The sequence below is a fragment of the Neobacillus cucumis genome (assembly GCF_016908975.1).
In the GTDB taxonomy this organism is placed as follows: Bacteria; Bacillota; Bacilli; order Bacillales; family Cytobacillaceae; genus Neobacillus; species Neobacillus cucumis.
In genome coordinates, this window is the sequence record NZ_JAFBEX010000008.1 from 1 (window position 1) to 115,343 (window position 115,343).

General features: G+C 40.1%; 109 protein-coding genes, 1 tRNA gene, 1 pseudogene, 1 riboswitch and 3 other annotated features (1 of these 115 running past the window's edge). Of the genes and pseudogenes, 12 read left to right on the plus strand and 99 right to left on the minus strand.

Annotated features, from left to right (window positions below):
• Window positions 1-82: 82 nt before the first annotated feature.
• The 8 genes from JOC76_RS11785 to nadB form a co-directional block, all read right to left on the minus strand.
• Window positions 83-346: a hypothetical protein gene (locus JOC76_RS11785; protein WP_205177815.1), complete on the minus strand. Its 264-nt coding sequence runs from the start codon at window positions 344-346 to the stop codon at window positions 83-85.
• 311 nt (window positions 347-657) lie between these two features.
• Window positions 658-1,206 (minus strand): intercompartmental signaling factor BofC, encoded by a 549-nt coding sequence (locus JOC76_RS11790; protein WP_205177816.1) that lies wholly within the window; start codon window positions 1,204-1,206, stop codon window positions 658-660.
• 268 nt (window positions 1,207-1,474) lie between these two features.
• The gene (locus JOC76_RS11795; RefSeq protein WP_205177817.1) at window positions 1,475-2,158 is read right to left on the minus strand and encodes a YhcN/YlaJ family sporulation lipoprotein; all 684 of its coding nucleotides are present in this window, start codon (window positions 2,156-2,158) and stop codon (window positions 1,475-1,477) included.
• 86 nt (window positions 2,159-2,244) lie between these two features.
• The gene (locus tag JOC76_RS11800) at window positions 2,245-3,234 is read right to left on the minus strand and encodes an aminoglycoside phosphotransferase family protein (protein WP_205177818.1); all 990 of its coding nucleotides are present in this window, start codon (window positions 3,232-3,234) and stop codon (window positions 2,245-2,247) included.
• Window positions 3,221-5,128, minus strand: coding sequence for a SafA/ExsA family spore coat assembly protein (gene safA / locus JOC76_RS11805; protein ID WP_205177819.1), 1,908 nt, complete (start codon window positions 5,126-5,128; stop codon window positions 3,221-3,223). Before safA ends, JOC76_RS11800 begins: the two co-directional genes overlap by 14 nt.
• Window positions 5,129-5,434: 306 nt before the next feature.
• Complete coding sequence (nadA, locus tag JOC76_RS11810; protein WP_205177820.1) at window positions 5,435-6,532, minus strand: quinolinate synthase NadA; 1,098 nt, start codon at window positions 6,530-6,532, stop codon at window positions 5,435-5,437.
• Window position 6,533: 1 nt separating this feature from the next.
• A complete protein-coding gene (gene nadC, locus JOC76_RS11815) occupies window positions 6,534-7,382 on the minus strand; it encodes a carboxylating nicotinate-nucleotide diphosphorylase (RefSeq protein ID WP_205177821.1) in 849 nt (282 codons plus the stop codon).
• Window positions 7,351-8,928, minus strand: a complete 1,578-nt coding sequence (nadB, locus tag JOC76_RS11820; protein WP_205177822.1) for an L-aspartate oxidase — start codon at window positions 8,926-8,928, stop codon at window positions 7,351-7,353. Before nadB ends, nadC begins: the two co-directional genes overlap by 32 nt.
• Before the next feature lie 99 nt (window positions 8,929-9,027).
• On the opposite strand from nadB, the gene JOC76_RS11825 reads away from it, so the two are divergent.
• A complete protein-coding gene (locus JOC76_RS11825) occupies window positions 9,028-10,179 on the plus strand; it encodes an IscS subfamily cysteine desulfurase (RefSeq protein ID WP_205177823.1) in 1,152 nt (383 codons plus the stop codon).
• 51 nt (window positions 10,180-10,230) lie between these two features.
• Window positions 10,231-10,767 carry a transcription repressor NadR gene (locus JOC76_RS11830; RefSeq protein ID WP_205177824.1) on the plus strand — a complete coding sequence of 179 codons (537 nt, stop codon included), beginning with the start codon at window positions 10,231-10,233 and terminating at the stop codon, window positions 10,765-10,767.
• A gap of 198 nt (window positions 10,768-10,965) precedes the next feature.
• Here the strand turns inward: JOC76_RS11830 and pheA are convergent, their stop codons facing one another.
• From pheA to JOC76_RS11945, 23 genes and pseudogenes are all read right to left on the minus strand, one after another.
• Complete coding sequence (gene pheA / locus JOC76_RS11835) at window positions 10,966-11,820, minus strand: prephenate dehydratase (protein ID WP_205177825.1); 855 nt, start codon at window positions 11,818-11,820, stop codon at window positions 10,966-10,968.
• A 68-nt stretch (window positions 11,821-11,888) separates the two neighbouring features.
• Window positions 11,889-12,338 carry a transcriptional regulator ThrR gene (thrR, locus tag JOC76_RS11840; protein WP_205177826.1) on the minus strand — a complete coding sequence of 150 codons (450 nt, stop codon included), beginning with the start codon at window positions 12,336-12,338 and terminating at the stop codon, window positions 11,889-11,891.
• Window positions 12,339-12,367: 29 nt separating this feature from the next.
• Entirely contained in the window at window positions 12,368-13,657 is a 1,290-nt protein-coding gene (gene obgE, locus JOC76_RS11845; protein ID WP_205177828.1) for a GTPase ObgE, read from the minus strand.
• Window positions 13,658-13,694: 37 nt separating this feature from the next.
• The gene (locus JOC76_RS11850; protein ID WP_205177829.1) at window positions 13,695-14,228 is read right to left on the minus strand and encodes a Spo0B C-terminal domain-containing protein; all 534 of its coding nucleotides are present in this window, start codon (window positions 14,226-14,228) and stop codon (window positions 13,695-13,697) included.
• Window positions 14,229-14,596: 368 nt separating this feature from the next.
• The gene (rpmA, locus tag JOC76_RS11855; protein ID WP_160721959.1) at window positions 14,597-14,890 is read right to left on the minus strand and encodes a 50S ribosomal protein L27; all 294 of its coding nucleotides are present in this window, start codon (window positions 14,888-14,890) and stop codon (window positions 14,597-14,599) included.
• Window position 14,891: 1 nt separating this feature from the next.
• Window positions 14,892-15,233 (minus strand): ribosomal-processing cysteine protease Prp, encoded by a 342-nt coding sequence (locus JOC76_RS11860; RefSeq protein WP_205177830.1) that lies wholly within the window; start codon window positions 15,231-15,233, stop codon window positions 14,892-14,894.
• A gap of 15 nt (window positions 15,234-15,248) precedes the next feature.
• Complete coding sequence (gene rplU, locus JOC76_RS11865) at window positions 15,249-15,557, minus strand: 50S ribosomal protein L21 (protein WP_098529848.1); 309 nt, start codon at window positions 15,555-15,557, stop codon at window positions 15,249-15,251.
• Between the two features lie 13 nt (window positions 15,558-15,570).
• Window positions 15,571-15,658 (minus strand) — a sequence feature (ribosomal protein L21 leader region).
• 67 nt (window positions 15,659-15,725) lie between these two features.
• Window positions 15,726-17,189, minus strand: a complete 1,464-nt coding sequence (locus JOC76_RS11870; protein WP_205177832.1) for an Rne/Rng family ribonuclease — start codon at window positions 17,187-17,189, stop codon at window positions 15,726-15,728.
• A 321-nt stretch (window positions 17,190-17,510) separates the two neighbouring features.
• On the minus strand, window positions 17,511-18,383 hold the full coding sequence (locus JOC76_RS11875) for a M50 family metallopeptidase (protein ID WP_205177833.1): 873 nt from the start codon (window positions 18,381-18,383) through the stop codon (window positions 17,511-17,513).
• Window positions 18,376-19,218 (minus strand): M23 family metallopeptidase, encoded by an 843-nt coding sequence (locus JOC76_RS11880; protein WP_205177834.1) that lies wholly within the window; start codon window positions 19,216-19,218, stop codon window positions 18,376-18,378. Before JOC76_RS11880 ends, JOC76_RS11875 begins: the two co-directional genes overlap by 8 nt.
• 693 nt (window positions 19,219-19,911) lie before the next feature.
• The gene (gene minD, locus JOC76_RS11885) at window positions 19,912-20,715 is read right to left on the minus strand and encodes a septum site-determining protein MinD (RefSeq protein WP_205177835.1); all 804 of its coding nucleotides are present in this window, start codon (window positions 20,713-20,715) and stop codon (window positions 19,912-19,914) included.
• 2 nt (window positions 20,716-20,717) lie between these two features.
• Window positions 20,718-21,398, minus strand: coding sequence for a septum site-determining protein MinC (minC, locus tag JOC76_RS11890; protein ID WP_205177836.1), 681 nt, complete (start codon window positions 21,396-21,398; stop codon window positions 20,718-20,720).
• Window positions 21,399-21,533: 135 nt separating this feature from the next.
• The gene (mreD, locus tag JOC76_RS11895) at window positions 21,534-22,052 is read right to left on the minus strand and encodes a rod shape-determining protein MreD (RefSeq protein ID WP_205177837.1); all 519 of its coding nucleotides are present in this window, start codon (window positions 22,050-22,052) and stop codon (window positions 21,534-21,536) included.
• A gap of 2 nt (window positions 22,053-22,054) precedes the next feature.
• Window positions 22,055-22,930, minus strand: a complete 876-nt coding sequence (gene mreC, locus JOC76_RS11900; RefSeq protein ID WP_205177838.1) for a rod shape-determining protein MreC — start codon at window positions 22,928-22,930, stop codon at window positions 22,055-22,057.
• 59 nt (window positions 22,931-22,989) lie between these two features.
• The gene (locus JOC76_RS11905) at window positions 22,990-24,012 is read right to left on the minus strand and encodes a rod shape-determining protein (protein ID WP_205177840.1); all 1,023 of its coding nucleotides are present in this window, start codon (window positions 24,010-24,012) and stop codon (window positions 22,990-22,992) included.
• A gap of 159 nt (window positions 24,013-24,171) precedes the next feature.
• The gene (radC, locus tag JOC76_RS11910; protein ID WP_205178207.1) at window positions 24,172-24,843 is read right to left on the minus strand and encodes a RadC family protein; all 672 of its coding nucleotides are present in this window, start codon (window positions 24,841-24,843) and stop codon (window positions 24,172-24,174) included.
• 50 nt (window positions 24,844-24,893) lie between these two features.
• Complete coding sequence (locus JOC76_RS11915; RefSeq protein WP_205177842.1) at window positions 24,894-25,466, minus strand: Maf family protein; 573 nt, start codon at window positions 25,464-25,466, stop codon at window positions 24,894-24,896.
• 197 nt (window positions 25,467-25,663) lie between these two features.
• On the minus strand, window positions 25,664-26,764 hold the full coding sequence (locus JOC76_RS11920; RefSeq protein WP_205177844.1) for a hypothetical protein: 1,101 nt from the start codon (window positions 26,762-26,764) through the stop codon (window positions 25,664-25,666).
• A gap of 133 nt (window positions 26,765-26,897) precedes the next feature.
• Complete coding sequence (locus JOC76_RS11925) at window positions 26,898-27,119, minus strand: type IV pilus biogenesis protein PilM (RefSeq protein WP_205177846.1); 222 nt, start codon at window positions 27,117-27,119, stop codon at window positions 26,898-26,900.
• 224 nt (window positions 27,120-27,343) lie between these two features.
• Window positions 27,344-28,087, minus strand: coding sequence for a prepilin peptidase (locus JOC76_RS11930; RefSeq protein WP_205178209.1), 744 nt, complete (start codon window positions 28,085-28,087; stop codon window positions 27,344-27,346).
• A 323-nt stretch (window positions 28,088-28,410) separates the two neighbouring features.
• Window positions 28,411-29,171, minus strand: a pseudogene (locus JOC76_RS31075) (type II secretion system F family protein).
• 312 nt (window positions 29,172-29,483) lie between these two features.
• Window positions 29,484-30,782, minus strand: a complete 1,299-nt coding sequence (locus tag JOC76_RS11940; RefSeq protein WP_205177848.1) for a bifunctional folylpolyglutamate synthase/dihydrofolate synthase — start codon at window positions 30,780-30,782, stop codon at window positions 29,484-29,486.
• A gap of 60 nt (window positions 30,783-30,842) precedes the next feature.
• Complete coding sequence (locus JOC76_RS11945) at window positions 30,843-33,485, minus strand: valine--tRNA ligase (RefSeq protein WP_205177849.1); 2,643 nt, start codon at window positions 33,483-33,485, stop codon at window positions 30,843-30,845.
• 53 nt (window positions 33,486-33,538) lie between these two features.
• Window positions 33,539-33,773 (minus strand) — a binding site (T-box leader).
• A 162-nt stretch (window positions 33,774-33,935) separates the two neighbouring features.
• On the opposite strand from JOC76_RS11945, the gene JOC76_RS11950 reads away from it, so the two are divergent.
• Complete coding sequence (locus tag JOC76_RS11950) at window positions 33,936-34,130, plus strand: YszA family small membrane protein (protein ID WP_205177850.1); 195 nt, start codon at window positions 33,936-33,938, stop codon at window positions 34,128-34,130.
• Window positions 34,131-34,147: 17 nt separating this feature from the next.
• Here JOC76_RS11950 and ysxE read toward each other — a convergent pair whose 3' ends face one another.
• Together ysxE and spoVID are read right to left on the minus strand one after the other, a co-directional pair.
• A complete protein-coding gene (gene ysxE, locus JOC76_RS11955) occupies window positions 34,148-35,188 on the minus strand; it encodes a spore coat protein YsxE (protein ID WP_205177851.1) in 1,041 nt (346 codons plus the stop codon).
• Between the two features lie 82 nt (window positions 35,189-35,270).
• Window positions 35,271-36,407: a stage VI sporulation protein D gene (gene spoVID, locus JOC76_RS11960; protein WP_205177852.1), complete on the minus strand. Its 1,137-nt coding sequence runs from the start codon at window positions 36,405-36,407 to the stop codon at window positions 35,271-35,273.
• Window positions 36,408-36,596: 189 nt separating this feature from the next.
• Here spoVID and JOC76_RS11965 point away from each other — a divergent pair, with 189 nt between their 5' ends.
• A complete protein-coding gene (locus JOC76_RS11965) occupies window positions 36,597-36,833 on the plus strand; it encodes a hypothetical protein (protein ID WP_205177853.1) in 237 nt (78 codons plus the stop codon).
• Between the two features lie 115 nt (window positions 36,834-36,948).
• On the opposite strand, the gene hemL is transcribed toward JOC76_RS11965, so the two are convergent.
• From hemL to hemA, 6 genes are read right to left on the minus strand one after another with little or no spacing between them, the layout of a single operon-like run.
• Entirely contained in the window at window positions 36,949-38,235 is a 1,287-nt protein-coding gene (gene hemL, locus JOC76_RS11970) for a glutamate-1-semialdehyde 2,1-aminomutase (RefSeq protein ID WP_205177854.1), read from the minus strand.
• A gap of 25 nt (window positions 38,236-38,260) precedes the next feature.
• A complete protein-coding gene (gene hemB, locus JOC76_RS11975; protein WP_205177855.1) occupies window positions 38,261-39,241 on the minus strand; it encodes a porphobilinogen synthase in 981 nt (326 codons plus the stop codon).
• Between the two features lie 49 nt (window positions 39,242-39,290).
• Window positions 39,291-40,064 (minus strand): uroporphyrinogen-III synthase, encoded by a 774-nt coding sequence (locus JOC76_RS11980; protein WP_205177857.1) that lies wholly within the window; start codon window positions 40,062-40,064, stop codon window positions 39,291-39,293.
• Window positions 40,057-40,995 (minus strand): hydroxymethylbilane synthase, encoded by a 939-nt coding sequence (hemC, locus tag JOC76_RS11985; RefSeq protein WP_205177859.1) that lies wholly within the window; start codon window positions 40,993-40,995, stop codon window positions 40,057-40,059. The genes JOC76_RS11980 and hemC overlap by 8 nt, the downstream gene beginning before the upstream one ends.
• A 15-nt stretch (window positions 40,996-41,010) precedes the next feature.
• Window positions 41,011-41,844: a cytochrome C assembly family protein gene (locus JOC76_RS11990; RefSeq protein WP_205177861.1), complete on the minus strand. Its 834-nt coding sequence runs from the start codon at window positions 41,842-41,844 to the stop codon at window positions 41,011-41,013.
• A gap of 12 nt (window positions 41,845-41,856) precedes the next feature.
• On the minus strand, window positions 41,857-43,200 hold the full coding sequence (gene hemA / locus JOC76_RS11995) for a glutamyl-tRNA reductase (RefSeq protein ID WP_205177862.1): 1,344 nt from the start codon (window positions 43,198-43,200) through the stop codon (window positions 41,857-41,859).
• A 259-nt stretch (window positions 43,201-43,459) separates the two neighbouring features.
• Here hemA and JOC76_RS12000 point away from each other — a divergent pair, with 259 nt between their 5' ends.
• Window positions 43,460-43,948, plus strand: coding sequence for a LiaI-LiaF-like domain-containing protein (locus JOC76_RS12000; protein WP_205177863.1), 489 nt, complete (start codon window positions 43,460-43,462; stop codon window positions 43,946-43,948).
• 148 nt (window positions 43,949-44,096) lie between these two features.
• Here JOC76_RS12000 and yihA read toward each other — a convergent pair whose 3' ends face one another.
• The 18 genes from yihA to JOC76_RS12090 form a co-directional block, all read right to left on the minus strand.
• Complete coding sequence (gene yihA, locus JOC76_RS12005) at window positions 44,097-44,678, minus strand: ribosome biogenesis GTP-binding protein YihA/YsxC (protein ID WP_205177864.1); 582 nt, start codon at window positions 44,676-44,678, stop codon at window positions 44,097-44,099.
• On the minus strand, window positions 44,675-47,002 hold the full coding sequence (gene lon / locus JOC76_RS12010; RefSeq protein ID WP_205177865.1) for an endopeptidase La: 2,328 nt from the start codon (window positions 47,000-47,002) through the stop codon (window positions 44,675-44,677). The genes yihA and lon overlap by 4 nt, the downstream gene beginning before the upstream one ends.
• A 212-nt stretch (window positions 47,003-47,214) precedes the next feature.
• The gene (gene lonB, locus JOC76_RS12015) at window positions 47,215-48,882 is read right to left on the minus strand and encodes an ATP-dependent protease LonB (protein WP_205177866.1); all 1,668 of its coding nucleotides are present in this window, start codon (window positions 48,880-48,882) and stop codon (window positions 47,215-47,217) included.
• Window positions 48,883-49,228: 346 nt separating this feature from the next.
• Complete coding sequence (gene clpX, locus JOC76_RS12020) at window positions 49,229-50,488, minus strand: ATP-dependent protease ATP-binding subunit ClpX (protein WP_205177868.1); 1,260 nt, start codon at window positions 50,486-50,488, stop codon at window positions 49,229-49,231.
• Between the two features lie 556 nt (window positions 50,489-51,044).
• A complete protein-coding gene (gene tig, locus JOC76_RS12025; RefSeq protein ID WP_205177870.1) occupies window positions 51,045-52,325 on the minus strand; it encodes a trigger factor in 1,281 nt (426 codons plus the stop codon).
• 171 nt (window positions 52,326-52,496) lie between these two features.
• Window positions 52,497-53,528 carry a tetratricopeptide repeat protein gene (locus tag JOC76_RS12030; protein ID WP_205177872.1) on the minus strand — a complete coding sequence of 344 codons (1,032 nt, stop codon included), beginning with the start codon at window positions 53,526-53,528 and terminating at the stop codon, window positions 52,497-52,499.
• A 201-nt stretch (window positions 53,529-53,729) separates the two neighbouring features.
• On the minus strand, window positions 53,730-55,109 hold the full coding sequence (locus tag JOC76_RS12035; RefSeq protein ID WP_205177874.1) for a HAMP domain-containing sensor histidine kinase: 1,380 nt from the start codon (window positions 55,107-55,109) through the stop codon (window positions 53,730-53,732).
• Window positions 55,106-55,786 (minus strand): response regulator transcription factor, encoded by a 681-nt coding sequence (locus JOC76_RS12040; protein ID WP_205177876.1) that lies wholly within the window; start codon window positions 55,784-55,786, stop codon window positions 55,106-55,108. Before JOC76_RS12040 ends, JOC76_RS12035 begins: the two co-directional genes overlap by 4 nt.
• 11 nt (window positions 55,787-55,797) lie before the next feature.
• Window positions 55,798-56,481 (minus strand): ABC transporter ATP-binding protein, encoded by a 684-nt coding sequence (locus tag JOC76_RS12045; RefSeq protein WP_205177878.1) that lies wholly within the window; start codon window positions 56,479-56,481, stop codon window positions 55,798-55,800.
• Between the two features lies 1 nt (window position 56,482).
• Complete coding sequence (locus JOC76_RS12050) at window positions 56,483-57,517, minus strand: ABC transporter permease (RefSeq protein WP_205177880.1); 1,035 nt, start codon at window positions 57,515-57,517, stop codon at window positions 56,483-56,485.
• A gap of 218 nt (window positions 57,518-57,735) precedes the next feature.
• Window positions 57,736-57,918: a hypothetical protein gene (locus JOC76_RS12055; RefSeq protein WP_205177882.1), complete on the minus strand. Its 183-nt coding sequence runs from the start codon at window positions 57,916-57,918 to the stop codon at window positions 57,736-57,738.
• Window positions 57,919-58,041: 123 nt separating this feature from the next.
• A tRNA-Arg gene (locus JOC76_RS12060) sits at window positions 58,042-58,118 on the minus strand.
• A 99-nt stretch (window positions 58,119-58,217) separates the two neighbouring features.
• Window positions 58,218-58,730, minus strand: a complete 513-nt coding sequence (locus tag JOC76_RS12065; RefSeq protein WP_205177884.1) for a metallophosphoesterase family protein — start codon at window positions 58,728-58,730, stop codon at window positions 58,218-58,220.
• Entirely contained in the window at window positions 58,727-59,338 is a 612-nt protein-coding gene (locus tag JOC76_RS12070; protein ID WP_205177886.1) for an XTP/dITP diphosphatase, read from the minus strand. The genes JOC76_RS12065 and JOC76_RS12070 overlap by 4 nt, the downstream gene beginning before the upstream one ends.
• A gap of 259 nt (window positions 59,339-59,597) precedes the next feature.
• Complete coding sequence (gene rph / locus JOC76_RS12075) at window positions 59,598-60,353, minus strand: ribonuclease PH (protein ID WP_205177888.1); 756 nt, start codon at window positions 60,351-60,353, stop codon at window positions 59,598-59,600.
• A gap of 96 nt (window positions 60,354-60,449) precedes the next feature.
• The gene (locus JOC76_RS12080) at window positions 60,450-61,508 is read right to left on the minus strand and encodes a GerMN domain-containing protein (RefSeq protein ID WP_372441939.1); all 1,059 of its coding nucleotides are present in this window, start codon (window positions 61,506-61,508) and stop codon (window positions 60,450-60,452) included.
• Between the two features lie 845 nt (window positions 61,509-62,353).
• Window positions 62,354-63,148, minus strand: coding sequence for a glutamate racemase (racE, locus tag JOC76_RS12085; RefSeq protein WP_205177892.1), 795 nt, complete (start codon window positions 63,146-63,148; stop codon window positions 62,354-62,356).
• Window positions 63,149-63,163: 15 nt separating this feature from the next.
• Window positions 63,164-63,613: a MarR family winged helix-turn-helix transcriptional regulator gene (locus tag JOC76_RS12090; RefSeq protein ID WP_205177894.1), complete on the minus strand. Its 450-nt coding sequence runs from the start codon at window positions 63,611-63,613 to the stop codon at window positions 63,164-63,166.
• A 252-nt stretch (window positions 63,614-63,865) separates the two neighbouring features.
• On the opposite strand from JOC76_RS12090, the gene JOC76_RS12095 reads away from it, so the two are divergent.
• Complete coding sequence (locus tag JOC76_RS12095) at window positions 63,866-64,168, plus strand: HesB/YadR/YfhF family protein (RefSeq protein WP_205177897.1); 303 nt, start codon at window positions 63,866-63,868, stop codon at window positions 64,166-64,168.
• Window positions 64,169-64,210: 42 nt separating this feature from the next.
• On the opposite strand, the gene JOC76_RS12100 is transcribed toward JOC76_RS12095, so the two are convergent.
• The 6 genes from JOC76_RS12100 to JOC76_RS12125 form a co-directional block, all read right to left on the minus strand.
• Entirely contained in the window at window positions 64,211-66,013 is a 1,803-nt protein-coding gene (locus tag JOC76_RS12100) for a PAS domain-containing sensor histidine kinase (RefSeq protein ID WP_205177900.1), read from the minus strand.
• Between the two features lie 314 nt (window positions 66,014-66,327).
• Window positions 66,328-66,552, minus strand: a complete 225-nt coding sequence (gerE, locus tag JOC76_RS12105) for a spore germination transcription factor GerE (protein ID WP_007087335.1) — start codon at window positions 66,550-66,552, stop codon at window positions 66,328-66,330.
• Between the two features lie 173 nt (window positions 66,553-66,725).
• Window positions 66,726-67,337, minus strand: a complete 612-nt coding sequence (gene srtD / locus JOC76_RS12110; RefSeq protein WP_239557703.1) for a class D sortase, LPxTATN-specific — start codon at window positions 67,335-67,337, stop codon at window positions 66,726-66,728.
• A 114-nt stretch (window positions 67,338-67,451) separates the two neighbouring features.
• Entirely contained in the window at window positions 67,452-68,216 is a 765-nt protein-coding gene (gene sdhB, locus JOC76_RS12115) for a succinate dehydrogenase iron-sulfur subunit (RefSeq protein ID WP_205177902.1), read from the minus strand.
• 21 nt (window positions 68,217-68,237) lie between these two features.
• A complete protein-coding gene (gene sdhA, locus JOC76_RS12120; protein ID WP_205177904.1) occupies window positions 68,238-69,989 on the minus strand; it encodes a succinate dehydrogenase flavoprotein subunit in 1,752 nt (583 codons plus the stop codon).
• Between the two features lie 53 nt (window positions 69,990-70,042).
• Window positions 70,043-70,654, minus strand: a complete 612-nt coding sequence (locus JOC76_RS12125) for a succinate dehydrogenase cytochrome b558 subunit (RefSeq protein ID WP_205177906.1) — start codon at window positions 70,652-70,654, stop codon at window positions 70,043-70,045.
• 433 nt (window positions 70,655-71,087) lie between these two features.
• On the opposite strand from JOC76_RS12125, the gene JOC76_RS12130 reads away from it, so the two are divergent.
• Window positions 71,088-71,543, plus strand: a complete 456-nt coding sequence (locus tag JOC76_RS12130) for a YslB family protein (protein WP_205177908.1) — start codon at window positions 71,088-71,090, stop codon at window positions 71,541-71,543.
• 322 nt (window positions 71,544-71,865) lie between these two features.
• Here JOC76_RS12130 and JOC76_RS12135 read toward each other — a convergent pair whose 3' ends face one another.
• The 12 genes from JOC76_RS12135 to zapA all read right to left on the minus strand — a co-directional run bounded on the left by JOC76_RS12135 (window position 71,866) and on the right by zapA (window position 86,951).
• Entirely contained in the window at window positions 71,866-73,083 is a 1,218-nt protein-coding gene (locus tag JOC76_RS12135; RefSeq protein ID WP_205177909.1) for an aspartate kinase, read from the minus strand.
• Window positions 73,084-73,198: 115 nt separating this feature from the next.
• Window positions 73,199-73,378: riboswitch (Lysine riboswitch) on the minus strand.
• 66 nt (window positions 73,379-73,444) lie between these two features.
• Window positions 73,445-75,217 (minus strand): excinuclease ABC subunit UvrC, encoded by a 1,773-nt coding sequence (uvrC, locus tag JOC76_RS12140; protein WP_205177910.1) that lies wholly within the window; start codon window positions 75,215-75,217, stop codon window positions 73,445-73,447.
• A gap of 364 nt (window positions 75,218-75,581) precedes the next feature.
• Window positions 75,582-75,896 (minus strand): thioredoxin, encoded by a 315-nt coding sequence (gene trxA / locus JOC76_RS12145; RefSeq protein ID WP_205177911.1) that lies wholly within the window; start codon window positions 75,894-75,896, stop codon window positions 75,582-75,584.
• Window positions 75,897-76,339: 443 nt separating this feature from the next.
• Window positions 76,340-77,317 carry an electron transfer flavoprotein subunit alpha/FixB family protein gene (locus JOC76_RS12150; protein WP_205177912.1) on the minus strand — a complete coding sequence of 326 codons (978 nt, stop codon included), beginning with the start codon at window positions 77,315-77,317 and terminating at the stop codon, window positions 76,340-76,342.
• 39 nt (window positions 77,318-77,356) lie between these two features.
• On the minus strand, window positions 77,357-78,130 hold the full coding sequence (locus tag JOC76_RS12155; protein WP_205177913.1) for an electron transfer flavoprotein subunit beta/FixA family protein: 774 nt from the start codon (window positions 78,128-78,130) through the stop codon (window positions 77,357-77,359).
• Window positions 78,131-78,240: 110 nt separating this feature from the next.
• On the minus strand, window positions 78,241-79,014 hold the full coding sequence (locus JOC76_RS12160) for an enoyl-CoA hydratase (RefSeq protein WP_205177914.1): 774 nt from the start codon (window positions 79,012-79,014) through the stop codon (window positions 78,241-78,243).
• Window positions 79,015-79,036: 22 nt separating this feature from the next.
• The gene (gene fadR, locus JOC76_RS12165; RefSeq protein WP_205177916.1) at window positions 79,037-79,621 is read right to left on the minus strand and encodes a fatty acid metabolism transcriptional regulator FadR; all 585 of its coding nucleotides are present in this window, start codon (window positions 79,619-79,621) and stop codon (window positions 79,037-79,039) included.
• A gap of 231 nt (window positions 79,622-79,852) precedes the next feature.
• The gene (locus JOC76_RS12170) at window positions 79,853-81,559 is read right to left on the minus strand and encodes an AMP-binding protein (protein ID WP_205178212.1); all 1,707 of its coding nucleotides are present in this window, start codon (window positions 81,557-81,559) and stop codon (window positions 79,853-79,855) included.
• A 283-nt stretch (window positions 81,560-81,842) separates the two neighbouring features.
• Complete coding sequence (locus JOC76_RS12175; RefSeq protein WP_205177918.1) at window positions 81,843-84,200, minus strand: endonuclease MutS2; 2,358 nt, start codon at window positions 84,198-84,200, stop codon at window positions 81,843-81,845.
• Between the two features lie 142 nt (window positions 84,201-84,342).
• Entirely contained in the window at window positions 84,343-86,058 is a 1,716-nt protein-coding gene (polX, locus tag JOC76_RS12180) for a DNA polymerase/3'-5' exonuclease PolX (RefSeq protein ID WP_205177919.1), read from the minus strand.
• An 85-nt stretch (window positions 86,059-86,143) separates the two neighbouring features.
• Window positions 86,144-86,686 (minus strand): CvpA family protein, encoded by a 543-nt coding sequence (locus tag JOC76_RS12185; RefSeq protein ID WP_205177920.1) that lies wholly within the window; start codon window positions 86,684-86,686, stop codon window positions 86,144-86,146.
• Between the two features lie 4 nt (window positions 86,687-86,690).
• On the minus strand, window positions 86,691-86,951 hold the full coding sequence (gene zapA, locus JOC76_RS12190; RefSeq protein WP_205177921.1) for a cell division protein ZapA: 261 nt from the start codon (window positions 86,949-86,951) through the stop codon (window positions 86,691-86,693).
• Window positions 86,952-87,079: 128 nt separating this feature from the next.
• Here zapA and rnhC point away from each other — a divergent pair, with 128 nt between their 5' ends.
• Together rnhC and JOC76_RS12200 are read left to right on the plus strand one after the other, a co-directional pair.
• Window positions 87,080-88,021 (plus strand): ribonuclease HIII, encoded by a 942-nt coding sequence (gene rnhC / locus JOC76_RS12195; protein ID WP_205177922.1) that lies wholly within the window; start codon window positions 87,080-87,082, stop codon window positions 88,019-88,021.
• A gap of 61 nt (window positions 88,022-88,082) precedes the next feature.
• Window positions 88,083-88,376, plus strand: a complete 294-nt coding sequence (locus JOC76_RS12200) for a 4a-hydroxytetrahydrobiopterin dehydratase (protein WP_205177923.1) — start codon at window positions 88,083-88,085, stop codon at window positions 88,374-88,376.
• Window positions 88,377-88,536: 160 nt separating this feature from the next.
• Here the strand turns inward: JOC76_RS12200 and JOC76_RS12205 are convergent, their stop codons facing one another.
• From JOC76_RS12205 to pheS, 3 genes are all read right to left on the minus strand, one after another.
• On the minus strand, window positions 88,537-89,511 hold the full coding sequence (locus JOC76_RS12205) for a nuclease-related domain-containing protein (RefSeq protein ID WP_205177924.1): 975 nt from the start codon (window positions 89,509-89,511) through the stop codon (window positions 88,537-88,539).
• Window positions 89,512-89,764: 253 nt separating this feature from the next.
• Window positions 89,765-92,179, minus strand: a complete 2,415-nt coding sequence (gene pheT / locus JOC76_RS12210; RefSeq protein WP_205177926.1) for a phenylalanine--tRNA ligase subunit beta — start codon at window positions 92,177-92,179, stop codon at window positions 89,765-89,767.
• Between the two features lie 142 nt (window positions 92,180-92,321).
• Window positions 92,322-93,359 (minus strand): phenylalanine--tRNA ligase subunit alpha, encoded by a 1,038-nt coding sequence (pheS, locus tag JOC76_RS12215; protein WP_205177928.1) that lies wholly within the window; start codon window positions 93,357-93,359, stop codon window positions 92,322-92,324.
• 165 nt (window positions 93,360-93,524) lie between these two features.
• On the opposite strand from pheS, the gene JOC76_RS12220 reads away from it, so the two are divergent.
• Window positions 93,525-93,686, plus strand: a complete 162-nt coding sequence (locus JOC76_RS12220) for a hypothetical protein (RefSeq protein ID WP_205177930.1) — start codon at window positions 93,525-93,527, stop codon at window positions 93,684-93,686.
• A gap of 101 nt (window positions 93,687-93,787) precedes the next feature.
• Here JOC76_RS12220 and JOC76_RS12225 read toward each other — a convergent pair whose 3' ends face one another.
• Complete coding sequence (locus JOC76_RS12225; protein WP_205177931.1) at window positions 93,788-94,549, minus strand: TrmH family RNA methyltransferase; 762 nt, start codon at window positions 94,547-94,549, stop codon at window positions 93,788-93,790.
• A gap of 122 nt (window positions 94,550-94,671) precedes the next feature.
• Here JOC76_RS12225 and sspI point away from each other — a divergent pair, with 122 nt between their 5' ends.
• Window positions 94,672-94,878, plus strand: a complete 207-nt coding sequence (sspI, locus tag JOC76_RS12230; RefSeq protein ID WP_205177932.1) for a small acid-soluble spore protein SspI — start codon at window positions 94,672-94,674, stop codon at window positions 94,876-94,878.
• Between the two features lie 76 nt (window positions 94,879-94,954).
• Here sspI and JOC76_RS12235 read toward each other — a convergent pair whose 3' ends face one another.
• The 8 genes from JOC76_RS12235 to thrS form a co-directional block, all read right to left on the minus strand.
• Window positions 94,955-96,040, minus strand: a complete 1,086-nt coding sequence (locus JOC76_RS12235; RefSeq protein ID WP_205177933.1) for a M42 family metallopeptidase — start codon at window positions 96,038-96,040, stop codon at window positions 94,955-94,957.
• A 71-nt stretch (window positions 96,041-96,111) separates the two neighbouring features.
• Window positions 96,112-96,603, minus strand: coding sequence for a dUTP diphosphatase (locus tag JOC76_RS12240; protein ID WP_205177934.1), 492 nt, complete (start codon window positions 96,601-96,603; stop codon window positions 96,112-96,114).
• Between the two features lie 12 nt (window positions 96,604-96,615).
• Window positions 96,616-96,879, minus strand: a complete 264-nt coding sequence (locus JOC76_RS12245; RefSeq protein WP_205177935.1) for a DUF1294 domain-containing protein — start codon at window positions 96,877-96,879, stop codon at window positions 96,616-96,618.
• A gap of 59 nt (window positions 96,880-96,938) precedes the next feature.
• Window positions 96,939-97,298 carry a 50S ribosomal protein L20 gene (rplT, locus tag JOC76_RS12250; RefSeq protein ID WP_205177936.1) on the minus strand — a complete coding sequence of 120 codons (360 nt, stop codon included), beginning with the start codon at window positions 97,296-97,298 and terminating at the stop codon, window positions 96,939-96,941.
• A gap of 33 nt (window positions 97,299-97,331) precedes the next feature.
• The gene (gene rpmI / locus JOC76_RS12255; RefSeq protein WP_205177937.1) at window positions 97,332-97,532 is read right to left on the minus strand and encodes a 50S ribosomal protein L35; all 201 of its coding nucleotides are present in this window, start codon (window positions 97,530-97,532) and stop codon (window positions 97,332-97,334) included.
• Between the two features lie 19 nt (window positions 97,533-97,551).
• Entirely contained in the window at window positions 97,552-98,055 is a 504-nt protein-coding gene (gene infC / locus JOC76_RS12260) for a translation initiation factor IF-3 (protein ID WP_205178214.1), read from the minus strand.
• A gap of 142 nt (window positions 98,056-98,197) precedes the next feature.
• Window positions 98,198-98,333: a sequence feature (ribosomal protein L20 leader region), on the minus strand.
• A 215-nt stretch (window positions 98,334-98,548) separates the two neighbouring features.
• Window positions 98,549-102,106 (minus strand): S8 family serine peptidase, encoded by a 3,558-nt coding sequence (locus JOC76_RS12265; RefSeq protein WP_205177939.1) that lies wholly within the window; start codon window positions 102,104-102,106, stop codon window positions 98,549-98,551.
• Between the two features lie 244 nt (window positions 102,107-102,350).
• Window positions 102,351-104,285 (minus strand): threonine--tRNA ligase, encoded by a 1,935-nt coding sequence (gene thrS, locus JOC76_RS12270; RefSeq protein ID WP_205177941.1) that lies wholly within the window; start codon window positions 104,283-104,285, stop codon window positions 102,351-102,353.
• 198 nt (window positions 104,286-104,483) lie between these two features.
• Between thrS and JOC76_RS30485 the strand changes: the two genes are divergently transcribed.
• Window positions 104,484-104,606 carry a hypothetical protein gene (locus tag JOC76_RS30485; RefSeq protein ID WP_275591356.1) on the plus strand — a complete coding sequence of 41 codons (123 nt, stop codon included), beginning with the start codon at window positions 104,484-104,486 and terminating at the stop codon, window positions 104,604-104,606.
• A gap of 188 nt (window positions 104,607-104,794) precedes the next feature.
• Here the strand turns inward: JOC76_RS30485 and ytxC are convergent, their stop codons facing one another.
• From ytxC to polA, 12 genes are all read right to left on the minus strand, one after another.
• Entirely contained in the window at window positions 104,795-105,676 is an 882-nt protein-coding gene (gene ytxC / locus JOC76_RS12275; protein ID WP_205177943.1) for a putative sporulation protein YtxC, read from the minus strand.
• 338 nt (window positions 105,677-106,014) lie between these two features.
• Window positions 106,015-106,941: a primosomal protein DnaI gene (dnaI, locus tag JOC76_RS12280; RefSeq protein WP_205177945.1), complete on the minus strand. Its 927-nt coding sequence runs from the start codon at window positions 106,939-106,941 to the stop codon at window positions 106,015-106,017.
• Between the two features lie 10 nt (window positions 106,942-106,951).
• Window positions 106,952-108,349 (minus strand): replication initiation and membrane attachment family protein, encoded by a 1,398-nt coding sequence (locus tag JOC76_RS12285; RefSeq protein ID WP_205177947.1) that lies wholly within the window; start codon window positions 108,347-108,349, stop codon window positions 106,952-106,954.
• Window positions 108,350-108,534: 185 nt separating this feature from the next.
• Entirely contained in the window at window positions 108,535-108,996 is a 462-nt protein-coding gene (gene nrdR / locus JOC76_RS12290; protein ID WP_205177949.1) for a transcriptional regulator NrdR, read from the minus strand.
• Window positions 108,997-109,167: 171 nt separating this feature from the next.
• Entirely contained in the window at window positions 109,168-109,557 is a 390-nt protein-coding gene (locus tag JOC76_RS12295; protein ID WP_205177952.1) for a hypothetical protein, read from the minus strand.
• 273 nt (window positions 109,558-109,830) lie between these two features.
• Window positions 109,831-110,862 (minus strand): glyceraldehyde-3-phosphate dehydrogenase, encoded by a 1,032-nt coding sequence (locus JOC76_RS12300; protein ID WP_205177954.1) that lies wholly within the window; start codon window positions 110,860-110,862, stop codon window positions 109,831-109,833.
• 180 nt (window positions 110,863-111,042) lie between these two features.
• On the minus strand, window positions 111,043-111,648 hold the full coding sequence (gene coaE / locus JOC76_RS12305) for a dephospho-CoA kinase (protein WP_205177955.1): 606 nt from the start codon (window positions 111,646-111,648) through the stop codon (window positions 111,043-111,045).
• A gap of 18 nt (window positions 111,649-111,666) precedes the next feature.
• Window positions 111,667-112,302: a sporulation membrane protein YtaF gene (gene ytaF / locus JOC76_RS12310; RefSeq protein ID WP_205177956.1), complete on the minus strand. Its 636-nt coding sequence runs from the start codon at window positions 112,300-112,302 to the stop codon at window positions 111,667-111,669.
• A gap of 218 nt (window positions 112,303-112,520) precedes the next feature.
• Window positions 112,521-113,393, minus strand: a complete 873-nt coding sequence (mutM, locus tag JOC76_RS12315; RefSeq protein ID WP_205177957.1) for a bifunctional DNA-formamidopyrimidine glycosylase/DNA-(apurinic or apyrimidinic site) lyase — start codon at window positions 113,391-113,393, stop codon at window positions 112,521-112,523.
• Between the two features lie 198 nt (window positions 113,394-113,591).
• The gene (locus JOC76_RS12320) at window positions 113,592-114,218 is read right to left on the minus strand and encodes an SdpI family protein (protein ID WP_205177958.1); all 627 of its coding nucleotides are present in this window, start codon (window positions 114,216-114,218) and stop codon (window positions 113,592-113,594) included.
• On the minus strand, window positions 114,215-114,493 hold the full coding sequence (locus tag JOC76_RS12325) for an autorepressor SdpR family transcription factor (RefSeq protein WP_205177959.1): 279 nt from the start codon (window positions 114,491-114,493) through the stop codon (window positions 114,215-114,217). The genes JOC76_RS12320 and JOC76_RS12325 overlap by 4 nt, the downstream gene beginning before the upstream one ends.
• A 260-nt stretch (window positions 114,494-114,753) precedes the next feature.
• Window positions 114,754-115,343, minus strand: partial view of a DNA polymerase I gene (gene polA / locus JOC76_RS12330; RefSeq protein WP_205177960.1) — the end only. It continues 2,047 nt past the right edge of the window; 590 of the gene's 2,637 nt are visible here — the last part of the coding sequence; its start codon lies beyond the right edge, outside the window; it ends in the stop codon at window positions 114,754-114,756.

Here is a 115,343-nt window from a genome sequence, read left to right on the forward strand (position 1 = left end):
GACTTCGGACAGCTCTGCGTGTTTTCTGAGTCATGCTGTCCGAACTTGGCTTGACTTCGGACAGCTCTGCGTGTTTTCTGAGTCATGCTGTCCGAACTTGGCTTGACTTCGGACAGCTCTTCGTGTTTTCTGGCTTGTGCTGTCCCAACTTGGCTTGACTTCGGACAGCTCTGCGTAATTTCTGACTTGTAATGTCCGAACTCGGCTTGACTTCGGGCAGCTCTGCGTAATTTCTGACTTGTAATGTCCGAACTCGGCTTGACTTCGGACAGCTCTGCGTGTTTTCTGAGTCATGCTGACCGAACTTGGCTTGACTTCGGACAGCTCTTCGTGATTTCTGAGTCATGCTGTCCGAACTTGGCTTGACTTCAGACAGCTCTTCATGTTTTCTGAGTCATGCTGACCGTATACGAACACGATTCGGCAAGAAGGCCTTTGTTTTAGTTCCAACCTGTCCGAATGACCACCTGTTTCGGACAAGTAGGCAATTGGGTTCTTCAAACCTGTCCCAATGGGGAGCTAATAGGGCTAGAGCAGGCGATACATATATCAAAACTGTCCAAATGGACCTCTAGCTGAAATACAACAGAAAATTAATATAGCTAAACATAAAAAAACAGGCTGATTTTACTCAATCAGTCTGAATTGATTAAACGTTTATTCTATTTTTACGGAATATGGTTTAAATGTTTCTAGGACTTTCACATAATGGTCCTTCGATTTGATTGGAATACCTTGAATTAATTCCTCTTGTTTTTTACTCTCAAGCTTTTTAATATCTATTTGAAAGAACGACTGAATAATCCGTGATTGCCCTGGGCGCCCATTAAAGATGGTTAATACACCATTTTCTGTGACTCCAAAAAATCCATTTGCTTTTAGTAATGGAGAGATATCATCCACTTGTTTTCGAAATACATAGGTTGATTGGTTGATGTTTGTAAGCTGCCATTGGTCATATTTCGCCCAAAAATTCTCCATCTTCCAGCAAGTCTCGTGCACTACTTCCTGACTGACTTCTCCATCAAGATAGACTCTTTCTAATATGACGGTCAAGTTTTGCGGCTTGGTGTTGATGGTTTGGTCTTCCGGTTGTGCTGCCAAACTTTTCGTGATCATCCCAGGAACGCTGCCGATAAACATGAAGAGAATAACAGCAAATACGGCTAATGTGTACCGGTACCTTGCTATCCCAACGACCCTCATGTTACTCACCTCTTATGTTTATAATTGAACATACCTTACAGTCCTAGTTTAGCCTAATTTTGCCTTTTTATCCTCAGAAAAGTGAAAGCGCCTTGATCAGCCCCGTCAAGCACAAGACAAGCCGGCCGAAAGGTTGTTTTTTAACCTTTTGGACGGCTTGGCTTGTGACCTCGAGGCGCTAGGCGCTGTAGCTAAACAATTCTCAAAGTCGATTTTTAATAAAAAGAGGCAAAGCCCGAAAGCTTTACCTCTTTGTTTTTGAATGGGCTTAGCGACCGCCCTTTTCCCTTTGTGCATCATTATGAATGTTCCGGTCACGACCCATGGTGCCTTCATCGGTAATCACTTGTATAGACTTTCCTTTGGCGTAAGGCTGCACGACCTTTTTAATAGCAGTTTTTGTTGCTGCTGCTTGGGTCTGATCATGTAAGGACACGGAAACAATCACATTATTGCCATAGGCAACCGACCTGACATTTCTGACATTGTCGATTTTTTCCACTTTATCTCTTATTTTTGCCGTAAAACGATCCTGAAAGTCCGGATTAGTGACAACACCATTGTTACCGTTCTTCGCGCTTAAATGTCCGTGATAATTTAAATCGCTGGTACTATAACGGTTATCCCGCTGCAAGAAGTTCCGATCGGTTTTGGCTCTAGGGACTGTTGGATTTATAGGATTTCCATTCTTATCTCTCGTTTGCAGGTCCGATCGGGTTCTTTCATCTATAGCATGGTCTTCCGCTCCTAAATTGTGGTCCATGATTTCCGTTAAAGCACCATCATTGTCACTGAAATTGTAACTTTCATTTTTATCATGCTTTTCGTTGGAATAGTAACCAAGCGGCTGAGCTAGGTTATTTTTTCCGGCATTATTTTTATCATTTGCACACCCAGTAATCCCTACTAGTAATGTGAAGGAAAGAGGAATCATCCACTGTTTTTTGATCAAGCGATAAACCCCCTAGAGAACAATCTGAGCGATTATTTATGCTCATTTATAGGGTGTTTCTTCAGTGGAAATTCATTCTGATAAAATCATTTCACTTTTTCCTGTAATTGGCTGAAAAAATTTTTTCTTAGATGAAATTGATTTACAGTTAAATCCATAACCTGCTTTAATTTTGATTGGTCCGTATAAGACTTTTCCCGGATGAGCCGATTCCATTCCCGAAAAATATCCGCTGGGAAAGCTAGAGCATAGATGAAAGCTTCTTCGTCTAAATATTTTCCAATATCCTTTAAACTTCCCAGTTTGCCCAATGACCAATCAATGCTGGGAAGAATGCGATTAGCATATTGTAAATAATCAAAGGAAGGTGGTCCGATACTAATTAAATCAAAATCAATTAAATGGAGCTTTGCATTTTTATCGCGCAGAAAATTATGATGGGCTACATCCCCATGGAGAATGACAGACGGTTCCTTTTGAAAGAAACGGCGTTTCTTTACCATACCGGCTATTGACCAGTTTGCCCAGGAAATCAATTCCGAAATAATGTAATCATCCAGAAAATATTTTATAGAAGATCGATTATGCATAAACAGCCGCAGTCGCTCTGTCCATTTTTCAATTAACTGTCCTTGTGGTATTAACGTTTGGTATCGACTTTCAAACAATGCAGTTGTTTGATGGAACTGTTTTAACAGTTCAAGCCCTTCTTGACGATTTTGCTGATTATCGTACGAAAAGGCTGTTTTATTTGGTGGAATATATTCGATACAGCCAAAATAGGTATCCTCAAAAAAGAGCGGTTCTTTTATAGGATGGGTCAAATATTGGTAGGTTTTCAAAAATCCTTCGGTTCGTAATGTTGCGGTGAAAGCCTCTTGAAGTTTAAGTTTGTGATTGGCACGATATCCTTTGATGATATAGGTATTTTTCTCCGTTTTTAGTAAAAAAACAGCCTTTCTGATCCGACTCAGCTGGACAATTTTTTCATAAAACTGTGATTGAAAATAAGAGAGGAGACGACTTAAATAAGCATCGTCTCCTTTTTGGTTACCCCGTGTATTAGTTGCTTTCATCACGGTAACCTGGCATACCGTAAGGATTTATTCCAGCTGGACCCATGCCGTATGGATTCATATATGGCGGCTGAGCAACATTAACTGGTCCTGTATAAGGAGCGCTATAAATTGGCGGTGTTGGCGGTACAAAACTTGGCGTTACAGGTGTTGGTACAGGAACCATTCCGGCTGGCTGCATTCCAGCTGGCTGCATTCCTCCTCCACAGCCACAGTCACCACCTGAACTAGTTGGCAGAGTCTGTGTTGGGACTTGCTGCATGTAAGGCATTTGGACTCCGGTTGTAGGTGTTAGAAGATCGGATGATTCAATCTCATGTCCACCCATTACTGGAAATCCCTGCCCCGGCATATGTGGATAACCGTAAGTGGCTCCTCCAGGGCCATATGGAGCTGCCATTCCTGGGTTTCCATACAGAGGGCCAGGGTTTCCTAGAGCAGTTTGGGCTGTTCCAACTGGATATTGAGGATAACCTGCTCCGCTCATCCCTGGATTCATAGGGCTTCCTGGCGGCATTCCTTCATAGCCTCTTGGCATCTGCCCAAATCCTTGAGGCACCCCTTGAGCTGGCATTTGACCATATCCGGCTGGTACACCGTCGTAACCCGTTGGCATTTGACTGTATCCTGCTGGTACACCATCATAACCCATTGGCATTTGACCGTATCCAGCTGGTACACCATCATAACCCGTTGGCATTTGACTAAATCCATGAGGTACCTCTCCGTAGCCTGTCGGTGATCCGGCTGGTACTCCCCCGTAGCCCATAGGCATCTGGGTTGGTCCGGATGGTACGCTACCATAACCGAACGGTGCTTGAGTTGGACCAACTGGTGCGCCTCCATAGCCGACTGGCGCAGAACCGTATGGTACACCTCCATAACCGGCCGGTACTTGACCGTATGCTCCAGGCTCAAATACTGGGGTTTGAGGTCCCATTACCCCTCCTGGATGGGCTGGATTCACAACCGGCATTTGCGGCATAAAGGATGACGACTCATCATGGTAAAATTGTCCCGGCATGAATGATGTACCAGCAACAGCTGGATTCACCCCTGGTGTACCAGGAACCATTCCTGTATAAGGAACAAATCCGGTTTCCTGGACCGCTGGAAATGGCATAATAGGCGGCATTGGCATCCCGCCAAATGGCGGCGGACAGAAACCAGGACCAGGCATGACAGGTGTCATCGGTACACAATTTTCTTGCGCTGGCAGTGTCTGAATCGGCATCTCTTGTATTGGTGCTGGTGGAGGTACTGGAATTTCTTTCATTGGAACTTCTTTAACCTCTGGAAGGATATTGGCTTTTGGAGGAAGGTTTGGTTGAACCTCCATCTTGGTCATGTTAGTCTGATAATAATTGTTGATATCTATTTCTGGGATGATTTGCAGAGGCATTTTGGGAGTATAGGGTGCTTTTGGTGCTTCTTTTATTATCGGCTGTTCCTTTACGATTGGTTGCTCTTTGACAATCGGCTTTTCTTTTACAATCGGTTGTTCCTTTACAATCGGCTTTTCTTTTACAATCGGTTGTTCCTTTACAATCGGCTTTTCTTTCACAATAGGCTGTTCTTTTGCGATCGGCTTTTCTTTCACAATAGGTGCTTCCTTAACAGGCAGCGGCACTGGTTTTTCTTTGGCGAACGGATGCTCAGCAATCGGATGTTCCTTCTTTGTTCCTAAATTGATTGTCGTTCCCGATTTCGTTCCTATCGGTGCTTCTTTCTTTACGGATCCACCTGTAGTTGGAACTTTTATTTTCATACCGGGCATAATCATATCAGGGTTGCTGAGCTGTGAATTTAACTTTTTCAGCTCTTCAAAATTCACGCCGTACTTCTTGGCGATCTTCCAAAGAGTATCCCCTTTCTGTACGATATGGATCTTCACTCTGATTTCCCTCCTATGGCATAAGTCCATATAGTGTATGTGAAGATGGGCAAAGTGCTATCATTCTTCAGAAAAATCTATGCTTCCTTTTATCAAAATATGAATAAGTCCCCAAAGATTAGGCTATGACTCATTGCGCCGAAAAAATAGAATTTTCGCCGAAATGGCGCTAAATCCCGCTGAATAATTGAAAATTACGCTGATATAGTAGAAAAAATCGCCGAATAAACTTCTAAAGATTAAAACTAGACTTTAAAAACAAGAAAAAAAGATGCAATTAGTTAAAATTGCATCTTTTTCCGCTGTCTATGAATTTTTTAACATCCGATCTAAGGCTAGTTTTGCATTTTCACTAATTTCTGGATCCACTTTAATGATATTATTCGTATCTTCTAATGTATCTAAGCTCCAAACTAAATGCGGCAAATCAATCCGGTTCATGGTTAGACAAGGACACATATGAGGGTTTAACGAAATAATCTGTTTATCTGGGTGTTCATTGATAATCCGGTTTACAAGATTCATCTCGGTTCCAATTGCCCAAGAAGAACCCTGCTCAGCCTGCTCAATCGCATTAATAATGTAACTGGTTGAACCCGCCATATCTGCTAGTTCAACGACTTCGCGTCGGCATTCCGGATGGACAATAATTTTCATATCAGGATATTGAACTCTTGTATCTGCTACATTTTGAACGGTAAAATTTTCATGGACCGAGCAATGCCCTTTCCAAAGAATGACTCTAATATTGGAAACCTCGCCATCATATTCAAGTTCATTTGTGATGGGATTCCAAATCGCCATTTCATCTAAGCCAATTCCTAAATCCGCTGCTGTATTACGTCCTAGATGCTGGTCAGGTAAGAATAAAATCCGCTCTTTCATTCCTAAAGCCCATTTAACCATGGTTTCTGCATTAGAGGAGGTAACCGTTGCTCCGCCATGTGCCCCGACAAACGACTTAATCGCCGCAGTTGAATTTACATAGGTTAGCGGAAGAATCGTGTCATCAAATAATGCTTGCAGTTTTTCCCAGGCTCTTTCTGTTTGTTCAATGTCTGCCATATCGGCCATGGAACAACCTGCACGCATATCGGGTAGAAATACCTTTTGGTTATCATTTGTTAAAATATCGGCGGTCTCAGCCATGAAATGAACACCGCAAAATACGATAAACTCTGCTTCGGTATTTTCAGCAGATAATTGCGCCAACTTTAACGAATCACCCGTTGCATCGGCAAACTGTATAACTTCGTCTTTTTGGTAATGATGTCCGGGTATAAACAGACGGGAGCCCAGTTGTTTTTTCACTTCCATAACGCGATTTTCAAGTTCTTCCCGCGTCATTTGCTTGTATTTTTCCGGAATCATGGCATTCTTTTGTAAAGTTTCTAAGAAGCTCATTCTATTCATCTCCTTTATCCCATAATACTTTTACACTGATATCTAGGGCTCTATATGAATGGGTCAAGTACCCAAGGGAAATATAATCGACACCGGTATCACGGTATTCGGCGATGTTTGTTAATTGAATGCCGCCGGAAGCTTCCGTAATAATACTAGCAGGGACTAATTTGATAAACTCCTTCACTTCATCAGGTGTTCGATTATCAAACATAATCACATCGGCTCCGGCCTTGACTGCTTCCAACACTTGTTCTTCGGTCTCAACTTCCACTTCGACCTTTACCATATGACCCGCTTTACTTCGAACTGCTTCTACCGCCTTTGTAATGGAACCAGCAAATGAAATATGGTTATCCTTAATCATGACAGCATCGTAAAGTCCAAAACGATGGTTAAAGCCTCCGCCGCAGCGAACCGCATATTTTTCAAGCATTCTAAGCCCTGGCGTCGTTTTCCTTGTATCACAAACCTTTGTATGACCACTATCAAGTGTATGAACTGTCTTTTGGGTTAAAGTAGCGATTCCACTCATCCGTTGGATTAGATTAAGAACGACCCGCTCTCCTTTAAGTAAATCCGTAATCTTGCCTGAAACATGGGCAAGCTCTTGTCCCTTCTCGATTGCTTGACCATCTTTCACAAAAAGTTCAACCTTAATATCGTGATTTAACAGCTGAAAACCGGACCTAATAATCTCTTCTCCACAAAAGACCCCTTCATCCTTTGAAAGAAAAACAATTTTCCCCTGTGTCTGATCTGAAAAGATTAAATCCGTCGTTAAATCCTGTTCTCCAATATCTTCAATGAAAAATTCCTCAAGTTGCGAGCGCAGTTTTAATGAATTCATGATTTTTCTCCATTCCCCGATTGTATTTATGAATAATGGATCTACGTAACCAATGTTGATCGTTTTCTACCGGATAATCACTACGAAAGTGACCACCGCGGCTTTCTGTCCTTTGTAAGGCAGATTCTGTAATCAAACTCGCCGTAATCACCATAAAAATCCTCGACAGGTCATGAACGGAACAATGATCCAGAGGGATTTTATCAGCATTAAATTGAGTTAACCAGGTTTGCTGCTTTTTTAAATCCTCTTTGTTTCTAACAATTCCAACCCGCTCCATCATCGTTTCTTGTATGAGTTGACGGTCAGGTAAGGTTAAATGTTTGGAAATGGCATGCTGTAAGGAATCACTGATTTTAGATTCTTGATGGGCTGCCTTCGTTCCATTAATCCATTTGGATAGCTGCTCTCCTTGGTACAAGCCTTCTAATAAAGAATTACTTGCCAAACGATTGGCCCCATGAAGCCCCGTGCAGGCGGCTTCACCGATTGCATATAATCCTCTAATGGACGATCGGCCGATTAAATCTGTTTTAATTCCCCCCATTAAAAAGTGGCTTCCAGGTGCTACTGGAATTTTTCCATCTTCAATCCGAATGCCATTTTCAACGCAAATGGTTGTAATAGAAGGAAATCTTTTCGTAAAATCTTTTATGTTACGAATATCTAAATATACTTGCTTACCATTTCTAAGAAATTCATAGATTCTTTGTGAAACCACATGCCTCGGTGCAAGGTCCTTCATCGGGTGAATTCCAGCCATAATCGGCGTTTCGTCGTCGGTTATGAGAATCGCCCCTTCACCTCTGACGGCTTCAGAGATCAGACCTTTGGTTTCGCCGTTCACATATAAAAGGGTCGGATGAAATTGAATAAACTCCATATCAACAATTTCTGCACCAGCAAGGTAAGCCATGGCAATGCCATCACCACACACCGTTTCAGCGTTGGATGTGTAGGTAAACAATTGGCCACATCCTCCGGAAGCGATGATGATATGACTCCCATAAAAGCTTTTAATCGTATCATCTGATTGCTTCGCTTTCACACCGATGCACGTTGTTTGATCAGAATTTAATATTAATTCGTAAGCAAAGACATCTTCTTCGATGATGACATTTGCCTTGAGCTTGGTTATTAAGTGCTCCATCATATTTTTACCCGTTGCATCCCCGCCCCCATGGACAATTCTCTTTTCGCTATGGGCACCTTCCATCCCTAAAAATAATTCACCATTTGGATCTTTATCGAAAACATCACCTTCAAGAGACATATTTCGAATCAGAGTGGGTGCAGCGTTAATGATTTCTCGGACAACTTCTTGATCATTATGAAATCTCCCCGCTTCAAGCGTGTCAACCATATGCTTTGATGGGTGGTCATTTGCGCCGATGGCGGCAGCGATTCCACCTTGGGCAAGATACGAGTTTGCTGTTCTTAATTTCCCCTTTGTGAGTATCCTCACATTTAACTGGTTATTTAATTGAGTAGCCAGCTGTAATGCGGCTATTCCACTGCCAATTATAATTACATCGTCTTTTGTCATGGATGACCCTCCTGGAATTTACAGGTGTCTTGACATATATATTTACACAGATTTAAACTAAAAACAAGTACTAAAAAAATAGATTATGGGGGAAGTAGGATGATATATTTTGATTTTGCTGCAACAACTCCATTAGACCAAGATGCTGCAGAGGTTTATGTAAAAGTGGCAATGGAATATTTTGGCAACACCCAAAGTCTTCACGATTGCGGCAGTCAGGCAAATATACTCCTAGAAAATTGCCGCGAAGAATTGGCCCAGCTAATGGGCATTCATAAAAAAGGATTGTATTTTACAAGTGGCGGTTCTGAAGGGAATTTTTTAGCCATAGAGGCTTTGCTTTCTTCACCGTTAAAGGATGGAAATCATATCATTGCAGGTATAGCTGAGCATTCATCGATCCATGGGGTGTTAAATCGCCTCCAAAAACAGGGCTATGATGTCACACTAATTCCTTTTAATGCAGATGGCTTGATTGACCCAGAACTGCTGCTGCAATCAATTAGACCAGAAACGATTTTAATAACCGTGCAGCATGTGAATTCAGAGATTGGAACGATTCAGCCTATCGAGAAGATAGCAAAAATTGCCAAGAACAACCACATTCATTTTCATAGCGATTTTGTCCAGTCTTTTGGAAAAATAAATCTTAAAGCAATTGCTCCATTGATCAGCAGTTTTTCTTTTTCCGGTCACAAGATCTATGGACCAAAAGGAGTTGGCGGAGTCTATATCAAGCCTGAAATTCCTTTGATTCCGTTTTTTCCGGGTGGTTCACATGAAAGCGGGTTTAGGCCTGGAACGCTGAATGTCCCGGCGATTGCAGCCATGACAGCAGCAGCCCAGAAAATCATCGGAAGACTTGAAGAGGATCAAAATAAGTTCCAATTGCTCCGAAAGGCGTTTATTGAAACACTGGAACCAATTAAACAATGGGTAAAAATCTATCAAGCGGATTATGAACGGCAGTTGGCTAATATTATTGGAATGAGAATAGCAGGAATTGAAGGGCAATGGATGATGCTTGAATGCAACCGGTTCGACTTTGCGATTTCAACCGGAAGTGCCTGCCAAATTGGGATGCAGACTCCTGCAAAAGTGACAGAAGCACTGGGATTAAACAAAGAGGCAGCTAAAGAATTTATTCGAATTTCGTTCGGTCATTCCTCGACAACAGAAGATATTATCAAGCTGGGGGAAACTATTGTCCAGATCGTTGAGGCTTTCAAACCGGCACCCGTTATAGATTGAAATCAACTGTGCTAGAATAGGAAGATAGATAATTATTTATAGGAGGTCTACATGACTGAACAAAAGAAAGTTTTGGGAGAGGAAAGAAGGGCGTTAATCCTCCAGCAGCTTAAAGACAGCTCAGAACCGCTCACCGGAAGTGAACTTGCGGCTAAAACGAATGTAAGCAGACAAGTCATTGTTGGGGATATCACCCTTTTGAAGGCTAAAAATGAACCAATTATTGCAACGAGCCAAGGCTATATCTATTTAAAGACGAATTCCGGCACTGTCGTGTTTGAAAGAACAATCGCCTGCAAACATTCCCCAGAAGACACTGAAAAAGAGTTAAATATCTTGGTTGACCACGGCGTACTTGTAAAAGATGTGAGGATTGAACATACCGTATACGGTGATTTGACCGCTTCTGTAATGGTTTCAAATCGCCAAGAAGTGAAGCAATTTATCGAAAACATGCAGACTACAAAAGCTTCGTTACTGTCAGAGTTAACCGGCGGCATACATCTTCATACCATAACTGGTTCTAGTAATCAGATTTTAGATCAAGCAGAAAATGCGTTACGAAAAGAAGGATTTCTAATTGAATAAGAAAAGAGACCCGAACTATAAATGGACGGGTCTCTTATTTATGAAAAAGAAATAAGTTTTGACTTCAAGAATTGTCTAGCTCCAGGCGCCATCGGCTCGAGGTCACAAGACAAGCCGTCCAAAAGGTTAAAGAACAACCTTCCGGCCGGTTTGTCTTGTGATTGTCGCCGAAAGCTAAGCGCCTTCCGCTTTTCTTATTTAATCAAGATTTACCATGACGTGTGGATAGCTTCCTAACACTTTGACACCACAGCCAAGTGCCTCAAGTTCGGCAATCGCGCCTGGAATTAACACATCGTCGAGCTTCATTTCAATATCGATAATAAAGAAATAATTCCCAATTCCTGTTTTCATTGGTCTTGATTCAATTTTGGAAAGATTCAATTTTCTCCAGGCAAACGCTGATAATACCTGATGAAGAGCTCCTGCTTGGTCTGAAGGTAATGTAACCATTAGAGAGGTTTTATAATGTTCGGAACCGCTTATTTCTGCAAAATTCAAAGCCTGCTCTGACAACACAAAAAAGCTGGTATGGTTAAAATGAAAATCATGAATATCTTTCTGAACGATGGCTAAACCATATTCCTTTGCTGCCAGTTCATTCGCAATGGCTGCAGCATTTAGTTCTGGCTGTTCCATGACCATCTTGGCAGCTGCCGCTGTTGATGAGACACTTTCAATTGGCACCCCTTTAAAATGGGTATGTAAAAACTTATGGCACTGAGCAATCGCATGGGAATGACTAAATACTTTTGAAACATTTTGCCAATGGTCTTTATTATCAGGATGTACCATCAGATGCTGTTTAATGGGTAATGTGATTTCTCCTAAAATGGGAATATCGACTACATGTGTTAGATAATCCAGTGTAATATTAACGGAGCCTTCCAACGAGTTTTCAACTGGGACAACTGCCAGTTCTACTTTCTTCTCGACAATGGCATCAATGCTTTCTGGAATTGTGCTATAGGGCTCTAAATCAAAGCCTTGAAAAACCTTTCTGACTGCTAATTCAGTGAATGTTGCCTTTGGCCCTAAATAACCAACCTTCATGTCTTTCTCCACTCCCCTGTATTTTTAAAAAGAAGACAAAGAACAGGTATAAGAGCGGACTTTGTCCGCTACGCTCCTGTTCCTAGCACTTCTACTTTTTCAACAAATTCAAGTTTTCTTAGTTCTGTAAGTAAATCATCTAACTTTGTTGTGATGTTGGATGTATTTAATGATAACGTTACGTTAGCCCTGCCTTGGAGAGGGATCGTTTGGTGTATGGTCAGGACATTACAGCCTGAAGAGGCAACGACCCCTAACAAATTAGACAAAGTACCCGAGCGGTCTTCTAAATGAAAGAAAAGGGAAATAATCTTCTCTTTCTGAATCGTAGAAAAAGAAAAAACGGTGTCCCTGTATTTATAAAAGGCGCTTCGGCTTAGATCCGCTTTTAGAACGGCTTCGGCAATCGAGTCTGCTTTACCCCTTTCAAGCATCTCTTTCACTTCAATAGTTTTCTTCATCGCTTCTGGCAAAACATCCTCACGGACTAGGTAAAACTTTTTATCTAAGTTATCCATTTAACTCAACCTCGTTCTCCTGCAGAAAACTACTCAATAAACTCAAATTCAAAGTCTAACAATTTCACAATATCCCCGTCTTTTGCTCCTCTTTGTCTTAAGGCATCATCCACCCCAAAACCACGCAGCTGGCGTGCGAAACGGCGGACAGATTCTTCTCTTGAAAAATCGGTCATTCTAAATAGTCGTTCGAGCTTTTCGCCAGAGAGGACAAATGAACCGTCCGGATCTCTTGTAATCGTAAAGGCATCTGGGTCTGCTTCATGTTTATATAATACACGATGGACACCCGTTACCTCTTCTTCATGCTCAAGCGGGAATTCCGGTGTTTCCTCAATCTTATCTGCAACCGCAAATAAGAGATCACGCAGCCCCTTTCTGGTTAAGGCTGAAATAGGGAAAATTGGATGATCCTCTTCTAATTGTTCCTTGAACAATTGTAAGTTTTCTTCGGCATCCGGCATATCCATTTTATTAGCGACAATGATTTGCGGACGCTCTGTCAGTCTGAGATTATACTCTTTTAACTCTTTGTTGATGGTCACGTAATCCTCAAACGGATCTCGTCCTTCAGTTGCAGCCATATCAATCACATGGACAATAACCCTTGTCCGCTCAATATGCCGCAAAAACTGATGACCAAGTCCTACGCCTTCGCTAGCACCTTCAATTAATCCCGGCAGGTCAGCCATGACAAAGCTTCGACCATCCTCCGTTTCGACCATTCCAAGGTTTGGAACAATCGTCGTAAAGTGATACTCGGCAATTTTAGGCTTTGCTGATGAAACAACCGATAATAAAGTTGATTTACCAACACTAGGGAAACCAACAAGACCAACATCTGCCAGTAATTTTAATTCAAGTATGACATCACGTTCTTGACCTGGCTCTCCATTCTCCGCAATTTCAGGAGCTGGATTTTGCGGAGTGGCAAAGCGAGTATTTCCCCGGCCACCGCGCCCGCCTTTTGCAATGATGGCTTGTTGCCCATGTTCCACTAAATCAGCGATCACTTCTTTTGTTTCCGCATCAATCACGACTGTTCCAGGCGGTACTTTTACAATCATATCCTGAGAACCTCTGCCGTGCATTCCTTTGGACATACCATGTTCCCCGCGCTCCGCTTTAAAATGGCGCTTATATCGGAAATCCATTAAGGTACGTAAACCTTCGTTCACTTCAAATACGACATTAGCCCCTTTACCGCCATCACCGCCGGCAGGACCCCCGTTTGGTACATATTTTTCACGGCGAAAGGCAACCATTCCATTGCCACCGTCTCCGCCTTTTACATATATTTTGACTTGATCGACAAACATCAAATTCCTCCAGTCTTGCACATTAAATAAACTGATATTATTTCTCGATTGGCATAAATAACTCTAAAGACAGTTCGGTTTCTGTAAATTCAATGACTGAAACTTCCACCGTTTTGTCAGACAAGAAACCCTCTATCAGTTCTCTATTCCTTATTATTCCGCTAAAATCAAAAAAGAAACGAACACCATTTGTTTGCGGTTCAATGGTAATCGATAAATTATTTTCATGATATGGCTCAATCGCTTGCTTCAAACTTCCAAAAAAGGTGTTTGTCCAGTTGGTCACAGCCATGTCATTAATGTTTGAAGCATCTGGTTCAAGGAGTACTTCATATTCCAACTTAAAAGAAGGATTTTCCCAATTAGATTTTAAGAGCAGCGCAGCAAACAATGGTATATGTAGATTTGATAGTTTTGCTTCATGCTGGGCCTCATTCACGATCTCGTCAATCACTTGTTTTACCCGGTCAATCCGATTTAAGTCAAGGTTTCCCTTTATTAACTGCAGCTTGTTTAACCAATCATGTCGTGAGTGCCGCAGCACCTCCACGATATCCCATTCATTCCCCATATGTACACTCCCACTTTTAAGTGTTGACACTGTTTGCTGTTAGTATATCAAAAAAACAAACACGAGTAGACTTTTTTCGACTAGAAATGTTTTTTTAGAGGCAGAAATTAGAAGATTCCCCGAAGTGTTTAGTGAAGATATGCTTTTTTTATAAAAAGGCTGTGTTAAACTTGAATGTTGAATTCCGCTTCAGACGCTCGCTTTCCGCGGGCGTGCCGAGGAGCCTCCTCGACGCTGAAAGCGTCTGCGGGGTCTCCCGCAGGAGTCGAGCGCCTTCCGCTCCAATCAACATTGTTACAAAATCAACCTTTAACACAGCCCATAAAAAAGAAAACTCTAACCAAACAGGTTAGAGTTTTCTGATGTTTTTAAGCCTCTTGAGCTACAGGATAAACACTTACTTGTTTGCGGTCGCGACCTAAACGTTCAAATTTTACAACGCCGTCAACTTTTGCAAAAAGAGTGTCGTCACCACCGCGGCCAACGTTTTCACCTGGGTAAATCTTTGTACCGCGTTGACGGTAAAGGATAGAACCACCAGTTACAAATTGACCGTCTGCACGCTTAGCGCCAAGACGCTTTGCGATAGAGTCACGTCCGTTCTTTGTAGAACCTACTCCCTTTTTAGATGCAAACAATTGAAGATCTAATTTTAATAACATTTCATTCCACCTCCTGCTTTTTGAAGGTTATTTTAATGTGCGCTCCGTACTCTTCTTCTATCGTGCGTAATGAAACAGCCATACCCTCAAGAAGAAGTTGAACTTTCTCATTTATGACTTCCGGAAGGTTTTCCGGAATTACACAGCGGAGAAAGCCATCTCCTTGTTCAATCTCTGGAGTGATACCTGTTATGGCATGAACTGCATTAATTGAACCAACGGAAACTGCAGATGCACCTGCACAGACAATGTCTTGTCCCCGATTGGCAAAAAAAGCATGACCGCTTATTTCAAACGATTGAATCGTGTCGGACTCAGTACGATAAATCGTAATGTTAATCATCTATGATTCAACACCTTACGCGTTGATTTTTTCGATGACAACTTTAGTGTAAGGTTGACGATGACCTTGTTTCTTACGGTTGTTTTTCTTCGCTTTGTATTTGAAAACGATGATTTTCTTTTGACGACCTTGCTTTTCAACTTTAGCTGTAACTGTAGCGCCAGCAACAACAGGGCTACCAACTTTAACAGTTTCACCGCCAACGAAAAGAACCTTGTCAAAAGTAACTGTTTCACCAGCTTCAACATCTAATTTTTCAATGTAGATAGCTTGGCCTTCTTCGACTTTCAATTGCTTACCGCCAGTTTCGATAATTGCGTACATGAACTGCACCTCCTTATAAACTCAGACTCGCCAAATACAGGCGCTTATGCTATTTTAAGAGCAAAAGTCTTAGTACCTGAATTGTGCGGTTGTAGCACGGGTGCTACAAACATAACAGTAAGATACTAACATAGATTTGATGAATGTGTCAATAGTATTTTGGGTACTTCACAGGCTGGCATTTTCCTTAGAGCCGAGTTCATCCCTACTGCCAAACTGCTTTAACTGATAGTAATGTGGAAGTGATGCTTGAATAATAAAATAAAGTTTGACATGAAGCAGCTCCTCTAGTGTCCCCCTGTGGGTTTCATTTTCACCCAGCAATGCTGCCTTTACTTCAGGTGTTGTCTCGATAAGGATGGCCTCAAAATCTGCCTGCCGGTGCTCAAACAATTCTCTTTCTAACCGGAATGCAACCGTTTCTGGACTAAGCATCCGCCCAGTGCCTTCGCAGACCGGACATTTCACTTTCAGCGCCTCGGACAAAGTGATTTTTGTTTTCTTCCTTGTCAGCTGGAGGATGCCAAGCTCAGTAAATCCGATTATTTTTGTTCTTTTTTCATCTTTCCTTAAGTTTTCTTCCATCGTGTCGAGAATCGCCTGCTTGTCCTGCTCCCTTTTCATATCAATAAAGTCAATTAAGACAATTCCACCGATATCGCGAAGCCGAAGCTGTCTGACGATTTCCTTGGCTGCGAGTTGATTTGTTTTAAGAACGGTATCCTGGTAGTCCGTCTTACCGGAAAATTTCCCTGTATTCACATCAATAATCGTTAGAGCCTCTGTTTCATCATAGATAAGATAGGCCCCATGATCGAGCCAGACGATTCTTTTCAGCGCTTTATCAATTTCATGCTCCACATTCCTGTTTGAAAAAATATTCTCTTTGCCGTTGTAGTACGTAAGCTTAACGTTCTCATTACTCGGCTCGAGCATTCTTTTTAGTGCGAGATCGTCCACGATGATGTCGCCTGTTTTCATCCTTGCTGCTTGGTTTCTGACCATTTCCATAAAGGTGTCTTTTTGTAGGATTAACCCCGGCTTTTTCATCGGTGCTGCTTTTTGTACCATATCCTGATATTGTTCTCGTAGGGCTTGAAGTTCTGTGGAGATTTCTTCTTGTGTGCTATAAATTCCGGATGTCCGAAAAATCATCCCTTCTTCTTCGGTTTTTAACTGGCTTCCGATTCGGCGTAGGGCAGCTTTTTTCGATTCATCGGCAATTTTTTTGGATACAGCCACATATCGTCCCTGTGGCATGTAAATCAGGTGATTTCCCTCTATTTCAATGATGGCTTTGACTTTTGGACCTTTGGTGCCTGTTGCATCCTTTTCGACCTGAACCAGCATTTTTTCTCCCTGATGAACATAGGAGGTAATATTTTTCTGCTTTTCGGTTGATTGAACAAATGAAGGCAGAACATCGCGGTGCAAATAAGCATTTTTCTCCTCGCCGATATCAATGAAAGCCGCGTTCATCCCTGGAAGGACTTTTGTGACGGTTCCAAAGTAAATATTACCGACCAGTGAGCGGTGTTCAGGCCGGTCCATGACAATATTTTCAACACGGTTATCTCGAAGATAAGCAAATCGTTTTTCCCGTGAATAATAGTTAACAATTAATGTTTCCAAATGAAGCGTCCTCACTTTACACGTATACTTCATGAAGGCTATCTAAAATTAGGCTGTTGATTTCCGCTCCAGGCGCTCAGCAAACCCGCGGGTGTGCCGGGGAGCCTCCTCGGCGAAGACAGCGCCTGTGGGGTCTCCCCAGCCCCGTACTCCCGCAGGACATTGAAATTCTTCCTTGAGTCCGCCCACGCACGAAGAAAATGCGATAGCATTTTCGAGGAGTCGAGCGCCTTCCGCTCCAATCAACTATTTTGACCTTCACACAGCCTTCATGAAGGAAGCGCTCGTTTCCGAGCGCTCCACTTAATTATTTATTATACCCTAATAGTACGAAAAAAGAAGGTCGCTGATTTTGTCGGTGAGGCGCTTTTCTGAAAAGTAGGCATGCAGGAGCTCATTTTCATCCAAGGTTCCCTTTTCTCGGCCGTCTCCTTCGACAATGATGGGATGCTTGCAGCCGCGCTGGAATTTTTCAAGAACATGGATGACAAGATCCTCTTCATTGGCCTGAATGGGCTTTAGGATATCTGGTGTTGCTGCCTTTTTTCCGTAATAGCGCTCTAGTAAAAAGCGCATAAAAATAAACCGGCGCTGCTTCCACTCATGATAAAGCGAGAAAAACAAGAAGCAAACCACCACCCAAACATTTAAATGCAACGGAGCTGTTAATAAAATCATGATTGAAAACAAACTTAAACTGAAAAGAGAAATCAGCAGTGTCAGTTGATGCGCCTTTGGAAAAGCATCTTTTAAGGAAAGCAGTAAAAAGACAAGCTTTCCTCCATCAAGCGGCCAAACCGGCAGTAGGTTAAAGACCAAAATCATGACATTATATTGGATAAATAAGTGATATAAATCCTCTGGGATTAGCTGCAGTGAGAACAAGACATAAGCAAGTGCTACCATCCAGACATGCTGAAGCGGACCCGCAAGTACGACAATCGTCTCCTCTTTTAGAGGTCGATTACCGTGCTCATCCATTTCAGCCACCCCGCCAAACGGCAGCAAGGAGATCTTTTTAATCCTCCAGGAAAAAAAAGAAGCCGCAGCCGCATGTCCCATCTCATGTATAAAGATAATCCCTAGAAGCATTGAGACTTCAAGAAAATGCGCTGTAGCAATGGATAATGCAATCACAATCCACAGCAAAGGATGGATTGTAATGAGTCTGAAAAGTGATAAAGTTCTATTCAAAGCGGATCACCTGAATCGGATCGATAAATTGATCACCTTTTTTAATCGCAAAATAATATTTACCTTTTGTCTTATCTTCACCTGCAGAGGTGGAAACCGTCCCAACGACTGTCCTCTTATTAACATATTCATACAATTTCACTTTAACATCATCCAAGTTGCCATACCATGTTTCTGACTGATCAGAGTGCTGGATGATGACTGTTTTGCCTATCCCATCTTTTACACCTGCAAACGTCACAAGTCCATCATTTATCGCTTGGACCGCGGCACCTTTACCGGTTTCAATCATGATCCCCTGCCCATTCTTTTCGAAGTTTTCAAGAATTTTTCCCATCGCTGGTACGGCATAGTTCTGATTGTTTGCCACTGTTTTCTTATCTGAATTTTTATCCTCTGTAAAAGGCAGCAACGCTAAGGGTTTGCCGAACTTTTCCTCATACCAATTGGAGACAACCGCAAATTTAAAATCCTTGTCCATTTGACTGGTAATAAAATCCCTAGCCGGATTCAGTTTGGTTGTATGATTACGGAACAGTATCGCAACGGCTAAGAATAATAGTGCAGACGCCAAGATTTTGAAAAAGAAGACTTCTTTTTTAAAGAGTGGATGCCCATCATCACCGCCTCCGCCTCCCGAAGAACTTACATACTTTAAATCATAATGGTCCTCATCACCACCCCCGCCTCCTGAAGGACTTAGATACTTTAAATCATAATGGTCCTCATCACCAGGCCAGTTAATCTGATGCACAGGACTTTTTGAACTGACACCTTGTTCCTTTTTTCGTTTGGCGATTCGCCGCCGAATTTCTTCTGGAGTAGACCGCGACATACCATCAACCCTTTTCCCACTTTTTGTACAAGTTTATGAGGGAGAATCTGAGAGTATGACAACAAAAGCGGAAGCGACCGTTTAGCGGCGTATGGCCTGGAGTGTTTCGACTGAGATAAAGAAACACGGTGAGCTCTAGAGAATCGATGTTGACTTATCGTAGGGAGAAGCATGAAGGACACTAGCCGTTGGGCGTTGGAGCTGGACGTAGAAAAGCCCGTCCATTATTTATTAAAGGGTACTTGAATGTTTTAGATAAAACTCACTCCCCTTTAAATAAGATTTCTTGTCCTTAATCGTGTAAGCAGCGAAAGTGAAATAAGCGGAGATTTTCCGTTTAGATGTAGCATGGAGCTCGTTTCGGGGTAAATAAGCGGAAGATTTCCGGTTATGCAAAGCAAAATTCCCTATTTTCGCATTTTTCGAGTCAATAGGCGGAATCTCTCCGTCTATTTAAGCCTTTTTTAATAATAATTCCTAATTAAGCGGAATTTTTCCGTTTATTTATCAGATCGGTTGCTAAACCTGATCCCGCGTCAATTGTTATGTCAAAGTTAATGAAATTTCATAGAAAATCTTGATAAAAAACAGAAAAAGACGTATGCCAATCCATACGTCAATTCTTGTGTCTTTAAATAAAAAAGTACCCGAAAACGGAACCATTTAATTATTTATACGGACAGTCTACTAAAATTATCTAACACCAAAGAACTTTTTAAGTTTGGTAAAAACACCTTTGTTGGCTTCCTCAAGCGACTGCAACGGAATCGATTCCCCAAGAATTCTTCTAGCAATATTCCGGTAAGCAATCGATGCCTTACTATTTGGATTTAAAGCAATCGGCTCGCCATGATTGGAGGCTTTAATGACCTCTTCATCGTCGGCCACAATTCCGATTAGCTCAATCGATAAATGCTGGGCGATCTCATCAATATCAAGCATATCGCCGCTCTTCATCATATGATTGCGAATCCGGTTAACGACTAAGCGTGGCGCTTCCATATGACTTTGCTTTTCTAGTAAACCAATAATTCGGTCCGCATCACGTACAGCAGAAACCTCAGGTGTTGTGACGACAATCGCCTTATCAGCCCCTGAGATGGCATTTTGGAACCCTTGCTCAATACCGGCAGGACAATCAATGATGATATAATCATAGTCTTGTTTTAAATCCGTAATCAATTCTTTCATTTGCTCAGGTGTAACAGCAGATTTATCCACGGTTTGTGCTGCCGGAAGTAAAAATAATAAACCGTCAAAACGTTTATCTTTTACTAAGGCCTGGTGAATTTTACATCTTTTTTCTACAACATCAACCAGGTCATAAATGATTCGATTCTCTAATCCCATTACAACATCCAAGTTTCGAAGACCGATGTCTGTATCTACTAAGCATACCTTTTTACCTTGAAGGGCTAAAGAAGTGCCTATATTAGCAGTAGTAGTGGTTTTTCCCACTCCGCCCTTACCGGATGTAATTACGATTGCCTCTCCCACGCTTAAAGTCCCCCTTCGAATCTATTTAAATTAGGCCTTAAATGAACTAAAACTTGTAATCTATCAACAATGATTTTCCGGTTCTCATCTATGTATGCACATTCCATTTCCCGCGATTCATTGTTTTCTGCATGATCCGGTGCATGATCAATTTGTTCACTGATCCTTAGCTGTGATGGTTTCATGCTAGACGCAACTATGACTGCCTCCTCATTGCCAAAGCAGCCAGCATGTGCCATACCTTTTAAGGTTCCCATGATAAAAATATTTCCGCCGGCGATAACTGTACCTCCAGGATTCACATCACCAATTAATAATAAATCACCAGGGGCTTCCAGCACTTGCCCTGAACGAATAATTTTTGAAACCGTCTTTACCTCATTTGCCGTCCTTACCTGTTCCGCTTCTTCCAGCGTAATGACATTGGAAACAATATCATCGACCATTAAATTCTTTTTCTCGCGGATTAAATTATTTAATTCTTCGCGCTGCTCTATGCTTAAATAGCGGTTGCCTACATTTACTTTTACATAAATATAATGACGGTCATCCTCTATCCGGGAGTTTGCTGATAGCTTTTGATCCAGTTCCTTTTTCAGCTCTTCAAATGAACATGTATCATCAAGATGAAGGACAAGGCCTTCCTTCGTACCTTTTATTGTAACATTTTGCCGCTTTTTCATGGAGAACTTTTCACCTCATAATCAAAAAAACAATTTGGGAATAAGCAGTCCTGCCACTTATTCCAAATAAAAAACACAGTCCTTTATTAAAAATTCGACACGTACGGTTTATTCTCCTTTTTTAAAAAAAGAAAACTATTCAGCCCTTAGTGCTTCACTATGTTTCTCAAATAGTCTTCTTAGTGGGTAACCCGCAATAATTACGAAAAGAGTATTTAAAATAAGCGTTGGATAAAAGCGCAAATTGAGAAATTTCATAAAATCCATGTCCGTAACATTGATGAGGTGGTCCATTTCATATACACCCACTTCTAATAAAGCAATCGCTACAATGGTTATGATAATAGAAACCAAAAAATTGCTTTGCAAGATATTCAACATTTTGGATGCTAAATAGCAGACGAATGGATAAAGAAAAAAGTAAATTCCAATAATTTCAACGTAGACAACATCAAATAAAAGCCCAAAAACGGCCCCATAAATAATCCCCTGTTTTTGACCAACAAAAATAGTGAGAAAAACACAGGCTGCAAAAAGAAAGTGTGGGGCAATGATTTTATTTCCACCAAAAAGATCATCTGGAACATATTGTACATATAAACTCTCTAAAATAAATAAAAACAGAAACAAAAGGGGAAGAAGCAATTTTTTCATGACTACTCCCCCGTCCCTGTTGTAGTTGACGTATCACTAGCTGTCGCCATACTTCTTTTTGTCACGATGACTGTTTTAATATCATAGAAATCAGCCCCTGGTTTTACCAAAGCCGTTAGGTTTAATCCATATTGATCCTGCTTTACTTCCACTACTTTCCCGATCATTAAGCCCTTAGGAAACACATCTCCTAACCCAGAGGTAATGACGGTTTGCCCTTTTTGAATATCAGCACCTGCAGGGATTGCTTTAACTTGGAGTAAATTTTTCTCACTATCATAGCCTTCTACTAGTCCATATACATTGGTCTTTCCTTGTACAATAGCGGAAATTCGGTTCTTCGGATCCATGGAACTCAACAGTTGAACGGTTGAGCTAAATTGGGTAACACTTTTCACTTTACCAATCAGGCCGTTGGCTGTGACAACTGCCATATCTTTCTTGACTCCGTTTAATTTACCTTTGTCGATTATAATCATTTCATGCCAACGATCAGGGTTTCTTCCAATCACAGTAGCTGGAAGTGGTTCATAGTCTCGCAGGGTCTTTTTTTCACCAAGAACAGCACGCAAATCTTGATTGTCTTGCTTAAGCTCCTGAACTTGAGCTTCAAGGCTGGCAAGATTTTCAACACGTGATTTTAATTCCTTATTCTCTTGGTATGTAGTAGTAAGGTCCTGGAGATTTTCAAAAAAGCCTGCAACATAGTTGGTAGGCTTTGAAACCAAGGATTGGACCCAGCCGGTTGTATCTTTGATAAATTGCTCCGGCCAGGTTAGTTTGCTTCTCTCCCTTAAAGAAAACCCAATCAATGCCACGAGAACAATAATGCTGACAAGCAAAATAATCAGTCGTTTATTCATAAAGAACTGTGGCATGATTATACACCTCTTTTTTCCTATAAAAATAAGAATATTAACGTCTCTTAAACCTGTTATTAACGTGAATCTCTAGCTTTGCTTTTAAACAAATGGATATGGTCGAGCGCTTTGCCAGTACCGATTGCTACGCAATCCAATGGATTCTCGGCAATTAACACAGGCATTTTGGTTTCTTCACTAATGACTTTGTCTAAATTGCGCAGCAACGCACCTCCACCAGTTAAGACAATCCCACGGTCCATAATATCGGCCGCAAGCTCTGGCGGTGTTTTTTCTAATGTGGCTTTAACAGCTTCTACAATCGCATACACCGTATCACTTAAAGCTGTTGCAATTTCTTTTGCAGTAATTTCAATGGTCTTTGGCAGACCAGTTAATAAATCACGTCCGCGGATCTCCATATTGTCAATACCTTCAGGCGTGCCAGCAGAACCAATCTCTACTTTAATTTGTTCGGCTGTACGTTCCCCAATCATCAAATTATAGTTTTTACGGATGTAAGAAATGACGGAATCGTCCATTTCATCACCAGCGACCCGAATCGATTGGCTTGTTACTATTCCGCCTAACGAGATAATCGCTACTTCTGTTGTACCACCGCCAATATCAACGACCATACTACCAGTTGGCTCCCAAACAGGCAAGTTCGCGCCAATCGCTGCTGCAAATGGCTCTTCGATGGTATAGGCATCCTTTGCACCAGCTTGTCTGGTGGCATCAATAACCGCTCTTTCTTCTACGGCCGTAATGCCTGATGGTACACAGACCATGACATATGGCTTACCTGAAAAAAGATTATTACTCTTCTGAGCTTGACGAATATGGTATTTCATCATCGAAGCGGTCGTTTCAAAATCAGCGATTACGCCATCCTTCATAGGTCTCATGGCCACGACGTTCCCCGGTGTCCGTCCAATCATATTCTTTGCGTCGTTTCCCACGGCCACAATACTTTTGGTATCGGTTTGCATAGCCACAACAGATGGCTCGCGTAATACAATGCCTTTGCCTTTTACATATACAAGGGTATTGGCCGTACCCAAGTCAATTCCAAGATCTCTAGGTTTAATTCCAAACATAATGTTGTATCTCCCTTTCTTCTGATACGAAATGCACAAATTTTTATAGGCAGGTAATCATTTACCATGTCTTTTTTCGTAAAAATTAACTAGTCCTTAAAAAACAATCCTAAAAAATCATACCCAATACATAACCTAACGTCAAATAAAATCCTATTGTTATAAATATCCTTTTTCCTTTAAACTCACAAACTTGTTTTCGCCGATGATTAGATGGTCAAGAAGGTCTATTCCAATAATCTTTCCACACTCCACTAGCCGCTTAGTAACCTCTATGTCTTCGCGGCTCGGAGTGGGATCCCCTGAAGGATGATTATGCAGGGCAATAATCGATGCCGCTGACCGCTTTAGGGCTTCACGGAAAACTTCCCTAGGGTGGACAATTGAGGCATTTAAACTGCCAATAAAAACCGTTTGTTTATGGATGACTTGATTTTTGGTGTTTAAAAATAAACAAACAAAATGTTCCTGGGTCAAAAAACGCATGTCGTTCATGACATACTTTGCCCCGTCCTCTGGAGAGCGGATAACATAACGGTCCGTGAAATTAAGATTGGCAATTCTACGACCAATTTCAACCGCTGCGAGAATCTGGATGGCCTTTGCCGCCCCAATCCCTTTGATTTCGGTCATTTCTTCTAATGTCGCACTCTTTAGTAAGCGCAAGCCTTCAAAATGCGTTAAGAGACGATTGGATAATTGCAAGACCGATTCATCTTTCGTTCCGGTTCGAAGCAGGATCGCAATCAATTCATGATTGGATAAACTTTGAGGACCATGGTTAATAAACCGCTCTCTAGGCCTTTCATCCTGCGGAAAATCACGGATCATTAAGTTATTAGTGGACACATAATTTCCTCCCTTTTTCTTGGGAGTCCTTTCTAATATGGCAACTGGTAGCCTGCCTTCTTCAATTCTCTAATGGTCCTTGCAACAGGCAGACCGACAACCGCAAAATAATCTCCATTTATTTTTCTGACAAGCATACTCCCAAGCTTTTGGATTCCATAGGCACCTGCTTTATCAAACGGTTCACCACTTTGCACATAGGCGTTGATATCTTCATCTGTTAACTCCCAAAACCATACTTCTGTTCTTTCAAAAAATTTCGTTATACCTGTAGCAGATAGAATCGCGACACCTGTGAACACTTCATGCTGTCGTCCTGCTAATCTTTTTAACATACTAATGGCTTCTGCTTCGTCGGCTGGTTTCCCTAAAATTTGGTTGTCCGCAACCACCACCGTATCCGAGCCAATCACAAAGGCATCTGGATTCTTTTGAAAAACAACCTGGGCTTTGCGCTCGGCTAACTCCATTACGACTTCCTCTGGAGTAAGTTTAGAATCAAAGCTTTCATCAACTTCACTGCTTGAAATCGAGAATGATAAGCGGAGATTTTCTAGAAGTTCTTTTCGCCGTGGAGAAGAAGAGGCTAATATGAGGTTTTGCATTCAATCACCTTACCTTTTGACATTTTGTATAGGGAGATACATGTTAATCGTATCAGAAATGATAATGACAAACAATTTATATATCATTAAATTTTGAGGAAAAATGTAAAATTATGCAATTTTTTGTTCGACAACCAGAAAAAAAGCCCTACCCATGTGGTAAGACTTATTTCCCGGAAAATATCAGCTATTGTCGATTACAAGCTATAATATTCATTTAAGAAGTTTAATAGATGCTGTTGTGCTTGACTTAGGCTCTTTGTACTTTTGGATTTTTGAAAACTATTAACTTTATCGACCGCGTTTGTTAATTCTGTTTTGATTTTCTTAACCTTCGCATTCTTTAGACCGCCCGTGTTTAATTGGTCCTCGATATCCGTTAACGACTTAGTAGTAGCATCTGATAGAGAATGATTTAATAGCGCTGTGGAAGTTGCTGCTGATAACACCTGATAAATTTCCGGAACCTTTTGCAACAAGGTTTTTTCTTTAGCATTTAGGCCGGTAACTTGTTTTTCATCAAGTGTAAGCGGCTTGGCAAAAACATCTCCGACACCATCTGCCTTATATTGGCTGCCTAGCGATTTAGCTGTTTCGATTGAATCAGCTACGCCAAGGAAGAGGTATTGCTTGTTATTCATTTCCATTAATTGTGATGGCACACCTTTTGAGGTTACATTATCAGAGGTTTCCTTTGCTCCGTCCTTTGAGAGAAAAACCCCGCCTTGGATGACATAGGTTGAGACTTGTTCCAATGTTACCCCATCTGTTTTAACGCCAGTGCTTTCCCCAGTTGTGGGTGTATTTTGTTGGACGGAAGTGGTTATGGTACCGGTTCCTGCCTTATCCGAAGGGTTTGATGTGACCAATTTCAACATCACAACACCAATCGTTGTACCAATTAAGATAGCAAAGGAAACAGAAATGAGAATGGGTACGATATTACGATCCTTTTTCTTTTTTGGATTTGTTGTAGTTGAAAAGGATGTTAATTTGGGGAGGCTGGTCTTTTTATTTTTTTTATGTCCTGCAAATGTAAACTCTTCTATTGGTTGGTGAGAGGATTCCGGTAAAATCCAATCAAAACTTTCATCGACAGATTCCTGAGAGGCTGCCGTTTCTAAAAATACATCTGCCTCTTGTTGATCTAAAACCAGCTGTTCTGATTCTCCTTTTATCACTACCGGAGCCGATTCGATGATTGGTTCCAGGTCCATTTTCTTTGATTCTTCCAAATCATTTTTCGTGTCTCCATTTAATTTTATCGTGATTGTATTGCCTTTTTTAGGCTTGTCCACTGCTCGCACTCCTCTCTCTTCGAAGGGTCATTGGGTTCATCCTAACATACAGGCAAAAAAAAATAACAAGACTTTTGTCGTCTTGTTATGCCAGACTTTCGCCAAATTATTTGTACGTTCGCTAAGGTGGAAACTATGGCTGTGTTGTTGAAGTCGCAGGAAATTGAGTTAATGGATTATCTTTACCAGCCGATGCCCGGTCTAATTTATGATACAACCGGTAGAGTGAAAGCGGAGAGATATCTGCTGCGACTGGATTCACTTTTAAACGACTGAGCAGGTCAACATATTCCATGACATACTGCTCGGGTGCAGCAAATAATAGTAAATCCTTCGTCTTCCCATTATCCGTCAATGTATAATAGTCAAATATTTACAATGAATCAGAGTCGACAATCTTCCTGTCCGTAATAATTTCAGGGGGTAAGAAACGTTCCAGCCATCTTTGCGGTGTTGGCGAATTCTATGTTTTAATTCTATGAAGCGAATGGAATGGTCATTTATTACCAGGTTGATTATTCTATTTTTTGTTAAAAAGAGGGAAAATGCCATATCTAAAAACCCCTTAATAAAGAATCCCTAATAGATAATTTTAAAATATAAGTCAATAAGCTCCGTACCCCAAAAATAGGCGGTCAAAGTTCCGGCAGCAATAAATGGTCCAAACGGAATTGGCTGTCTTCTTTTAACGATTCTAAGCAAAAGAGCCAAGCCACCAATTACTGATCCGTATAAAGTTGCGAGGAAGAATGATAAAAAGACGAGTTTAAATCCTACTACCAAACCAACTACTGCATATAGTTTGACATCACCAAAGCCCATTCCTCCCTTGCTGACAATAGCGATAATAAGCAATAGGAGAAAGCCGGTGACTGCACCTAGCAGGCTGTCCCACCATGGGGATAACGGCCACATGAATCGCTCCAATAAAAAAATCCCAGCAAACCAAAGCAAAATTTTATCAGGGATGATCATATAATGAATATCGGACACAATGATAATCATGAACATGGAAATGAATGTCAAGGCAACGACTAATTCTCCAGACCATCCAAAAACGGTTGGCGCTAAGGCAAAGAGGATTCCAGTTAATAGTTCAAAAGCTGGATAGATAGGAGAAATCCGCGACTGACAGCCGCGGCATTTCCCTTTTAGAAGCATATATGATAAAACCGGAATTAGTTCAAATGGTGTTAACTGATGCCCGCAAATCGGACATGCAGATCTGGGTGAGATAATTGATTGCTTTACAGGAATCCGAAGACCCACAACGTTAAAAAAGGAACCGAGGAGTAAGCCATATATAAAAAGTATACAATACATTATCAATGATTACCCCTCCAGTAAAATATTAAGAACTTTAGATTATAATTCAGATTCTGCTATAGTTTATTATGAATCTGGTGCTGGCGCTTCTGGCGTTGCTGGCTCTGTTCCTACCGCATCTATACTGTCGATTTGATCGAGTGTTTTACCATCAACGGCGAGATATCTTTTGTCATCTTTATTTCTTAAGCCATATTCCTAATATATTTTCTCTATGAGTATACAATAATTGACATCATTGTGACAGAAGTTTTTATCATCTTCTGTCACAATTTATGGATATTTGTAATCTTTGTTAGAATTTCGTAATAAATAGACATTTATTTGCTCATTTGGTCATACATCGAGAACATCGGCATCAATATCGACATAACTATGTCCCCGACGACTCCGGCCAAAAGACAATCATGATCGGCTCACTTAAGGATTTTAATCGGTTAGTTACACAAATGATTATGATTAGTGAGGGGACAGGAGCATTTGATGCGATGCTGGCAAAGATTTCGGAATTTTATGAAAAAGAAGTGGATACTGGCACAGACGGTGGAAAGGCCCAATGGGCAAGCATCGGCTCGGTCATCGATCTACCCTTTTCCAACGAGTCACGTGATTCCCGAATTACCTTTGAAATCACTTCATTTTCAACAACCTTTTCGACAATTGACATCGCCTTGAGAGTGGGGGCGGAACTTGAGAACAATGTACTAAGTGTCCTCATCATTCAGGCTAATTGAGTCTTTTGAACCATTTCCCCAAATATCGGCATTTTTAATGTAACTACATCTAATAATGCACGTTTAAGTCCCTTGCTCTCGGTTTGGGCTGCAAAGACAGCTTTTACCTCTACAATGGTGACTCCTGCCTTTAGCAAGGTCGCAAATTGCCGCAAATAAATGACAAAATCCTGCATTTTGTCGGGATTCCCAAAAGAAAGTTCCATTGTCATCAGGGTCTTTAGGACTTCCGACATTTCAACGACCCGAACACCATCATCTTTCAGCTTTACCATGGCCTCACGACGGGATGCGGCCGTAATCACGCCCTGCTCTTTCCCGCGCTTTTCTCCCAATAAGCTGACCATTTCTTCTTCTTCTAAAATGTATGTACACGGGAATTTATATATTGATAATAGTAAAACGGTAGATAGTTCAAGCAGTTTTTTAGTACTAGGTAAGGTATATCTAAAAAATAATTCCAATTTCTATGTAGAGGTTGCCGGAGAAGGAAATACGAATCTTGATACATTCAAAAAACAGTGCAGAACATATGTTCATACTTCTTTCCAAATAAATTGGGGTAATAATGTGTCCCCTATAATCAATAATGTAGATTATTAAAAAAGAGGTATGACAAAGGGAATCTCCGTTGTCATACCTCTCTTTATATATTTTCTCTACATATTTTTACAAATAACAGGTTTCGCTTCTGCAATATAATAGAGAGAACCGGTAACTACTAACATCTCGTCAGACCCCAGCTTTTTTATTTTTCCCAACAGATAGGACTGCCAATCCTCCACTGCCAATTTGTTTGCCGAATGGCTTATTTGGTATAATTCCTCGGCTTTAGCAGCACGAGGAAAATCAAAGCTGACAAATGATATTTGATCTGCTATCCCGTCTAACATAGCAATCATTTCATCCAATTTCTTATCCCGTAAGGCAGCAAAAACGATCTGAATACGGCGGTCACTATATCTGCTAGACAACTCATGGACTAAGGCAGTAATCCCTTCTTGATTATGAGCTCCATCAATAATCACCATCGGATTTTCCGAAAGGATTTCCAATCTTCCTGGCCAATATGCTTCTTTTAGCCCTTTTCGAATCGCTTGTTCGGTTACTTGGAAGCCCGCTTGATTTACATAATCAGCGGCAAGTACAGCAAGAGTGGCATTCTCCGTTTGATGCTGTCCGATCATACTAATCTCAAGCTCTTCCAAGGATAAAGATTGCGATTTTAAGGCGAAAAGTTCACCTCTAGCAATCGATTCATGTCCGGAAATCTGAAATTCTTCATTTAATCTGAAAATGGGGGCAGACTTCTTTTCTGCCACTTCCTCAATCACCTTTAAGGCACCCGGGTGTTTCACCGCCGTAAAAATCGGTGTGTTATTCTTAATAATCCCTGCTTTTTCGAAAGCAATCTCCTCATAGGTATCACCAAGGATATTAGTATGGTCTAAACCAATGTTCGTAATAATCGAAGCCAATGGTTGGATAATATTTGTTGAATCAAACCGGCCACCCAGCCCTACTTCAAAAATAACGATGTCGATATTCTTTGCATGTGCGAAATAATAAAAAGCCATTGCCGTAATCACTTCGAACTCTGTAGGTCCACCTAATTCGGTTCCCTCTAATTCATCTGCGAGCGGCTTAATGACATTGGTTAGTTCTAATATTTCCGCATCACTAATGGGTTTTCCGTTAACACTGATTCGTTCATTAAATTGTTCAATATACGGTGAAGTAAACGTTCCAACCGTGTAACCAGCCGCCTGAAGGATCGACCTTAAAAAGGTGACGGTGGAGCCTTTGCCATTCGTCCCGCCGACATGGACCGCCTTGATTTTCTTCTCCGGAGAGCCGAGCTTCTCCATCATCCATTCCATTCGTGTTAAACCGGGTTTAATCCCTAATCTTAATCTCCCATGAATCCAGTCGAGGGCTTCTTGATAAGTTGTAAACAATTTGTACACCCCTTTTATGTAAGCGAGACGAACCCAGATTGGAATTCGTCTCGCAAATTTTTATCCTCTTAACTCTTTAATACGAGCTTCGACCGTATCTCTTTTTTCTAGATAATCTTTTTCTTTTGCTCGTTCCTCTGCTACCACACTTTCAGGGGCTTTTTTCATAAAGCCTTCGTTGCCTAGTTTCTTCTGAACACGTTCAACCTCTTTATTTAAGCGATCTAGTTCTTTATTCAGACGGGCAATTTCTTCGTCAATGTTAATTAAACCTTCAAGTGGGAGAATGATTTCTAAGCCGGTCACAACAGCTGTCATTGCTTTTTCAGGCACTTCAATGTCAATACCTATTTGTAATTCTTCTGGATTACAGAAGCGCTCAATATAGCTGCGGTTAGTTTCCACTGCTTTTAGAATAGATTCATCCTTTGCTTTGACAAGCATTTTAATCTTTTTGCTTAATGGTGTATTCACTTCAGCTCGAATATTACGGACCGCACGGATCATTTCAACCAACAGCTTCATTTCTTGGGCAGCTTGGTCATCTGTTAATTCTGGTTTTACCACCGGCCATGCAGCAGTTGTGATGGATTCTCCAGCATGCGGCAGGTTCTGCCAAATTTCCTCCGTGATAAATGGCATGAATGGATGTAACAAACGCATCGTATTGTCTAACACATAGGCAAGGATCGAACGAGTCGTTTTCTTCGCTGCTTCATCTTCCCCATAAAGTGGAAGCTTCGCCATCTCAATATACCAATCACAGAAGTCATCCCAGATAAAGTTATATAAAGCACGACCCACTTCACCGAATTCATAGCGTTCAGATAATCTTGTGACATGCTCAATTGTTTCATTTAAGCGGGTTAAGATCCACTTATCGGCAACTGATTTTTCACCACTGAAATCAATTTCTTCATATGTTAAGCCATCCATATTCATTAACGCAAAGCGGGAAGCATTCCAAATTTTATTGGCAAAATTCCAAGTAGACTCTACTTTTTCAAAGCTGAAACGTAAATCCTGACCTGGTGAGCTGCCAGTAGATAAGAAGTAACGTAGGGCATCGGCACCGTATTTCGCAATGACATCCATTGGATCAACACCATTGCCAAGTGACTTACTCATCTTACGTCCCTGCTCATCACGAACGAGACCGTGAATGAGAACATCTTTGAATGGGCGTTCCCCTGTGAACTCGACACTTTGGAAAATCATCCGTGAAACCCAGAAGAAGATGATGTCATAGCCTGTTACGAGCGCATCGGTTGGGAAGTAACGCTTATAATCAGCTGCCTCTTGGTTTGGCCAGCCCATCGTCGAGAACGGCCATAAGGCAGAACTGAACCATGTATCCAATACGTCTTTATCCTGTTCCCAGTTTTCAGCATCTGCCGGTGCTTCCGTACCTACGTACACTTCACCTGTTTCCTTGTGGTACCAAGCCGGGATTCGGTGGCCCCACCAAAGCTGTCTGGAAATACACCAGTCGCGGATATTTTCCATCCAACGCAGGTATGTTTTTTCAAATCGGTCTGGAACAAAGTTTACTTTATTTTCTTTGTCTTGAAGCGCAATCGCTTCGTCTGCGAGCGGCTGCATTTTTACGAACCATTGTGTAGAAAGATATGGTTCCACAACTGCACCGCTGCGTTCAGAGTGACCAACTGAATGCATATGTTCCTCAATTTTGAAAAGAACACCTTGTTCTTGCAGGTCTTTGACAATTTGCTTGCGGCATTCGAAACGGTCTAAGCCTTGGTACTTGCCAGCTTTTGCATTCATCGAACCATCTTCGTTCATGACAAGGACACGCTCTAAGTTGTGGCGGTTCCCCACTTCAAAGTCATTTGGATCATGAGCAGGCGTAATTTTTACAGCCCCTGACCCAAATTCCATATCCACATAATCATCGCCGACAATTGGGATTTCCCGTCCAACGATTGGCAGGATCACATTTTTGCCGATTAAATGCTTGTAACGTTCATCTTCCGGATGGACGGCAACAGCAGTATCTCCAAGCATCGTTTCCGGTCGAGTGGTGGCAACTTCAATAGAGCCAGAACCATCTGCAAGCGGATAGTTCATATGATAGAACGCCCCTTGAACATCCTTGTAAATAACCTCGATATCAGATAGAGCCGTTTTAGTGGATGGATCCCAGTTAATAATGTATTCACCGCGATAGATTAAGCCTTTTTTATAAAGGGTGACAAATACTTCTTTAACGGCATCTGATAGCCCCTCATCAAGTGTGAAACGCTCACGGGTATAATCAAGACCTAAGCCTAGTTTCGCCCACTGCTGGCGGATATGGGACGCATATTCTTCCTTCCACTTCCATGTTTCTTCAACGAATTTTTCTCGACCTAAATCATAGCGGTTTTTGCCTTCGTTCCGAAGTTTTTCTTCCACCTTTGCTTGAGTAGCAATACCTGCATGATCCATACCAGGCAGCCAGAGGACATCATAGCCTTGCATCCGTTTCATCCGTGTCAAAATATCTTGCAGAGTTGTATCCCATGCATGACCTAAGTGAAGCTTTCCGGTAACGTTTGGCGGCGGGATTACGATGGTGTACGGCTGTTTACCTTCATCGTCCTTTGCTTCAAAAAATTTACCCTGCAGCCACCATTCATAACGACCCTTTTCAATCGTTTGCGGATCGTACTTAGTCGGCATTGTTAATTCCTTTGTTTCCATTTTATATCCTCCTTCAAAAAATCCGGTTAACACAAAAAACTCCAATCGTCTTATAAAAGGACGAATGGAGTTTGCTTCGCGGTACCACCTTTTTTCCAATCTTAAAAACTAAGATTGGCTCTTAACAAAGATAACGGATCTTCTCCGTCTTCCACTACTAAGATTTCTCCGTTCGCAGAAGAAGCTCATGGGCGACCTTCCAATGTTCCTCTTAGGAAATCTTCCAGCTACTGATTTCCCTCTCTTCAAGCAGGCGTGCATTGTACTCTTCCCTGTCGTTGCTTTCATGTTCAATTCTATTGTTTATACTACCCAAAAAAGGGGAGTGACGTCAATCAGTCTGACCAAATTTTTTATTTTTATACTTTATGTAATTTTAATCGAACTTATATGGGCTAATAGAATATAAATAAATAAATAAATATTGAAATAACTTAAGGGAGGGTCGACATGAAGCGTAATAAGTTCCACAAATATAAATACAGTCCCTGGTTTATTACTTCACGCAGGATTGCGGGGCAATTCATTGTTCCCTTTACCATCTTCCAATTTATTCGGACGCTGTTTTTACCGACCGTACTGGATGTTTTATTGTTAATGATTTTTCTAGTGATCGCTATTTCAATTTATTTAGACATTATTTAAGGAGCCCAATGTGCAGGTTATGACTGCTGCTGGGCTCCTTCCTTTGCTTGTTTGCGCTGGTTTTCAATTTCCGTCATCCGCATCACAACATATTCGGAATTTTTGATATGCCAAAAACGCTCCTGCAGCTGCCGGACAAATTTCATTTCATTCTTCCGTCCTTGTTTTTTATAATAGCCTTCTACCACTTGCATAATCGGGACCGGCATGGCTAAATAGCTGCTAAATAATAATTTCTCATCCTCTTTATAAGGAAAATATTTAAAGTAATGGTACACCCAATCGATGGCCGTGTCATTGCGCTTTGGTCTCGTATTTAATGCCCTTGATAAATAAGGAAGCAGATCATGGATAGGCGACCCATAACGCGCATTCTCAAAGTTAATAAAAAAACCGTACCCCCGGTCATCATACAGAAAATGCTCTGAGGATAATTTGCCATGGGTTATGACCATGCGTGCTTTTTCGTTCTCCTTGGTATTTTCGTACCATTCTTCAAATTTGGCTTTCGAAAAGCGCAGTGCCTGACTGATTTCGTTGTAGTATAAGCAATATAACAATTGAAAAGGGGACATATACGTTTTCTTTTCACATTCATCGATATACCCATCGAGAAATTCTTGTTGTTTCTCATACTGTTGAATTGTCTTTTCATAATGCTCCGTACGCTCTTCTTTGCTGACGGTCACTTCTTTGGCAGACAGGGTATGCAGTCTGGCTAATTCCCGAAATAGTTCATGATTTCGTTGATCACGGTTTTCTTTTTGGCCATTGGGCATCCACGGCATTAAGTAATAAAGATTATTTTCATGTAAAACAGCATATCTTCCATCCATGGTTGGATAGATGGGGACGATGCGGTTAAAGCCTTTTTGATAGAGCAAGTGAACATGGCGGATAAAATCGGTCCCGGTTGTCGGAGGGATTTTTTTTAAGGCAAAGGTGCCTTTATTGGAATAAATCTTTTGAACAATCCCGAAATCTTCTACAAAATAGGGCTCAACTAGATAATGCTGTAAAATCGGTGCCACCGTTTCTAATCGATTCATATCGCTCATGAAATGTCATCTCACTTTCAAAGCGAAGTTATATTGAAGGAAATGAGCAGGTCCAAAAACCTGCTCATCTTGTAATCCATGGTTATTTTTTGGCTAATGTGCCCGGAATGTACAGAACCTGACCTTCATATACATCTTGATTTAAATCAAGATTATTTTCACGAAGAAGGTTTGGTACTGAAACATCATAGCGGTCAGCTACACTGGCTACGGTATCCCCTTTTTGTACAATGCAGACCTTTAGTTTCGTTTGGGAGTTTCTTTCATCCTTACGGGCAAAGAACTCTGTTAATGTCATGCTTTTCTTTTTGGCGGTCTTTTTCTTTTTCTTTGGCGGTTCTTCCGATGAGGACGATGAACTTTCTTCACTTACTTCTGCAACCATCACTTCTTCATGATGCTGTGTTACATGCTCTTCCACTACGACTATTTCTTCAACCTTCGTTTCTTCTGGTTTGCTGGCTTCTTTTCTAGCCTCTTGGTAACCCCATGCAGGCACGTAATCTTCTTCTTCCTTAGCCTGTGGCTGGTAGTTGAACGTAGGAAATTTCGGTAAAATTTCAACAGGTTCTTCTTCTTCTTCCTGCGGCTTCCTTGCCTCTGCTTCAAATAAAAAATGGTTTTCAAAGCGGCTGTGAACGGCAGGCTGTTCTACCTCGATTTCTTCTTCCTCTTCATAACGGTGGAGAAGCTCATATTCTTCCTCTGCTTGTTGCACTACTTGTTCTTGTGCTTCTTGTTCTTGTGCTTCTTGTTCTTCTTCTTCCTGTGGCTGTTCAATTTGACTCGTTCCATATAACCCGCTAATTGTCAATTCTGCAGAAAGTTTCAGGCAGCTGCGTTCAGGGATTGAATAGTCAAATGATTCTACAAGGACGTCGATATCATAAATACTTTGAATCCGATTATTGGGAATCGTGATATCAACCGGGAAGCGGTGTGAAAATTCACAGCTCCCTTCCTCTTCCTTTTGAGCCACCCTCTCGACAAATTTCTGAGAGGTAAATCCTTCTTCTTCACTTGCAGCACTATCTTCGTAAGTTTTATATTCGCCAGTTAGTTCGAGCGAACCACGTATGGTTACGTACTGGTCGTTTTCCTGGATGGTGATGTCCGGGTCTAGAGAAATCGAAATAAGCTCTTCGACTTCCTGTCCTTTTCTAAACCACAATGACTCCTCCAAGGAAAATCGCAGGCACGATTGATTCTCTTGGGACAAAGCGACTCCTCCTTTCGTATCCTATAAAGCAAAATCACTATGTCAATTACACTTTATGAGGGAGGTTTTTTAAATATGATAAAAATGCGATTGTGATATGAAAAAGAATTGTTGAAAGGGAACCATCTTTTGATGATTGGCTGATTTTTTAGGGAAGTGGCTCAGATTTTATTGGGATTGGCTCATTTTTTGGCAGGAGTGACCCCGATTCTATTGGGATTGGCTTATTTTTGGCAGGAGTTACCCCAATTCTATTGGGATTGGCTCATTTTTGACAGGAGTGACCCCGATTCTATTGGGATTGGCTCATTTTTTGGCAGGAGTGACCCCGATTCTATTGGGATTGGCTTATTTTTGGCAGGAGTGACCCCGATTCTATTGGGATTGGCTTATTTTTCTACGGTTTTGGCTCATTTTTTTTCATAAATGGCTCATTTTTCAACTCGATTGGCTCATTTTCGAAGGATATTGGACTATTTACCATTAAATTACAAAAAATCACATAAAAAAACACCCACTTTCCAAAGTGGGTGCAGGATACTTATTTAAGTTTAGAAAAAGCAATCTCTGCTGCTTGAATTGTCTTAGCCAGATCCTCATCAGAGTGCTCCGTTGATAGGAATAATCCTTCATATTGAGATGGAGGCAGGAATACTCCTTGATTAGCCATTTCACGATAATAGGCCGCAAAGAATTCTAAGTTAGACGTCTTGGCCTTTTCATAGTTAATGACCGCTTCATTCGTGAAGAAGAAACCAATCATCGAACCAGCACGGTTAAAGCTAATAGGAATCTCATATTTGTCAGCCGCTGCTTCGAAACCTTTTTGCAGAATATCTCCTTTTCGGATGAATTCCTGGTAATGCTCTGGAGTTAACTGGCTTAACGTTTCATAGCCAGCCGTCATCGCAAGTGGGTTACCTGATAAGGTACCAGCCTGGTAAATTGGACCACTCGGAGCGATTCTCTGCATGATTTCCGCTTTACCGCCATATGCACCAACAGGAAGTCCGCCGCCAATAACCTTACCAAGACAGGTAAGATCAGGGGTAACATTGAAATAGCCCTGTGCACAATTATAGCCCACACGGAAGCCAGTCATAACCTCATCGAAAATAAGTAGAGAACCATTTGCGGTCGTCAGCTCACGGAGACCCTCTAAGAAGCCTGGAAGCGGTGGAACGAGGCCCATGTTTCCGGCAACAGGTTCAACGATAATACAGGCAATATCTTCGCCAAAGTGTTCAAAAGCATATTTGACACTTTCCAGATCATTGTATGGAACGGTAATCGTATTTTTGGCAATTCCCTCAGGAACACCAGGGCTGTCAGGCAATCCTAGAGTAGCCACACCAGAACCTGCTTTGATTAGTAATGAATCGCCATGGCCATGGTAACAGCCTTCAAACTTCAGAATTTTATTGCGGCCTGTATAGCCTCTTGCTAAGCGAAGGGCACTCATGGTTGCTTCTGTTCCGGAGTTAACCATTCTTACCACTTCAATCGATGGCACACGCTCAATGACAAGTTGTGCTAATTTCGTTTCTAACACAGTTGGAGCGCCGAAGCTTGTCCCGAGTTCAGCTGTTTTTTTCAGTGCTTCAACGACACGGTCATTGGAGTGTCCTAAAATTAGCGGTCCCCATGAGAGTACATAATCAATATATTCATTGCCATCTATATCGTAAATTTTCGACCCTTTTCCTCTTTCCATAAAAATAGGGCTCATATTGACAGATTTAAAGGCACGAACCGGGCTGTTGACACCGCCAGGCATTAGGTTTTGGGCTTCTTTAAATGCTTCAATCGATTTCGTATACGAACGCATTCTACTCCCTCATTTCAAATGTTGTTTATTCCTCTTCTTTTAACCAGCGGCACGCATCTTTTGCATGATAGGTAATGATTAAATCTGCACCAGCACGCTTCATTCCAACTAGCAGTTCTAAGACGGTCTTTTTCTCATCGAGCCAGCCGTTTTGTGCAGCTGCTTTAATCATGGCATACTCACCGCTTACGTTATAAATCACGACTGGCAGATTGAAGGTATTTTTGACATCACGAACGATATCAAGGTAAGGCATACCAGGCTTTACAATTAAAAAGTCTGCGCCTTCGGCCACATCGGATTCAGCTTCTCTGAATGCTTCTAGGCGGTTGGCAGGATCCATTTGGTATGTTTTTCGATCCCCAAATTGTGGTGCGCCCTCAGCCGCTTCACGGAATGGTCCGTAGAATGCGGAAGCATATTTAACAGCATAGGACATGATAGGAATTTCGGTAAAGCCAGCTTCATCTAATCCAGCACGGATTGCCGCCACAAAGCCGTCCATCATATTGGAAGGAGCGATGATATCGGCGCCCGCTTGCGCTTGAGCCACAGCTGTTTTAACGAGCAAATCAAGTGATTCGTCGTTAAGGACTTTGTCTCCTTCAATCATTCCGCAGTGACCATGGTCGGTATATTCGCACAAGCATGTATCGGCCACTATGATAATTTCCGGGAAGTTTTCTTTTATGTAACGGGTGGCAACTTGAACGATGCCGTGATCATGAAATGCTTGTGTACCGCAGGCATCCTTTGTTTTTGGAATCCCGAATAATAAAACGGATTTAATGCCGTGGGCAACGATATCTTCCATTTCGGCATGAAGATGGTCCATTGATACTTGGTATACACCAGGCATAGAGGAGACTTCGTTGCGAATATTTTCTCCCTCATAAATAAATAACGGATAAATAAAGTCTTCTGGTCTTAGGTGGTTTTCCCTTACAAGTGCCCGCATGTTAGCGCTTGTACGCAGGCGGCGATGACGTTGAAATTGAAGTTCCATTCAGTAATTACCTCCATTTGATTTAAATGTACCTATAAAAAAAATACTCTTAATTATTCTCAAGATAAACCATTATGCTCTGAATCATATCCTTCACGGTAAACTTCTTAGGAGACGCATGAACCGTTAATCCGTACTCCAGCAGTTTTTTTTCGGTAGTTGGTCCAATACAACCGATTATACAGTCTTTCAATTGCTTCTCCAAACCGAACTCACTGACCACTTCCATCAGGTGATCAACGGTTGAAGGGCTAGTAAAGGTGAGAATATCTAGCTCACGTTGTGACAGCAGCTGTGCCATCCTCAGGCGGCTTTCCTCAGGCAGATAGGTCTCATAAATCACCACTTCATCCACACGAACTCCCGCTTCCGTTAAAGAAGCAGCAATATGTTCACGTGCCAAATTTCCTTTTGGGAGCAACACCTTGGCAGAGGGATTAACGACGGGTAAAAACTCCTCGGCAAATGTTTCGGCCACATAAACAGAAGGGACAAAGGACACTTGAATGCCCTTTGCCTGTAAAACCTCCGCCGTCTTCTTCCCGATTACCGCAATTTTAGGCAGCGTGCGAACATCTCGATCAAAATAAGAAAAAAAGGTTTCAACCGTGACATTACTCGTAAAAATAATCCAATCATATGTATCCAGGGCCGTCAAACAGTCTTGAAGGCTCCTGTTTGTTGCAATCGGACGAAAAGCAATCAGAGGGATTTCTACTGGAATCCCTCCATACCTTTCGACTAATGTTGAGAATGATTTTGCTTGATCTTTTCCCCTAGGAACAAGAACTTTTTGACCTAGCAAAGGGGAGGCATCACTCATGTCCCTCTAGCTCCCGCTTAATCTTTTCGATCAAGTCCTTGGCTCCTTTTTTAATTAATAAATCAGCTGCCTGATTCCCAAGCTCTTCTGGATTTTGTCCACGCAGTTCTTCTTTGAAAATCTGTTTCCCTTCTGGTGAGCCTACTAACACATTTAGAACCACTTCATCATTTTCATTAACTTGTGCAAAGCCGGCAATCGGCACCTGGCAGCCACCCTCCATTTTTTGAAGGAAGGCGCGTTCAGCACGAACAGCCATTTCTGTTTTTTTACAAGTGAATTTTTCAAAAAGTTCTAGTAGTTCACGGTCGTCTTCACGGCATTCAATTGATAATGCCCCTTGACCCACTGCTGGAACACAGATATCAGCATCAATAAATTCAGTCACGACTTCCTTCGCCCAGCCAAGTCGTGATAGACCTGCTGCTGCTAGAATAATCGCGTCATATTCACCAGATTCTAGTTTTTCTAATCTAGTATCGACATTGCCACGAATCCACTTAATTTCAAGGTCAGGACGAGCCGCTAACAGCTGGGCACTACGGCGAAGTGAGCTTGTTCCAATAATGGCACCTGGCTTTAAGTCTTTTAATTTCACATGCTCTTTAGAAATCAAAGCATCGCGGTGATCTTCCCTGAATGGAATACAGCCAATGGTTAATCCTTCAGGCAGGACGGCAGGCATGTCTTTCATACTATGAACAGCCATATCAATCTCTTTGTTGAGCATCGCCTGTTCAATTTCTTTAACAAATAACCCTTTGCCGCCTACCTTTGAGAGGGTTACATCTTGGATTTTATCACCTTTTGTAACAATTTCTTTGACTTCAAATTCGAAATTAGGGTTTAGCTTTTTAAGCTGATCAATGACCCAATTCGTTTGGGTTAAAGCCAATTTGCTTCGTCTTGAACCAACAATAATTTTTCTCATGATTGCCTCCTAATATTATGCGTACCATAAATGAAAAGATGATAATCGACCAAATAAGAAAAAATTGATTAATACTATTAAAAAGGACGCTGTATTCCAGATGGCTAATTTTTTACCATAAAGATTTTTCACAATTCGCAAGTATAAATAAACACTGTAAGCTGAAAGTAACAGGAACGACCCAATGATTTTCATATCGTACCAGGGCATTCCCGGAACCTTTAGAAAGGCCCATTGCAAACCCAATATGAGAGCGAGCAGAAGCATTGGAACGCCAATGACAGCAAATATGTATGATAGTTTGTCTAGCTTCTCCAAATCTGCCAGTCTGATGAGACGTTTCCCCCATTTTTTCCGTTTTAACAAATCATATTGAAGTAAGTATAATGTTGAAAAAACAAAGGATAGAGAAAATGCCCCGTAAGAGAGAATGGCCATCGTAATATGAATCAATAGTAGTTCCGATACAAGTTTGTTAGCCATGACCGTTGAGTGGTATTGCATTGGAACAAACGTATGGATGGCCATGACTGTAAACCCAAGTATATTGGTAAAAAAGACGATAAAATCAACTCTTAATAAGTGATTTATGATAATAGATAATGTGACTAATACCCAGGCATAAAAATAGAGTCCCTCGAAAATCGTCAATACAGGGAATCTGCCTGTTTTTGTCATATATAAAAAGAGAAAGGCGGTTTGTAGTATCCATACAAATGCAAGTAACCAGAAAGCAATGCGGTTTGCCTTCCGGTTATGGTGAATGAAATCGAAAAAATATAACAACACACTGAAGGCATATAGAACAACTGTAAATTCATGAAGCCTCGTCAAAAGAGTGTTAAACATAGCAACAACTCCTTATGACTGAAAAGAAGCATGAACTTCTCCAACCTGCATTTTAGTAGTTTTGGCTGCTTTCGAATGTTGTTCCTGAACAAGCCCCTCAATATTAAATATCTTCATAAACAATTCCATTGCCTGATCGGCATCCGGTCTTGCCGCCAATTCTTTCGCTTGTAAAATCGGATCCTTTAAAAGCTGGTTGATGATGCTCTTCGTATGCTTATTCAATACTTTTATATCGCGATCCGATAAGTTAGGCAGTTTGCGTTCGAGGCTTTCCATCGTTTCTGCCTGAACTGCAAGTGCTTTTTCCCTTAATGCAGATATAACAGGGACAACGCCAAGCATGCCAAGCCATTGATTGAAATCAACAATTTCTTTTTCAATCATAAGCCTTATTTTCGCTGCTGCTTTTTGACGCTCCTGTAAGTTTGCTTCGACAATTCCTTCTAAATCGTCTATGTCATATAAAAACACATTTTCAAGCTCGGCAATTCGTGGGTCTAAATCACGAGGAACGGCAATATCAACCATAAACAATGGTTTCCCTTTCCGCTTTTTCTCCACGTTTGCCATTAATTCTTTGGAGATAACAAAATCTTTAGCACCTGTTGAGCTAATTAGGATATCGGCTTCAGCTAATGATTTCTCTAATTCAGCAACATCTCTTGCCACACCGTTAAATCGGTTTGCAAGGGCGGTAGCTTTTTCAAATGTGCGATTAATGACCGTTACCTTTTTAACACCATTGCCATGAAGATTTTGGGCAGCAAGTTCACCCATTTTACCAGCGCCAAAAATAAGCACATGCTTATTCTCTAGAGACCCAAAAATTTTCTTGGCGAGTTCGACAGCTGCATAGCTGACGGAAACGGCATTAGCACCAATATCGGTTTCAGAATGAGCGCGCTTGGCAAGGGTAATCGCTTGTTTAAAGAGATGATTAAACACCGAACCGATCGTTTCTTCCTCTTGTGCCAGCATAAAGCTTGTACGTACCTGACCCAAAATTTGTGTCTCACCTAGAACCATGGAATTTAGTCCGCAAGTCACATTGAATAAATGGTCAACCGCATTTTCGTCTTCGTAAACAAAGAGAAACGGCGAGAACTCAGATTGCTCGATTCCAAACCATTCGGACAGAAATTCCTTTATATAATAACGGCCGGTATGAAGCTGATCAACGACCGCATAGATTTCTGTACGATTACATGTTGACACGATGATATTTTCGAGAATGCTTTTCTTCCCATTTAGTTGTTTAATGGCATCCACAAGATCGGTTTCATTAAAGGTCAACCGCTCGCGGATTTCCACAGGGGCAGTTTTATAATTAAGACCGACAACGACAATATGCATTTAATTCAATACCCCCCATTTTCTAACTAATCTAGTTTAAATTATATCATGAGCAATTTTGACTTTTGCTCGAAAAATGTGAACATAAAATGACACAATATGCTACTATATAATCAAACTCACATAATGATAAGTTTACATTAGCAGATATTTCTTTACATATTCTTAACTTTGATATAAATTAGTGCTTTCTTATGTACAGTATCAAAAAAATAGAATAGATTCAAGTGAACCTTACTGGAAGTGATGGTGTTTCTTCATGAAAAATCAACGTATTTTCCCTGGGATTATTTTGATCGGATTCGGCGCTTATTTTCTTCTTCAACAGACAGGGATTACTCTTTTTCAACAATTTTATACATGGCCGACATTGCTGTTGATTGTCGGACTTGCTTTTTTGGGTCAAGGATATTCGGCACACGAATATGATGCCATTCTCCCTGGTGTGATTATGTTTGGATTTGGTCTTCATTTTCATCTTGCTGGTCATCTTGCCTTTTGGCCGACCAATACAATTGGCATGCTGATTTTAATCATATCGGTTGGTTTTTTTCTGCGGTTTCAGAAAACCAATTCTGGACTGTTCCAAGCATTCCTTTTTCTCATTATAGCGGTATTGCTGCTCTTTTATGATAAAATTGCCGGGTATTTTGGTCTGCTGCAAAATGGAATGAATTTAGTCTGGAAATTTTGGCCCGCACTACTAATCGTTATTGGTATTTATTTTTTACTTAAAAAGAAAAAATAACCGCCTTAGGCAGTTTACAGCTGCCATGGCGGTTATTTTTTGTTGTTTCATCAAATATCGGCGATTTTTTCTATCTTTCCAGCGGTTATTACTAATTTTTCAGCAATTTTTACTAACTTATCAGCGAAACCAACAACCACCATCTATTTTACATATAACTTTTCAGGATTGACCAGACCTGATCTTTTCCTTCTCCTGTTTCGGAGGAAAATACAACGATATGGTCATTTGGGTCGAGGTCTAAGGTCTCACGTGTAACCTTTAAATGTTTCTGCCATTTCCCTTTAGGAATTTTATCTGCTTTAGTTGCAATAATGATGCAGGGAAGTTCGTAATGTTTCAAAAAGTCATACATCATTACATCATCACTAGTCGGTGGGTGGCGCAAATCCACAATTAAGACAACGGCACACAGTTGCTCTCTTGTTGTAAAATACGTTTCAATCATCTTGCCCCATGCTGCCCGCTCGGTCTTTGATACCTTTGCGTACCCATAGCCCGGCACATCCACAAAATGAAGGATTTCATTAATCAGATAAAAATTTAATGTCTGTGTTTTACCAGGCTTTGAAGAGATACGGGCTAAACCCTTTCGGTTCAGCATCTTATTAATAAAAGATGACTTCCCTACATTTGATCTCCCGGCAAGCGCAAACTCTGGCAGCTCCGTGTCCGGGTATTGTTCCGGCTTGACTGCACTAATTACGATTTCAGAACTTACTACCTTCATTGAGCATCACCTTCTAAAAGAGCGCGCCTCAATACTTCATCCACATGTGAGACAGGGACAAATTCCAAGTCGTCTCGAACACTTTCAGGAATATCATCGATATCTTTGACATTATCCTTCGGAATAATAACAGTCTTGAGTCCGGCACGATGGGCGCTAAGTGATTTCTCCTTTAAGCCTCCGATTGGAAGAACACGGCCTCTTAACGTGATTTCACCAGTCATCCCTACTTCACGGCGAATAGGTTTTCCAGTTAAAGCCGACACGAGTGCTGTTGCCATTGTAATCCCTGCTGAAGGACCATCTTTAGGAACCGCTCCCTCTGGGACATGGATATGAATATCATATTTTTCATGGAAATCTTCAGAAATCCCCAGTTCACTTGCATTAGAGCGAATATAACTGAAAGCCGCTTGAGCAGATTCTTTCATGACATCGCCGAGCTTACCTGTTAAAACAAGCTTTCCTTTACCAGGAGCTAAGGCAACCTCAATTTGCAAAGTATCCCCGCCAACCGTTGTATAAGCTAAACCGGTTGCAACTCCAACCTGGTCTTCAGCTTCTGCCATACCATAGTGGAATCTTGTTTTACCAAGGAACTCTTCCACATTTTTCTCTGTAATGACGACACGCTTCTTCTCACCAGCCACAATAATCTTAGCCGTCTTCCGACAAATGGTCGCCATCTGGCGTTCGAGGCTGCGGACACCTGCTTCACGGGTGTAGTAACGAATCACTTTCAGGATTGCATCATCACGCATTTGCAAGACCCCTTTAGAAAGGCCATTTTCTTTAATTTGCTTTGGCAGCAAATGATCGCGGCAAATGTGAACTTTTTCAATTTCGGTATAACCTTCAATCGTAATAATTTCCATCCGATCTAATAACGGTCCTGGAACGGTAGATAGATTATTGGCCGTTGCGATAAACATAACCTTCGATAAATCATAGGTTTCTTCAATATAATGATCGCTAAAATTATGGTTTTGTTCAGGGTCTAATACTTCTAGCATTGCACTTGATGGGTCCCCGCGAAAATCACTCGACATTTTATCAATTTCGTCGAGTAAAAAGACAGGATTAATAGTGCCTGCTTTTTTCATCCCTTGGATAATCCGGCCTGGCATTGCCCCAACATAGGTTCTGCGATGACCACGGATTTCAGATTCATCCCGAACGCCGCCTAGTGAAACACGGACGAAATTCCGGTTTAAAGAAGTGGCAATAGAACGAGCCAAACTTGTTTTACCAACCCCCGGAGGTCCAGCAAGACAAAGAATAGGACCTTTGATGGAATTGGTTAGTTTTTGTACCGCTAAGTATTCAAGGACCCGTTCCTTCACCTTTTCCAATCCGAAATGTTCCTCGTTTAGAATCTTTTCAGCACGAAGGATATCGATATCGTCTTCCGTTTTTTTCGACCAAGGTAGTGAGATCAGCCAATCAATATAGTTACGGATAACAGCACTTTCAGCCGAGCTTGCCGGAACCTTTTCATAACGGTCAAGTTCCTTCATTGCTGCTTTTTGGGTATGCTCCGGCATGCCTGCTTCTTCAATCTTTTTCGTCAGCTCGGCAATTTCACCCGTTTTACCTTCTTTATCGCCTAATTCCTTTTGAATGGCCTTCATCTGCTCACGAAGATAGTATTCTTTTTGCGTCCTTTCCATTGAACGTTTAACACGCTGGCCAATCTTTTTCTCAAGGTTTAGGACTTCTTTCTCATTATGAATGGTATCAATCACAAGGTTGACCCGTTGTTTGACATCAATCAATTCAAGAATTTCTTGTTTTTCCTTTAATTTAATTGGCAAATGGGACGCAATAATATCCGCCATTCGGCCCGGTTCCTCAATATCAGCAACGGATGCATATGTTTCAGCCGAAACCTTTTTGGATAATTTTATGTATTGCTCGAAATAATCAAGCATCGTTCTCATTAAAGCCTGATCTTCTACATCTTTTGTCACGGGATCTTCAAAGGTAACGATACTAACGGAGTAATAGTCGTCTTCTTCATAAAAAGATACAACTTCTGCTCTATTTAAGCCTTCCACTAAGACACGAATGGTACCATTAGGAAGCTTTAACATTTGTTTAACCTTTGTCAATGTTCCCAATTTATATAAATCCTCTTCTCCCGGTTCATCAATGGAGACATCTTTCTGGGTTGTTAAAAAAATCAGATGGTCATCTACCATTGCTTTTTCAAGTGCCTGCACCGATTTGTCACGGCCTACATCTAAATGAAGGACCATGGTCGGATAGACAAGCAATCCTCGAAGCGGCAGGAGGGGGACGATCAATTCATTCTGTTTCGCCATTATACTGCACCTCCACATGCAAAAATCCTTATTTACTATTGCCAAAGCAGAATAGTCTTTGTTGTACAATTCTATCTCATTTGGTATTTCGTGTCTATTTTTAGAGAGCGTGGGTTGTTAGTTTTTCAATATAATTATTTTCCCCAATTGTCCCGTTTTCTTTCTAAAAAAAAACTTCGGTTTGATTATACTGTCAAACCGAAGCTTTTATTCTAAATAGATTCTTTTTTCGATAATTCAATGGATGCAGGAATCGCACCATTTTCTTGATAAGATGAAACTAAGGCAATATCAAAGACCTGCTGCAGATGAGTCACAGGAACAATATTAATTCCTTTAATTTCATTTAATATCGTTTGCATATTTTCTTCTGGAATAATAACCGTTCTGGCACCTGCTTTTAGGGCTGCCTTTACCTTTGGATAAACTCCGCCAATCGGTTTTACATTGCCATGAATGCTTATTTCCCCCGTCATCGCCACGGTGTTATCAATTGGAATCTTATATATCGCTGAATAAATTCCTGTCGCCATTGCAATCCCCGCCGATGGACCATCGATTGGAACTCCGCCTGGGAAATTCACATGGATATCATAATCACTTGCCGGAACCCCCATGGAACGTAAGACGGTAATAACATTTTCGATGGAACCGCGCGCCATACTCTTGCGCCGAATGGATTTGCCTTGTCCGCCGATGCTTTCTTCTTCCACAATTCCAGTGATATTAATCGAGCCCTTTTCTTTGGCGGGTATTACGGTTACTTCGATTTCGAGCAATGCGCCGGAATTTGGCCCATAGACAGCTAGTCCATTCACAAGTCCTATATGTGACATATCATTGATTTTTCGTTCCATTCGCGGTGTCATCTGACTGGAATGGATCACCCATTCGATATCTTCATCTTTAATAAAATTGCGGTCTTCGGTAATCGCGAGACCCGCAGCAATCTGAATCATGTTGACCGTTTCCCGGCCGTTTCTTGCATATGTAGAAAGCGTATTGACACCGTTCTCACTTATTTCCATATTGACTTTATCAGCCGCTTTTCTTGCTACCGTCACAATCTCTTCTTGACTTAAATCCCGGAAAAACACTTCCATACAACGGGAGCGAATGGCTGGCGGTATTTCACTTGGTGTTCTTGTGGTGGCCCCGATTAACCTGAAATCTGCAGGGAGACCATTTTTAAAAATATCATGGATATGCGTAGGGATCTGGTTATTTTCTTCATGATAGTAAGCACTCTCTAGGAAAACTTTTCGATCCTCTAAAACTTTTAACAGTTTATTCATTTGGATTGGATGTAATTCGCCAATTTCGTCAATAAAGAGGACCCCGCCGTGAGCATTGGTTACTGCTCCCTGCTTTGGCTGAGGAATACCGGCTTGCCCCATTGCCCCCGCGCCTTGGTAAATTGGATCATGGACCGAGCCAATTAGTGGATCCGCAATCCCTCTTTCATCAAATCGAGCAGTGGTTGCATCGAGTTCAATAAAAACGGACTGTGGTTTGAATGGTGATTTTGCATTCTTTTTAGCCTCTTCTAAAACGAGGCGGGCAGCTGCTGTTTTTCCGACCCCAGGAGGCCCGTAAATGATGACATGTTGCGGGTTGGGTCCGCAAAGGGCTGCTTTTAGTGATTTTATACCATCTTCTTGTCCTACAATATCATTAAAACTTGTAGGGCGAACTTTTTCTGATAACGGTTCTGTTAAGGATATGGATCTCATTTTGCGTAGCTGTTCCATTTCTTTTCGGGATTCCCGATCAATGGTTACTTTTTGTGTACGCTGACCTTTTAGCAAATTCCAAAAATACAGCCCAATAATAATTCCGAAAAATAGCTGTATAAATAAGGCAATCCCCGTCCAACTCATTTTATTCCCTCCTACAACTAGTACTGTCTATAGTAATAAGTATTTCCTGTAGATTGGCGGAATAAACCAACAATGTAAAAACAAATCGCTGACTGGAAAGTGGGAGTGAGGTCTTTTGGGATGAGGATTGGCTTATTTTTTAGAGGAGCGGACTCTCTTTCGAGATGTGGATTGGCCCATTTTTATGGGGATTGGCCGATTTTTGGTGTAAATTGGCTCATTCTCCCAGGGTTTTGGCTCATTTTTGACGATGATTGGCTCATTTTTCAGCATAATTGGCCTTTTTATCAAAAATTGGGATAGAAATACAAAAAAGACCTAGCTATAATAGCCAGGTCACTATACTTTATGCAGATTTTTCTTCTACTACAACAGTTCCATCTTCTAAAACCAGCTTAGGTACACTGCTTCCTAGAACTGTTTCTTCCGTTATAATACATTTCGTAATGTCCTCACGTGAAGGAAGGTCGAACATCACATCCAACATAATTCCTTCAATGATTGAACGCAAACCACGGGCACCTGTTTTACGCTCGATTGCTTTTTTGGCGATTTCAGTTAGAGCGCCTTCTTCAAATTCAAGCTCCACATCATCGATTTCAAGCATCTTCTGGTATTGCTTCACAAGTGCATTTTTTGGTTTGGTTAAAATTTCAATTAATGCCGCCTCATCTAATTGCTCTAGACTCGCAATAACTGGTAGACGACCAATAAATTCTGGAATTAAACCAAAACGAAGCAAATCCTCAGGTAATACTTTGGAAAGTAGTTCTTTTGAGCCAATATCTACTTGCTTGACATCTGAACCGAAGCCAATAACCTTTTGCCCTAAACGGCGTTTGATAATTGGTTCAATTCCATCAAAAGCTCCACCGCAAATAAACAAAATATTGGTTGTGTCAATTTGGATAAATTCTTGATGCGGGTGCTTTCTTCCACCTTGTGGCGGAACACTTGCGACCGTACCTTCAAGAATTTTTAGTAGTGCTTGCTGAACGCCTTCACCTGATACATCCCTTGTAATAGAAGGATTTTCAGATTTACGGGCAATTTTATCGATTTCATCGATATAAATGATCCCTTTTTCAGCTTTTTCCACATCGTAATCCGCTGCCTGAATTAATTTTAATAAAATATTTTCAACATCTTCACCGACATATCCTGCTTCAGTAAGGGAGGTCGCATCAGCAATGGCAAACGGTACGTTCAAAATTCGAGCTAGTGTTTGTGCCAATAATGTTTTACCGCTTCCTGTCGGTCCAATCATACAGATATTACTTTTTGAAAGCTCAACATCATCGATTTTACTATTGGAATTGATCCGCTTGTAGTGATTATAAACCGCTACAGACAGCGATTTTTTCGCCTGATCTTGACCAATAACATACTCATTTAAAATCTCACAAATTTCTTTTGGTTTTGGTACATCTTTGAATTCTACTTCTTCTTCTGTTCCAAGTTCTTCTTCAACAATTTCCGTGCAAAGCTCGATGCATTCATCACATATATAAACACCCGGCCCGGCAACTAATTTACGAACTTGATCCTGTGTTTTCCCACAGAAGGAACACTTTAACTGTCCTTTTTCATCATTAAATTTAAACAATTCTTTCACCCCTTAACACGTGTTAAAACCCTATTGAAGCTCGTGAATTACACAAACAAAGTCCGAGTTTTTCTTTCTCTTTTAATGGTATGTATTTTGCATTGTAACATATTTGTTTAACAGACTGGAAATAAAACGCTTTTACTATTATGTTTTCTTAACTCTCGATTTGTTTGTGAAATCCTTTTGAAAAAAATATGTACTCATTAATCTTAACCATTATTAGTAAAAATAAATCTTAAATGGCTATGGAAATATTTATTCGCTGTTCCTTGCTTTTTTTCCTGCTCATAAAAAAAGAAAAGCTAAAGGAACATTAAAAAGGTTTCCCTGCCCTTATTATAATATGTAATAGGATAAAAGTATAAAACAAGGCACGATAAAAATCGCGCCTCTTTTGTAAATAAGTATTTCTAATGAACTTTGAATATTGTTCAGCTACAGCGCCTAGGGGCTCGAGGTCATAAGACAAGCCAACAAAAAGGTTAAAAAGCAACCTTTCCGCCGGCTTGTCTTATGCTTGTCGCCCCTGTGCAAGGCGCTTCCGCATTTCTATTTATTTCTTGTTTTCAACAAGAAAGCTTACTGCTTTTTGAAGTTTAAGATCGCCTTCGATACCTTCAGCGCCACCAAGAGCTTGTTTGATTGTGTCAACAGGCATATTGTACATACCAGCCATTTTTTCAAGCTCAGCATTTACATCTTCTTCTGTTACTTCAAGGTTTTCAGCTTTAGCGATTGCTTCAAGCGTCAAATTGATTTTCACACGCTTCTCAGCATCAGTTTTCATTTGTTCGCGTAAAGCATTTTCATCTTGACCAGAGAATTGGAAGTAAAGCTCAAGGTTCATACCTTGCATTTGTAGACGTTGTTCAAATTCTTGAAGCATTCGGTTTACTTCGTTTGTAACCATTACTTCAGGAATTTCTACTTCTGCATTATCAGCAGCTTTTTCTACTAATGTATCACGAAGGTTGTGCTCAGCTTCATGCTTTTTGCTGTCTTCTAAACGAGTTTTGATTTTTTCTTTTAATGCATCTAATGTTTCAACTTCATCATCTACATCTTTAGCAAACTCGTCATCTAATGTAGGAAGCTCTTTGCCTTTGATTTCGTGTACAGTCACTTTGAATACTGCTGGTTTACCAGCAAGTTCAGCTGCATGATATTCTTCAGGGAATGTTACTTCCACATCTTTTGATTCGCCAGCTTTTACGCCTACTAATTGCTCTTCAAAGCCTGGGATGAAAGAGCCAGAACCAAGTTCTAATGAATGATTTTCAGCTTTTCCGCCTTCAAATGCTTCGCCATCTACGAAACCTTCGAAGTCAAGAACAACTGTATCACCATTTTCAGCCGCGCTGTCTTCTTTTACAACAAGCTCAGCTTGACGTTCTTGCATTGTTTTTAATTCGTTCGCAACATCTTCATCTGTAACAGTTGTATCTAATTCTTCAACTTCTAAGCCTTTGTACTCGCCTAATTTCACTTCAGGCTTTACTTGTACAGTTGCTTTAAAGATAAGTTCTTTACCTTTTTCCATTTGCTCGATATCGATATCAGGACGGTCGATTGGCTCGATGCCTGTTTCGTCAATTGCATTGCCGTATGCTTCTGGAAGAAGAATATCTAGAGCATCTTGGTAAAGAGCTTCTACACCGAAGCGCTTTTCGAACATTCCGCGAGGCATTTTTCCTTTACGGAAGCCTGGAACGTTTACTTGCTTAACCACTTTTTGGAATGCTGCGTCTAAACCTTTGTTTACTGTTTCAGCACTTACTTCAACAGTAAGGACACCGCGGTTTCCTTCTAATTTTTCCCATTTTGCTGCTGTCATAACCTATTTTCCCTCCAACAAATCTATTCTCATTTCATTCGATAACGAATTTGAGTCGAAAAATGTCTTTTCTATTAAGTCATTTTTCCATCTTTTAAATGTAAAATATAGCTTTTTACACAATGCAACCCCTACATTATAACATAGGTTCGCCTTCTTTCAACACCATACCTAAATATTAGGGTAGGAAATTTTCTCAATTGCCTCTATTCGCTCTCTAGCTTTCTCTAGATCAGGTATTTCAGCCCCATATTTTCCTGCAATTTTGCTAATTTCCGGGTCCATTCCCATATATTCTCGTCCAAGCATGTCAAAAGCTGCTGCCCATGACTCCGCAGACTTCGGCTCTAGTTCTATAGGGTAACTGATAAAGAAGGTTCTTTCTACCATATTGACCGTATTTTGAAAGAGACCAGGATTCTTATTTTCTAGTTGTTCCGCTAATAGTCCCTTTACTTCTAACATTTTAAGCTGCTCCCTTACTTCAGGAAGCTGTGCAGGAACGATCTTTTCCGCTATCGCAAATTTCTCCACGATTAGTTCTTGAGCGATTTCTTGTTCTTTTAATAGGTTTAATAACATGGTCTTTAAAAAGGGATGTCCATCTTTGAACTTTAAATAGTCTGTAATCTCGTCCAAATAGGGACGGATATTTTTGTCTGTCAAATTGGCGATTAGGAGCAATTTCTCATTAATGTGATCATTCGAGAGCAGATTTAGCTCTGGGACCTCCGAGGTCTGGGCTTCTTCCCAATCAGCCTCTTCTTGAGGCCCATGACTTTCAGCCATTCGGCGGCTGAATTGCAATAGGGTTAAAAAATGGTCATGCTTCTCGGGTGGAATTTCTCTTTCATCTAAAAGCGCTTCAATTGTTGTCACAATTTCCTGATATTGGTGAAGCTGAATCAGAACGGTCAAATAAAGATCGACCATCTGAAAATAATCGCCTATTCCCTTTAGTAGCATCTCATTTGCAAGTACTTTTGCTTTTTCAAACGCCCCTGCCTCAAAATAGGCCAGGACGAGTCCAATCAGTATGTTTTCATTATCAGGATCGAGTTCACGCGCCTCTTCTAAAAGTGGTATCGCTTCGCTAAATTTTTTCTTTTCAAGGCTCTCCAAACCTTTGTCTGTTAATCGTTTGTCAAGTCCGGGAAAGAAGATGATATTATCTTTTCGTTTGATTCGTTCCCGTTTTTTCATAAGATCCGTCCTTCGATATGTATTGGAAAATAGTGTAACACAATTATGGTATAAAAAAAACTCACCAGCGTGGTGAGTTTATGTTTTGGTATGTAGTATAGCGTCCCAGAAAGCACTACACTACATTTAAGGACATCCTTTCACAATTTACACCTGCTTAACGAGAGGGTGTCCTACTGATGTTATTTTGCAAGAAAAATTCTAGCAAATCGGCAATTCCACCATAAAAACGGTCCCTTCATTTTCTTTACTTCTTACATGGATACTACCTCTATGCAAATCGATAATTGTCTTAACGATTGATAGTCCCAGCCCGGTTCCCTCGACTGTGCGGGTACGTGCCTTGTCTGCCCTGTAAAAGCGTTCAAATATTTGACCTAATTCTTTATCATTCATGCCGATTCCTGTATCTTCAAAGGTTACGATGACTGATTCTTCCTTCTGATCAATCGATATCTCGATGCTGCCATTCGGTTTGTTGTATTTAACGGCGTTGGCTAGGAGGTTATCCCAAACCGTATTAAGTAAGGATGGATCGCCGACAATCTCTATTCTCGGCAAGGAGTAGCCAAGCATAATCTCCTTTTCACTTATAGCCCATTGATAATTTCGCACCAATTCCTTCAATTGTTTTCCAAGATTATAGTTTTTTTTCTTCATAATATCCTCATTTTGGTCTAATGAGGACAGGAGCAGCAATTGTTTTGTTAAGGTTGAAAGCCTACTGATTTCACCGTTAATGATTGATACGTATTGGCTTCTTTCTTTTTTGCTTAAAGATTCAGTATCTAACAGGTTTGTATATCCTTTTATATTAGACAGAGGTGACTGTATATCGTGGGAAATATTCGAAATAAATTCCTTTCTCATGTCATCTATTTGTTCCAATTTTCTCGCCATCTGCAAAAAACTGTTGGATAGTTCTCCAATCTCATCATGACGGTACACATTCATTTTGACATTAAAATCTCCATTTGCTAGGGATTTTGTTGCTTTTGTAAGGTTCGAAATCGGTTTTACTAGATACTTTGTATTAATAACAACCATAACAATGGTCAACGTAATGGCGATTCCCAGAATCCAGCCAAATAAAATGTGCATCTCGTTGAAAAGGAATTTAATGTCCGGTCTAATAAAAAGAGCAAAGGTTTTTCCGTTGTACTTCAAAGGTACCCCAATCGTATTTTTAAGTTCATTGGCAAAAAAGCCTGTAACAAAGGTACTTTGCGGAAAATGAAGCATCCCGTGAAAAATCTGACCATTTAATACTTCCTTTTCAGTTGTAATAGAAAGACTTTTATCCCGGAAAGGCTTACCAAAATAGGTTTTGTTTCGGTTGGTTTCCACCAGACACATTTGATAGCCAACTTTAGAAATGCTGTCCAAATACTGTGTTAAATTTATTTGAGGGTGACCCTCTACAAATTCAGCAATATCTAACGCGACTTTTGTATTTTTATTGTCATTATAAGGTTTTAACTTTTGTTGATAATAGAAATTTGAAATGACAAAAGCTAAGATAAAGCTAATAAACATCATTCCAATGGTTATGACAATAAATTTTACATAAAGTGTTTTCATATGCGTTGGACCTCCAAAAGATATCCCACCCCTCGTACTGTTTTTATTTGAAAATCATCTGTTAATTTATTAAAACGTTCCCTTAATCTTTTGATATGAACATCTACCGTTCTTGCATCTCCTTCATAATCCAAACCCCATATTTGTTCAATTAAATGTTCCCTGGAAAATACTTGTTTAGGATTCGACATGAGATAAGATAATAGTTCGTATTCTTTTAACGGCAAGAGCAAACTACGGTTCCCTACTTGAACTTCATAGCTCTTTTTGTTTATGGCGGTCTTGCCAATTTTTAGTATAGATTCATCCAGCTGGTGATCATATCGCCGCAGTAATGCTTTGATTCGGAAGATTAATTCTTTTGGTTCAAATGGTTTGGTGAGATAATCATCCGTTCCCGCTTGATAGCCTTGCTCCTTATCCTCAATCTCACTTTTGGCTGTTAAAAGAAGCACTGGAATATCATACAGTGTTCGAATCTGTTTCGTAAGAGTGTAGCCATCCATAAATGGCATCATTACATCCACTACGGCTAAATCACAGGTAGCCTTTTTCAATATTCCTAATGCTTCCATACCATCTTTTGCTTGGAATACTTGATAGCCTTGTTCAGATAGGTGAATATCCACAAGCTTTAATATATTAACATCGTCATCCACAATTAAAATATTGGTCATCTATTTTTCTCCTATACTTTTAGCAATATCTGCCCATCACTCATTTTAATGATATGATCAGCAAATGAAAGCATTTCTTCGTCATGTGTCACCATTAAGGTAGCAATGTTTAATGTTTTCGTTAGATTTTGGATTAACCTCATTACATCTTTCGATCGTTTTGAATCCAAACTTGCAGTTGGTTCATCTGCAAATAGAACTTTTGGTTTATGGATAATGGCACGAGCGATCGCAACACGTTGCTTTTCACCGCCGGATAATGAGGCGGGATAAGCATTTTTTCGATGATCCATTTCAACTAATTTCAAGATTCTATCAATTTCTTTTTTTTGTTCACGTTTCTTTATTTTCGATTCGGATACATCCAACATCAGCATCAACTGCTCTTCTACTGTAATAAAAGGAACGAGATGTGCGAATTGAAAGATAAAGCCGAATTTAGTTCCCCGTATTTTTCGGACTTGTTCTGATTTCATCGCCGTTATATCTTTCCCTTCGAATCGAATATGCCCATCCGTAGTGGGCTGAAGTCCTGCAGCTATCGTAAGGAGGGTACTTTTACCGGAGCCTGAAGCACCTACTAACGCTGTAATCTCTCCTTCACTAAGCGAAAGATTAACCCCTTTTAGGATTTCCTCTTTCATTTCACCGTTTGTAAAGGTTTTTCTCACTTCATCTATTGTAAATATTTCCATATTAAACCTCTCCTTGTTGAATTGCGTGTAATGGTTCGACTTTTTTGATTTGGATACCTGAAAGAGTAGCTCCGACAAATCCAATCATAAGAAAAACTAGTGACAATTGTACGGTAGTTTCAAGGGTTAAACTAAAAGGCATTCCTTTAGGTGCTATCCGATTAAAAACCTGACTAAGTACAATAGAAATGCTAAGAGCAATGACCGTTATCAAAACCATCTGCGTCCACATCATTTTAAACAAGGTACTGGTCTTAACTCCAATAGCCTTAAGAATACCGTATAACCCCATTTTTTGAACGTTCATCATGTAGAAAAAGATTGCAAATAGCATTCCGCTAATGACAACTAAAAACCAAATAATCATATTTAGGGACATTTGCTCTGCTTTATAGCTCGAGATGGTATTAAGAAACTGATTTTTTGAAAAGGAATGGAGTCCCACGAATGTTTGTGTTGAATTTCCTTCAGGGATGAAAAGCAATTGCATTTCATTAAGCCTGTAAATTTCTTTGTAGTCCTTTATACTGACATACACGACTGGAGCATGGCTAAATTTGCTGTGTTCCACAAAACCTTTGACAATAAACTTACCATTATATTGATTAGTGGTTAATGCATCTCCAACCTTTATACCATCATCTTTCATCGAACGATCCAGTACGATTTCCCCTTTTTTTACGTTTTTAAACATCTTTGAATCGGTCGATGTCACAAAAGCGACGCTTTGCTGTTTACCATCAGTATTATTTAAAAATCCCATCTGAATTGAAAATGCAACAGCATCTTTTTGTTTGTTTAAAATTTTATCCTGGAGACTGTAATCGATTCTTGACAAGCTGTAGGTCTTATCTGCCTCTTTTGTCATATAAAATTGACCGTCAGGCAAATCTTTTATTAATCCTGCACTGTCTTGTGATAGTCCATTTGCCAAGCCGGAAATAATAAACGTTAATAAACTAATGAGAAAAACAATTGATCCTAAAATTAAAAATCTAGATTTATTTTTTTTCATTTCCTTCCATGCGATGTACATCTTCATTCCTCCACACTTGTTTTAATATCTAAAAGTTTACAATCGCTATATGAATGGAACATGAACAAAAAATTACATTATGGATTTTAATTCTCCGACATAATAATCCAAGCATTCCACTGTGTAACGGATTCCGTTTAATCAGAAAAAACGCCACCGTTATGATGACGTCTCGCTAAGTACTATAAATATTTCCTTAGGTTCTCGGCTACTTCTTCTTATAGAATAATCGCTAATTGTCCTTGGGCAATTACCGCTGATTTCCATTTACCGTGTAATCGTTGTGTGTGTCTTTTTAATGTCATTCGGTCGAAATCGACGGTTGCACATGGCGTAGAATTTGCCGAGAATAAACCGCATAAATCATCTGAAACCGGTAGAATACTTTTCTTTTTCGTCATAACAAAAAACCTCCTAAAACGTTAATGAATTATCGAGTGTAATTCGGCATTTTGACCGATGCACTGACCGTTTCATTTGTCGTCCTAGAAGGCTTATATATAGCGGTTTATAGGTATGTAGTATGGCGTCCCAGGAGAGATTCGAACTCCCGACCGTACGCTTAGAAGGCGTATGCTCTATCCGGCTGAGCTACTGGGACATTTATTAAAGACAAGATTTATTATATTCTCCTAATAAGATATTGTCAACAGCTTTATCTAGTTTTTTATAAAAGGGGAGACATGACTCCCCCTCTTGTTTAGAGAACAAATTCCCTTGCTAGTTCAGAAATCTCTCGCCCCGATGATTCAAACACTGACATGATGATTTTATCAGATTGCAAATCAAGAATCACATATGTTTTTTCAAAGCGCTCACGCGGGAGGCGAATGCTTCCCGGATTAAGATAAAGTCTACCAGAGACAACTTCTGCCCCCAGAATATGCGAGTGGCCAAAGCACACAATATCAGCATGAACCTCTTCTGCTTTTAATTTTAAATTCATCAACGTAGACTTAACGGAATAACGATGACCGTGGGTAATGAAAAACTTCCGTCCTGCAATTTCAGTTATAGTCTCTAATGGGTACTCGCCCATAAAGTCGCAATTCCCCAATACGGATAGGTAACCGCTGATGGCCTTATCAGTAGGCATTAATTGTGAATCACCGCAGTGAATCATTAAATCAACTTCATTCAAATGCCGTTCTCTGATGATCTCTAGTTCCTTTGTTAACCCGTGACTGTCACTAACAATTAATACCTTACTCATCCCTTATCAGCTCTTTCTAATATAGTATCTAAGACAGCATCGAGTTTTTTTAGTGCATCGGAACGGTGACTGAGTTTATTTTTTTCATCTGAAGATAGTTCGGCCATGGATTGGTCTTTTTCCGGCAGGTAAAAAACAGGGTCATAACCAAAACCATGTGTACCGCGGCGTTCAGTCAGAATCCGACCTTCACAAGTGCCTGACACCGTTCTTGTTTCTTCCCCAGGAATGGCAATTGCCAAGGCACAGTAGAATCGAGCTGTTCGCTTTTCCTCAGGTACTCCTTGTAATTCAGACAAAACTTTATCGATGTTGTTTTGGTCATCTTTTTGTTCACCAGCATAGCGTGCAGAATAGATGCCGGGTCTACCTTCTAAGGGATCAACGATCAATCCTGAGTCATCGCTTATCACCATTTTATTGAGTGTGTGGGAAACCGATTCCGCTTTGAGGATGGCGTTTTCTTCAAACGTGCTCCCTGTTTCCTCTATCTCTGGTATGTCGGGAAAATCTAGCAATGTTCGGACTTTTATCCCCCTTGCAGCAAAAATATGCTCAAACTCTCTTGCCTTGCCAGGGTTTTTTGTTGCAATAATGACTTCGTTCATATCTATCGCCTCTTACTTAATTATTCATTTCATCTTTACGAGAGTAAAGACATGTTATCCGAGAGTAAATTTGGCTTATCCAAGAGTAACTTCATCTTAACCGAGAGAATTTACACCTCATCCGAGAGTTTCACACTCATTTGAGAGTAATCTCACCTTATCCGAGAGTAATTTCATCTTATCCGAGAGTAGTCACTCCTCATCCGAGAGTAACTACACCCCATCCAAGAGTGAACCCACATCTCCCAAACAAAACCACTTATTTCTTCCTTCTACCCTCAATTCTTCTAGTAATTTCCTCACCCAATGCTGCTTTCTGCTGTTCAAATAACTCCATAAGTCCTTCTTGAGCGGCATGGAGTAATTGTTGGAGTTGATCATAAGAGAACGTGGACTCTTCACCCGTTCCTTGAAGCTCGACAAATTCTCCATTCCCTGTCATCACCACATTCATATCCACTTCCGCTTTAGAATCCTCGGCATAATTTAAATCTAGAACCACCTTGCCGCCTGATAGCATCCCGACACTGGTCGCCGCTAAATAATCGGTAATCGGATATTTTGCTAGAGCCTTCTTTTCTGCTAAGGAATGAAGGGCAAGCGTTAACGCGACAAACGCTCCTGTTATCGAAGCTGTCCGCGTGCCACCATCTGCTTGGATGACATCGCAGTCAATCCACACCGTTTTCTCACCAATTGCTTTTAAATCCACAATTGAACGAAGAGCACGTCCGATTAAACGCTGGATTTCCATTGTTCGGCCAGACACTTTTCCTTTCGATGATTCACGGATATTTCTTGACTCCGTTGCCCTTGGGAGCATGGAATATTCAGCGGTAATCCAGCCTTTCCCTTCACCTCTCATAAAATGAGGAACTCGGTCCTCAATCGTCGCTGTACAAATGACCTTTGTGTTTCCTACTGAAATAAGGACGGAACCTTCTGGGTGCATTAAATAATTTGTTTCAATATGTATGGGTCTTAACTGCAATGTCTCTCTTCCATCAACACGCACATTTTTTCCTCCTTAGCTAAAATCTCAAATAAAGAAGAGGCGGCCCAGAAGCCAACCTCTTTCATGGTCACTATATAGTATAACAAAAATGTTTTTTTAATAACTACCTGTATTGACTTTTTCTGGACGAGTTACTGGTTCAGAAACCTTTTTGCCTTTATCATTTTTAATATCTACTTTCCCGTCGACCTCTACTGCCACTTTTTCAACCCCCTGTTGTTCTGTTAGGGAAAGTACGAGCGTATCAAGTAGATTTTGGGAGATTTCTTTACCCTTTAAGCTATCATAAATATTTTTGTTAAAGTTTAAGGTTACGGTACCATTTTCATATTTTGGTGTATCTAGAAGCTTTACATCCGACATAAATTCAGACACAAGCGTTGAATTTTGACTAGGTCCTTGGATTAGTTCATCTACAATGGCTGCATAATTATCTTTGGTATCATTACTAATGCGGCGGGTAACCGGAACATAGTAATAAGAGCCTTCTTCACCACCAATATAGTAGACGGTTACCGGCTTTGTATTGGTAATATCCGCTACGTCTGTGTTATCAAGATTGATCCCGGTTGCTCTTGAAAGATTCTCACTGATTGGTGTGCCACTGACCGGCATTTCCGTCAGGTCATGACCGTTCATTTTAAGCTTGACCGATTTTATATTATCGAATTGTGTTAATGTCCAGGTAACAGATTGTAGGATCTTCTGTTCATCCTCTGGCTGGTAATTTTTAAATTCTTTAGAGAAATTAACCGTTGCCACACCATTGTCCTTATTTATGTTGACTGAAACCTGTGTATCTTCAGGGAGTACCGCTCTAAAATCATTTGGAAGCAGGTCTGTTACCGGACCATTTGTTACAAGATATTCAAGCGCTTGTTTGGCGACTGAAGTGGTTTTGGGCAATGCTAACGTTCGCGGCACCACATAGCCATCCTTATCAATCAAGTAGAGTTCAGTTTGAACAGTATTTTTCGTCGCCGCCTCTTTTTCTTTGGCGCTTGTTTCCTTACTTACAACATCCTCTTTCACGGTAACCGTTTTTGGCGGATCGATTTTCTGTTGTGTTTCGGTATTAAACAATCCGCAGCCCGAAAGTAAAACAGTTGAAGTAAATACAGTCAAACCTATCATTTTTGCTTTATTTTTAGACACCATAATTCCCCCTATGACAGTTTGTACTATCATGTATACGAGCCTTAGGAGAAAATAGACCGCCTTAACAAAGAAAAATAGAATTTTTTCCATGTAGGAAAGGAACTCCTTTACGAGTAACGGGTCCTTTAACTATCGCAAACATTAAAAATGTAATGGAAAATGACCTTCAAATTGTATGGTAATTTGGAGGTCTATTTTTGTTGATATAAAGGGATATTGATAATGGGACAATTTGTAGTGCGATTTTTATATTAAAACGCTGGGGTACAATAGCAATGTACCCCCAGCAAAATATACTATATTTTTACTTACAAATTGATTAACAGAAAAATATTGTTGTTTTTCCATTTAGGTTAGGCGCTATTATAACTTGTTGGTTTCACTGCGAATGAAAAATAAACGGTAAAATTCCGTCTAAATTAGAAAATACCCATACTTCCGTTTAAATAAGGGAAGTTTTTCCGTTTATATTATCCAAATCTTTGGATTTTGTCCTATTAAGAGCAGTTAAACGGAATATCTCCGTTTATATCCTCTTTTTAAACTTCCCTTATGGACAATAGCAGGAAATTCTCCGCCTATGAGTTCTCATACCTACACAAAAATCGATACAGTGAAAGGCGGAAATGGTTGGTTTGCAAACTACCGAAGAATTAGCAATTAAACGCAAAATAGCAAGGGTATTAACCCTTGCTATTTCTAATGTTTTTTAATCTCCTTAGCCTTAAATTGGCCTACATTTTATAGTGCAAAAAGGATTACATTTTGAATTGTATTTTCCTATACCAATTGACGTTTTGCGATAGGAGACGGAACCCGTTCCTTTACGAAGGAGTTCCTTTTTATAGTTTTATTTTACTGACGTTGTCGACAGGGGTTCCGAGCCACTGAGAGGCGATTTTAGAAAAAAGCCATTTAGAGCCTGTTGTGTAATATTCATGCTCTGGTTCTTCTTCGCATTCGTCAAGCAGTCCATTATATTGAAGAATGGCACTGATTTCACGCGCCGTTTCGTCTCCTGAACTAATTACATGTACCCGTTCACCCATTACCTCTTTCACGAGAGGCTCAAGCAATGGATAGTGCGTACACCCCAAGATCAATGTATCTAAATTTTGATCCATGAGGGGTTTTAACGATTCCAAGACAATTCTCTCAGCAATGGGTCCAGAATATTCTCCACTTTCTACTAGCGGAACAAACTTAGGACACGCTTGACTGGTGACAAATAGTCGGCTGTTCAATGATTTTAATGCCCTCTCATAGGCACCGCTTTTGACTGTACCTTCTGTCCCGATAATACCGACACGATAATTTTTCGTCCGTTTAATTGCGGCCCGTGCCCCGGGATTAATGACACCGAGAACCGGTATCGACAACTCTTTTCGAATTTCGTCCAATGCAGCAGCTGTAGCTGTGTTACAAGCAATGACCAGCATCTTTATATTTTTTTCTAATAGAAAGCTAGTTAATTCCCAAGTAAATCGCTTGACTTCATGCCTTGACCTTGGACCATATGGGCAGCGAGCCGTATCTCCTAAATAAATAATTTTCTCATTCGGAAGCTGTCTCATTACTTCTTTGGCAACGGTTAAACCACCGACACCGGAATCAATCACACCTATTGGTTGTTTCAAACATCTCGCCTCTTTTTATCGCATTTCCTGATGTAGCTGACTCAAGCAGGATTGAAGAAGTAAGATTTCATCCATTGAAAAGTTTTTTAATATCTCATCTAAATATCCTTGACGCTTTTTAATGACTTCATCAATGATTCTTTTGCCTTCTTCAAGTAAGTGAATTCGGACCACACGCCGGTCGTTTGGATCCTTTACCCGCTCAACAAGTAAATTTTTCTCCATCCGGTCAACCAAATCCGTTGTCGTACTGCAAGCTAAATACATTTTATTTGAAAGCTCGCCAATGGTCATATCTCCGTCTTCAAAAAGCCATTGCAAGGCCACGAATTGCGGGGGAGTAATTTTATAATTACTCAGCATTTCCCTGCCCTTTTGCTTAATAATACCGGAAATATACCGTAAGTCTTTTTCAATATTCGCAATGATATCCACTGAAGCTTTTTGTGGGGTTTCGCGTTCCATTTTTAATACACTCCTATTTTTTGCTTCTCCTCAGAACCAATCTCTATAATCCATGGCCTTTTCCGAGCTGTTTGACTTAAAGCTTGTACTTATTTTCTTCTTTTTCGGCTAAAATTTCAAGCTCAAACTCTTTTATAAAACCAATACTCCTGAAAAGCTATTATGCCATACAAGTGTTATAATAAATTTATTTTAACAGATTAGTTCATAATATGTTTATGTTTGAATTTTAAAACAAAGGTGCGTAGAAAGATGGAAATAAGTTTAAGCAATGCAGCAATCCACTGGTTTAAGGATGAAGTAGAATTAAAAAAAGGGGATAAAGTAAGATTTTATGTTAAAATTTACGGCAGCAGCCCCGTTCAAGAAGGGTTTTCCTTAGCTTTTACTGTTGATAACGAACCAATCGATATTGCGGTTAAAACAGAAAAGGATGGATTAACTTTTTTCATTGAGGGTGCAGATTTATGGTTTTTTAATGGGCATGATCTTTCTGTCGATTACAATGAACAAATGGATGAATTAGAATTTAATTATATCCTTCCAGGTGAATAATAATAAAACCGGCATCCTGATACAGGGGCCGGTTTTTATTTTTTAATGTAGCCGTTCACTTGCAATAGGAAGAATTAATTCAATAATCGTGCCCTGCTCATCGCTCCAAATATTGATGTTTCCACCATGATTTTCTACAATTTGTTTTGAAATCATAATTCCGAGGCCAGTACCATCCTGTTTGGTCGTAAAAAAAGGCTCTCCGACACGTTTTAAGATTTCTTGGGGCATACCCCTTCCTGTGTCCTTAAAATAAATCTTAACCATACTGAAACCGTATTGCTTTACCTCAATGGTGATGTTCCCGCCATCAGGCATGGCTTCCACTGCATTTTTTAATAAATTAATAAATAACTGCTTTAACTGATTCTGATCACAATGGATCGTTAGGTTATGAATATTGTAATTCAGTGTAATCTGAATCCCATTTAAAACGGCTTGAGTATCGATTAATGTTTTGACATTTTCCAACAAGGTAATTAGATCAACAGCATTAAACTTTAATTCATGTGGTTTAGCTAGTACTAACAGTTCACTTAAAATGAGTTCAATTCGATCCATTTCAGACTGAATGATTTCAAAGAATGATTTATGATTATTATCCTCTGTCTCCATAATTTGAAGAAACCCTTTAATCGCGGTAAGCGGGTTTCGCACTTCATGGGCAATACCTGCGGCAAGCTGTCCTGCTACACTTAATTTTTCTGAATTAAGAAGGAGTTCATGTGTCTTTTTTCGTTCGGTAATATCGCGAATAATAATATGTCTGGCAAGTTGGTTCTCATAAATAGTCGGGATGCCTTTCACCTCTGCCACAAATTCAGATCCGTCTAACCGGAGCAATTTAAATTCTGTGAATTCAGTGACATGACCTGCCATCACATTTAATTCCCGTTCCTTGGCAATCTGATGGAAATCAGGATGAACCATTTCGTCTAATGTCTTGTTAAAGATTTCCCTTTTATTAGCTGCCCCAAACAATCTAGCCCCTGTTTCATTTATAAACAGGATTAGGGAATCTTTTGCAATAATCACTGCATCGGGTGAATATTCGACTAAATTCCGATAGGTTTCTTCTCGTTTTTTGGCTTCTTCTTCTACCTTTTTACGTTCGGTTATATCTCTAATGACACTGACAATCTCTAAAACATGCAGGGTATCATGGGCAATAATCGGTTTACTTAGTGATTCAACCCAAATATATTCACCGCTCTTTTTACGAATCCGAAACGAATCTCGTCCATTTTCTTGGCTTGAGAGTACCTTTTTTCGATTATCGAATGCATTTTTGACGTCATCAGAATGGACCAAGGCTAAGACGTTTTGGTTGATGATTTCATTTGGCTCATAACCGAGAATATATTCACTGGAAGGAGATACATAGACAATTTCCCCTTGCAGATTTGTACTGATAATAACATCAAGAATATTATCCGTTAAAACACGCTGCATCTCTTCTACTTTTCTTATTTCTTCTTTTTTTCTTTTTAATTCTGTAATGTCTTTTCCGACGGCCCAAACCCCTACGATTTGATCATCCACACTGATGGGGATAAAGGAAATATTTAAATCAAAGATTTCCCCTATTTTAGTAATGATTTTACAATCAAAGTTTGGAAATCGACCTAAGACCGCATTACTGAAATGGTGAAACACCCTATTGATCTGGTCTATAGGAAAAAGCAACTGAAGTTTTAACTTTTCATCCACTTCCGTATGCGAATAACCTGTTAACTGCTGGAATGTTGGATTTGACTGAACAACATGCCCTTCTATATCTAGTACAAATATACTATCTTCATTGTATGAGAAAAGCGTCTCATACCTGCTGTGATTTTTTTTCAAATATTTTAATAAGAGTATTCTCTTTTCACTTTTAATCTCTTCGACAGGACTGTTCATCTTTCTCCTTCAGTTCCTTTCTCCTCTGATCATCCGTCTATCAACACGTTATCTTCATTTTAAGTTTTGCTGATAAATCTTTCAATATATTTCTACTATTTGCCAATATCTTATGTAAATATATATACCAACCTTTACACGAAAAAGGTTTCCGATTCATTTTGTCATGCCATAAGTAAAAATAAACAATCTATTTTATTTTTCCAATAAAACTTTTTAGCAAAAATGAACCGGCTCCAAAATGGAACCGGTCATTCTTATAGTTCAAGCTCTCCCATTCGAAGGAGCTCTACAACAGCTTGTGAACGCCCCTTGACACCAAGCTTTTGCATGGCATTTGAAATGTGATTCCTTACTGTTTTCTCGCTTATAAATAATTCACCAGCGATTTCTTTTGTTGTTTTGTCTTGTACTAGTAATTCGAATACTTCTCTTTCGCGTTTGGTGAGTAATGGCTTGTGATTATAATCATTCTCCTTCAAGTACTGTAACCCTCCTTGCCGTCGCCAGTAATGTATCGTGGGATGGGTATATATTTAGTCACCATATCTTATGTAACCGATACAAATGGAGTGACTATATTTACATCAAGGAGTTCTTTTTTTATGAAAAAGTTAATAAATTATTCCATCTTTTTTAAAAAAACCTGTACTTTTTAGTTTTTAATGGGCTTCGCATAAATAATGTATCGTTTTGGAGCATTTCCAACATAATGAAATGGATAGCAAGTGGTCAGAATTAACTCTTCCTGTTTATGTTGCAAGGTAATGATGCTCAAGTCGTTCGCCTTCACAATTTTTGTTTTGGTGATTTCGTAGGTGAAATTCCCATTAGGCATTTCCATTATTAGTTGATCACCTATTTTTAACTCACCTAATTTGCGAAAAACGGTATCACGATGACCTGACAAAACAATTTGTCCCTTATCTCCAGGAAGATAAGAGCCTTTATAATGACCCACACCCTTTTTTAGATCATCAGGATTAGTTCCTTCCACAATGGCTAGTTCGGCTTTTATCTTTGATATTTTTAGAAGACCCACTGTGTCCCCTGTTTTTGGAGGTGCGCTCTGTTCGATTTTCTTATTAACAGCTGCAGGTAGTGACTGTTTTTTGCTAATCAGCTTCTTTGCCTTCTCTAAAGCATGATTAGTTTGTATCTTGGTTTGGGTAGACTGCCAGAGGCTAGTACCTAAAAGAAGCAGCCCAATTAAAATGATAAACAAGGGAAGTTTTTTTTTCACCGTTAAATACCTTTCTTTTTTCATAGTTCATTTCTATAAGTATAACAAAAATTTTCACGTAAGGACCAAAGAAACTTCCTGTAAAAAAAAAAGAACCTTCTTTGCTAATTAGAAAAGAAGGTTCTTAAATGTAAACTGTTAGATATTATTGTCGCTTCCAAAGAAGTTTCTAAATGCTTGCATCGTTGCAGCACGGTTAACAGCGGCAATCGAAGTCGTAATTGGAATCCCTTTTGGACATGCTTGAACGCAGTTTTGGGAGTTACCGCAGCCCTGCATACCGCCATCCTCCATAAAAGCATTTAAACGCTCTGCCGCATTCATTTCGCCAGTTGGATGAGCGTTAAATAGGCGAACCTGATTAAATACAGCCGGACCCATGAAGTTTGTTTTACTGTTCACATTTGGACAAGCCTCTAAACAAACACCGCAGGTCATACACTTGGAAAGTTCATATGCCCACTGACGTTTTCTTTCCGGCATCCGTGGTCCTGGTCCTAAATCGTAGGTTCCATCAATCGGAATCCATGCTTTAACTTTTTTCAATGAATCAAACATTCTGCTACGGTCAACGGAAAGGTCACGAACAACAGGGAATGTTTTCATCGGTGCTAAGCGAATCGGCTGCTCTAATTGATCAACCAATGCCGAGCAAGATTGACGAGGCTTCCCGTTAATAACCATTGAACATGCACCACAAACCTCTTCAAGACAGTTCATTTCCCAAGTCACGGGGGTGGTCGCTTTCCCTTGTACGTTTACTGGATTTTTACGAATTTCCATTAAGGCCGAAATAACGTTCATATTCGGACGATATGGAATTTCGAATGTCTCCTCATAAGGAGCAGCATCTGGGCTATCTTGACGAGTAATAATAAAAGTTACCTTTTTATTTTCAGACATGTTTCTCTACTCCCCTTTCGATTAATGTTTTGTTGTGTAATCGCGCTTTCTTGGTTTAATTAACGAAACGTCGATCTCTTCGTAATGGAAAGCAGGAGCAGTTTTAGAATCAACAAATTTCGCCATCGTTGTTTTCATGAATTCCTCATCATTACGTTCAGGGAAATCAGGTTTATAATGTGCACCACGGCTCTCATTTCGGTTATATGCACCAATCGTAATCACCCGTGCCAATTGCAGCATGTTTTGTAATTGTCTTGTGAACGCAGCTCCTTGGTTGCTCCATTTCGATGTATCATTGATATTAATGTTTTGATAACGCTCCAATAGTTCTTGAATCTTTTCATCTGTCTTTAACAGATTGTCATTATAACGGACAACGGTTACGTTATCTGTCATCCATTCGCCAAGCTCTTTATGAAGAACATAGGCATTTTCCTTACCATCTAAAGACATGATATTATTCCATTTTTCTTCCTGTTCTTTCACATGACGATCAAATACAGTAGAAGAAATGGTCTCTGAACTTTTTTCAAGTCCTTCAATATATTTCACAACATTTGGTCCTGCTACCATGCCGCCGTAAACCGCTGATAACAAGGAGTTTGCACCAAGACGGTTTGCACCGTGCTGTGAATAGTCACACTCACCGGCAGCAAATAAACCTTTGATGCTTGTCATTTGATCATAATCAACCCAAAGTCCGCCCATTGAATAGTGAACAGCAGGGAAAATTTTCATTGGTACTTTTCGTGGATTATCACCCATGAATTTTTCATAGATTTCAATAATTCCGCCTAGTTTTACATCTAATTCATGTGGATCCTTGTGTGATAAATCAAGGAATACCATGTTTTCACCGTTAATACCAAGCTTTTGACGAACACACACATCAAAAATTTCACGAGTTGCAATATCACGAGGTACGAGGTTTCCATAGGCAGGATATTTTTCCTCCAAGAAGTACCATGGTTTTCCGTCCTTGTATGTCCAGATACGGCCGCCTTCACCACGAGCAGATTCACTCATTAGGCGAAGCTTATCATCACCAGGGATAGCAGTTGGATGGATTTGAATCATTTCACCATTTGCATAATAAGCACCTTGCTGATAAACAATCGATGCAGCAGATCCTGTATTAATAACGGAGTTCGTTGACTTCCCAAAAATAATCCCAGGACCACCTGTTGCCATGATAACAGCATCAGCGGCAAAAGATTTGATTTCCATTGTTTTTAAGTTTTGGCATACCACTCCACGGCACACTTCTTCATCATCCAATACCGCTCCAAGGAATTCCCAGCCTTCATATTTGGTGACCAAACCGTCCACTTCATGACGGCGAACCTGCTCATCGAGCGCATAGAGAAGCTGCTGACCGGTTGTGGCACCGGCAAATGCTGTACGGTGATGCTGCGTACCACCAAATCGACGGAAGTCTAGTAGACCTTCAGGGGTACGGTTAAACATAACTCCCATACGGTCAAAAAGATTAATAATTCCAGGTGCAGCGTCACACATCGCCTTAACCGGAGGCTGGTTCGCTAAGAAATCTCCACCATAAATGGTATCGTCAAAGTGAATCCATGGGGAGTCCCCTTCACCCTTTGTATTTACCGCTCCATTAATACCGCCTTGGGCACAAACAGAGTGAGAACGTTTAACCGGTACTAGTGAAAAAAGTTCAACCGGTGTTCCTGATTCTGCCACTTTGATTGTAGCCATTAAGCCTGCAAGGCCGCCGCCGACTACGATCACTTTACCTTTACTCATTCGTGACTCACTCCTCTAATCCAACTTTCGAATATTTTTCCGACGCTAATCTATTAAGATACAAAAGCAATTAATGTTTGAATTCCAACAAATGAGAGGACAACAAACACACCGATTGTCACATAAGTAGTAATAAGTTGTGAACGCGGTGATACAACAATCCCCCAGCTGACTAGGAATGACCATAAGCCATTCGCAAAGTGGAAAATGGCTGAAAGAATCCCAACTAAATAGAAACCAAACATAAATGGAGATGATAAAATATCATGCATCATATCATAATTTATTTCAGTTCCCATTGCTGCAGCTATACGTGTTTCCCAAACATGCCACGCAAGGAAAATCAGCGTAATCACGCCTGTTATACGCTGCAATACGTACATCCAGTTTCTAAAAGTACCAAATCTATTAATATTGCTAGAAGATGTAAAAGCAATATAAAGTCCATAAATTGCATGATATAACAATGGTAAATAGATAAGTACTGTTTCTAGGACAATCTTGAAAGGCAGATTTTCCATGAAACCTGCAGCCTTATTAAAAGATTCAGGTCCTCCTGTAACATAATGGTTGACGACAAGATGCTGCGTCACAAATAGTCCAATCGGAATTACTCCAAGTAATGAGTGCAATCTTCGATTAACAAACTCTCGATTACCCGCCATTTTTTTTACCCCCCTTTTAGTTTTCAAAAAATGTTTTTTGCTGTTTCCTTTTATATCCCTTTATAAAATCTGTAATTATCACCACTGTGACAATTATGTGACATGTTCATTTTACTCCCAAGATTTGAGAGCGTCAAGAAACCGGATACAGAATCTTTAGCAAAAATATAAAATTTTTTAAATATATTGATATTATAATAATTTATATAACAATTTATATAACAGTTGCATTTTTTCTGTTTTGTTATGTAATAATCCAATATTTCTCAAACATTTTCCAACATCTAACTGTTAATAATTATTTTCTACAGGTCATAATAATTATGATGAAAAATAGATAAAATATTTTGCAATAATTTATTTATCAGGTAAAACATTAACGAAATCCGCCTTAAATTGTATATAATAGAATGATAGAAAGAGGGGAAGTATATTGAAAGAAAGTACTGTCATCGATGTAAATATAAACCCAGAGGAACCACGCACAATATCCCTTTTTGGGTATGAGTTAATTCGAGAAATCCTCCTGCCTGAAATTCTTGGTAAAGATACACCGGAGATCCTTTATTGGGCAGGAAAGCGCCTGGCCCGGAAGTACCCATTAGAAGATTTTGACCAAGTTATTGAATTTTTCCATAATGCTTCGTGGGGACAGCTCGACGTTAAAAAAGAAGTAAAAAACGAAATCGAGATTGAATTATTAAGTCCATTACTTGTTTCGCGGGTAAAATCAAAGGCAGAGCATTTCTTCCAGCTTGAAGCAGGCTTTCTTGCCCAACAAATGGAACTTCAAAAAGGAGTCGTCGCTGAAGCCTTCGAACATCCCATCAAAAAAGGAAACACAGTACTATTCACCGTCAAATGGGACAGCAAAGACTACTTAGATTAAGAAAAGCGGAAAAAAAGGGTGCCTGACACCCTTTTTTTCATTATCATATGAAAATATAAATTTCGACTTCGAGAATTATCCAGCTCCAGGCGCCATCGGCTCGAGGTCACAAGCATATCCAGTTGCGGCTCCTTGGGACTCAAGTCATAAGCCACCCCCTGAAGAAGGCAAAAAACGCCTTCTTACAGGGTGCGTCTTATGCCTCCGTCCCAATACAGTCGCCTCCACATTTAGATCAATCCGTCCAAAAGGTTAAAGAACAACCTTTCGGCCGGCTCGTCTTGTGCTTGTCGCCGAAGGCTAAGCGCCTTACGCTTTTCTTCTATTGTTGACCTAGTTCAAATGCTGTGTGCAGGGCTTCGACTGCTTTTAGCATATCCTCTTCTTTCACTACTGCTGAGACCTTGATTTCCGATGTGCTGACCATTTTGATTTGGATATCATTTTCGGCAAGCACCTTGAACATTTTCGCAGCGACGCCCGGATTCGAAATCATTCCTGACCCAACAATAGATACCTTGGCTAATTTATTTTCTGCATCCAGCTGTTCGTAGCCAAGTTCTACTTTATTTGCTTCTAGGACCTTCACCGTTTCCATCAAATCATTTGTATGAATCGAGAATGAAAGACTCTCACTTCCTTTTTCGGTAGTACTTTGAATAATGATATCAACGTTAAGATGATTTTGTGCTAAAGTGGTGAAGATCGTTGATAAACTTGTAAGCGAGTTAGTCAAGCCCAATACGGTCACCCTTGTAATTTCGTCCTCAAATGCCACTCCACGTACGACTAGATTTTGTTCCATTGTTGCTTCCTCCTCTATGACAGTTCCTTCTACTTTTTCCATACTTGATCGTACAACCAGCTGTACATGATAATTTTTCGCAAACTCTACTGCTCTTGGATGGAGCACACCTGCACCTAAATTGGCAAGTTCGAGCATTTCATCATATGAAACCGATAATAGTTTCCGTGCATCTTTCACATATCTTGGGTCTGTCGTAAACACTCCGGTTACGTCAGTAAATATATCACATTTATCAGCTTTTAACGCTGCGGCTAAAGCAACTGCGGTTGTATCTGAACCACCGCGTCCAAGCGTTGTAATTTGACCATCCTCTGTGACTCCTTGGAAGCCGGCAACAATAACAACTTTCCCGGCAGATAGCTGGGCTTGGATGGCTTCTGTATTGATTTGGGAAATTCGGGCATTTCCATGAACAGGTTCCGTAACAATCCCAGCCTGCCAACCTGTGAAGGAAACAGCTTCAAGCCCTTGTTGTTGTAAGGCCATCGAAAGTAAAGCAATCGTGACTTGCTCTCCTGTAGACAAGAGCATATCCATTTCACGCTTGCTCGGCTCCCTCGTAATATCATTAGCCAAGCGAACTAGTTGGTCTGTTGATTTTCCCATTGCAGAAACAACAACGACCACATTATTGCCCCGCTCTTTTTCTTCTCTTACATATGATGCTACATTTAATATTCTCTCAACACTTCCAACTGAAGTGCCGCCAAATTTTTGAACAACTAACCCCATCATTTTCCCTACTTTCCATTTGCTGTAACTAGTATACTAGTAAAATAAAAAAAGCAATGAGAAAGTTATCTCATTGCTTTTTGAACACGAAACATAAAAATTCCTGTACAAATAACGTTAAGATAGCTCTCCAAGACAAAAAGGTCTTGACAATTCTGGATTTCTTCAATACAGAACCAGCGAAAAAGGATATGAGCCCTTCTTCACTTCGGCGAATCTTCCCTTTCATGATTCTTCATCGAAGCTCACCCTTCTCAGAATCATTACTATTGAATCTCGCACCTCTACCTTCACTTTATTATGATAAAGTGACTGATTAAATTTTCATTATTATAGCATGAACATTTTTTTCTGACAACCGTTACGAACGAAGTTTCTCGATTAATTCTTCTGCTACATTGGTTGGTATACCAAGTGCAGTGAAATCCTCTAGCGTGGCTTCCTTCATTTTTTTTACAGAACCAAACTGTTTTAATAATAATTTTTTGCGTTTTTCACCAATCCCTGGTATATCGTCAAGTAAGGATTGGAAGGCACTTTTACCGCGAATCTGCCGGTGGAACGTGATCGCAAAACGGTGAACTTCATCTTGAATCCGTTGCAGCAAGTAAAACTCTTGGCTATTTCTGGCTAATGGGACAATTTCAAGCGGGTTTCCATACAGCAGCTGCGAAGTACGGTGCTTCTCATCCTTCACAAGACCTGCGAGAGGAATGTCTAACCCCAGTTCATTTTCTAACACATCCCGAACTGCTTCCACATGACCTTTTCCTCCATCAATAATAATTAAATCCGGAAGCGGCAGATTTTCTTTTAAGGCCCTCGAATACCTTCTTCTTGTTACTTCACGCATAGATTCATAATCATCTGGACCTTGTACCGACTTGATCTTGTATTTTCGATATTCCCGTTTATTTGCTTTTCCATCTGTAAAAACAACCATTGCAGATACAGGGTCTGTTCCTTGAATATTGGAGTTATCAAATGATTCAATACGATGCGGGGTATAAATCCCGAGGAGTTCCCCCAGATTCTCAACCGCTTTAATGGTTCTTTCTTCATCCTTCTCGATGAGTGAAAACTTTTCCATTAGGGCAATATTGGCATTTTTTATCGCCATTTTCACAAGATCCTTTTTGGCTCCTCTTTGCGGCTGCAGAACTTTTACTTCTAGCAGTTGTTCTGCCATTTGAAGATCCACTTCGTCTTGAATAAGGATTTCCTTTGGCTTAAAATGATTGGTTTTTGTATAAAATTGACCAAGGAATGTTAAGATTTCTTCTTCCGGCTCATTATAAATCGGGAACATTGAAACATCCCGCTCAATTAACTTACCTTGACGGACAAAAAAGACTTGGACACACATCCATCCTTTATCGACAGCATACCCAAACACATCACGATCCGTGAAATCTGTCATCGTAATTTTTTGCTTTTCCATGATGGTCTCGATATGAACGATTTTATCTCGGTATTCCTTCGCACGCTCAAAATCTAGTTCTTCGGCTGCCGCTGTCATTTTTTCTGTCAGCTCATTCTTAATTTCCTTATATCCGCCATTTAAAAAGCGAGTAATTTCATCGGTCATTTGCTTATATTGTTCACCAGTCACTTCATACACACATGGTGCCAGGCACTGCCCTAGATGGTAGTACAAGCAGACCCGATCTGGCAGGGTCGCACATTTCCGGAGCGGATAGATGCGATCGAGTAGCTTTTTGGTCTCGTTTGCCGCCCCGACATTTGGGTATGGCCCAAAATATTTCCCTTTATCTTTTTTTACTTTTCTCGTAATAATTAGTTTCGGATGCCGTTCCGCCGTAAGTTTAATAAACGGATACGTTTTGTCATCCTTTAGCATAATATTGTATTTAGGGTCGTACTTTTTGATCAGGTTTAATTCAAGCAGTAACGCTTCTATATTGGAAGAGGTAACAATGTATTCAAAGTCCTCAATTTCATTCACTAGTCTTAATGTTTTTCCATCATGTGAACCGTTGAAATAGGATCGAACACGGTTCTTTAATATTTTCGCTTTGCCCACATAAATGATCGTTCCCTGACGGTCCTTCATTAAGTAGCAGCCAGGCTGGTCAGGCAGCAGCGTTAATTTTTGCTTTATCGTTTCATTCATTCCGGCCACTCCTCCGTCAAAATTCTATATCTCTAAAATTTTAAATCAAACCGTTCATAAATGGAAGAGGAGGTTTTTGTAAAATAAGAAAAGCGGAAGCGCCCTGGTTAGCGGCGTATGGCCTCCTCGGAAAAGCTATCGCTTTTCCTCCGTGCGGTGCTTATGCTGCCGAAGCGTTCCTTGTGATGTGCTCCAACTGAGATAAAGGAAACACGACATGTTGACTTATCGTAGGGCGGAGCACGAAGGACACTAGCCGCTAGGCGCTGTAGCTGGACAATTCTCAAAGTCAGAATTTTTTTCTTATATAAAAATAGACCTTAGCCAAAGTGTCTTTAGCTAAGGTCTATTTTTTGCTATTAGATTATACGTGCTTTTCTAATACGCTTGCTAATGCATCTTTAGGTTGGAAGCCAACCACTTTATCAACCACTTCGCCGTCTTTGAATACCAACAATGTTGGAATACTCATAACGCCAAAGTTGGAAGCTGTTTGTGGGTTTTCATCCACATCAAGCTTAGTGATTTTTACTTTATCGCCCATTTCAGCGTCAAGTTCTTCAAGAACTGGAGCGATCATTTTACAAGGTCCGCACCATGGTGCCCAGAAATCAACAAGCACAAGGCCTGAACCTGTTTCAGTCGCGAAGCTTTGATCTGTTACGTGTGAAATAGCCATTTATATTGACCCTCCTTATAATTACTGAAATACTACGGAAAGTATAACATTTATTTGTCATATCACGCTAATAATATGTCTCAAATAATTTTCCCTGTTTTACTCTAAGTATTCTATTCTTTACCATATGAAAAAGCGGGCAGAAAACTCAGCCCGCTTTTAGTATTTACTTGATTGTCAGTCCGTAAACCATCATATCATCTTGAATGTTGATTTCCGCTCGAGGCGCTCAGCAAACCCGCGGGCGTGCCGGGGAGTCTCCTCAGCGCTTTTAGCGCCTGCGGGGTCTCCCCTGCCCCGTACTCCCGCAGGACATTGATTTTCTTCCTCGAGTCCACCCACGCACGAAGAAAATGCGATATCATTTTCGAGGAGTCGAGCGCCTTCCGCTCCAATCAACATGGTTATAAAAGCAACTATGACTACAACAACACAATCAATTCTTAAGAGTGAACTTTTAGTTTTCTGAATTCTTCTGTTAATAATGGAACGACTTCAAATAAATCTCCGACAATTCCATAGTCCGCCACTTTAAAGATATTGGCTTCGGGGTCTTTGTTAATGGCTACAATCACTTTGGAGTTGGACATTCCTGCTAAGTGTTGAATAGCCCCAGAAATTCCGCAGGCAATATAGAGGTCTGGTGTAACCACTTTTCCAGTCTGACCAATTTGCAAGGAATAGTCACAATAGTCCGCATCACAAGCACCACGAGAAGCGCCAACTGCTCCGCCTAACACTTGAGCTAATTCCTTCAATGGTGCAAATCCTTCCGCACTCTTCACACCTCGACCGCCAGACACAACCACCTTTGCTTCACTTAAATCCACACCTTCACTTGCTTTTCTGACCACTTCTTTGATAATGGCGCGAAGATCCTTAATATCAACAGAAAGTGATGATACATCCCCCGTCCTGCTTTCCTCCTTTTCTAATGGTGTAATATTATTTGGACGAACGGTTGCAAAAATCAGACCATCGGTCACAATTTTCTTTTCAAATGCTTTCCCCGAGTAGATGGGTCTTGTAAACACAATGTTACCGCCTGCTACTTCTATTGCAGTCGCATCCGAAATTAGGCCGGAAGAAAGTTTCCCAGCTATTCGCGGTGCTAGGTCTTTTCCTAATGCTGTATGACCTAGGACTAATCCTTCTGGTTTTTCTTGGTTAATGACTGCCAATAAAGCTTGCGCAAAACCGTCAGAGGTATATTGTTTCAATTTCCCATTCTCAACAGCCACCACGCGGTCCGCACCATATTGGATTAACTCTGTCCCTAAAGCGCTTACAGATTCACCGATTAATACCCCAACCACTTCTCCGCCCTCTGCTACTGTTTTAGCTGCAGCAATGGCTTCGAAAGACACATTACGTAATGATCCGTCGCGAACTTCTCCAAGTACCAATACTTTTCTTGACATGCTTTTCCCCTCCTGAAAAACTTTTTTTATGTGAATGGATTAGATTACTTTCGCTTCTGTATGAAGAAGATGAACCAGTTCTTTTACTTGGTCCTTTAAATCGCCAGCTAAAACTTTTCCAGCTTCTTTCTTAGGCGGCAAGTAGATTTCAATGGTCTTCGTTTTTGCCTCTACATCGTCTTCTTCTAGGTCAAGATCATCTAGCTCTAATTCATCAAGCGGCTTTTTCTTTGCCTTCATGATCCCTGGTAAGGATGGGTAACGCGGTTCGTTAAGTCCTTGCTGCGCTGTAACCAATAGTGGCAGGCTGGTTTCAATCACTTCTGAGTCTCCCTCTACATCACGAGTTACCGTTACGCTAGTACCGTTAATTTCTAACTTTGTAATCGTCGTCACGTATGGTATATTAAGCAGCTCTGCGACACGAGGACCAACTTGGCCTGAACCGCCATCGATAGCGACATTTCCACCTAAGATTAAATCAGCTTTCTTATCTTTTAAGTATTCAGCAATGATTTTGGCAGTGGTAAATTGATCGCCATTTTCTAGATCGTCTTCGATATTAATGAGAACTGCTTTATCCGCTCCCATGGCAAGAGCTGTTCGCAGCTGCTTCTCCGATTCTTCATTACCTACTGAAATAACGGTCACTTCTCCGCCATTTGCATCTCGAACTTGAATTGCTTCTTCAATCGCATATTCATCATAGGGATTGATGATGAATTCCGCACCATCCTCATTGATTTTGCCGCCTGCAATCGTAATCTTCTCTTCTGTATCAAAGGTTCTTTTCATTAATACATAAATGTTCATGGTTTCCCCTCCAAATAAATTCAAACATTAAGTCAGTTCGAAAGATTGAGAAAATTTTTAGCAAAAAAAATCTTATATGACTTTTTAGACAGTGTGCCTGCCAAAAAAGGTTATACCCCTTTAAAATTTGGCTCTCTTTTTTCAAGAAAAGCTTGGATTCCTTCTTTCGCATCCTTAGAAACAAATACTTCACCAAATAATTCTGATTCCCTTTTGGTTCCTTCGTAAAACTCTTCTGTTTTAGCATAATTGAGTAATTCAATGGTTGCACGGATGGAACCAGAACTTTTGTTTGCAATTTTTCCTGCTAACTTATAAGTTTCTTCTAATAATCGGATCTCAGGAAAGGCCCGATTGACTAAACCATATTGAACCGCTTCAAGTCCAGTAATGGGCTCTGAGGAAAACAGCATTTCCGCAGCACGGGCAACACCAATGTATCTAGGCAAACGCTGGGTCCCTGCAAAACCTGGAATCAATCCTAATTGAAGCTCCGGAAGACCCAGTTTAGCATTTTCACTTACATAACGGATATGACAAGCCATTGCTAATTCAAGTCCCCCGCCAAGTGCTGCCCCATGAATCGCAGCAATGATGGGTTTTGGAAATTTCTCCATTCGGTCAAATAAATCCTGGCCAAACTTTCCAAGGTTTGTAAATCCCTCTGATGAAGTCACAGTTGTAAATTCCTTTATATCGGCTCCCGCTGAAAAAAATCGCCCTTCACCATGAATGACGACTACCCCGATTTCTTGGTTAGACTCGATTTCATCCAAGACTGCTGAAAGCTCTCTTAACAGACCGGATGAAAGAGCATTTGCCGGTGGACGCTCGATTGTAATCGTAGCTATACGATCCTGATACGACCATTTCAAGTATTCCAATGCAACTCCCCCTTTACATTTCTTACCTTTTCCCGCAGCCATTAATCAATAGTTTATGGACTGGAGAAGCCAATGACATTAAATCATACTTTTCCTCGTTCATTACCCAAGATGTGACGGTTTCATCAATCGTCCCGAAAATCATTTGCCGGGCAAGACGAACATCGAGATCATTTGAAAACTCCCCTGTTTCTTTACCTTCTAAAATAATTTTATCAATCACCTTCAGATATCCTCTGAGAACTTCATTGATTCTCAAGCGTAGATCTTTATTTGATTGGCGTAACTCTAATTGTGTTACGATAGCCATATGGTGATCCTCTGATAGAAGCTGAAAATGGGTTTCAATCATCATTAATAACTTCTCTCCGGCAGTCACTTTTCCTGCTATTTTTTCTTCGATTTTTTCGACGAATTCGCCCATTTTTTCTTCAAAGAGAGAGATAAGGATGTCTTCTTTGTTTTTAAAATATAGATAAATGGTTCCATCCGCAACGCCAGCCTGTTTCGCAATCTTTGAAACTTGAGCTTGATGGTATCCATTTTCAGCAATCACAACAACTGCAGCATCTATAATTTGCATATATTTCGGTTTGTTCTTTTTCAATATATCCACCCACTTGAAGAAATTCGAAAAGCGGAAGTGCCTTGTCGCCCCTAGGCACTGTAGCTAGACAATTATCGTAATTAATACTGTAAAATTGAAAATATGAATGAATCATCATTCATATTTTTATAATAAAATTTAGATGGTCCCCTGTCAAGGAAAAACAATCTTTTTTATCCTAATATGAATGGTTATGGTTGACAAGCTTTCTTTCTCAAAAAAAAAATAAGTTTATGCTTGTTTCTTTCTCTCATTCTCGATTTTTTGTTTTTCTTCCTCCACAAGGGTTCTTCTTAATATTTTACCAATTGCGGTTTTCGGCAATTCCTTTCTAAATTCATAAAGTCTCGGTGCTTTATAGGCTGCTAAGTATTTTCGAACGAATAGGTTCATCTCTTCTGAAGTGACTGTAGAACCTTCTTTCAATACGAGATAAGCTTTAACCGTTTCCCCGCGATAAGGGTCTGGAACACCGGCTGCAACGGCTTCTACCACATCTGGATGTTCATATAACACTTCTTCAATCTCTCTAGGATAGATATTAAACCCTCCAGCAATAATCATATCCTTTTTGCGATCCACGACATAAAAATAGCCCTTTTCATCCATATAGCCAAGATCCCCGGTATAAAGCCATCCGTCCTTCAAAACTTCCTCGGTCTCCCTAGAACGGTTCCAATAGCCTTTCATTATTTGCGGTCCTTTAATGACAATCTCCCCAATTTCTAAGGCCGGCAAAGGTTCTCCCGTTTCAACAGATAAGATAACGGCTTCCGTGTCAGGATATGGAACACCAATACTGCCTTTTACCCTTGGAACATCCCATAAAAAGTTGGAATGGGTTACAGGTGATGCTTCGGAAAGTCCATAGCCTTCGACGAGCTTTCCACCAGTTACTTCTTCAAATTTTTGTTGTACTTCGACTGGAAGAGGTGCGGATCCGCTGATGCAGGAATCAATAGATGAGAGGTCATATTTTTTCAAATCAGGATGTTTTAATAAACCAATATAAATGGTTGGCGCACCAGGAAAAAGGGTGGGGCGCTGTTTATGGATCGTTTTCAAGGTTGTTAAGGCATCAAATTTTGGTAACAGAATCATCTTACAGGCCATCTTTATCGATAAGATCATAACGGTCGTCATTCCGTAGACATGGAAGAAGGGCAATATTCCCAAAATGCTTTCTTGGCCAGGTTGACATTTATATAACCAAGCCTCACTCATGCAAGTATTGGCAATTAAATTTTTATGGGTCAGCATAACGCCTTTCGGGAACCCCGTTGTCCCGCCGGTATATTGTAATAAGGCAATATCTTCATCAGACATAAACTCGTGCTGGATTAATGATTTGGAATTTGTTTTGACAATTTCAGTGAACAAATGGGAGCTTCCTTCATGTTTTACTTTTACGACAATCCCATATTGCTTTCTCTGGATGAAGGGGTAAACAAGATTTTTAGGAAATGGCAAGTAATCTTTGATAGCGGTTACAATGATATGTTGTAATTGAGTCTGCGGAATCACTTTTGTGACTCGCGGATAGAGAATGTCTAGTGTGATGATGGCAATGGCTCCCGCGTCTTGCATTTGATACTCAAGTTCGCGTTCGGTGTATAAGGGATTGGTCTGAACCACAATTCCGCCCGCCATTAATATGCCAAAATAACTAATCACCGCTTGAGGAGTGTTTGGCAGCATGATGGCAACCCGGTCACCTTTTTGAATACCTATCGTATTCTGTAAATAACTAGCTAGGCTTAATGTTTCATCATAAAGCTGTTTATAAGTCAGTTCCTTGCCCATAAAATGAATGGCGCTTTTCTCTGGAGATGTTCTTGCAGTATTGATTAAATATTCTTGAAGTGGTTCTGTGGAGTAATTTAGTGTGGCGGGAATTTCCTTCGGGTAAAGGTCCAACCATGGTTTTGACTCCAAAATGATAACCTCCCTTATAGAAATATATTAGAAAATTCTAAATTCTCTTCTATTATAGTACAGCGCTTAACAATAGACAATGAGGCTTAATAAAGTAAGCTGCGCTACTTTCTCGCAAGATAAAATTGAAAAAATCATCGCTAAATGACTTTAGCGATGATTTATCTTATGCAAAAAACACCATATAAATAATGCCTATCAGTAAAAATAAAGCGCACAATCCCATTAGTACCTTAGCTAATGTCTCCATCGCTTTTCTCCCCTTACAATTACGTATCTCCCCACATTATTTAAATTCGACGATGGTTACACCTGTACCACCTTCTCCGGCATCACCGAAGCGAATTTTTTTAACAGAACGATGGTTTCGCAGATATTCTTGAACCCCCTGCCTTAAGGCTCCCGTACCTTTCCCATGGATGATGGAAACACGCGGATAGCTTGATAGAAGTGCATCATCAATATATTTTTCTACTTTCAATAGTGCGTCTTCATACCTCTCCCCACGGAGATCTAATTCCATTTTTACAAGTGTGTCCCTTCCTTTGACAATCGCCATTGGTCTTGTTTCCACTTGTTTAGGTGTACTCAAGTACTCCATATCCTTTTCTTTAACCTTCATCTTTAAAATCCCAATCTGAACCTGCCATTCGTTATCTGACACACGATCGACCAAGATTCCCCTTTGATCAAAGGTCAAGACTTTAACCTCATCGCCTGGCATGAATTGATGCTTTTTATTTTTCAAATTCGACAGCTTCTCAGATTTCTTGATTTCTGGTGCTGCATGTTCAAGCCGCTTTTTGGCATCAATTAGCTCATGTTCTTTAACTTCTGCCTGTTTATCCGTTCGCATTTTGCGTAAATCGCGGATGACCTTCTCTGCCTCTTGCTTGGCTTCATCCACAATATCATGAGCCTTTTCAGCGGCCTGTTCAAGCATGGTATCTTTTTTATCATAAAACTCCATCATTTGTTTTTGTAAATCTTGATGAAGCTTTTCAGCCTGTTTTAAAAAGTCTCGCGCTTCCTGGTGTTCACGCTCAGCCTGGCGCTTACTTTCCTCAAGGGAAGCAATCATTTTATCAATTTGATTCGTATCTTCACTTACATGGGAGCGGGCGGCATCGATTACCCGTTCATTTAAACCAAGCCGTTTCGAAATTTCAAAGGCATTACTCCGTCCGGGTACTCCTAATAATAGTTTATACGTCGGGCTTAAGGTCTCTACATTAAACTCCACACTGGCATTTAATACGCCCTCACGATTATAGCCATACGCCTTTAATTCAGGATAATGGGTAGTCGCAATAACCCGTGCCCCGCGCTTGTGCACCTCGTCTAAAATGGAAATGGCTAGGGCAGCGCCTTCTTGTGGATCCGTTCCAGCTCCAAGTTCGTCAAATAAGACAAGGCTATTAAAATCAACTCGCTTTAGAATATCCACAATATTGACCATGTGCGAGGAAAACGTACTTAAACTTTGTTCAATCGACTGCTCATCACCAATATCAGCAAAAATGTCATCAAAAACGGCCAGCTCGGAACCATCCTGAGCCGGTACTTGCAGCCCTGCTTGAGCCATTAACGAGCATAAGCCTAGTGTTTTTAATGTAACGGTTTTACCCCCGGTATTCGGACCAGTGATTACAATGGTTGTGTACTCATTTCCAAGCATAATATCGTTCGCCACCACTTCCTCAATCGGAATTAACGGATGGCGGGCTTTAAATAAAGTAATTCTGCCTTCATGATTCATGATCGGCATGGTTGCCTTGATTTTTTTACTATATTTCGCTTTGGCAAAAATAAAATCAAGATTAGCTATAGTCTCGACGATTACCTTAAGTTCGCTTTCAAATTCTGCTGTTTTAGCAGATAGCTCAGTCAAGATTCGTTCAATTTCAAGCTGTTCCTTAACGCGAATATCTTGAAGCTGATTATTTAATTGAACAATAACCTGCGGCTCAATAAATAGGGTTTGACCGGATGAACTTTGGTCATGAATAATCCCGCCATAATGTGCACGATACTCCTGTTTAACCGGAATCACAAAACGATCATTCCGAATGGTCACAATCGCATCGGACAACATTTTGGCAGCGTTAGAGGAACGAATCATACTTTCCAAACGTTCACGAATTCGTGACTCACTAGACCTAAGCTGTTGTCTTAATGAGCGCAGCACGTCACTGGCGCTATCCAAAACCTCGCCGCTTTCATCAATGGCATGTTTAATTTCATGTTCTAAATTTGTAAGAGGAATAATCTGCGCTACTTGTTCTAATAAAATCGGAAGTTCGGTTCTTTCTTCCGCAAGCTCCTCAATAAATCGCTTCATTTGGCGGCTTGCATGAATTGTGCTGGCAATTTGAACCAGCTCATGCGTGCTTAAAACGCCCCCAATAACGGAACGTTTAATATGGGCACGAATATCATGGATACCGGATAACGGTACATTTCCTTTTATGCGGATAACAGTTGCCGCTTCATCTGTTTCTGCTTGAAGTCTGACCACCTCATCAAAATCCGTCGATGGAACTAAATGCTTTATTTTGTCTCTCCCAAGTGTGGATGAGGCATGTTCAATTAGCTGTTCTTTTACTTTTGTAAATTCTAAAACCTTTAAAGCTCTTTCGTGCACGGAGTTTCCCCCCTCTTTTTGAGTTGTCTAGCTACAGCGCATAGGGACTCGGGTCATAAGCTTTCAGTCAAGAAGGCTAAAAATCAGCCTTCCCGCCGACTCGTCAAGCCTCGTGCCCCTGGTCAAGGCGCTTCCGCTTTTCTTATCGATGATGTAAAAATTCAAGTAACTCATATTTATCTAAGGCATTTATAACGGTAGATTTCTTAATCCAGCCTTTTTTTGCAGCTGATACGCCAATTTCCATATGCTTTAATGTATCCAATTGATGGGCATCTGTATTAATAAGGATCTTCACGCCGTTCTCTTGGGCTTTCCGTAAATAGTCTGCCGCCAAATCCAGCCGGTTGGGGTTGGCATTTAATTCTAGTGCGGTATTGGTCTCTTTTGCCAATTCAATCAATAAATCAATGTCGACATCATACCCTTCACGTCGGCCAATTTTTCTTCCGGTTGGGTGGGCAATTAAATCCACATGAGCATTTTCAAGCGCAGTCTTTAACCGCTCCATAATTTTTTCCTTTGGCTGAGTAAACGCAGAATGAATGGAGGCAATCACAAAATCCATTTCTGCCAATAATTCATCATCAAAATCAAGCGTACCATCAGGTAAAATATCCATTTCAATGCCTGAAAGGATTAAAATATCATCGTATCGTTGATTTAATTTTTTTATTTCTTCTTTTTGCTTTAACAATCTCTCACGTGTCAGCCCGTTGGCCACCTTTAGATACTGAGAGTGATCGGTAATCGCTAAGTATTGGTAGCCTCTGGCCCGGCAGGCCTCCACCATTTGCTCGATGGTATGAGCCCCATCACTCCAGGTGGTGTGCATATGCAAATCACCTTTTATATCTGCTAGTTCAATCAATTCTTCCGACTCCGAGAATTGCTCTACTTCTCTTCCGTCCTCCCTAATTTCCGGCGGAATAAATGGCAAATCAAAATGTTTGAAAAATTCTTCTTCCGATGAAAAAGTAAGAATTTCACCTGTTTCGACATTTTCGACTCCGTATTCACTGATCTTTTCCCCGCGTTCTTTCGCTAACTGACGCATCCGAACATTATGGTCCTTTGATCCTGTAAAATGATGCAGAGTTGTAATAAATTCCTCAGGTTTTACGAGGCGGAAATCAACAGAAACGTCATAATCAAGAGCCAAAACAATTGAGACCTTTGTTTCTCCGGCACCGATAACTTCCTTAATGTGCGGCAGATTTAGCAGGTGATCGCGTACCCTTTCCGGATTGTTTGTAGCAATAATGAAATCGAGATCCTTAATCGTTTCTCGCATTCTTCTTAAACTCCCAGCTCTTGAAAACCGAGTAATTTCTGGTATTTCCGCCAGTCCTGACTCGATTTGTTCAGCAACTGGCAGCATATACGCAAGTGGCAGCCGCTCCGGTCTTGTTCCCACATTGGCGATGGCACTTAAGATTTTCTCTTCCGTTTTCTTGCCAAACCCGGCAAGCGCCTGAACCCGTCCAGCTTGACAAGCTTCTTTTAAACTGTCGACATCAACGACACCCAATTCCTTATAAAGCTTGGCTATTTTTTTACCACCAAGACCTTGAATCTGTAATAGAGGAATTAAGCCTGCAGGCACTTCTTCCTTTAGTTCTTGTAAAACAGTAGAGGTACCTTCTTTTATGTACTCATCTATTACCGCAGCGGTGCCTTTACCAATTCCGGAAATACTTGTAAAGTCTTCAATTTCTGTTACTGCACGTTCATATGTTTCAAGTGCGTTTGCTGCTTTGCGGAAAGCAGAAACTTTAAATGGATTTTCACCCTTCAATTCCATATAAATCGCAATGAATTCTAATAACCGAATAAGTTCTTTTTTATTAACTTCCATCAAAAACACCTGCTTTCTCAAATAGCATTTTCATTTTATCCTTATCTTTTGCATGCATAGAAAAACTCCTCTGCTACAGAGAAGTTCAAGCATTTGTATATTCAATCCACATGCTTTTGATCTGCTGTGAAAGGATAGGGGTGTGATTCACAATTGCTTTTGCCAAAGCAGACTGGTCCATTGCATCCTGAATAAATGCGATTGGAACTAGAGCTCCAATATATAATAAAATAAAGATAATTAAATAGGCTTCACAAAAACCGAAAATACCGCCAGCTAGTAGATTTAATTGTCTTAGAACCGGTAAATGAGCGATAAAATCAAGCATCGAGCCGATGATTTGAAATAATATTTTTACTGCAAAAAAGATGATAACAAAGGCAATCGCCCGGTAAAATGCACTTTCCATATCCGTTGAACCGGTTAAGACCTTTAATGACGTGGAATCACCAAAGTCTGGGTAAGGAATCCAAAGAATCAGTTTGGATGAAAGTTCTTCGTAGTAGGAAGTGGCCGCCACATATGCAATAATAAAACCAAGCAGATGAAAAATCTGCAAGATAAAACCCCTTTTAAGTCCAACAAAGAATCCAATAATAAGAAAAATGATAATGGCTAAACCTAACATATTTTTAGTCCTTTTCTTTTTGTATTTCTGCCTGCAGCCGCTCTAACTGATCTTTTATTTTCAAGTAATCATTTACTGCATTAACTGCAGTTAGAACAGCTAGTTTATTTGCATCTAAATTTGGATTCTTAAAAAAGATTTCGCGCATTTTGTCATCAACTAACGAGGCCACAAGCCGAACATGACTTGGACTTTCCGTACCCATTATGACGTAAGCTTGACCGTAAATTTCAACGGTTGTTCGATGTTTTTGTATATTTGACAACGTAAAGCCTCCATTCCAGAATCCTACTCTATACTATAACACGAACGTACATAAGACGAAAAGTCTAACTAATTGAAAATGCGAATCCTGTTTTTTTTCAGAAATTTTATAGAAATGTGGTGTTTTTAGTGGGAAATGTTGTTCTTAATTTAGAAATGTCAAAGATTAACGAAATGAAAAACTATTATGCCAAGCAGCTTTTAGCTAAAAATATTCCTGGAGGTTTGTTTGCAGCCAAAACGGCAGGCTGTATGATAACGGCCTATAAATCTGGAAAGGTCATGTTCCAAGGGAATGATTGTGAAAAGGAGGCCGGGAAATGGGGCAGTCTGACTGCTAAAAAGCCTTCTGCTGTTAAGGAGAAATCTACTGCTAAAGGAGACCTTCCCGCCGGGATTAGTGGGATGTCTGCTATCGGGTCAGATGAAGTCGGAACCGGTGACTTCTTCGGACCCATTACTGTTGTGGCCGCATATGTAAGAAAAGAAGATATTCCGTTATTGAAAGAATTAGGTGTACGAGATTCTAAGGACTTGAATGATGAAAAGATTATTTCAATCGCTAAGGTGATTAAAGATGTGGTTCCCTTTAGCTTGATGACTCTTAAAAATGAAAAATATAATCAGGTACAGAGTTCGGGGATGTCACAGGGGAAAATGAAGGCATTGCTTCATAATCAGGCGATTTTGAATGTATTAGAGAAGCTTGCTCCCGTAAAACCGGAGGCGATTTTAATTGACCAGTTTGTCCAGCCAAGTACTTATTTTCAACATTTAAAAGGACAAAAAGCAATTGCCAATGAGAATGTTTACTTTAGTACAAAAGCAGAAGGGATTCATCTTGCGGTTGCCGCGGCTAGTATCCTTGCAAGGTATGCATTTATTCAGTATATCGATAAGTTAAGTGAGGCGGCCGGGTTTAGGATTCCCAAAGGGGCCGGTTCGCAGGTAGATGAGGCTGCAGCCAAACTGATTTTAAGTAAGGGACGGGAAAGCCTCCCAGCCTTTGTCAAACTTCACTTTGCCAATACGGATAAAGCGCTAGCGCTGGTGAATAAAAAACGCAGGTAAAGACGTTTTTGGGAGTCCTGATGAATAGAGTGATAGTAGCGGGCGATTGGGAGGGGTACTAGTGGCAAAAAAATTAAGTTTATCGGAAATTGATCAGGCTTTGTTAGTGCTGCCAGGATGGAAGTTAGACGGCAAGTTTTTGGTTAAAAAATATCGGTTTGGGGAGTTTTTAAATGGTGTGGCGTTTGTTAATGATATTGCCCAGCTGTCCGAAGAAAAGAATCATCATCCTTTTATTGCGATTGATTATAAATTAGTAACTCTCCGGCTTACGTCTTGGCGTGCCGGTGGATTGACGGATTTGGATGTGACGTTGGCGAAGGTTTATGATGAATTTTATGAAAAATTCAAGTAAAAAGAGGTTGTTCCATTGTTGAACAACCCCTTTTAGCATTTTTGTTGTCTCTGGATGCTAATTCGGCGATTTTGAGTAACTATTCAGCGGTTTCAGGAACTAATTCAGCGATTTTATTGGTTTATCGGCGGAATTTTGAATTTATCGGCGAAAATCAATTTTACCAGGGGATGGACTTTGGAAAATAGACCCTCCCCTTTGTTGTCCCAGAGCAATTAAGATTTGCCGATAATAAGATTCTTTTAGAGATATCTTGTGACGTTAAATGACAATATTCACGGAATTTTTGATTCGTTATCTTTGAGTCTATCAGTAAAAAATAGTCCAATAAAGCATTTAAGTGAGCTTCTTTTGAAAAATTTTTACAGGAGGTACAGTACCATTTTGATTTCTTACGAATAAGGGGAAAATGATTGCAATATGGACAGAAAACACCGGTTATTAAGTCAGACTTGTCAATTCCATACTTTCTTAAGACAAAGTTTGTGGGAACTGAATTCATTTTAACAAGCTGGCGGCATAGCTTTCGGAGAACTTTAGTATCGAGAACAGAATTGGTGAATTGATTTTCAAAATAGCGGATTTTATTTTGAAATACATCTGCTTTACATACTCGAGGCTTTACTTTATGTGTATTCTTCCCAGTTATGAAATAGGTAGCATAACTATTGCTGATCACTACTAAATATTCAATAGGGATTACGGGGTATTTATGTACTTTTAATAGATTTCTCAGATATTCTTGGTGTCTTTCAGCTTGTGCAATTGGATAGGGGTAGCCTTTTTCTTTATCATTGTTAAGTTGAATAAACTGTTCATTGTCGGTATCAAATATTAACTTACCAGCCATATTTTTCACTTCAATGATTAGGACGTATTCTGGGGTAATGAGGAGTGTATCGTTTTGGCAGTTATAATCACCATCTGGAAGATTTAAGTCGTGGAGTATCATGTATTTGTCCTTTGGCAGGTACCTAAGATAGTAGTCAAATGCTAATTCACCTTGGTATCCAGCGCGTCTCCTTCCTAACTCTTCTTGTATTTCTTGATAATTGGGATGAATTTGGGGAAGACGGCGGCAAAGGGCCTCTAAAATTAGTATAACTAGTGGAATTTTCCTTTCTTTTAATAACAATCAGCTTCACTCCTTTCATTTTATGACTATTATTCTGATTAGTAAGCTCTAATTCCTGTAGAAATTTGGTGAAATTTGTATGACTTTTTTTATTCGGCGATTTTTTTATATTTATCAGCGATTTTCTAAATATATCAGCGATTTCAAACAGTATTTCAGCGAAATTTTCATTTTATCGGCGAAACGCGAAACGCCAAATACAATTCCACAAAAAAGCCGGTTCGAATCAATTCGAACCGGCCATTTTTAGTTATTAACCTCTAAGCACTGCCCCAGCCTTATCTTTTAAGGCTTCAAGCACACGCTCATGTACCTTTGTTACCTCTTCGTCCGTCAATGTACGCTCAGGGTCTAAATACTTTAATGAGAAGGCAATCGACTTCTTGCCCTCTTCCATTTTATCACCCTCATACAAATCGAACACTTCTGTTTCTTTCAATAGCGGCGCACCGGTAGTGACAATAATTTCCTTTAAGGTGCCTGACACCGTTTCTCTGTTTACCACAAGGGCAATGTCTCTTGTGATGGTTGGGAAGCGTGGGATGCTGTTGTATTGTAATGGTGCAGTTTCTTCTTGAAGAACCGCTTGTAATGACATTTCGAATACGTAGGTATCTTTTAAATCTAGTTCTTTTTGGACAGTTGGGTGTACTTGACCGACGAAGCCGACACTCACACCATCTAAACGGATTTCTGCTGTACGACCTGGGTGCATGCCCTCTACTTGCGCCTGCACATATTCCACTCGCTCTTCAAGGCCAAGCTTTGCAAACATTCCTTCTAAGATGCCTTTCACAACAAAGAAGTCAACAGCCTTCTTTTCTCCTTGCCATGGATGATTGTGCCATAGGCCGGTAATCGCTCCTGCTAAGTGCTCATTTTCAACTGGAAGTGCCTCTTCCCCATTTGATAGGAATACAGCACCAGTTTCGTATACAGCTAAGCTGTCATTTTGACGAGCACTATTGTATTTTAAAACTTCTAATAGCTGCGGCATGATGCTTAAACGAAGCACACTGCGTTCTTCACTCATCGGCATCGCTAAACGAATTGGCTCACGTTTTTCAAGAGCATATTGTGAAGCTTTTTCTTCGCTAGTTAAAGAATATGTGACAGCCTGATACAATCCTGCACCTTCCAGATACTGTCGAACCACACGGCGTTTCTTTTGATATTCAGACAGTTTACCTGGAGTAGTTGATCCAACAGGCAAGGTTTTAGGAATATCGTCATAGCCGAAAAGACGAGCAACTTCTTCCATTAAGTCTTCTTCAATTTTAATATCCCCGCGGCGTGTTGGTGCAGTAACGGTAATTGTATCTTGTTCGATACTTACTGGGAATTGCAAACGATCAAAAATTTCTTTTACATCGTTCATTTGAAGGTCAGTACCTAGGACACGGTTAATTTTTTCAAGTGTAATTGAGACAACTGCCGGTTCAATAGTTAATGTATCAACCTCTACAGTACCGTCAAGAACTTCTCCGCCAGCATATTTTGCCATTAAGTAAGCGGCACGTTCGCCAGCCGCACGAACACGGTTTGGATCGACCCCTTTTTCAAAACGAGAGCTCGCTTCACTTCGTAAACCATGGTCTTTGGACGCTTTACGAACGGTTTGACCATTAAAATAAGCCGCTTCTAATAAAACAGTCGTAGTATCAGAAGTTACTTCTGAATTCGCACCGCCCATAACACCTGCTAAGGCAACCGGTTCTGTTCCATTTGTAATAACCAGATGATCAGATGATAAAGTCCGTTCAGCATCATCAAGGGTTACAAATTTTTCACCATCTACCGCACGGCGAACGAGGATTTCTTTTGAACCTAAACGGTCATAATCAAAAGCATGCAGCGGTTGACCGTATTCTAATAAAATATAGTTCGTAATATCAACGACATTATTATGCGGACGAATGCCTGCTGTCATTAAGCGGGTTTGCATCCAAAGCGGCGATGGACCAATTTTTACATTCTTAATAATTTTAGCCGCATAAAGTGGATTGTCTTCTTTTGCTTCCACCGTAATCTTTACATAATCGGCTGCCTTTTCTTGAACTGGTTCTAGTGACGTTTCTGGAAGTTTAACCTCTCTTCCCAAAATCGCCGCCACTTCGTAGGCAACACCGAGCATGCTTAAGCAATCAGCACGGTTAGGGGTTAAACTAAGCTCTAACACTTGATCATCACGATTAAGCTGCTCTAACGCATCAACGCCAACTTCTGTGTCAGCCGGAAAAACAAAGATACCCTCTGAATATTCTTTTGGAACGATTTTTCCTTCCATCCCAAGCTCTGTAAGAGAACAAATCATCCCATTTGACTCTTCACCGCGAAGTTTTGCCTTTTTAATTTTAAAATTACCTGGCAGTACGGCACCCACTGTAGCAACGGCAACCTTTTGGCCTTGTGCCACATTTGGTGCGCCACAAATAATTTGGACCGGTTGTTCTGCACCGATATTAACCAGACATTTGCTTAATTTATCGGCATTTGGATGCTGTTCCCGTTCAAGGACATGACCGACAACTACCCCTTTAATGCCTTCGTTAAGGACTTCTACTCCTTCTACTTCGATACCGCTTTTTGTGATTTTTTCAGCTAATTCAGCTGCTGTTACACCGTTTAAATCAATATAATCCTGCAGCCATTTATATGATACGAACATGTCGCCAACCTCCTATTATTCAGCTTCAGCGCCTAGTGGGCTCTTTGGTCTAAGCCAATCCGTCATGAAGGTTAAAAAACAACCTTCCTGCCGGCTCGTCTTATGCTTGTCGCCCCTGATCAAGGCGCTTCAGCATTTAGTTTTACTCGTGTTTTGAGAACTGTTTTAAGAATCGTACATCGTTTGTATAGAAATGGCGGATATCATCGACACCGTATTTCAACATCGCAATCCGTTCAGGGCCCATTCCAAAGGCAAATCCTGTGTATTTCTTTGAATCATAGCCAGCCATCTCAAGCACGTTTGGATGGACCATACCGGCTCCGAGGATTTCAATCCAGCCTGTTTGTTTACAAACATTACAGCCGTTTCCGCTGCAAATTTTACAAGAAATGTCCATTTCAACAGAAGGCTCTGTGAATGGGAAGAAACTTGGTCGAAGACGAATTTCACGATCTTTCCCAAACATCTTCTTCGCAAAAACTTCTAATGTCCCCTTAAGGTCACTCATACGAATATTCTCGCCGACCACTAAACCTTCAATTTGCATGAATTGATGAGAGTGTGTCGCATCATCATTATCGCGGCGGTAAACCTTACCAGGGCAGATGATTTTAATTGGTCCTTTGCCCTCATGCTTTTCCATCGTCCGAGCTTGTACTGGTGATGTATGGGTACGAAGGAGAATCTCTTCTGTAATGTAGAAGGAGTCCTGCATATCGCGTGCCGGGTGGCCTTTTGGTAAATTCAAAGCCTCGAAATTATAATAATCCTGCTCGACCTCAGGACCTTCAGCTACTTGATAGCCCATGCCGATAAATAGGTCTTCAATTTCCTCAATAATTCTTGTCAACGGATGATGGTTTCCAACCCTGACTGGACTGCCTGGAAGTGTCACATCAATGCTTTCAGATGCTAATTTTTCTAAAACAGCCGCTTCTTCTAACCCTTTTTGTTTCACTTCAATTTTAGCAGCGATGGTTTCGCGCACTTCATTGACAAGTGCCCCCATGACTGGACGCTCCTCAGCTGAAAGCTTCCCCATTCCTCGCAATACTTCGGTAATCGGTCCCTTTTTACCTAGGTAAGCAACGCGGATGTCATTTAATTCTTTTAAGTCTGCAGACTGCTCAACTTTTTGAAGAGCCTCTTCCTGCAATTCTTTTAATCGTTCTTGCATATCATCTATTCCTCCTTAATGGTATTTGGTCACTTTAGGTAGTAATTAAAAAAACAAAAAAACCCCATCCCTGGAAAGGGACGAGGTTTATCATTCGCGGTACCACCCTTGTTAACACGTTATGTAAAAACATTTGTGTTCACTTCATTCAAATAACGGCTTTTTATGCCGAAACACCTTTACACAGAAAAGCGGAAGCGCTGTAGCTGGACAGTAATCTATTCTCAAGCTATTGCCTTTTATTGTGGTCCCGGTGCCAACTCAGGAGGTGAACTTCTCAAGCTACGAACCATAAAAGTGCTTGCAGTCACGGCACTTTCTCCCTAAATGGTCGATCACAAGATACTTTTCTCCGTCATCGTTTTTAACTTTTTTCAATTGTTCACTATTATATAACGTTTTTTAACAAATGGTCAAACGTATTCGACCTATTTTTTTAAAAAATAGAGAAGAATTCCGGTTGCCACAGCTACATTTAATGATTCACTTTTTCCGTAGATTGGAATATACAGGTTCTGATCTGTGCTGGATAAGATATCCTTTGCTACACCGTTACCTTCGTTGCCAACGATAAGACCAAATGAATCTCCACTAGAAATATCCGTATATTCGGATGCACTTTCAAGCGCTGTCCCATAAACCGGGATATTTTTTTCTTGGAGCTTTTCGATCCATTCATGGAGATCGCCTCGAATGATAGGCAGGTGAAAATGGCTTCCCTGTGCCGCACGTAATACCTTCGAGTTGTAAATATCGACACTTCCACGTCCAACAATAACGGCGTCAATTCCGGCTGCATCCGCTGTGCGAATCATCGTTCCAAGATTCCCTGGATCCTGTACAGCATCAATGAATAAGAAGGTCTTTCCCTTCTCAGCCAACGCTTCTGCCATCTTGCTTGGTACCCGGCAAATAGCGTAAATTCCTTGAGGAGCTTCGGTTTCGGTTAACATTTTAGATATTTCCTCTGTAACGAGAGTGACTGGTGTAGAACTTACATCCCAACGCGGCGGCAGACCTACCTGATCCGAAACGATAATTTCTAAGATCTGCTCCCCTTGCTTCAGTGCTTCCTCTACTAAATGAAAACCCTCTATGATAAACGACTCGGTTTTATCCCGCTCTTTTTTGGTTAAAAGTTTTCTCCATTGCTTTACCTTAGGATTATTGACAGATTCTATATGTTTCAAAACAAATCTCCTTTAAATTATCTCTTATGATTTTCTCATTATATCCTAAATACATTACATAATAAAACCAATAACTAGAAAACATAATATTGAATGAAGGTTAACAAAAGGAGGATGCAAACATGAACTTAAACCTAAGAAACGCTATTCTTCACAATGTTTCTGGAAATACGCAAGATCAATTAGAGGATACCATTGTTGACGCGATTCAAAACGGTGAGGAAAAAATGCTTCCTGGTCTTGGGGTATTATTCGAAGTCATTTGGAATAATTCAACCGAAGATGAGAAGAAAGAAATGCTTGCTAACCTTGAAAAAGGTGTAAAGTAATGTCCAAGCTGCCAATAGGCGGCTTTTTTTATTCTAAAAAATCCCTCGGCAAAAACGAACCGAGGGACTGCCAATTTTATTCATACGTAATTTTATCCACCGCTTCACGGTCCAAACGCTTTATCACTTCTACGATCAATTTAACAGCATTTTCATAATCATCCCGATGAAGCATCGCTGCATGTGAATGGATATAACGAGTCGCAATCGTGATCGCAAGAGCAGGTACTCCATTATGTGTTAAATGGATGGAGCCCGCATCTGTGCCACCGCCAGGAATGGATTCAAACTGATATGGGATATTTAGCTCGTCGGCTGTATCCGTAACAAAGTCGCGTAAGCCCTTATGTGCAACCATTGAGGCATCATAAACAACTACTTGCGGACCCTTGCCCATTTTGCTCATAGCCTCTTTTTCCGTGATTCCTGGGGTATCACCAGCAATACCTACATCGACCGCGAAACCGATATCCGGTTGAATTTTATAAGTGGCAGTTTTAGCACCGCGTAATCCTACCTCTTCTTGAACGGCACCCACACCATACACAACATTGGGATGATCAACATCTTTTAATTGACGCAACACATCAATCGCAATGGCACAGCCAATTCGATTATCCCATGCTTTTGCCAATAACATTTTTTCATTATTCATAACCGTAAATTCAAAGTATGGCACGACCATATCTCCTGGACGGACGCCCCACTCTGATGCTTCTTCCCGGCTTGATGCACCAATATCAATAAACATGTCCTTGATGTCAATTGGCTTCTTGCGCGCTTCTGCAGATAAAACATGCGGCGGTTTAGACCCGATAATCCCTGTTACTTCTCCTTTTCGCGTTACAATCGTTACGCGCTGGGCGAGCATGACCTGGCCCCACCAGCCGCCAACTGTTTGAAAACGAAGAAAACCTTTATCGTCGATTCGCGTGACCATAAAGCCAACTTCATCCAAGTGACCGGCTACCATAATCTTTGGTCCGCCCTCTTTGCCCACTTTTTTGGCAATTAAACTGCCAAGTCCATCGGAAGAGATTTCATCGGCAAATGGAGTTATGTATTTTTTCATTACTTCACGGACTTCACGCTCATTGCCAGGAATTCCTTTAGCATCTGTTAAGTCCTTTAACATTGTTAATGTTTCGTCTAGTTTAGCCATATTTCAACCCCCTAATTGGTATGTATTACCTTTATTATACAAAACGAAGGAATCATGCAACAAATTTTAAACTAGTAGTTATTTTGCTGTCTTTGATAATTTACTTCGTTTTTTGCAAAATATGCCTTTTCTATATCTTCGTTTGTAAAACCTAATAAAGAGGATAATTTCAAATATGATTCAAATAATTTTACATAATCAGCAAAAGCTTTGTTTTTACGAAATTGACTAATGGATTCATAGGTATGGAGAAATTGCTCTGTGACATTCCCCATCGGTTCCGCCACATTTAACCCATATGTTTCTTGGTCAAAGCCACATTCTATCCCTAGTGACAAGATAAAATGGATTCCATCGACAAATTCTTCTAATACGACTTCTTTTGAGGAAGAGGGTTTCACACTCCAAAACTTGAAACAGCGTGTTTCATTTGCTAATTCACCGATTTCGACTAGTAATGCCAGCACCTTCCTGTCAAACAAATCCTCATTTTGAAGCATATGTTTTTCTTCAATATGTTGATCCAATGCTTTTTGCATTTGAAACAGTTTGGATAGTTCCATTTCCAGCACTCCTTAAATAAAAATGATTTTAAAAAAAATGATGAACTCGATAATGGCAAGAATCGGAAAGCCGAGCCTAAAGGATGTGTGCTTGGTTTTATGACGGAAAGCTTGCATGCCCGCGGTAGTCCCAATGGCCCCGCCTAAAATTGCTACCATCCAAAGTGTCTTCTCACTTATTCTATATTGATGCCTTTTGGCACGTTTTTTATCCTCACCCATAATCACAAGCCCGACTAGGTTCATTACAATAACAATAATAAAGAATATGGTCATGTGAGTATATCCCCTTTTATAGAAAAAGCCATCCTCACGAAGAGAATGGCATTTATTCATTACTTGTTGTATTGTTGTTTAGCAACGTTTGCTAATTCAGCAAATGCGCTTGCATCGCTGATTGCAAGTTCAGAAAGCATTTTGCGGTTTACTTCGATACCAGCAAGCTTTAAGCCGTGCATTAAACGGCTGTAAGAAAGACCGTTGATACGAGCTGCTGCGTTGATACGAGTAATCCAAAGTTTGCGGAAATCACGCTTAACCTGACGACGGTCACGGAAAGCATATTGTAATGATTTCATAACCTGTTGGTTAGCAACTTTATATAATGTATGTTTTGAACCGTAATAACCTTTTGCTAATTTAAGAACTCTTTTACGACGTTTGCGAGTAACAGTACCGCCTTTTACACGTGGCATGTAATTTCCCTCCTATAAATCAATCACTTTATATTATTTTACGTAAGTTAACATTTGACGAATGCGTTTGAAATCGCCTTTTGAAACAAGACTTGATTTGCGAAGCTTACGCTTAGCTTTAGTTGATTTGTTAGCGAATAAATGGCTTGTATAAGCATGGTCACGCTTAAGTTGACCAGAACCAGTTTTCTTGAAACGCTTTGCAGCGCCGCGGTGAGTTTTCATTTTTGGCATTGTAATAGTCCTCCCTATATTACTTATCGTTTTTAGGTGCTAAAACCAGGAACATGCTTCGTCCATCCATTTTAGGATGTGATTCAATCGTAGCAACTTCCTTGCACGCTTCTGAAAAACGGTCTAACACACGTTGACCGATTTCTTTATGGGTAATCGCCCGGCCCTTGAAACGGATTGACGCTTTTACCTTGTCGCCCTTTTCCAAAAACTTAATGGCATTACGAAGCTTTGTATTAAAGTCATGTTCATCAATCGTTGGGCTTAGACGAACTTCTTTAGTAGTAATAATCTTTTGATTCTTACGAGCTTCTTTTTCTTTCTTTTGATTCTCGAATTTGAATTTGCCATAGTCCATAATTCGGGCTACCGGAGGCTTTGCATTTGGTGCTACAAGAACCAAATCAAGATTTACTCGTCCGGCAATTTCCAATGCATCGAATTTAGATTTAATCCCTAACTGTTCGCCATTCTGGTCAATTAAACGAACTTCTCTTGCACGGATACCCTCATTTAACAACATGTCTTTGCTAATAATTAGCCACCTCCAAGGTTTTATCAAGAATACAACATCTGGGTATAAGAATAAGATCACCTTATTGTTTGACACCCTAGTTGGTTTCCACAGGTATGAAATACTTTTTCAAGTGCTATTTCTTAAGTACACAAACAAAAAAGTGCGGATGAATACACCCACACTTTACGAAACATAAGTAAATAAACAAAAAGTTCACGTAAAACCTGCCAACTGCTTAAAGACGCGTCAAATCAGGTGAGAAGCGGGTGCTTCTTCTTTTCCCAAAAATAAGTATTCAATTTTTCACCTTAGTAACTATAACATAGCAAAGATAACTTGTCAAACGAACTATTTTCTTTGACAACGAAAATTATTGTAGCAAGAAACGATAAATTATTCAATAGTTTTTTTCTAAAAAGCCTCTAAGTCTATTTAAAATCCTAAAAAAGCGCCGGGAAATGGTCTTCCCGGCGGTTTCATACGTTAAAAATTATTAGTGTTATTTCTGGGTGGTAACAGTTAAGCTGTAGTTTCCTGAACCGCTTTTGGCTGTTGGGACAATGTAATATACTCCCGTTTTTGTCGGTTTAAACACGATGGTTTCATTTGAATTTTTATTGGTTGATTTGGCAATAGGACTTGTCCCGTAAATGGTCGATGTGCCAATCGTGAATAGCTTAAGATCAAAATTTGCTGCCGTCGGCCCTGTTAACATCAATTTGTACATTTTGCCTTTTTCTAGTTGCTTGGACCAGACGTCATTAATATCTAGAGAAGTAGTATTTAAGTGCCCAGATACTTTACTAGAAGTGATGGAAATACTTCCTTTACTATCATCATCAAAAATATAGGTAAATGGCACCGATAATCCTGTTTCCTGATTGTCCTTTGTATTCAGCGAAACGGCATAGACATAGGTTTTACCCAAAACCGCAGTGGCATCAGTAAAGCTAAGGCCAGTTACAGGCGCTGAATTTAATTTTTTATAATCGGCATCGGACGCTGTAGCTGCCTTACGATAAATATTGTAAGAAGCTGCCCATGAAGATGCAGTCCAGGAAACAACAGGATGTTTAATGGTTGCATCATATCTGACATTAACCGCATTTGGAATACTTTTTACAATAAATCGATCAATGTTAATGCCCGCTGCGTTCTTCTTCGCAGCTGGATCTGAAGTACCTGTCCAAACGATTTTCACATAATGCTGACCATAAGTAGAATAGGTTTTCTTGAAAATCGTTTGCTTCGCTTTATAATCGGCTGAATAAAGCGATGGGGAGGCTAGTTTAATTCCATCGATATAAATATCAGCTACACCCTGAGTTGGATCCTTGAAGCCTTGCCACTCAAAGCTGTATCCGATAAAAGAAAAGTCAGCTTCACCATCAGAATTTAAACTGTTTGCCTGGCCGCCCGACAATTGGGCGTTTACTGTTGTCGTCCATGGTCCATTATAGGATATAAATTTAGAGTCATTTTCATATGTTCCTCCAAAGTTGCCTACATTTAATTTATAAGTTCCTGTACCTTTGTAGGCATAGACATCCACATAATAAACACCTGCTTTTGGAGCGGTAAATTGAATCGCTTCTTTGGAAGAATTGAGCGTTTCTGAAGACGCAACAATTCCTCTGGCCGTATTAATATCCTTCGCTGATTGATCGTATACATAGAGGTCAAAATCCGTTCCTGACTTTCCAATTAATGACAGGCTAATATTCTCACCTGCTTTCAGCGATAGAGCGTAGACATCATTTTTATCTGTAGAATTATTGACCGAGTTTGTAATAATATTTTTCGTTAATGGTGTTCCAGGAAAATTATTATCACTGAACGTATTAAGTTGGGATTCCTTTACGATTTTACCATTCTTCAAAAGACCATCCAGCTGTGGCAGACTTTTCCCTTTTTCGGAAATATACAGTTTTAATAACTCTGGCGACAAAGTAGGACTTAGCCCCATTAAAATCGCTGCCGTACCTGTTACAAACGGAGTTGCCATGGATGTTCCACTTTCATAACTATAGGCCTGACTGTAATCAGAAACATATTTTAAACTTACAGTAGCTTCAGGACTGTTGGAATCAATAAAATCAGCAAATGGGTATGGTGCTTCGAATTTGTTGATAGCATATTTCTTACCCGCATAAATACTGCCAGTTAGTCCTTCAACATTTAAAATCGGACCCAGATCGGAAAATACCGACAAATGCAATAGATTGGTTACAAAAGGTGAACTCTCATTACCGCCAAGTGCATCCTGCCCTGTCAATAATAAGCGGCCGCCTGCATTTAGATAGGTTGTTAAAGCACTGACATCATCTGTTGTTAATGCAGTTAAATCCTTTGTATTCAAACCAAATCCGTGTCCAGTAAACCAGATTACCGCATCATATGACGCAAGGTCCACACCACTTTCCTTAATCGAAGAGTCAGAGCTAATCGTGATCGGAGTATAGTTATACCCTGTCAGTAATTTTTTATAGACTGATAGATAATCCTTAAAATAATTTTGAATAGTAGGGTCATCAATTAATTTTCCCAGATCATGTTCATCATCTTGGACAAGCAGGATTTTCTTCGATGTATCTTTCGGAATATCCAAATAAGTTAAGGCTTTTGTCAGAGCATCTGTTCCATCTGTACCAGTGTATTTTTCATAGCCAACCCCATCAAAAATCGCTTTATAGCCGAGCTTTGAATTAGTGACTTGGGCAGCAGCTCCTAATTGTTTCATCCCGAGTAAACCAGAAATCTCATCTGCCGGAAATTTTGGCACGCTACTTAAGACATCTACACCCGGAGCAGCAACATCAACAGTGTTCGCACCGTAATTTGAAAAATCGGCTAAATTCCCCTGGTTGTCAAGAGCAGCAACAGAAAGAATATTAGAACTGTCAAAGCTAACCGGATAGGATTTAGTGCTATCAATGTTCACTCCATCATTTCCGGCCGCAACGATGAATAAACCGTTGTAATTCTTAATAGCCTTCTCTAATAATGGATCATAATCTCCTCCGCCCCAGCTGTTATTCAAAACCTTAATTCCAAGTTTTTCAGCATACTCGATGGCAGATATGGCGTCTGCAGAAGTTCCCCCTTCAGGGCCTAAAAATTTAATTGGAACAATTTTTACATTGGGGGCAACACCTGCAATACCTGTATTGGTACTAGCAGAGCCTCCTTCTAATTGACCAGCAATGATACCAGATACATGTGTTCCATGTTCATCTCCATCCAATGGATCGTAAACACTATTATCCTTATTATAAAAATCCCATCCATGAACGTCATCGACATATCCATCATGGTCATTATCAATGCCATCATTCGGAATTTCTTTTGGATTTGTCCAAATTTTATTTTTTAAGTCTGGATGATTAATATCAACTCCTGTATCAATGACACCAACGAGGACTGTCTTTAGGACCCCGCTGTATTTAGCCAGAGCTTCAGGAGCATCAACATCAATATTTTTCAGACCGTATACGCCATTAATCGATTGCCCCGTATTGTTTGCTCCCCATAATTGACTATAATAGTTGGGAGCGGTATTAGTACCCGCTGCATAGTATTTATAGTTGGGCTGGACCGATGCAACGGCAGGGTCCTTTTTAATAGTGGCAGCATAATCTGTTACCCTTTTGCCTTTTGGAATTTTGACCACTTCAGAATTTACCGATTTTAGCACCTTTGTTTGTTTAAGTGAGTATTTTTGTTTAAAAATATTTTTGGTAGATTCTTTTGTCTCCTTTTTGTATGTAACAATGAGTTCATCCGTCAGGTATGTTGCAGTGTTTTGGCTATCTTTTGTCATTTTGCTATTAAACTTTGTTTCTAACAAGCTTGCTTTTTTCTTTGGAATCGTTTTGCTTATTACTGTGTTTGCCTTTGTTGTCAACCCGCCTATTTGGCTTTTTTTCGGTTGTTCCGTCACGCCTTGAGCAGCGCTTTGGACCTTTGACGGTGCATTTGCAGATACTGCCAAGGGCAGAACATTTGCAGATGCTAGTAAAATGGATAGTACCAAAGTAGTTACTTTTGTTCTTCTCATTTCTACTCTCCTTTAAAGTTGTTGAAGAAGAAATCCACTGATAAAAATTGTAAGAAACTATCATTTTTTACCATCTTCTCTTCTACTATTTTACTAATATCCCAGACAAAAGTCTGTATTTTTTTTATAAGTCCAAAAATTTCGGGACTAATAGAGCAAATACGAGGGCAGCGGCAAATTTATCATAAAAAAAATACCACAGCCAATAGACTGTGGTAAGACTCCCGAGTTTATATTGAAAATATTAGCCGCGTTTCACTTCTGCTAAAAGTGTATCAAGGAATGAAGCAAACGCAACAGTTTCTGATTTTTGTTCGCCATATTTCCGAACGTTGACAGCATTTTCTTCCACTTCTTTATCACCAACGACCAGCATGTATGGAATTTTCAGCATTTGAGCTTCACGGATTTTATAGCCGATTTTTTCATCACGGCCATCTAATTCGACACGTAAGCCTTCATTTTGCAGCTGCTCCTGAACCTGTTTCGCGTAGTCGTAATGAGCACCAGGAGAAACCGGTATTACTTGCACTTGTACCGGAGCCAGCCATGTTGGGAATGCCCCTTTATATTCTTCAATCAAGTAAGCAACAAAACGTTCCATTGTAGATACAACGCCACGGTGAATAACCACAGGACGGTGCTGCTTACCATCTTCACCCACATAATTTAAATCAAAGCGTTCAGGAAGTAAGAAGTCTAATTGAACAGTCGATAAAGTTTCGTCTTTACCTAATGCAGTTCTAACTTGAACATCAAGCTTAGGGCCATAGAAGGCTGCTTCTCCTTCAGCTTCGAAATAATCAAGTCCTAGGTCATCCATTGCTTCCTTCAACATGCTTTGCGCTTTTTCCCACATCGCATCATCATCAAAATATTTTTCAGTATCTTGTGGATCACGGTAAGAAAGACGGAACGAATAATCATTAATATTAAAATCTTTGTAAACATCAAGTATTAAGTTCACAACACGTTTGAATTCATCTTTAATCTGATCTGGACGGACGAAAATATGAGCATCGTTTAGTGTCATCCCCCGGACACGCTGCAAGCCTGCTAATGCTCCTGACATTTCGTAACGGTGCATTGTTCCCAACTCAGCAATACGAATTGGAAGTTCGCGATAACTATGCATGCTGTTTTTATAAACCATCATATGATGCGGGCAGTTCATTGGGCGGAGCACCAATTGCTCGTTATCCATTTCCATAATTGGGAACATGTCTTCATGATAATGATCCCAGTGACCTGAAGTTTTGTATAAATCCACACTTCCCATAATCGGAGTGTAGACATGATCATAACCAAGACGCTGCTCTTTATCGACAATGTATCGCTCAATCACACGGCGGATGGTTGCGCCTTTCGGAAGCCATAAGGGCAATCCTTGACCAACCAATTGGTTGCTTGTGAAAAGGCTCAATTCTTTTCCGATTTTACGGTGATCACGCTCTTTCGCCTCTTCTAATAGGCGAAGATGCTCTTTTAAATCTTCTTTCTTGAAAAAGGCAGTACCGTAAACGCGCTGCAGCATTTTATTATCGCTATTGCCGCGCCAATAAGCACCAGCAATGCTTAACAATTTAAATTCTTTAATTTTTCCAGTTGAAGGAACATGCACCCCACGGCAAAGATCGAAAAAGTCACCTTGCTCATAGATTGTGACTGTTTCTTCGTCAGGAATCGCTTCAATTAATTCAAGCTTGTAAGGATCTCCTGCTTCTTTAAACAGTTGAACCGCTTCAGCACGGCTTACTTCCTTCCGTACAATTTCAATATTTTCATTGACGATTTTTGCCATTTCTTTTTCAATCTTTGGCAGGTCTTCAGGTGTTAAGGATACATCAAGATCCATGTCATAATAGAATCCGCCCTCGATGACTGGACCAACACCAAGATTTACATTGGGATATAGCCTTTTTACTGCTTGTGCCATTAAGTGGGCAGTACTGTGTCGTAATACTTCTAAGGCATCTTTGGATTCAGGTGTAACAATTTCTATAGTACCGTCTTCTAGGATTGGACGGCGAAGATCATACATTTGTCCGTTCCATTTGCCGGCAATGGCCTTTTTCTTAAGGCCTGGGCTGATGGAAGCGGCAATATCTTCTGTTGTTGTTCCTTGCGGGAACTCCTTTACTGCCCCATCAGGAAACGAAATCTTAACAACATCTGACATATTAACTCCTCCTAATTGAAATGCGGAAGCGACTTGCCCAGGGGCGACTGGCATAAGACGAGCCGGCTGAAAGGTTGTTCTTTAACCTTTCTGACGGATTGGCTTATGTCCCGAGCCCCTAGGCGCTGAAGCTGGACATTTCTTATTTTAAAATAAAAAAACCCGTCCCTAGGAAAAGGGACGAGTTTAAATTAACACGTGGTTCCACCCAATTTTTCACAAACAATGATTGCCATTGATTATGACTTTGGTCAGATAACGGCTGTTGACCGTCAACAATTACTAATTTCAATAAATGAAAAATTCACTGTCAAAGTTTAAAGGCGGTAAGCATTTCATCCGTGTTAGAAGACTTTCAGCCGGTGGTCTCCCTCTCTATAAACCGTAAAGAAATACTATTGTCCTTATCATTACTTTTACTACTGTATTTTGCTATGTACGTTATTATAATGATTTACCGCAAAAAAAGCAAGGTACATAAAACTATATATTGACATTATTTTATTCTTTTATGCATGATTTTCTGAAGAATCCATTTTTGAATTACTCTGTTTGAGATTACGAAGGGCCCCATAGGTTTTCACCGTTACTCTTTCTTCAAAAATATTTTTAATCGTTCTTAAGAGAGGGGCATCCGGGTCATTTGTATAGATAAAAATGGATGTCGGAGCAATTGATAATAGCGGTGCAATCGAAACAGAATCCACATATACCGGATGATTCACTAACAATTTACGATCAATCATCCGTATTAATTCCCCCCGTTTGATTTCGATAAAATGTTCATTGTAAAAGATGATTTCTTCATCAAACAATACATGCAGTGTATCCATTTTCGGCTCCCGGTTCACCAAAAAGTCCCGGAGCATTTGGATAAACATTTGATATTCCTGTTCCATTTTATATTCATCGATGGCGATTTCTACATATTCCTCGAGGATCTGGAAGTATGGCCGCAAACGAAATCTAAGCAAGGAATCAAACGAAAACGTAACATTTTCTTGAAAAATATGATTCACTGCAGCCTCAATAAAAGACAACTCTTGATGGTTCGCTTTTATGAAAACAGCAAGGTCTTCCCTTTGCCCTTCAAGGATTGAATAAATAATTTCCATAATCTGCTGCTGTTCTTCTTCATCCTGAAAAAGATAGTGATTCTTGATAATGTCTCTAAACCAGTCGTCCCGTTTGATGGTTGTAATAAATTCATTAAAAGCCGTTTTCACCTTGTTGAGCATTTCTCTAGAAAAGCTATCATTTAATATTTTTACTATATATTGATCTTCATTAAGAAGAATAGTATTTTCAACAGAATCGAATGGAACATACATTTGTATGTGGTTATAAAACCGCTTAGCATCCAACCTGCTTTGGAAGATGATTTCCGCCAACCAAATCCCCCCTTTTTTAGAAAAATCTCTTGTTAATGTATATGGGGGACTTGGCCAAAATAGAAGTACACTGACACTAGGAATATTAATATTTAAATGGCTGTGTTAAACATGAATGTTGATTTCCGCTGCAGGCGCTCGCTTTCCGCGGGCGTGCCGGGGAGCCTCCTCGACGCTGAAAGCGTCTGCGGGGTCTCCCCTGCCCCGTACTCCCGCAGGAGTCGAGCGCCTTTCGCTCCAATCAACATTGTTCCAAAATCAACAATTGCCTTCAAACACAGCCATTTAAATAAAAAAGGATTGCCGGTTTATCCAGTCAATCCTTACAAAACGATTATTTATCTCCGGTTCGGTCCGTCGACTAGGACAGGCTCACTTAATGTGCGGATCCTCTCCATGATTCGGCGGGCCTTCATTTTTTCTTCCTCACCACGCTGGCTATAGGTCAAGTGATGCTCCAGCCCTTTAAAATCAAAATTAGACGTAAAAAATGTCGGCAGACTTTCTAGCATACGAAATTGCAGGATGGGTCCAAGCACCTCATCCCTAGTCCAGCTTGACACCGCCTCCGCTCCGATATCATCAAGCATTAAAATCGGTTCTTTTTTTAAGGCCTCGATTTTTTCGTTTAAGGTTGAATCAGCAATCGAGCTCTTCATCTCTCGTAACAATTCTGGAACATAGACAATCATCGATGAAATATGTTTTTGGGCAAGCTTATTGGCAATGGCCCCTAGCAAATAGGATTTTCCCACCCCAAATTCGCCATATAGGTATAATCCTTTTATCTGTTTCCCATGTTCATAATTCAATATAAAGGAAAGAGATCTTTTAATGGCCTCAATACGATTATCATCATGTGCTAAATCGTCAAACGTTGCATTCAAGATGTCTTTAGGCACGTATAGACTCTTTATTAATCGTTCATTCTTCCGTTTTTCATCATCCATTATTTTTCTTGGACAACGTTCATAACGAACATCGATTGCATTTCTTGTTAGAACCAGCTCTGGCTGGTACCCTTTCATCATATTAATACAGCCGTCAAGACTTTCACACTTTTGGCATTCTTTACTTTGATTGATATATTCATAAAGCTTGCTTAAACCTTTATCGATCATATCACTAGTAAGACCATCTTCATTTTCTCTTATAAATTCTCTAACACCCGAATTCGCCAGCGTATCTTGCCGCATTTTTTCAAAACGTTTTTGGAAATTCTCACTTGAGGCTATCCGTTTCAGTGTTCGGTTTATCTTTTCCATATGTCACCTCTTAATCATCGATTGCCTTTAGCATTTCTTCAATTTCACGTTTCCTAGCCTCTATATCAGGACTTTTTTCCTTTGGTTGCTCCTCAGTGGCTTTATTCGTTTCCTTATCAAACCAATCAGGCAACAGTTCTGTTCGTATCGGTTTTTTATTAGAAGACTTTCTTGTCTTTTTCTCTTCATTCCAAGAAAGATACTTACTATGCTCACTTCTTGCCAATTCCATTGCCTCTTTAACGGTTTTTACCTCTTTCCGTGCCCAATGACTGGCAATTTGCTCCACATAATTCTTTGTAAACTTCGAATCCGCTTTTAACAGGACATATTGAATTAGAACATTGACAACACCTGGTAACAGTTTTTTCTTAGACATCATATCTTCAATGATTTTCAATTCGGTTTCCGAAGGTTCAATCCCGTGGGAAGCGTCTTTAAAAACCCTAATAGGAGAAGTCGTTTCTAACGATCGAACTAGCAATTCTTCCTGAGTCTTTGGCTCCTCTGCTTGCACACGATATCTTGGAGGCTGTGTCCGTTCCACTAAGCTTGGATATTGCTCATTATTTTCGAATTGATACCAATTTCGCGCGGCTTTCCTTAAGTCTTCCACATCGATGTCATTATTTGGATCAATGGCATCTAGGATTAGGTTCTTCATTTCAATCGGATTTATATTATAGAGGAATGAAAGATTGCTAATCACTTCTTTTACCTTTTTCGTTAAGGCCTTTTTGGGAACAAGAGATTCATTTAACCCTGCCATAAGCAACCCAAAATCAAATGTTTCGACATCGATTTGAATCCCTTTTTGCTCATGGCGTCCGATGAATTGTTCCTCGTCTTCTGCCTTTAATTCTCCAGCCACATCCTGTAAATATTGCATGCTTCCAAGTGTCGCTGAAGTATACACATCCTGAAACGCCTTGGTTACATCTTGAAATTCATTTTCTTTTGGTTTTTGTTGATCGGTAAAAAAACGTTTCAGTCGGGCAAAGTGGTTTTTTCCTATTTTTCGAAACAGATAAATATTTAACATCCCATCTGAAAAGAACTGCTCCGGATTTAAAGGTGGATGGAGCTCATAAATAAATGAACGTTCATCATCCCCAGTTTTCACATAGGTTTTAACTAAGCCAATTCCCTCGAGCTTTAACCGCGCTTCATATATATCCCTTAAATTCATTCCCATCAAATTCATTAATAGGTGATGTGTCGACGACTCTGACCAAAGTCTATTTTCCTCCAACTCTGCCCAAAGTGTCATATACAAACTTAAACAAGTGGATCCAATCAGAGGCTGATATAAAAATGTCAGCACTTTTCGGTCATACTCATGAAGCAGTCCCTCTGATGCAACAACATAACGGTCGATCGGAAGTATTTCCTGCCAATGCTGCGCCATATTTATCCAACCTTTCCCTAAAAATTAATACAGTCTAGCTACAGCGCCTAGGGGATCGAGGTCATAAGACGATCCGGCAAGAAGGTTAAAAAACAACCTTCTCACCGGATCGTCTTATGCTGGTCGCCCCTGAACAAGGCGCTTCCGCTTCCTAAACAAAAAGAGCCAAAAACTCTTCAGCTCCTTTAAGACTTTTCCTTTTTTATTAATTCTTTTAGTTCGTCAATAAATACATTTATATCTTTAAATTGGCGGTAAACGGAAGCAAATCTAACATAGGCGACTTCATCAACATGCGCGAGCCTGTCCATGACCATTTCACCAATTGCCTCACTTTTAATTTCCGAAACCCCTTGGCTACGAAGCTCTTTTTCCACACCATGGGTAATATCTTCTAATTCCTTTAAAGCGACAGGACGCTTTTCGCACGCCTTAATCAGACCTCTAAGGATTTTATCACGGCTGAATTCTTCTCGTGTCCCTTCCTTTTTTACGACAATTAAAGGAATCTCTTCGATTTTCTCAAATGTGGTAAAACGATATCCGCATTCTTCGCATTCTCTTCTTCTTCTCGTGGCACGTCCTTCATCAACAGGGCGGGAATCAAGCACACGTGTACCATAATTTTGACATGAAGGGCACTTCATTGTTAATCAACTCCAAATCTAATTAAAGGAACCTCGCTTACTGTTGTTCCCTAAATCGCGAAGACTTAAGGCGTTAGACATTTAGAATTTCTTCTTTCCATTTGTCATAATCCCGAACAATATCCTTTAACCTTATCTTATAAAAAAGAAGACTATTACACAAGTAGCGGATTACGAGTTTTTTCTAGTTTCAAGAAGGTTATGTAGTCGATTGATTTTTTCATAATAAGATTCAATCCGTTTTTTCAACTGCGGATACATGCCTAGTAATGAAAATCTCTCAGAAGAAATATGAAAATCCACTGCCGTTTCCATCGGTTTGACTGAAACAATGGTTACGATCAGGAAGCACGGAACTGGTTTATTAATCTCAACCGCAATTTCTCCATGTTCTTTTGATACGGTTGTTACTCGGCAGTCCGCATCATCATGAAATAGTTTTTCAACCGATTGAAATACTTGATTGAATGTTCCCTTATAATAATGTGTTTTCAACGAATTTTCTGTGTTTCGGTCAGATGTTTCAATTTGTTTTTTAAAGCGAGTAAAAATATTTGCCATAATGCCATGCTCCTCCAGACTACTTCCTTTTACCTTATTTTACATCATTCTGTAAAAAAAATAAAAAGAGGTGTACAAAATTGTACACCTTTTAAGAAAAGCGTAAGCGCCCTGTTCAGCGGCGTATGGCCTGGAGTGCTCCAACTGAGATAAAGGAAACACGAAGAGCGTTAGCTTTTTCGTGTTGACTTATCGTAGGGCGGAGCGCGAAGGACACTAGCCGCTAGGGCGCTGGAGCTAGACAATTCTCGAAGTCCAATTCTTTAAAATAAGTCAGCTGACTTTCACTTCAGACATTTTCGCCATTTCCTTTGCCACATATAAAGCTAAATCGACTACACGAGATGAATAACCCCATTCATTATCATACCACGCGAGAACTTTGACTTTCCTTGTCCCCATTACAATAGTGGAAAGACCGTCAATTATAGCAGAATGGGAATTTGTATTAAAATCAACTGATACTAAGGGCTCCATGGAAACATCCAAAATCTCTTTTAATGAGCCGTTTGCTGCTTCTAAGAAGGCTTGGTTTATTTTTTCGAGTGACACATCCGACTTTAAATCAACGACCAGGTCTACTAATGATACATTTGGTGTAGGGACTCGCAGGGCCATTCCATGTAATCTTCCCTTTAAATGTGGTAAAACCAATGATATGGCTTTGGCCGCACCTGTAGTGGTTGGAATGATAGATTGTCCACATGAGCGTGCTCTGCGTAAATCTTTGTGCGGATTATCGATATTGTTCTGATCATTTGTATAGGAATGGATGGTTGTCATTAAGCCACAATCAATCCCAAATTTTTCATCCAATACCTTGGCAACAGGTGCCAGGCAGTTGGTTGTACAGGATGCATTGGAGATAATTTCATGCTGAGTAATGTCCAGCATGTCTTCATTAACCCCCATCACAATGGTAACATCTTCATCTTTACCTGGTGCTGTTAAAATAACCTTTTTGGCACCTGCTCTAAGATGCAGCGCCGCCTTCTCGCGTGCATTAAATTTCCCTGTTGCTTCTATGACAATATCAATACCAAGTTCTCTCCATGGCAATTCTTCTGGACTTCGATTATTAAGCAGTTTCACTCTTTTTCCATTGATGATTAATTCATGATCTAAAGGGATGACATCTCCCTGGAATGGTCCATGATTTGTATCATATTTAATTAGATGTGCTAACGTTTCTGCCGGATAGCTTGCATTAATTGCTACCACTTCTAATTTATTTTCAAGCATCGCTTTTCTAAAGACCATCCTTCCAATTCTCCCAAACCCATTAATGGCAATTCTCGCTTTCATTTTTACATCCCCTTCCCCATTAGTGTTATACCGTTTAACGATATTGTTACAATTAGTATAACACATTAGGTTTTATTTGTGATAATGTAATAGCGGAATTTTTTTTATTTTTTAAGATTTGCTACTTGGAAATGTTTTTTAATGCAAAAAAAGAGAAGGCAATAACCTTCTCCATTTCCTTTATGCCCTTTTGATTCCCCATTGTGCTAATACCTTTAGAAGCTGTTGTTTTGTATCAGCAAGCGCTCCATTATTATTGATTACCGCATCAGCCAGTTTCATTTTTTCAGATAAAGGCATCTGTGAGTTGATTCTGGCTCGTGCCTCTGCGGATGATAGATGATTTCTTTCCATTAATCGCTGAATTTGTACGTCACTATTAACATATACAAGAATGGTTTTCTCAACCATATAAGTCAGTTTACTTTCAAATAATAACGGAATATCAAGTACAATGACCTCTTCTTCGTTCTTTTTGGCCGTTTCCACTTGTTCTAGCATTCTTTTTCTAACTTCTGGATGAGTGATTTCATTTAAACGTTGTCGTTTGTCAGCTTGGTGAAAAATAATGGAGCCCAGTTTTTGCCGGTCGATTTCTCCATTCTCTAATAAAATGTTATTGCCAAATTCTTCAATAATCTCCTTATATGCAGGTTCTCCGTTCATTACCGCTAAGCGGGCTTCAACATCTGCATCAATGACGTTAATAGACATTTCTTTCAACATGTTGGATACGGTACTTTTTCCACTTGCAATTCCGCCTGTTAACCCAATTACTAGTGACATACTTATTCCTTTCTAGGGTTATAACTTCATAACTCCAATAATAATTAGTAAGACTCCTGGTAAGAATGTGAATTTTTGAATCCATTCAAATTTATGAAAAAATGTTCCACTCTTGATTCCTAACAGAACAAATAGGGAACTCATGACAGCGACTGCAAATGCTAAGGAATAAGGGGAATACCCGAGCATCGCTGCTCCAATCCCTGCCCCAAAAGAATCTAATGATAAGGCAAAGCCCAGCATTAATGCTTCAATACCAGTAATGGTGCCTGATTGGTCAAAATCAGCCGACAGCGGTTTCTTTAAGATATTTATGGCAATCCCTAACGAGCGGATTTCAAAGTTTACAATTGTTTTTTCATGCAGGAGCTCTTCTTTTTCCTTCTCCGGACGAAAAAACTGATACAACACCCAGGCACCCAGACCAATAAGGATGATTCCCCCAAGGCTTGCCGTTAGTTTTGGTGATATGATCTTTTCAAGACCATGTCCAATTGACACGGCTATCATTAATGAGACGGCCGAGCAGCAGGCAATAATCAACACTGATTTAAATGGCATAACCATTTGCCTTAACCCATAGGTAAACCCAACACTGAAGCTGTCAAGACTAAGAGCAAAAGCTAATAAAAGTAGTGAGAACAACTGAACCATGATGTTTAGTGCTCCTTCCTCCAAAATACTATGATAGTATATGGCAGGAGCCCATCCAATGTTATTCGAAAAGCGAAAGCGCCTTGAATATGGGCGACCGGCATAAGACGAGCCGGCTAGAAGGTTGTTCTTTAACCTTCTTGACGGATTGGCTTATGACCCGAGCCCCTAAATCGATAAGCGGAAGCGCCTTGAGCATGGGCTGGAGCTAGACAAAACTAATTCATCTTTTGGCAATTCGGACAAAAAAAAGAAGACCTACTGTCTATTTTAATATTCTCGATGTCACCTCCGCATTCAGGGCAAGTTTTTTTATTATACATTCTATGTAATTCTTGAAATGTACCTTTTTTTCCTTCCGAATTAACATAATCCCGTATAGAGGAACCACCTAACTCAATTGCTAATTTAAATGTTTCCTTTATATGCTTCAAAAGCTCCAATAACTTTTCATCAGATAACTCTTTAACAGGAGTTAATGGGTGTATCCTCGCAAGGAAAAGACACTCCGCAGCGTAGATATTACCAACACCTTGTACATTAAAGGGTTGCATGATGACAGATTTAATGGGCTTATTCATATTTTGCTTTTTACGCATATTTTCAAGAAACCTTAATTCGGCGTCAGGTTCAGATGGGTCTGGACCAACATTTTGTACAGGTTCATACGCAAGATATTCATCCTGTGTTAATGCTCCAACCCATCCAAACCTTCTTTGATCCGAGTAAACAAGTTGAGTATCATTGTTTAATGTAAAAATGATATGAACGTGTTTCCTGTATTGGTCAGGTATCTGGTCAAATGAGGTTATATTAAAGAAGCCACCTGTCATTCCTAAATGGGAAACCATATATATAGCAGAAGAATTTTGTTGCATGCAATGAAATACCAAATACTTTCCTCTACGCTCTAGACTGTGAAAAATAGCCCCCTCTAATCGCTGTCTAAACATAAAAACGTCCTGTCTTCCTTCACTCTTTAAGGGAATAGTAATTTTAGGCTTATAAACTTCCACATGAATAATTTGTTTTCCCATAATTTTAGGTTCTAACGAATTTAATACTTGTTGGACTTCAGGACCTTCTGGCATTTCATCCATCCCACCTTTTTATTCTTTACTTTTTCTCAACCATTTCACTAAAAACGTCATATTGTAATTTTCACATTCAATTTCGCCATTTATAATACCACTGATTAATTCATTTGCATATTTTTCGAAGGGGTGATAGTGTTACCCTACCCTTAATGATGTTGTTATATTTATGGCCATATTTATATCCCTTTTGCTTTATTTCTTTATAAAAAAATAATAGGAAGAAAAAATAATAAGGGCCAAACAAATCATGATAGAGCCAAGAACATAGTACCCCAGGATAACTGCTGGTATAACTGGGACAAATAACAGCAATATACCTAATATGACAAAAACCTTACCGCCAAATCTATGAGTTTTTTTCCATACATCTTCATTTGCTAATGTCCATGGTGTTCGAATGCCAATAAAATAATTCGGTTTGAATTTTGGACTTAAGTTTCCAATAAATATAAATAACAAGCCAATTAGTTCAGGGATCACATATTTTGGATTGATGATCCCTAAATCACCTGTAATTTTCATAACCTGAAACAAGAAAAAGAACAATAAGAGTCCATTCATAATCCAGTAATATGTTCCTTCAAAGCGTTGATAGTTGTTTTTATTTGGATCGATTTTAGGTAATACGATTCTAAAAATATATAAAACAACCATAATTCCAGGAAAAAGGAATGCTCCATAGGATTTATCTACAAAATGATCTGGTTCACCATTGTAGTTCCAATGGATAGCAATCTGTTCAGGTAAATACGGATAGAAAATCGACGTTCCAATAATGGCAATTATGATCAAAAACAAGCCAAACCAATGTCTTTTCATTTAATATCCTCCTCTTCATCTTTCTTAAGAAAATCCATAAACCAAGTGACAACATCTTCAAAAACACTTGTATTTAGAGAATATATAATGTGTTGCCCCTTTTTTTCCGATTCTACCAGGTTAGCTTGTTTTAATAAATTTAAGTGATGCGAAATACTTGGTTTCGTCATGTTAAAATGGTCTGCGATTTCTCCTGCAGATAAGTCCTTCTTTTTTAGCAAGTGTAAAATTTTCCTTCTACTTGGGTCGGACAACGCCTTAAAAGCATCATTCATGCCATCCCTCTTTTCTTGTAAAAACCTACATAAAAACAATTTAGTTATTTAGATAATTATCTAAATGTATAATATGTCTACGCTTAAAAAAAGTCAATTTTTCCATCATTAAATTTCTAAATATTTATGTGGTTAGTTTCATCGACTATACGATGCCATTTAAAAACCCATTAGAATAAAAGTCTAATGGGCTTTGGTTTACAATTAGTTTTTCTAACGATTTCTACCGCAGAAGTTTCGGGCCAATTCAATCCTCATCTCTATTTGGCATCGAACCAGGTTGGACCATAGGCATAATCCACCTTCAATGGTACCTTTAGTTCAAGGGCATTTTCCATCACACTTGGAACTAATTCCTTCAAAATTTCAATCTCCTCTTCGGGAGCTTCAAAGATTAATTCATCATGTACCTGCAACAGGAGTCTTGTTTTAAGCCCTTTATCCTTCAAAGCTTCATCCATATCTATCATTGCTTTTTTAATAATATCCGCTGCAGTTCCCTGAATCGGCGTGTTCATGGCGGTTCTTTCCGCAAAGCTTCGTAAATTAAAATTACGGGCCGTAATTTCCGGAAGATACCGTCTTCGTTGCATTAACGTCGTGACATACCCTTTTTGTCTGGCCGAGTGGATAATATCATCCATATATTCTTTTACCCCTGGGTAGGTATGAAGATAGCGATCAATAAACTGTCCCGCTTCTTTTCTAGTAATACCTAACGATTGTGAGAGTCCGTAATCGCTGATTCCATAGACAATCCCAAAATTGACAGCCTTGGCTTGACGCCTCATATTGGAGGTTACCTCATCCTGATCCACATGGAATACCTCCATCGCCGTTTTTGTATGGA

Excerpts from the sequence above, each read along its gene's own strand:
- JOC76_RS11785 (WP_205177815.1), bottom strand. The coding sequence starts at position 346 with ATGACTCAGAAATCACGAAGAGCTGTCCGAAGTCAAGCCAAGTTCGGT.
- JOC76_RS11790 (WP_205177816.1), bottom strand. The coding sequence starts at position 1,206 with ATGAGGGTCGTTGGGATAGCAAGGTACCGGTACACATTAGCCGTATTT.
- JOC76_RS11800 (WP_205177818.1), bottom strand. The coding sequence starts at position 3,234 with ATGAAAGCAACTAATACACGGGGTAACCAAAAAGGAGACGATGCTTAT.
- nadA (WP_205177820.1), bottom strand. The coding sequence starts at position 6,532 with ATGAGCTTCTTAGAAACTTTACAAAAGAATGCCATGATTCCGGAAAAA.
- nadC (WP_205177821.1), bottom strand. The coding sequence starts at position 7,382 with ATGAATTCATTAAAACTGCGCTCGCAACTTGAGGAATTTTTCATTGAA.
- nadB (WP_205177822.1), bottom strand. The coding sequence starts at position 8,928 with ATGACAAAAGACGATGTAATTATAATTGGCAGTGGAATAGCCGCATTA.
- JOC76_RS11825 (WP_205177823.1), top strand. The coding sequence starts at position 9,028 with ATGATATATTTTGATTTTGCTGCAACAACTCCATTAGACCAAGATGCT.
- JOC76_RS11830 (WP_205177824.1), top strand. The coding sequence starts at position 10,231 with ATGACTGAACAAAAGAAAGTTTTGGGAGAGGAAAGAAGGGCGTTAATC.
- pheA (WP_205177825.1), bottom strand. The coding sequence starts at position 11,820 with ATGAAGGTTGGTTATTTAGGGCCAAAGGCAACATTCACTGAATTAGCA.
- thrR (WP_205177826.1), bottom strand. The coding sequence starts at position 12,338 with ATGGATAACTTAGATAAAAAGTTTTACCTAGTCCGTGAGGATGTTTTG.
- obgE (WP_205177828.1), bottom strand. The coding sequence starts at position 13,657 with ATGTTTGTCGATCAAGTCAAAATATATGTAAAAGGCGGAGACGGTGGC.
- JOC76_RS11850 (WP_205177829.1), bottom strand. The coding sequence starts at position 14,228 with ATGGGGAATGAATGGGATATCGTGGAGGTGCTGCGGCACTCACGACAT.
- rpmA (WP_160721959.1), bottom strand. The coding sequence starts at position 14,890 with ATGTTATTAAAATTAGATCTTCAATTGTTTGCATCTAAAAAGGGAGTA.
- JOC76_RS11860 (WP_205177830.1), bottom strand. The coding sequence starts at position 15,233 with ATGATTAACATTACGATTTATCGTACTGAGTCCGACACGATTCAATCG.
- rplU (WP_098529848.1), bottom strand. The coding sequence starts at position 15,557 with ATGTACGCAATTATCGAAACTGGCGGTAAGCAATTGAAAGTCGAAGAA.
- JOC76_RS11880 (WP_205177834.1), bottom strand. The coding sequence starts at position 19,218 with ATGTCGCGGTCTACTCCAGAAGAAATTCGGCGGCGAATCGCCAAACGA.
- minC (WP_205177836.1), bottom strand. The coding sequence starts at position 21,398 with ATGAAAAAGCGGCAAAATGTTACAATAAAAGGTACGAAGGAAGGCCTT.
- mreD (WP_205177837.1), bottom strand. The coding sequence starts at position 22,052 with ATGAAAAAATTGCTTCTTCCCCTTTTGTTTCTGTTTTTATTTATTTTA.
- mreC (WP_205177838.1), bottom strand. The coding sequence starts at position 22,930 with ATGCCACAGTTCTTTATGAATAAACGACTGATTATTTTGCTTGTCAGC.
- JOC76_RS11905 (WP_205177840.1), bottom strand. The coding sequence starts at position 24,012 with ATGTTTGGAATTAAACCTAGAGATCTTGGAATTGACTTGGGTACGGCC.
- radC (WP_205178207.1), bottom strand. The coding sequence starts at position 24,843 with ATGATCCGTGATTTTCCGCAGGATGAAAGGCCTAGAGAGCGGTTTATT.
- JOC76_RS11915 (WP_205177842.1), bottom strand. The coding sequence starts at position 25,466 with ATGCAAAACCTCATATTAGCCTCTTCTTCTCCACGGCGAAAAGAACTT.
- JOC76_RS11930 (WP_205178209.1), bottom strand. The coding sequence starts at position 28,087 with ATGTATTGTATACTTTTTATATATGGCTTACTCCTCGGTTCCTTTTTT.
- JOC76_RS11945 (WP_205177849.1), bottom strand. The coding sequence starts at position 33,485 with ATGGAAACAAAGGAATTAACAATGCCGACTAAGTACGATCCGCAAACG.
- JOC76_RS11950 (WP_205177850.1), top strand. The coding sequence starts at position 33,936 with ATGAAGCGTAATAAGTTCCACAAATATAAATACAGTCCCTGGTTTATT.
- ysxE (WP_205177851.1), bottom strand. The coding sequence starts at position 35,188 with ATGAGCGATATGAATCGATTAGAAACGGTGGCACCGATTTTACAGCAT.
- hemL (WP_205177854.1), bottom strand. The coding sequence starts at position 38,235 with ATGCGTTCGTATACGAAATCGATTGAAGCATTTAAAGAAGCCCAAAAC.
- hemB (WP_205177855.1), bottom strand. The coding sequence starts at position 39,241 with ATGGAACTTCAATTTCAACGTCATCGCCGCCTGCGTACAAGCGCTAAC.
- JOC76_RS11980 (WP_205177857.1), bottom strand. The coding sequence starts at position 40,064 with ATGAGTGATGCCTCCCCTTTGCTAGGTCAAAAAGTTCTTGTTCCTAGG.
- hemC (WP_205177859.1), bottom strand. The coding sequence starts at position 40,995 with ATGAGAAAAATTATTGTTGGTTCAAGACGAAGCAAATTGGCTTTAACC.
- JOC76_RS11990 (WP_205177861.1), bottom strand. The coding sequence starts at position 41,844 with ATGTTTAACACTCTTTTGACGAGGCTTCATGAATTTACAGTTGTTCTA.
- hemA (WP_205177862.1), bottom strand. The coding sequence starts at position 43,200 with ATGCATATTGTCGTTGTCGGTCTTAATTATAAAACTGCCCCTGTGGAA.
- JOC76_RS12000 (WP_205177863.1), top strand. The coding sequence starts at position 43,460 with ATGAAAAATCAACGTATTTTCCCTGGGATTATTTTGATCGGATTCGGC.
- yihA (WP_205177864.1), bottom strand. The coding sequence starts at position 44,678 with ATGAAGGTAGTAAGTTCTGAAATCGTAATTAGTGCAGTCAAGCCGGAA.
- lon (WP_205177865.1), bottom strand. The coding sequence starts at position 47,002 with ATGGCGAAACAGAATGAATTGATCGTCCCCCTCCTGCCGCTTCGAGGA.
- lonB (WP_205177866.1), bottom strand. The coding sequence starts at position 48,882 with ATGAGTTGGACGGGGATTGCCTTATTTATACAGCTATTTTTCGGAATT.
- tig (WP_205177870.1), bottom strand. The coding sequence starts at position 52,325 with ATGACAGCAGCAAAATGGGAAAAATTAGAAGGAAACCGCGGTGTCCTT.
- JOC76_RS12030 (WP_205177872.1), bottom strand. The coding sequence starts at position 53,528 with ATGAAAAAACGGGAACGAATCAAACGAAAAGATAATATCATCTTCTTT.
- JOC76_RS12035 (WP_205177874.1), bottom strand. The coding sequence starts at position 55,109 with ATGAAAACACTTTATGTAAAATTTATTGTCATAACCATTGGAATGATG.
- JOC76_RS12040 (WP_205177876.1), bottom strand. The coding sequence starts at position 55,786 with ATGACCAATATTTTAATTGTGGATGACGATGTTAATATATTAAAGCTT.
- JOC76_RS12045 (WP_205177878.1), bottom strand. The coding sequence starts at position 56,481 with ATGGAAATATTTACAATAGATGAAGTGAGAAAAACCTTTACAAACGGT.
- JOC76_RS12050 (WP_205177880.1), bottom strand. The coding sequence starts at position 57,517 with ATGTACATCGCATGGAAGGAAATGAAAAAAAATAAATCTAGATTTTTA.
- JOC76_RS12055 (WP_205177882.1), bottom strand. The coding sequence starts at position 57,918 with ATGACGAAAAAGAAAAGTATTCTACCGGTTTCAGATGATTTATGCGGT.
- JOC76_RS12065 (WP_205177884.1), bottom strand. The coding sequence starts at position 58,730 with ATGAGTAAGGTATTAATTGTTAGTGACAGTCACGGGTTAACAAAGGAA.
- JOC76_RS12070 (WP_205177886.1), bottom strand. The coding sequence starts at position 59,338 with ATGAACGAAGTCATTATTGCAACAAAAAACCCTGGCAAGGCAAGAGAG.
- JOC76_RS12090 (WP_205177894.1), bottom strand. The coding sequence starts at position 63,613 with ATGGAACGCGAAACCCCACAAAAAGCTTCAGTGGATATCATTGCGAAT.
- JOC76_RS12095 (WP_205177897.1), top strand. The coding sequence starts at position 63,866 with ATGGAAATAAGTTTAAGCAATGCAGCAATCCACTGGTTTAAGGATGAA.
- srtD (WP_239557703.1), bottom strand. The coding sequence starts at position 67,337 with ATGAAAAAAGAAAGGTATTTAACGGTGAAAAAAAAACTTCCCTTGTTT.
- sdhB (WP_205177902.1), bottom strand. The coding sequence starts at position 68,216 with ATGTCTGAAAATAAAAAGGTAACTTTTATTATTACTCGTCAAGATAGC.
- sdhA (WP_205177904.1), bottom strand. The coding sequence starts at position 69,989 with ATGAGTAAAGGTAAAGTGATCGTAGTCGGCGGCGGCCTTGCAGGCTTA.
- JOC76_RS12125 (WP_205177906.1), bottom strand. The coding sequence starts at position 70,654 with ATGGCGGGTAATCGAGAGTTTGTTAATCGAAGATTGCACTCATTACTT.
- JOC76_RS12135 (WP_205177909.1), bottom strand. The coding sequence starts at position 73,083 with ATGGGGTTAGTTGTTCAAAAATTTGGCGGCACTTCAGTTGGAAGTGTT.
- uvrC (WP_205177910.1), bottom strand. The coding sequence starts at position 75,217 with ATGAATGAAACGATAAAGCAAAAATTAACGCTGCTGCCTGACCAGCCT.
- trxA (WP_205177911.1), bottom strand. The coding sequence starts at position 75,896 with ATGGCTATTTCACACGTAACAGATCAAAGCTTCGCGACTGAAACAGGT.
- JOC76_RS12150 (WP_205177912.1), bottom strand. The coding sequence starts at position 77,317 with ATGTCAAGAAAAGTATTGGTACTTGGAGAAGTTCGCGACGGATCATTA.
- JOC76_RS12155 (WP_205177913.1), bottom strand. The coding sequence starts at position 78,130 with ATGAACATTTATGTATTAATGAAAAGAACCTTTGATACAGAAGAGAAG.
- polX (WP_205177919.1), bottom strand. The coding sequence starts at position 86,058 with ATGGAAGTTAATAAAAAAGAACTTATTCGGTTATTAGAATTCATTGCG.
- JOC76_RS12185 (WP_205177920.1), bottom strand. The coding sequence starts at position 86,686 with ATGTTAGGTTTAGCCATTATCATTTTTCTTATTATTGGATTCTTTGTT.
- pheT (WP_205177926.1), bottom strand. The coding sequence starts at position 92,179 with ATGTTCGTATCATATAAATGGCTGCAGGATTATATTGATTTAAACGGT.
- pheS (WP_205177928.1), bottom strand. The coding sequence starts at position 93,359 with ATGCAAGAACGATTAAAAGAATTGCAGGAAGAGGCTCTTCAAAAAGTT.
- JOC76_RS12220 (WP_205177930.1), top strand. The coding sequence starts at position 93,525 with ATGCCGAAACACCTTTACACAGAAAAGCGGAAGCGCTGTAGCTGGACA.
- sspI (WP_205177932.1), top strand. The coding sequence starts at position 94,672 with ATGAACTTAAACCTAAGAAACGCTATTCTTCACAATGTTTCTGGAAAT.
- JOC76_RS12235 (WP_205177933.1), bottom strand. The coding sequence starts at position 96,040 with ATGGCTAAACTAGACGAAACATTAACAATGTTAAAGGACTTAACAGAT.
- JOC76_RS12240 (WP_205177934.1), bottom strand. The coding sequence starts at position 96,603 with ATGGAACTATCCAAACTGTTTCAAATGCAAAAAGCATTGGATCAACAT.
- JOC76_RS12245 (WP_205177935.1), bottom strand. The coding sequence starts at position 96,879 with ATGACCATATTCTTTATTATTGTTATTGTAATGAACCTAGTCGGGCTT.
- rplT (WP_205177936.1), bottom strand. The coding sequence starts at position 97,298 with ATGCCACGTGTAAAAGGCGGTACTGTTACTCGCAAACGTCGTAAAAGA.
- rpmI (WP_205177937.1), bottom strand. The coding sequence starts at position 97,532 with ATGCCAAAAATGAAAACTCACCGCGGCGCTGCAAAGCGTTTCAAGAAA.
- infC (WP_205178214.1), bottom strand. The coding sequence starts at position 98,055 with ATGTTGTTAAATGAGGGTATCCGTGCAAGAGAAGTTCGTTTAATTGAC.
- JOC76_RS12265 (WP_205177939.1), bottom strand. The coding sequence starts at position 102,106 with ATGAGAAGAACAAAAGTAACTACTTTGGTACTATCCATTTTACTAGCA.
- thrS (WP_205177941.1), bottom strand. The coding sequence starts at position 104,285 with ATGTCAGATGTTGTTAAGATTTCGTTTCCTGATGGGGCAGTAAAGGAG.
- dnaI (WP_205177945.1), bottom strand. The coding sequence starts at position 106,941 with ATGGAAAAGATAAACCGAACACTGAAACGGATAGCCTCAAGTGAGAAT.
- JOC76_RS12285 (WP_205177947.1), bottom strand. The coding sequence starts at position 108,349 with ATGGCGCAGCATTGGCAGGAAATACTTCCGATCGACCGTTATGTTGTT.
- nrdR (WP_205177949.1), bottom strand. The coding sequence starts at position 108,996 with ATGAAGTGCCCTTCATGTCAAAATTATGGTACACGTGTGCTTGATTCC.
- JOC76_RS12295 (WP_205177952.1), bottom strand. The coding sequence starts at position 109,557 with ATGGCAAATATTTTTACTCGCTTTAAAAAACAAATTGAAACATCTGAC.
- JOC76_RS12300 (WP_205177954.1), bottom strand. The coding sequence starts at position 110,862 with ATGAAAGCGAGAATTGCCATTAATGGGTTTGGGAGAATTGGAAGGATG.
- coaE (WP_205177955.1), bottom strand. The coding sequence starts at position 111,648 with ATGTCACTAGTAATTGGGTTAACAGGCGGAATTGCAAGTGGAAAAAGT.
- ytaF (WP_205177956.1), bottom strand. The coding sequence starts at position 112,302 with ATGGTTCAGTTGTTCTCACTACTTTTATTAGCTTTTGCTCTTAGTCTT.
- mutM (WP_205177957.1), bottom strand. The coding sequence starts at position 113,393 with ATGCCAGAAGGTCCTGAAGTCCAACAAGTATTAAATTCGTTAGAACCT.
- JOC76_RS12320 (WP_205177958.1), bottom strand. The coding sequence starts at position 114,218 with ATGAAAAGACATTGGTTTGGCTTGTTTTTGATCATAATTGCCATTATT.
- JOC76_RS12325 (WP_205177959.1), bottom strand. The coding sequence starts at position 114,493 with ATGAATGATGCTTTTAAGGCGTTGTCCGACCCAAGTAGAAGGAAAATT.